The organism is Rickettsia endosymbiont of Ixodes pacificus (assembly GCF_000965155.1).
In the GTDB taxonomy this organism is placed as follows: domain Bacteria; phylum Pseudomonadota; class Alphaproteobacteria; order Rickettsiales; family Rickettsiaceae; genus Rickettsia; species Rickettsia tamurae.
The window spans coordinates 979,726-1,095,068 of sequence record NZ_LAOP01000001.1 but is presented as its reverse complement, the minus strand read 5'-3'; the positions used below and the strand labels follow the sequence as shown (position 1 = coordinate 1,095,068).

The following is a 115,343-nucleotide window of genomic DNA, read 5'->3' as shown; positions in this document are numbered from 1 at the left end:
TTTCTTTCTACCGCTGAAACATTGTTCTCTGTCTTATTAGATTCTCCTAGAGATTTATAACTAACTTATACACAACAATAATAATATAAATTAAACAATATATGAATCAAGTATTGAAATAAATTAATTATTTCTAAAGATATTATCTTCGTATTTTTTTCTATAATATATTTTGTAATTCTCGTTTCTTATATCATTAAACCATTGGTCTTGTTGTTTTTTAATATAATAATTTAGGGAATTAGATTTACTTTTACTAGTTTGGAAATTATCTTCACAAAATTTTAAAAAACCTGATATTAAAGTTTCTACTCCATTAGTCTCAGATTTTTTCTCAAGAAATTGCATAGAAAAATTAGTAGGATTATTATGTTTTAAATAAAATTGCTTATATTTCTCATGAATTTTATTTTCTTTTTTTATTTGTTGTTCTGAAAAAGATAATTTTTCCTCTAATAATTTATGAATTTCGGTACAGTCGCTCCAAGGTAATTCTATTGTTAGCTGCTCTTCCTGATATTCAAAATTATCTTGAATATTGTTAAAATCGGTATTTACTTTTACCGCACTTACTAATATTAAAAAACATGTAATTAATTTAATATTCATAGAATTAATTAATTTTAGCAGGAACCGGTATCATAATACTACTTCTGTATCTTTTATTGCCACTAAAAAGTGATTTTTTTTGAACTTTGTTATTATTTACCGGAATTGTATCTTTTAAAGCCCCTTCATTATTATTTAGATAACTATGTAAGGATGCTTTATAAAGAGCCATATTACTTGCTATTTTAACTACATCTTGCTTATATTTAAACCCTAAAGAATGTGTAGCCGAATGATAATGAGCTATCGCTTTGTGCCAGCTCCCTAACTGATAATATTTTGAACGTAAAAATTCTGCACCGTAACGAATGTTATTATTTGGATCAAATGCCTGTTCAAGGGAATTAAAAGCCCCTAAATGATGCCTTAAGTTAATCTGCATGCATCCGACATCAATACTCTCTCGCCCTTTTATAAGCTCTATTCTAACAAAACTTACGGCTTCTCTTTTACTGTTAAAATAATAGCCTTTTCCTTCAACATTTACCGTCCAAGGCCATACTACTCTAATTTTACGGGTTGTATGTTTTTTTCCCGATTCTTTTAAAGCTATTGAATGTAACGTATTAGATGGGATATTAAATTTTTTTTCAAAGTAAGGAAAAAGTTTTGAACATTTAAAGGATTCAGCTATTTCAGGATCGGCAATAGCCGGCTTAGAGAAGAGGATAAAGGATAATAATAGGAGTAGTATGGTCATTGTGTTATTCTTTGCCTCCCCTATGTCATTCCCATACTTCTCTATAGTCATTCCCGCGTAGGCGGGAATCCAGAAAAACATAAAATAATCTACGTTTATAATATTTGTATTTTTTAAGAACTGGATTCCCGCCTACGCGGGAATGACATAGGAAAATTTGACACAATTCCCAAACCATACCGGCAACACTAAAATAAACTTGAGTTACAATAAGATAAACTAGCCTATCATAACTTAATATTATGAAGCAAGGGAAGTTATGGTATAAGAAGTGAACAAGATTACTTATAAATCATTAGCATCAAAATTATCTTTAGTAATACCTAATGTTTCTAATATTTGTTCAAGTTCTATTACTACAGGCTCTAACTCAGCTGACTTTTTATTAAAGTTAAAATTTTCTGAGGTTAATGTTTCTTCATCTAAATTTGCAGCTCTAACCGCATTAAATCTTACACCAACTTCTTTAAGCCATTGATATGTATTATTAACATCTTCATTATTTCTATAATAATCACTACAATCATTTAGTAGTATGTGAAATATTGTTGTTTTTAATGTATCGCTTTTAGTTGCCGGTAAATTTTGAGCAAGTAACTCTAATATGTCCTTACCTTTTATAATAGCTTCATTATTATTTTTTGCTTCTTTAAAATACCATGCTTCATGGTTTTTCATTTAAAAATGCTTTAAATTGGTAATTGACTGAATAAATAAAAATGTTTATTATCAGTCCAAATTAAATGTAAAAGTATATTTTATGAAAGTTGTTAGCTCATTAAAATCATTAAAAAAACGTGATAAAGATTGTCAGATCGTTAAAAGAAGAAGCAAAATTTTTGTAATAAATAAAAAGAATAAAAGATTTAAAGCAAAACAAGGCTAATTAATCGGATGAACTTGAAAAATTGCCTTACTCTTTTGCTTTCAAGAATTGAATTTTATTTTGAGAGGTGACTGCACGCAACGTACAACTTAATACGTGAGTACAGGAATCCTCGATAAAATGAAATTCAATTCTTGAAAGCATGTGAGTATATGTCGTCTTTGTAAGTTCTCGGATGCTGAACGTTTAATATACACTCCGCTCCTCGGCTTACAGACTTCTTGCTCTTTTCCAAGTTGATCTTCGTATACTACTCTTCATTTTACTTCGGAGTATATAATACTACTTTTGAAAGAAAAGAAATAAATATGGCCGGTCACTCAAAGTTCAAAAATATTCAGCATCGTAAAGGGGCTCAAGATAAAAAAAGAGCAAAAGTTTTCACTAAATTAATTCGTGAAATAGTTACTGCAGCTAAAACCGGTTCTTCTAATAATCCTGAAAATAATCCACGTCTTAGAAATGCTTTAACCGCCGCACGTAGTCAAAATCTCCCTAAAGAAAGAATAGATAAAGCTATTAATAGTGCTAATGATTCTTCTAATACCGAAAATTATACGGAAATTAGATATGAAGGTTATGCCCCGAATGGTATTGCTATAATAGTTGAAGCTTTAACCGATAATAAAAACCGCACTGCTGCAGAAGTACGTTCTAGTTTTACTAAATATGGTGGAAGTTTAGGCGAAACCGGTAGTGTCAATTATTTATTTAAACATTGCGGCGTTATTCAATATCTAAGCAATATAGCATCGAATGAAAATATTTTAGAAGCAGTCATAGAGTTAGATGTAGATGATATTATCTCTGATGATACCACCCATACAATCTATACGGATATTGAAAATTTTTCCAAAGTTCTAGAATTTTTAACCGGCAAATACGGTATACCTGAAAACTCTTATATAGGCTGGATTCCATTAAATACAATAATTATAGATGATAAGGAAAAAGCTGAAAAATTACTAAAGCTCGTGGAAGTTTTAGAAGAAAGCGACGATGTACAAAGAGTTTTCGGGAATTATGAGTTATCTGATGATGTTTATGAAATAATACAAGGAGAACAATGACTTATAACGATACAAATTATCAAATAATTATTTTAGCAGCCGGTAAAGGTACTAGAATGGAGTCCGATTTACCGAAAGTAATGCATAAAGTCGGCGGAGTTCCAATGCTTGAAACGGTATTAAAGAATTCGCTTAACGTCACAAATGATGTAATTATAGTTTATTTAGAAGAACTTAAAAAACATTTAACGCCCTATGAAAATATGTGTTGCTTTGTACTGCAAGAAGAACCTAAAGGCACAGCTCATGCTACTTATGCAGCAATAGATTTAATTGATAAAAATAAAACAATATTAGTTTTATACGGCGATCATCCTCTTATTACTCCAAAACTTATGCATGAATTAATAGATTACTTAAGCCTTACTAATTCTGCATTAGTGACTTTAAGCTTTGAGAGAGCAAATCCGGCTCAATATGGAAGAATAGCTACTGATAAAAATGGTGAATTTTTAGAGATAATCGAATATAAAAATGCAAGTGAAGAAGAGAAAAACATAAAACTTTGTAATTCAGGTATTATGGCTTTCAGTAGCGGAATTTTAAATAAATACTTACCTTTATTTGCTACTAATACTAACGGTAATAAGGAAGTTTATTTAACTGAAATAGTAAAAATATGTAAAAATCATGGTGAAAAAGTTTCATATTTATTATCTACTGATCATGATTTAATTGTTGGTGTTAATACTAAAAATGAGCTAGAAGAAGCTAATAATATTTTTTCTAAGAATAAGTCTTAGTATTACCCGCATGGATACCGAGTTGTCATTGCGAGTGGGCTTTGTTGCGTGGATCGAAAAACGCATTCGGTGCCACCCCGTGGCTTGACCACGGTATCCAGAAAAACAATAAAAAATACTAATAATTTTAGTATTTTTAACTGGATCCCGCGATCAAGTCGCAGGATGACAGAGGTGAAATTGATCCACGCAGCCTACGGCTGCTCTCAATGACGATTAAGTATCCATGCAAACGCCTTGCGAGAATGACATAGGAAGCCACACGGGCAATGCTAAAAATTTTGGAGAGATGGCCCGAGCGGTTTAAGGCGCACGCCTGGAAAGCGTGTTCACGGCAACGTGTCGGGGGTTCGAATCCCCCTCTCTCCACCATAATAATATTTCTTTTGTTATTATGCATTAGCATCTTTTATAATTTTTATATTTATAAATCTATTTAATATATTATGGAAGAAAAACAAAAGTCTAAACCGACTCTTCGCACAAGAGCTAATAAAATTAAAGAGTTTAGGTGCAAGAACTTGATCGCCGTAATTGAGAACCCTGATAATATAAAAAATATTGGCACCATCATTCGAAATGTTAACGCACTTGGGATTGAAAAAGCTTATATTGTTACCAATCAAAAAATATTGCTTGACACATGGGAAGAAATGCGTACAGAGCCAAAACTCAATGCTATATCTGTCTCTGACATCAAATGGGGAGTTTCGTAAAGATTTTCAAAGACACAAATAGCTGTATGGATCATTTGGAGAAGGAAAGTTTTGTTTCGGTCATTACGGGCTGTTGAAAAAATCAACAAGGTTGCAAATACTTTAATATTTTTTTATCTTTAATAGCAGTAGATAAAAAAACCAAAAAATAATTTTAAGTATCCGTTTAAAATTTTGTACTATCGCAATCATCAGTATTTGAATCTGTGTTTTCTGTACACTTCTAAATTTTGCTCCTCGTAAACCATGATTCTCCTTAGCTTCACCAAATAGACCTTCTATTTTCCACTTTCTCTCAATTAGTTTTTTCTTAAAATCAATTCTATTCTGTCTGACCTTTACCTCATCTATTTCATCCTGATAAGGATTACGATAAATAAATCGTCCTCTATTACTATAATTATCAGAAATACAACCTGATTTTAGAGAGCAATTTTTACAATGCCCTCCTGTAATACGATAACGTTTTATTTGTTTTTTATCTAATTTATCATACGGATAAAGATAATGTCCCTGTGGACACTTATATCTATCCTGTTCTCTATCATATTGAAATTCCCCCCTACTTATTTTTCCTTCACCAAGATTATCTACATGTAAAGGTATATAAGTTGTAATTCCAAGTAATTTAAAATATCCATAGGTTGGACCTCTACCATAACCTTTGTCTGCTATCCATTCTTTTACTCTAAAAGAAAAATTATTTAATATATTCCAAACTCTACTTGGAAGTACAATACACTCATGTTGTGATCCTGTACTTACATAACAATCTATTATAATACGTGAATCTGAATCAATTGAGTAGTGGGTCTTATAACATAGCTTTTTATAACCATTAGTTCTTGATACAAGACTACAATCAGGATCTGTCCTACTGACATGAGTTTGATTAGATATTTTCCTTACTTTTTTCCCTTCTCGGAAATCATGATAACGACGTTCATATTTTTTTAATTCTCTCTTTTGTGAATCACCTTGATCTTTTCTTAATATTAGGCTATTCATAGAGGCATTAGATTCAACTAAAGAGGCATCTGAAATAATTGTTTCTCCTTTTATAATATCTAGTTCATACCATTGCTTAATCAAGCTTATAAATATTTCTTGAAATAGTTCTACCCCAAATCTATCTCTTATCCTACTTAATGATGAATGATCCGGTACTTTATCCTCTAAACTTAAACCACAAAACCACCTATATGCTATATTTAACTGAATTTCTTTACATAATCGTCTATTTGACTTTATACCATATAAGTAACTTATTATTTGCATCCTAAAAAATAATACAGGATCAATTGATGGACGTCCGTAATTAGCACAATAACGATTCTTAGTTATTTCATAGATAAAAGAAAACTCTAATTCTTTAGCTTCATGAATCCTCACTAATAAATGATCATTAGGTATCATGTGCCTTAAGCTAAGGCTATTACATCTCACACTTTGATCAAGCTTATAACCCTGCATCTTTACACCTTCATTTAAGCATAAAAATACAGCTTATTCCTTAGATTAACTCTTTTCTACTTCTTTTTATAACTTTTTCAACAGCCCGTGTAGAGTTTTACAATTTAGGGTTAATAAGGTAAAATAGGAAACCATCAATAGACCTCTTGCATAACCTAATCTTATAAAGAGGAAACACTCCACCTCACACTGCAGTATACAAAAAATATGTGAGGATATGAGTACCGGATTGACGTACAAATATTTTTTTCTCTCAATTAGTTTATTATCATATCATTAAGTCATTAATGAATAGGTAAAAATAAGCTAATGGTAAGTTGCATTTCACTTCCTTATTTATCGTATAAAGCGAAATTTCCTATTGACTTTTATATAAAACAGCATAATTTCTTTACAATTTAACTTTTGTAAAGAAATTATGCTCGGCTATGAGAAAAAACAAAGAAGTTTAACACGTAATCAAAAAGAAGCAATAGGATTAATATGTTTTGGAACATTTTTTAAGTATTTTGATTTAATGCTATATATACATATGGCAGTAGTTATCAATGAATTATTTTTTCCTAAAACTGATCCTCAAGTTACTTCGCTTTTATCTGCTGCCGCATTTTGTTCTACTTATTTATTAAGACCATTTGCAGCTTTTGGTACTTGGATGGATAGGTGATAATATCAACCGTTATTATTACCACATTTATAATGGCTATATCATGTTTTATTAGTAAGCGTCTGGTAAAGGCGGTCTATAAAAGCAAAAGGTTTATAGTATTATTCTGTAGTATTAATAACACAGGAATAATAGTGTGATGAATATTAGAAGGAAGAATATTACAGCGGAACAGAAGGCACAAATAATTAGTGAATCATGTGTTCCAGGGTGCATTATATCACAAGTTGCACGGTCTTATGGGATTTCGGAGAAGACATTATATGGGTGGCGTAGTAGGGGGAAGTTTAGCAGAAGAAAAGAAGAAACATCTAATAATACAGGTAATAAATTTGTAGAATTATTAGTACAAGAAAGAGAGTATACACTATTAAAAAAAGCAGAATTAACCTTTAGTAATTTTTCTTTATTAATTAATGGTAATATTAGTAGCACAAAGCTCTTGGAGATAGTCAAAATATTGGATGGATCATGTTAGATGTAGCTTCAGATAGCAGAATATATAGCTAGACCATAGTAAATAGGTACATACTATGCTAATATATATGTTATAAATGATAATAAATAAATTATGGCAAGCAGTTACAGTTACGATTTAAGAATGAAACTATTCAAAGCTCTAGATGATGGGCTCTCAATTGTTAAAGCATGTAAAATATTCAATATAGGTCGTAACACTATATATAGATGGAAAACTCTTAAATGGGAAACAGGAGATATAAAAGCAAAACCTTATGGTCCAGCAAAGGGTTATAATGCAAAAATAAATCTCAAAGAATTTGAAGAATTAATTATCAATAATCATGATAAAACAGCTAAAGAATTAAGTATTATACTAGGTAATAGATTACAAAGAACTAGAATAAATTACTATAGAAAACTACTAGGGTACACTTATAAAAAAAAGTCATCTTCATCCCAGAAGGGATATTGGTTTAAGGAATGAATTTATAGAAAAGATACAGCAAATTTCTAAAGAAACTCTAGTATTCATTGATGAGTCAGGAATAGAAGATAATGCTTGTAGAGAATATGGATGGAGTATAAAAGGTACTAGATGTTATGGAAACAAAGTGTATCAACATAAATCCAGGATCAGTATGATAGCGGGGCTTCGTAATAATCAAATTATAGCGCCAGTAATATTTGAAGGAAATTGTAATAAAGAAATATTTACAACCTATGTAGAGACTATATTAACTAAAGAATTACATCCTGGACAAACAGTAATTATGGATAATATCAACTTCCATAAGAATAATATAATAAGAGAATTAATCGAGTCGGTTGGGTGCAGAATTTTATTCTTACCTACATATAGCCCAGACTTAAATCCTATAGAACATTATTGGTTTAAGATTAAGAACGAAATAAGAAAAGTTACGGGGCAATTCAAAGATATCAGTATGGCTGTAGAACACGTACTAAAGTTTATTTAACTGTACCTATTTACTATGGTCTAGCTATACCTCTGTACTGGTTATACTGACATGCGTAAGGGCATTAATGGTTTATCGTTACTGGCACAATCAATATTGTCAGATCAGTTTAACAAGAGTGTTTTATTTGTTTTTAGGGGTAAACAGGCTGACAGAATAAAAATATTATGGTGGGATGGGCAAGGTTTTTGTTTATATTATAAATGTCTTGATAGCGGCAAGTTTGTATGGCCCAAGGTTGATAAGAAGCAATCTATTGGAATTACTAAGGCCCAGCTAGCAATGTTGATAGAAGCTATTGACTGGCGTAATCCAAGATGGTTTAATAAGCCTAAATATGCTGGATAAAGATTAAAATATGATTTTTAACCTTAACAACTTATCTTGTGATGTATCTATATTACATAAAACAATTAAGGTACTATTTGATGAGAATGAGTTATTGAATCAAGAAAACCAATCACTAAGAGAACAGCTAGCATTACTAAAAGCAAAGAGTTATGGCAAGTCATCAGAAAAGTTAGGTAAGCAAATAGAAGAGCTTGAGCTTAAAATAGAAGAAAATGAGATTATTTTAGGTTTTAAACCTGAGCAAGGTAACTTTGGTTCAGATAAAGGTCAAGAGATTTCAGATAGTAAGGATAGCAAGCAGCTAGCAAAGCGGAGGAAATTACCGAATTATTTACCAAGAGAAGATGAGGTATTAAATCCTGCCGAAGAATGTCCCTCCTGTGGTGGAGTAGAATTTCGCAAGATAAGTGATGATATTTCAGAAACGTTTTAGGAAAGCATATGATCAACTACCCAAAAAAAGCAGTACAGCAAAAGCTATTTCTTATGTTTTGAATAATCAAAAAGCACTGATGAGATTCTTGGATAATGGAAAAATGAGGGTGTCAGAAAGTTTGTGTAAGTTATAAAAATAGTTAAGAATAAAATTAATTAAAACAACTTACATGAGGCTAATATGAAAAATAAGAGCAAAGTATCAAATCCAACTATAGAAAAAGTAGTATCAGAAATACTATCACAAAGTGATCCATCTGAGATATTTGGCAAAGAAGAGATATTTCAGGAAATTAAAAAGCAGATAGTAAATAAGATTTTAGAGAAAGAAATGGAATCTCATATAGGTTATGAGAAACATTCTAAAAATGAGAAAGACTCAGATAACAGACGTAATGGCAATTATGAAAAGACTCTAATAGATCCAGAAGGTCGTAAATTGAAAGTAGAAGTGCCAAGGGATTGGGACGGAGAATTTGAACCTCAACTAATTCCAAAAGGAGTGCGTAAATTTGAAGGATTTGATGATAAAGTAATATCCTTATATGCTCGGGGAATGACCATTAGGGAAATACAATGGCACTTAGAAGAACTATATGCCACCAAGGTATCATCTGAGTTAATATCAAAGGTAACTGATGGTATTTTAGAGGAAGTAACTGCCTGGCAGAATAGAGCACTTGATAATGTATATCCTATAATGTACTTAGATTGTATTCATGTTAAGGCAAGAGATAATCATGTAATAATAAATAAAGCAGTTTATATAGCTATTGGAGTGAATATGGAGGACAAGAAAGAGCTATTAGGAATTTGGATAGGCAAGAATGAAGGGTCTAAATTTTGGATGCAGGTAGTAACAGAACTTAAGAATCGAGGAGTTGAACAAATATATGTTGCATGTGTTGATGGTCTTAAGGGTTTTCCAGAGGCGATAAATAGCATTTTTCCAAAAACCATAGTGCAGTTGTGTATTGTTCATATGGTAAGAAATTCTGTAAAATACGTATCATACAAAGATTTAAAAGCGGTAACAGCTGATTTAAAAGCAGTTTATTCTGCAATAAATGAAGCAGAGGGATTAAGAGAATTACAAAATTTTGCCAAAAAATGGGATGAAAAATATCCAGTTATTTTTGACATATGGCAACGAAATTGGTCTGGCATAGCTCCATTTTTTAGCTTTCCGGAAGACATTAGAAAAGCGATTTACACTACTAATGCTATTGAATCCACTAACCGTCAAATTCGTAAAATTATTAAAAATAAAGGAGTGTTTCCAGATGACAAATCGATTCAGAAAATAATCTTTTTGGCATTGACAAATGCCTCTAAAAAATGGACAATGCCTATTAAGAATTGGGCGATGGCTTTAAATCAATTTGCAATCCTTTGTGATACTAATTTACAAAATTGGGCAAATGGAGAAATCATACTTACACAAAGAATCTGACAGACCCGGAAAAATAGAAATCGATAACAATGCCGCAGAGCGTGCTATGAGATCAATTGCCATAGGGCGAAAAAATTGGCTTTTTGCTGGATCAGACAGTGGTGGTCATACTGCCTCTATTATCTATTCCATTATCGAAACTGCTAAGTTAAATAACATCAATCCTTGGAAATATCTGCAAAAAGTGCTTGCAATAATTCAGGATTATAAAGCCAATAAAATTGCAGACCTCCTCCCTTGGAATATTATACTAGATTAAACTATAAATCTATACCGCCTTTGCCATACGGTTACTTTTTTAATAGTGTATACTCTCTTTCTTGTACTAATAATTCTACAAATTTATTACCTGTATTATTAGATGTTTCTTCTTTTCTTCTGCTAAACTTCCCCCTACTACGCCACCCATATAATGTCTTCTCCGAAATCCCATAAGACCGTGCAACTTGTGATATAATGCACCCTGGAACACATGATTCACTAATTATTTATGCCTTCTGTTCCGCTGTAATATTCTTCCTTCTAATATTCATCACACTATTATTCCTGTGTTATTAATACTACAGAATAATACTATAAACCTTTTGCTTTTATAGACCGCCTTTACCAGACGCTTACTTATTAAGCGTAATAGCGTGAATATCTAATACTATATTCTCAACATTTATTCCTGCTTGTAAATTTATAGTACCATTACCGGTGCTGATAAAAACTAATTCTCATGCCCATATTATGACTAATTTAATTATTAATTTACTAAAATTACCTTTTGTAAAAGAACAGGATTATCATGAATTATTTGCAACTGATCAAAAAATTCAATTACAATGTATATTAACCAAGATTCTACCGCAAATAATAAAAGATAAAGATCTTACTAGCGAGTAAGTTTACTACTTAGAAAGAATTGGAGATCTTATACACAGAGAATCAGATGATAGAGCTGCAGAGTTCATAGTTAGGTATCTAGAAATTAGTATAGATAATTTATTACATTCTATCGAAGATTCACGTATTATTGATACAATTCAACCGCTGGCAAATTTTTGGGAGGGACACATAGTTCCTAAAATGGAATCTACTATTATAGGATGTACAAAGGAATATAATTGTGACGCATTTGATGGAACGTAATTAATAATGCATAAAAGCGTTGTTGCATGGATACCAAATCGTCATTGCGAACGACCAAAAGGAGCGTGGCAATCCAAAAAAAACAATAAAAAAATGCTAAAATTAGCATTTTTTACTGGATTGCTTCGTTAAAATTTACAGTTTTTCCTCGCAATGACGTTGAAAAGTGAACCCACACAACAACGCCTTCGCAGGAACAACATGGTAACCATACGTACCTAATCACCAAAATTATAACTAATATTTTTTCTAGCAAAACTTATATCTTTTAAACGTTCACAAACCTTTTCAAAAACTTGTTTAGGCAAGATATTTGAAGCATTAATTTGTAAAAATTTATCGTCTTTTAATTTAATCGAAAAAGAAGGCTCTTGAAATTCTGGTCCATCAATTTCTCTAGCAATTTTTATATAATAACCGATTATATGACTGTTGTAATAATCACTTTTACTAATCATTTTCTTAGCTATTTTATTAATCTGCATGTCAGTTTTAGCAGTATAAGTAACTGTAAGGGCAATACCTAGCATAAGACGCTGTCTATGACTAAAAGGAATGTCTGAAGATAATATAAATTCCAAAACAAAATTTGCTCTGAGCGTTTTATCAATATTTTTATTATATTGTGCTAGCATTATAGCGAGTTCAATAATAATAAGAGTCGTGGCATCGGAATTAATTAAAAGATATTGTACTGCTTCAATATATTTTTCAATTTTACATATATTTCTATCAAATTTTACTAATCTCTTTACCCTCTCATAAATAATATCTTTTTCTGTTTCATGAGACGGCAACGAGTCAAATCTTACTCCTTCTTTTAAACCGTAATTTGAGATAATAATTTTTTCCGGTGAAAATACCTTAATCATCGCCTTTATTACTAAAACTGCATTATAATTTATGGCTTTCTGCTCATAATAACTTAGCTTTAATTTATCGATTTGCGATAATTTATCTAAATATAACTCAAACTCTACACGATTTATTTCAAAATTATGTAAATTTTTAAGAGGATAATTTATAGACTCCATATATATACGGCTCATTAGACGTAATGCACCGCCAATTAAATATAAATTAGGATAATGTGCAGCTCCAAATTCCTCCTCTAGCATTTTAGTAATCAGCCCAACATCACCAAAATTGCTACTAGCAATAATTTTTGTACCAAGCGGCAATGATTTTAATTTACCGACTTTTTTATTTCCAATCTGTGCAAGCTCAAGACTTCCACCGCCAAGATCGGCTACAATACCGAAAGCATCACTAATACCGGAAATTAATCCGGCAGCAGTTAAATAAGCTTCACGTTCACCTGAGATAATTTCAATATCAATATTGAATCTCTTTTTAATTATAGCTTTGAATTCATCCGCTTTAGGATGCCCTCTAAGTATAGCTGTTGCAACACATCTAATATTAGTAACGAACAGTTTGGTAAAAATATGGATAAGATATTGTAGAGATAAATATGTTTGATGTTTTACGTCTAAATTATCTAAATTAAGTAAATTTGTAAGATAATTTCTAAATTTATAATTAAAAATTTCCGGAGCTCCAAGCTCATCACTTTCATAAACTACAGCTCTTAAAGCATTTGAACCGATATCAATAATCGCTGAACGCATTTTTGGATCTTACTCATTATTTTCCGGAGCAGTTGTTGTTTCGGTCTCTTCAGAAGCCTCATTATTATTTTTATTTGCCCTAGGGTCAAAAGGTACTTGAGTAGGTACAAAAGTCGGCGGTAATAATCTACTAGTAAAAAACTTATCTTCGTAATATTTAATTTTACGAGATTTTATAGGCGGAAAAGATTCTATTAAAACAATTTGCTCATCTCTAGGTAACTGTATTACTTCTTGAGGTAAAAGTAAAGCTCTTTGAACTTGAGAAACGTTTTGGGTTCTAGTAGAAATATTAAGGTCAAAAAATAAAGGTTTACTAAATGATCTTTGTTCTACCGTCTTATTACCGACAAGCTGCGATATTAAATTTGCCGTTTCATAGTTATTAGCAGCAAAAGTAATACGATATGTTGCATTAGATAAGAAAGAATTCATCCCTGCATCTTCATATGTTCCTTTTAACTGCTGCGTATCTTGAATAATCAAAAATAACCGAACTCTATAACCTCTAAAATAAGCTATACCGGCTTTAAAAGTATCCATCTTTCCAAGTGTCGGGAACTCATCAAGTAAGAACATTACCCCATGTGGCTCTTCCTTTAAATCCGGCATTTTGCGGCTTAAAAATTCTGTCGCCTGCTGATAAAACACCTGCATTAATTTTTGTAAACGCTGTATATTATCGGGTGTTAACCCTACATATACGGTTGTTTTTACTTTTTTAAATTCTTGTATGTTGAAATCAGAAGATGCTGTAGCTGAATCAATAAGCGGATTTGCCCATAATTCAAGCGATGAGTTCATTGTAGATATTACACCCGAACGCTCTTTATCGGCTTTTTGCAAAAACGCAGCAATATTCATATATGCAACAGGATGTATTACACCGCCAAGCGTATCGAGTACGACCGCTAGATTATAAACTACGTCGTCACTTCTCATGGTACGCACTACTTCACCGAAAGATTTAGTTTTAGTAGGATCGGCTATTAAATATAAAGTTACACCTAAAAATAAACTTCGTGCTTCGTTATTCCAAAAATCCTTTTCCGGCATTATAAGATTTGAAATTTTCTGCACGTCATCAACCATCTGCCCAGGCTTAGTACTAACCCAATCAATCGGATTGTAACAATGCGTAATACCGTCGGGATTAGAAGGCTCCCATACAAAAACCTTCTGACCTTGTTTCTCACGCCAACCGCTTGTTAAACCATGGTTTTCGAGCTTTATGTCGTGTACTACTACCGAATCACTCCAAAATAACAGGTTAGGTATCACAAAACCCACACCTTTACCTGAACCTGTAGGAGCAAATAATAAAGCATGCTGGAACCCATCTGCAACAAAATATCCACCGGCATCAACACCTATTAACATACCTTTTTTGGATCTAAGACCAGCAGCCTCTATATCTGACGGATTAGCCCAGCTAGCATCTCCATATACTTTTTCCGGTTGCTCAAAAAATTGTAACGATTTTATTCTTTCAAAATTTTTAATGTAAAATATTATAACAACAATAGCGGGACCAAGAAGAGATGCAAGTAGCTTCAATTTTAAATAATTATAGTCGGCAATTTTTAACTGCCCCCAAACGTTAATAAGCCAGTAAGCCCACTTATAAGCAATATTTATAGCATTTATATCTACACCTAAAGCTCCAACCTCATTAGTAAAAATTGCAACAAATGCACCGCTTATCCAAATGGTACAAAAAATAACAACCGGATGAATTATAGCATGACCGAATATATTCCTAGTAACTTTAAGTATCTTATGCCATTCCATGAATTGATATTCCTAGTTTTTACTTATCACTTAATATTGTTAATATTCCTACTAAACTGCCGATGTCATCCCCGCGGAAGCGGGAATCCAGTAACCTTTAATGTCATCTCGCAAACTTATAGCAGAATCCAGTAAAAAATACTAACATTGTTAATATTTTTAGTTATATTTCTGGATACCGTGGTCAAGCCACGGTATGACATCGCTCCTTAAACTAACACCTATGCATATTGCATAGAAAACGGTAGACTCGTTTAATTTGGAAAAGAGCAAACGTACTATAGTATGTACGCTGCGGTCAAAAAATATGAAACGCCTTGCTCTTTTCCAAATTAAACGAGTCTACACCATCCCCTCAGCGTTCTTGTTCTTCTTATAATATACTTCCGAAACATATCTTTTCCCACCGCTACCGCGTTTTAACTGCACAACGATATCTACAACGGTTAAAATATACTTCTTTACTTCTTCAGGCGGCATACCAAGATCTGCTTGCATAACCATAAGCTTTAACTGCTCAATAACCATAGCGGGACTATCGGCATGCAGAGTTGATATTGAACCGGGGTGACCTGTATTAATAGCACGCAAAAAGCTAAAAGCTTCCTTACCTCGAAGCTCACCGACTATAATTCTATCCGGTCTTAAACGCAAACAGGCCTCTATTAAATCTTGAGTGGTAACATTTGCACGCCCCTGTCCTCCTTTTGAAGCAAGTAAATGCACTCTGTTAGGATGACTTGATAGCACAACCTCACGAGCATCTTCTACAGTAATTAATCTTTCTATTGCAGGTATTTCAGTAAGTGCCGCATTAGTAAAAGTAGTTTTACCGGTTGAAGTACCGCCGCTAATTATGATATTTTTCTTTGAAACAACTGCATGTCTAATAAATTCTTTAATCTTTTTTTCAGCTAAGAAATTATTTAAAATTACTGCATCTTCATCTACTAAACTCTCTGTTGCAGTATCATCAAATGCCCCCATTTTAGCATATTCATCTAAAGTTAGATTCATACCGCTAGGCTTTCTTATAGAATAAATGATTTGTCCTATCTCACAAGCAGGAGGAAATACTATTTGAATACGGTAGCCATTCGGCAAAGTTGCCGAAAGAAGCGGTTTTTCTTCTGAAATCATCTGTTCGGTAGATTGAGCGACTAAACGCCCTAATGAAAGTAGATGTTCGCTATCCAGTTCCGGTATTTGCTTAGAATATATATCGCCTTTTTTTTCAACCCATGCTTCTCCAGGCTTATTAACCATAATTTCGTTAATACCGTCTTCAGCAAATAAATTTTTAAAAGGAAGTAAAAACGTCTCTAAGGCTGCAAATTCTTCATTCATTTCATTACCTTCGATTTTAATAAAACGGCTTTTGGGAATTTATAATCCTTATTAACGTATATTCTAACCGGCGTACCTTGATTAATCGTTGTCGTCGGCTTAAACTGCTGCTGAGTTATCATATTTTGTACAACATTCGTCACATCCATAAAAGCTTGAGTAGAAGCTTGTTGTGCTTGCGTCGGAGTTGATGCTATAGAGGTAGTAGTAAGCAAACTTGAAGCTGCCGTATTAACTGCCTGTACTAAGGTTTGAAGTCTCTGCTCAGCAGTATTCGCTGAAGAAGCAGTTTGTGCTGTTGTACATGCTTGAGTCATAGTAGTATAAGCAGTCGAAGTTTTATCGGTAATAGCAGCAAGTATATTAGTACAAATTGTAACTATCCTAGTATTTGCATCCATAGCGGTATTAGACGCAATAGTTTGAGCAGTATTTAACAATTGTGTGGCTGTAGCACTATTAGTTGCTGCTGCCTGCGAATCTATAGGAGGCGGCACTAACTTATCAAGAACTTTAGCAAGACCTATATTAAAGCCGGATTGTAATACGGCATTTGCAAATTGTTCTTTATATTTATTATCAACTCTTCCTTGTAGTCCCGGTCTACCTAAATTATCAACTGCAGGTGAGTCGAATTCTATAGTATAACCGTTAGTTAAATCGATTCTATCCCATATTATAGAAACTCTACCGTAACTATCTGACGAAGTTGAGGTTGCATATTTACCGAATATTTTTGACCCTTTCGGTATCAATATAACTTTATCTTTCTCAGAAAATACGTCTCTACTAATAATGGCTCTTATTTCACCGCCGAGATCACTATTTATTGCCGTCTCAAGGACTGCATCAATTAATTTACCGCGTCCGAGAACCAAAGACATATCACCGCGATCTTTAAAGGTCGCTTCTGCCGTAATCTGTTCCGGTATTTTTTTAGGCTCTACACCACTAACTAACACTATAGCTGATTTTCTTTTTGCTTCACGACGTTGCTTCTTTGCATCGCTCTCAACTAGCGTTCCTGGGGTCGAAGGCAATGAAATCGGCGGCAATGGAGTTTTGTCTTTATTCTCTTCTACAGGAGTAGTAGGAGGTAAGACCGGTGGAACTTCTACTACCGGGGGAGGAGGCAGTGGAGGAGCGGTGGGCGTCTCAAGCTTAGGCGGATCAGGTAACTTTGGAATCTCCGGAATATTATCATCAACCTCCGTAACAGGTTTTACAATATTAGTCGGTATCTGAGTCTCCGGTATTTCTTCTTTTTTAGTACCGAAAAAAAGAGTATAAAAAATATATATAAAAATACCGCAAATTACGACTACTATAACAATACTCTTATTAAAGCTAACTGAAACTTTTGATAATTCTCTTTGTACTTCAGGAAAATCTGCTCCTGATAAAGAACCGGTATTATTATTGTTATTTTGCTCTTCAGCCATATCTAAATTATATTAGTTAAAGTGTTTTATATTAAAAATTGTCATACCGTGGTCAAGCCACGGTATGACACAGTACCCTACTAAAACCTTGCCATGTAATTATTATTTTTCTTAGGATAGTAAAATTTAATTACATATACTAAATCCCTTTCGTTACCCATCATAAGTTCCGTAGAAGCGATATCAAATTCATATGTTCTTTTATTAGTTATAATAGTCATATTTGTACGGATATCTTTTTCAAGAGGCTTAATAAATAATCTATTTGCCAGAGGAGTTATTTTCCACGCATAAGCATCCCCAAGAATTATATTTTGGATTTCTTCGTTTTTAGCAAATTCTATATGCGATTGAAAGCCAAAATGCAAAACTAATAAATAAACTTCATTTGGATTATATATATAAGTTTTTATCCTATTATCTTTAGTTATAGATAAATCATCTACATAATTATTACTACTACTATTGCATGGATCATCTACAAGCGGACATTCTCGTTGTACTGTAAAACCGCTTAATAATATAAAAACTAAAAAATAAAATCTAACTATTGTCATCGTCTACCCTATATCCGTTAACTTGAAACCCTACCGGATTTACATCAAGTTCTGAATCTGTTAATTGCATAGGCACGTAAGCATAACTTACTACCGCTATTTTATTATAAACTAATTGGCTTCCTGATGTTTCATTTACGGAAAATCTAACTATATATTTATCTGCTGCGATTTTTGACCATGATTTTATTACTAAAAATGTAGTATTATCTTCTTTATATTTTATCGTAGGATCAAAATCTTTATTTCTTATATAGCCAAGATAATTATAATAAACACCGCTTGTTGAGAATAATCTTATTGTCGTACGAGCTATAGTCGCAAAATCAACCGGATTATATGTTTCCCGTGCCGTTATGTATTTCTTTATAAAATACCTTGTAAGAGACTCATCTGCCGTTAACACCGGTGATGAAATAGGTTCTACCACCGAGGCACGTCCGGTATTACTATTAAGCTGAATAACAAAAGGATCAAACTGTTTAGATTTTACTACAAATGCTATTACTAAAGTTGATATAACCATAAAAATGGTTAGTAGTATTATTAATATGATAAGTAAGTTACGTTGAACAATTAACTTATCAGATCGCTCTTCATACCAATTCTGAGTAATTTTTAAAGGATTAGCCGATTTAATACTTTCTTGATTTTGTGTATCTCCTGAACCGCTTTTCGAGTTGTTACTTGATTTAAAGAAGCCAAATATATTATTCATATCAAAGGTATTTTTATTATTACATTGTTATTGTGTAAAACTATTACTTTTATGCTATATTTACTGAATTAACCGGTCTTCTTACACAAGGATTTACGCTTAAACTCGATCCATCATCTACATCAGCAGAAACGCACGGGCTTTTAATTTCATAAGGAGCTGAAGGGGTACATGACAACAATTGAGCAAGCATAATTAATACTAATAGAAACTTTAACATTCTAATTATACATTATTAAATTATCTTGTTACTATTTTAAAATTACCTTACTATACAATAGTTCACAAGCCTTTTTTGAAAAAATCTATTTATAAATATAAAAAAATATTAAAAAGATTGTAAACTATTATACTCTGAAGTAAATAAAGAGTAGTTATACGAAGTTCAACTTGGGAGCAGAGCGTATACTTAATACCTGGCTACCTGCGGACTTATTAAAGACATTGCCACCAATTTTTCAAGTGGGGCGAGTATAACATAATAACTAACATCAATAATTGTTATTGTATAATTTTAATTTATAATTTATTTTAATTTTAAAGTTAAATAATATTTGGTATTGTAGCAACAATATAAACTTAACATTAAATTAACAAATCATAATCATATTATAATAATTATGGTAGAGTTAAAATAAAATTAGATATTAATCTAGTAATTATGGACCCATTAACCAACGCAATACAAGAATATATAAAATCCGGTGAATATTTTATTGATGCAAGAAAATGGTATAATTTTAAGTATATCTTACCGTTAAGTCATAGAAGTCTTCTACTTTTAATATGCACGATTTTTACCTTATTATTAACCTTAATTTGTATAAATATCAATATATTGCTACCAATAAACAAAAAAGTAAGTTATTTAATAAAAGATGATGCCGAAAAACAAGCTGCCGTTATTAATACTAAACATTCAACATTAGCAAATCCTTATATTTCTGTTGCAAATATTATGCTTCAGAATTATGTAAAACAACGAGAAGACTATAATTATGATATATTAAAAGAACAATTTACCTTTATTAAAAATAGCTCTACAAGCATTGTTTACATGCAATTTGCCAATTTTATGAATATTGATAACCCATTATCACCGGTCATAAGATATCAAAAACTATATAGACGCTCAATTAATATATTATCAATTAACAATATAAATGATAACGAGGCAGTTGTTACTTTTGAATCATTGGCAAAAAATAGTACGGGTAAAATTTTAGAAAATATGGTATGGGAGGCAAGAATCGGATTTATAATGGATTCTATCAGTACAAGTACCTCACCTGATATGCCGTTCAATTTTACCGTTACTAGTTACAAGCTAAAGTTATTAAGGAATAAAAATCAGAAATAATATGAAGCAACTAATAATATTTTGTACTTTTATAATACTTACATTAGATGTATTTGCTCTTACTATATCACGACCTCTAGGTCGAGACCCACGTCTAAGAGTTATGACTTATAACCCTGACGATGTTTTCAAATTCACAGGATATTACGGCTATCAAGCAAGTATAGAACTAGCAAGAGATGAGGAAATAGTAAGTATTTCTATGGGAGATACTACTTCATGGCAAATAGTACCTGCCGGTCATAGGATTTTTATTAAACCGATGGAACCGGATGCTACTACTAATATGACTTTAATTACTAATAAACGGACTTACTTCTTTGAATTATATGCCGCTGAAACTCTTGATATGCGTGATCCTGAAATGGTCTTTAACGTAAAGTTTCTTTATCCGGATGACGAAAATGACAATATGAGCGGTCATATGCAAACTTTTTCTGCTTCCCTAGCAAGTCCCGATCTTACTCATCCTGAAAAATATAACTTTAATTACTATATTAGCGGTAGCGAAGAAATAGCTCCTATTAAAATTTTTGATGACGGCGAGTTTACCTATCTACAATTTAGGGATAAAAACGCTGAGATTTCCGGTATTTTTGCCGTAGACGATTCACTTCGAGAATCTTTAGTAAATTATCGCCTTGCTCAAGATAATCCTAATATGGTGATCCTTGAACAGGTTTTTCCTAAGCTCGCTATACGTAAGGGCAAAAAAGTCACATGCGTATTTAATCAGTCTTTCAAAGCATATTAACTGTCATCCCGCAAGCTTGTAGGCGTTGTTGCATGGATCAGTTTTTCCGTCATTGCGAGGAAAAACTGTAAGTTTTGACGAAGCAATCCAGTAAAAAATGCTAATTTTTAGCATTTTTTATTATTTTTCTGGATTGCCACACTCCTTGACAGTCCGCTTGCAATAACGATTCGATGTCCATGCAACAACGCTGAGCTTGTAGCGGGATTTAGTCTTTTTTAAATTTTTTTTGGATACCGTGGTCAAGCCACGGTATAACAATGTTATGTCGCATTTAATATATTTCTTTGCCTCGATTTTACTAACTAGCGGCTTATTTATAATGCTTACAAGTCGTAATTATATTCACAAAATTATCGGGCTTGGAATCTTTCAAAGTTCGGTGTTAGTATTTTATTTAAGTATCGGAAAAATTAAAACAGGCGGTGTACCTATTTTACAAGAGGGCATCACTACTTACACTAGCCCTTTGCCTCATGTATTAATGTTAACTGCTATAGTAGTTGGGTTTGCTACTCTTAGCGTAGCTTTAAGTTTAATATATCAAATTTATAAACATTTTGGTACAATATCAGAAAATGAAATTAATTTTGATAAATGATTTTTTCAATTATGTCATTCCCCCATTCGATTATGTTATTCTTACCGTCCTTTATATCATCCCCACAAAGCATTGTTGTATGGATACCGAATCATCATTGCGAGCGACTGCAAGGAGCGTGGCAATCCAGCAAAAATAATAAAAAAATTCTGATTTACAGAATTTTTTACTGGATTGCTTCGTCGAAACTTGCAGTTTCTTCTCGCAATAGACATCTTTCCAAATTCGCTTATAGAGAGGAATTTAAAGGAGACACTTCACCTCGAACCGCAGTATACACAAGCGTACGTGAGGATTCGAGTACCGGATCGACGTATAAATTACCTCTAGAAGCGAAGTTTAGAAAGATGTCTAATGACGATGGAGAATAAAGCCCCATGATCCTAATTAACCATTTCCCTATCATACAAATATTATTCCCTTTATTCGGGGCTTTACTCTCAATAATATCTTTCCGCTTTACTATATTGGCACGAGTAATTACCGTAGTTTGCATTTTATCTAGTCTTTTAGTCAGTGTTTATGGATATAGCATTATACAAAATACGGAACTATCTTACACCATGGGAGGATGGACTTCAAAAATAGGAATAGAATATCGGCTAAATTCACTAAACCAAGCTATTATTATTTATCTTAACTTGGTTTTATTATTCTTTTTAGTTTTTTGTCATAAGATTACTAATCGAACAATCTTAAAATATATCAACAATAATAGAAAATCTTTATTTTACGGTATATTATTATTCGCTCATACGGGCTATTTAGGAATGATTAGTACTAATGATTTCTTTAATTTATATGTGTTTATAGAAATTTCGGCACTTAGTAGCTATGTCTTGATAGTCTCAGGTAATAATCCAAAATCTTTAATCGGAGCTTTTGACTACTTGATAATGGGTAGTATTGGTGCAACTCTTATTCTTATAGCCATAGGATTTTTGCTGAGCATTACAGGTAGCTTAAATATGTATGATGTTGCAGCTTATTTGCAAGAACATACTAATTCCCGTATAATCACTATAGCTATCGGTTTTTTCTTAATAGGAGCTATTTTAAAAACAGCTTTTTTCCCTATGCATTTTTGGATGATGAGAGCTTATAATAACACGGCTTCAGTCACTTTAGTATATTTAGCAGGGATTTCTACTATAATAGGAATATATATAATATATAAATTTACTTATATTATTATAGGCTATGAGACGATTAAAACTGCTATTACAAACTTTATAAGACCTATTGCTTTAGCTACTCTTATTATAGCCCCGTATTTTGCTTACCAGGCAAAAGATTTCAAGAATATTATAATTTATTCATGTTTCACTCAAATAGGTTATGTATTTCTATTGTATGTTACCGAGGGCGGTATAATAGTTTTACCAAGTTTATTATTTGCAGATAGTATAAATAAAATAGCTCTTTTCTTGATAGATGCTTATAATGAAAGCTATAAAAAAAATCCTAACAAAGTTTTAACAATAATTGTTATTATTTGCAGTTGCGGCTTACCTATAAGCCCATTATTTTTTATCAAAATAAATATTCTTGAATTATTATTTAGACAAAGACTATTATTAGATTTTGTTATAATTTTACTCAGCTCCGTAGGATCACTATTTTATCATTATAAAATGGTACTATTGTCATTCCCGCGAAAGCGGGAATCCAGTAATTAAAAAATATAAACACAGTAAATTTTTAAAACTACTGTGTCATGCCGTGACTTGATCACGGCATCCAGTAAAAATATTTAAATTATTAGTATCATAAGTTGTATTCTAGACCCCGTGGTCAAGCCACGGGGTGACAAGGGAAAGAAAAACATGATTACACAATTTACTACTCCGAGTCTTTTGATTCTATCAACTTTGCTAGTTGGTGCATTAAACTTAACCAGTCCGTATGCCACACAAAAAGATAGTTTTATACGTAATTTTTTACTTATTACTATCGCTATTTTTTTCTTCGGTAATATTTTAATTATAGACTGGTTGTTTTTAAAAGGTATTAGAGCAGGATTTGAATTTAATATATTCGGTAATTACTCTATAGGATTCCATCTTGAACCTTTAGGGCTTATTTTCTTAAGCTTAATAGGTTTTTTATGGATCTGTGCTTTACTTTACACTCCAAAATATCTTGCTATTAATAATATAGAACACTCTTCTAGATTCTTATTTTTCTTTAACTTAACTATTCTAACCGGTATTTTAATTGCTCTGTCTAGTAACTTATTTACGATGTTTATTTGTTATGAGCTTTTAACTATTTCTACAGCTTTTTTAATAGGACATACCAAAAATAATATAGTACTTAGCGGGTTATATAAATATCTAAAAATTCTGATGATTTCTGCCACAATATTATTTTTACCGGCAGTGATAATTATTTATACTAAAGTCGGTAACGGGGATTTTGCAAGTGGGAGTTTAGTAGAAAATTATTTTTCTAAAAACCAGTCAATTATTTTATTATTAATGTTTATTTTTGGAATTGCTAAAACTGCAATTTTTCCGGTACATTCGTGGCTTCCTGCTGCAATGGTTGCACATTATCCCGTTAGTAGCTTACTGCATGCCGTAATAGTGGTTAAAACCGGACTATTTTGTATTTACAAAATCCTATTATATATATTCGGTTTATCGTATTTACAAATGATATTTGCCGAGTTTAACTGGTTAATTTTTATACCGATAGTGAGCATATTTTACAGCTCAATCAAAGCACTAGGCACGGATAATATTAAAAAAATACTCGCCTACTCCACTATGAATCAACTAAGCATCGCCTTACTTAGTGCTTTTATGTTAACACCTAAGGCACTTGGAGCCGCAATACTCCATTTAGTTTCACATTCTTTTAGTAAAATTTGCTTATTTTATAGTATGGGAAGTATTTACAGTTTAAAGAAAGCCGATCAAATACAAAATTTACACGGAGTATCTAAAGAGTTTCCTTTAATTTCTTTTATTATATCTATCTCTTCATTATCATTAATCGGTATACCTATCTTTAGCGGATTTATTAGCAAATTCTCAATATTACTTGCTGCAAGCGAACAAAATCAAATTATCGTTATGATTGTCATAATAGCGAGTAGCATATTCTCAAGCCTTTACCTTCTCAAAATATTAAGCTCTATTTATAAACCTTCTTTGGTAGAATCTAGTGTAATAAAATCACTCCCCTACTCTATGCGAATCAGTATAATAATTTGCTGCTGTGCTGTAACTCTATTCTATTTTATTCAAATCTTAATCAGAGAATTTTTAGCTTATATTACATAAACATATTTACATAATTTACATATAATATTTATACCTTTGATACTTCAAAAGTTGGAAGTCAAATAAGCGGTGAGCCTGCACAGCGTACAATAACGTGAGCAAAGGCGAATCCCGAAATTTGACGTACCAAATCTTGAAGTATCAAAGGTATAAATATGGCACAAATTATTAGAGCAACAGAATTTGTACGATCTTTTTCAGATATTATGAATAGAGTTTACTACAAAGGCGAAAGCTTTGACGTTCAAAAAGGTATAGTAGCAAGAATTACGCCTGCAGAAATCAAGCCTTCTATAGCAGTAAGAGACTTAGAGGAAGCCTTTAAAAATGATCCACATCTTGATCCTGAAGATGCTGATCAATTCATGAAAAATATTGAAGAAATAAGACGCAATACTAAACAAGATATTAAAAAATTGGTTGAAAGATGGGATTAATTATTGATACTTCTATAATCATAGCTTTAGAAAGAGGAAAGGTAAGTACTAAGCAATGGTCACATTACGATCAGGCTTATATTAGCCCTATTGTGTTAACTGAACTATTAATAGGAGTAGATAGAGTCAATAATGAGAATAAACGTATAAAATGTTTAGCTTTTATAGAATATGTAAAAAGTCTGTTTACTATATTACCTTTCGGTATTGAAAAAGTATATACATATGCACGTATATTCATGATTTATACACACAACGTATAACTATAGGAACTCATGATATGCTTATTGCAGCAACGGCTATTACAAAAGGTTTTCCGATATTAACTCTAAATGTTAAAAGACTTTAAAAGAATTCAGAGACTAGAGGTTTTAACAGTTTCTTCTAAAGATTAAAATGTTTATTCAAAATACCAAGTTTACATTTCCGATTACTAATTTTGAGCTTATGTTTGATTTTAACCCACAAAATCAGCTAATAGCTCTAGCATTTCTAATTGTTACTACTATCTTAAATCTTTATACAATTTCCCAAAATAGAAAATTAGAATGCTTAATAGGTAGTTTATACTGTTTATCCTCTACTATATGCGTATTTGCAGCTGATTTTATTTCCATGATAATCTCGCTTGAATTCATGACGATTTTTGCCTGCATAATTATTTTTTGCGACCAATTAAAGATAAAACCGGCACGTCAATATTTCCTCACTCATTTATTCAGTAGCGGGCTAATTTTAATCGGTATGACTCTTTTAATTCAAACAACAGGTAATACGGCTTTTACTTCTTTAACGGAATCAGTATATAATTTTGAGTTACCGGCAATATTCATACTTGCAGGTTGTTTAATTAATGCCTCGGCTATTTTTGTAAACGGCTGGGTGGTTAATTGCTATCCTGCAGCTTCAAGTAGCGGCGTGGTATATTTAATTAGTTTTACTACTAAAGTTACTTTAATTATCATTTTAAAATTATTTAGCGGTCTTGAGATATTAAAGTTTTTTGGGATATCAATGATCATTTACGGGTTAGTATTTTCTCTAATTGAGAAAAACCTAAAACGATTGATATGTTATCTTACCGTATCACAGCTTGGTTTTATATTAACGGCTATTAGCATAAACTCTCCAAATATAGCTTATCTTATTACAAGCTTTATATTCATACATATATTATATAACGGGTTATTTGCTTTATATTTCACTTATATAGAAGATGAGTATGATATTAAAAATTACCAAGATCTTCAGAATGCTCAAATTAATCTTATTTTGTTAATCGGATTTGTTATTAGTATATTGATATATACATCTATACTGCCTATTAGCTCTTCTTATATCAAAGATGGAATTGCTAATATTTTAAACGAGAATAATATAATGCTATTTTCTAAGATAGCAACTTGTACCGTGTTATTTGGATTATTGTTGGAAAGTTTGCTATCGTCATTGCGAGCGACTAAAAGGAGCGTGGCAATCCAGGAAAAAAATCGATCTATTTTTACTGGATTGCTTCGTCAAAACTTACAGTTTTTCCTCGTAATGACGTTAAGGGAGTTACTCTACCTCTCTTTCTGCATCATAACTTTATGCGTATGTTTATTCTACCCTATTCAAATATCACATACTGCTAACTTTAAGCTAGTTATCCTTGCAATCTCACTATTATTAGCTTTAATATTTAAAAAAATACCACGCATTTTGACAGAAAACATAAACCTTGACCTATACCAATATATCGAAAAACTTATCTATTTCAGTATCGATAAATATAAAGAAACGGCAGACAATAACGAAGATGCGGAAGAATATCTTAATTTTAAGGTTATTTGGGATAATATTTTAAGTAAAATATCTGCTTGGCATAATCAGCAAACTGCTATATTTATTGTATTATTCCTATTAATTAGTTTGATTTTAACACTCTGTCATCCCGTGGCTTGACCACGGTATCCAGAAAAAAATTAAAAAAGACTGGATCCCGCGATCAAGTCGCGGGATGACACTAAAAAAAAGAACAAAAACATGAAACCACCAATAACAGACAAACAAAATTACAGCTTTGAAGTTCACTCAGCAACAATAAACGATGATTATCACTGGCTGCGTGATCCTAAGTGGCCAAATGTAGAAGATTCTAAAATTTTAGACTACTTAAAGACTGAGAATAAATATACCGAAAATTTCTTTGCCGATCTGCAAAAGGATAAGGAAAAGATTTTTGAAGAATTAAAAGGACGGGTCAAATTAGACGATGAGTCAGTTTATGTTAAGAAAAAAGATTATTACTATTACTATAGAGTAGAAGGCGATAAAAATTATCCGATATATTGCAGAAAGCATAATAGTATGGAAGCACATGAAGAGATAATATTAGATGTTAACCTTCTTGCTCCAAACGGCGGTTTTACCGATGTTGCCAAAGTCGCAATATCGCCTGATCAAAATTTAATGGCTTATAGCGTTAATTTTACAGGTAATGAGCAATATAATATCAAAATATACAATCTTAAAGAGCAAAAATACTTACCTGATAATGTAACGGATATAGCTCCTACTGTGATTTGGCATGAACAATTAAACGGCTTTTTCTATATTACTATTAATGAGAATCAACGCTGGGATAAGGTAATGTTTCACCGTCTAGGTGAAGATGTTACTCAGGATAAATTAATATTTAAGGTAAAAAACCCTCTTCATTTTATCAGCTGCGAGAAATCAGCAAGCAGTGAATATATTTTTATAAATTCAGGTGATTATAATGAAAATGAAATTTACGTAATTTCTATGCAGGATGTTAGTTTTACGCCTAAATTAGTACGAGCTGCAGAAAACAAAATATTCTATGAAATAGAACATAATGGCGATTATTTTTATATTAAAACTAATTATAAAGCTAAAAATTTCCATGTTATAAAACTGCCGGTAAATAATTTTGAAAATACTAGCTGGGATGATATTTATATTAAGGAAGAACAAGACAAATATTTAAAAAGCTTTGATGTTACAAATAATTATTTAATCTTAAATTATCGTGACCAAGGTTTACCGCTAATTAAAATAAAGCGACTTAAAGATTTACAAGAAAACACAACTCATTTTCCTGACGAAAGTTTCCAAGCAAGTAGCTTTTCTACAAACTTTGAGGAAGACGATATCAGAATAAATTACTCTTCTCTAACAAGACCAAATACCACTTATAGCTACGATTTTGATAGCAATAAATTAACGATATTAAAGAGCCAAGAAATACCTTCAGGCTTTAATCCGGAAGAGTATAAAGTCGAGAGAATATTCGCAGATGTAAAAGTACCTATAACCTTGTTTTATAAAAAATCTTTATTTAAAAAAGATGGCTCAAATCCTTTATATTTAATGGGATACGGAGCTTACGGGATTAGCATGCCTGTCAATTTTAGAAATACAGCAGTGACACTTGCCGATCGTGGCTTTATTTACGCAGTTGCTCATATTAGAGGTGGCGATGATCTAGGTCATGATTGGTATGAAGCTGCTAAGTTTTTAACCAAAAAAAGAACATTTGAAGACTTCATAGCCTGTAGTAGAGCTTTAATTAACGAGCAATATACAAGTAACAACAATATAGTAATAATGGGCGGTAGTGCCGGCGGTATGTTAATCGGTTACGTACTCAACGAAAAACCGGAAATCTATAGAGCAGCAATCGCTCATGTACCGTTTGTAGACGTACTGAGTACCATGCTTGACGAAAGCTTACCGTTAACTCTCTTGGAATATAATGAGTGGGGTAATCCGAAAGAGAAAGAATATTTTGAATATATTAAATCATATTCCCCTTATGATAACGTAAAAGCACAAAACTACCCTGCTCTATTCGTTACTTGCGGTATATCCGACCCACATGTAGGTTACTGGGAACCTGCTAAATGGGTAGCAAAATTACGAGAACTAAAAACGGACAATAATCCATTATTATTAAAAATAAATATGGATAAAGGACATAAAGGTTCTGCCGGTCGTTTTGATTATCTGAAAGAGATAGCCGACGAATTAGTATTTATTTTTAATATATTTAATGTGGGGGTTTAAAAGGTATATGTCATTCCTGCGTAGGCGGGAATGCATTGTTGCGTGGATCAAAAAAAAGCACACATTGTCATACCGTGGCTTGTCCCCGGTATCCAGTAAAACAACTAAAAATACTAATATAGACCCCGTGGACAAGTCACGGGGTGACAGTGGTGAAACCGATCCACACAAACAATGCCGTCCTCCTCCACGGTATGACAAAATAAATATAAAAAACCACATGCATAAAAATTATCTAGAACAATTACAAAAATTACCGATTACTTTAATTTTACTAATTAGCTTAATTTGCTGTATTGGTTTCATTGTGCTTTATTCTGCAGCGAATAGTAATTTGCAGCCTTGGGCTTACAAACAAATTATAAATTTTTGTATATTCTTGCCTTTAGCTATTATTATTGCATTAATTGATTTACGAATAATATTTAGGTTATCGTATATCTTTTATTTTTGCGTACTCGCTTTACTAGTAGCCGTGGAGCTTTTCGGCTCAACTGCCATGGGCGGTAAAAGATGGATCGATATCTGTATAGTTAAGCTTCAACCTTCCGAACCGATAAAAATCGCCGTTGTACTAATGCTTGCTAGATATTTCCATTCACTAACAATTGATGATCTTATAAAATTTCACAAAGTTATCATACCTATTATAGGAGTTTTAATACCGGCTTTTCTAATAATTAGAGAACCGGATTTAGGTACAGGAATGATTGTTTTAATTGTTTCGGCAATTATATTTTTTGCAGCAGGTTTTAGAATAAAATATTTTATAATGCTAGCTCTTGCTGCTCTTATTAGCCTCCCTATTGCTTGGAATATGATGTATGATTATCAAAAAAAACGGGTAATGGTTTTTTTAGATCCCGAACATGATCCGCTCGGTGCTAGCTATAATATTATTCAGTCTAAAATCGCTATAGGTTCAGGTAGCCTATTTGGACGGGGTTTAAATCAAGGCAGTCAAAGCCATTTAGATTTTCTTCCCGAACATCAAACAGACTTTATCTTTGCTACCTTCGCTGAAGAATTCGGCTTTATAGGAGGAATGTTTTTACTAATATTATATTTTGCACTTATAACTATTTCTTTATTAATTGCCGCAAATTGCCGAAAGATTTTTAGTAAATTAATGGTAATAGGTATCACTTCAATCTTATTTAGTCACGTATTTATTAATATAGCTATGGTTATGGGCTTGCTTCCCGTAGTAGGTGTACCTTTACCGTTTATTTCTTACGGCGGAACAATGATCGCATCCATGCTAATCGGCTTTGGGCTTGTGATGAATGCTCAGGTACACGGACATATTGCTTTAAACTAGGTTCAATTATATTTATAAAATTGATAATATAAATTAATAATAAGTTGCACTTCACTTTCTTATTTATCGTGTAAAGCGAAAATTCCTATTGACTTTTATATAAAACAGTATAGATTTCTTTACAATTTAACTGTTATTAAAGAATTTATGCTAGGCTATGCACAAGAACAAAGAAGTCTGACAAAACAACAGAAAGAATCAATTGCCTTGCTATCTATAGGTACTTTTCTTGAATATTTTGACTTTATGCTTTATGTACATATGGCTGTACTTCTTAACAAATTATTTTTTCCTCAATACGATTCTCTTGCTGCTGCTTCTGTCTTTTGTATAACATTTGTAGTTGTCCTATAGGTGCTTTAATATTTGGGTGGATAGGTGACAATATTGGACGTAAATCGACAGTGGTTATAACTACTCTTATGATGGCTTGCTCTTGTATAGTAATGGCACTATTACCTACTTATAATCAAATAGGAGTAGTAGCATCCTGTATAATGATAATTTGCCGTATAGTTCAAGGGATTTCTTCTATGGGGGAAATAACAGGAGCAGAAATTTATTTTACCGAAGCAATAAAGCCACCCTTACAATATGTCGTTGTATCAATATTAGCTTTTTTAGCCGCATTAGGAGGAGCATACGCATCAAGTTAAGCCATAATTGTTAATAATTTTAGTGTATTTAAGGAAGATAATCTGGTTTTACGATATTTATCTTTCAAAGAAAATCTCCCCCAATCTATAATTAATTTCTTAAGGAACTGCTTTAAATCATTAAGACGTCCAGTAATAGACAGGAATAATTCTCTTGACCTTTTCTGTAGTTCAATAAATGCTTTGGTTAAACTAATTTCTCTATCATTTGCTAATTCTACACAATTCGATAATCCATGAAAAATAAGCACACTACATAATTTACCATATAATTCACACAAAACTCTTGCAGGTTTACTTCTCCCTTTAAGATTTTCAATTTTTGCATGACTTTTATATAATTTAAATAATAATTCAATTTGCCATCTTGCTCGATAAATTATCATTATATGCTCAGCATTAACCATATCCTCTGATATATTAGTGATAAATATTGACCAATCTAGTAATCTCTGGTTTCTTGAAGAAGATTTATATTTATGAGACTTAGCTAATAAATTAGCCTTCCTTCTTCTACCAATAGCCTGTTCATCAGTCAATTTATGACATATAATCCGTAGCTTAACTTTTGCTTGTTTACCTAAAAGTACATCTTTTGATAAAAAGAATTTATTATCTAATAGGTTTAATAAATCAATTTTTTCCTCAGTGATAGGGTCATATATATTAGTATCTGCTTTATAACGACTAATAAAATATGCACCAAGTTCGATAATTTGAATAAATGAAGCTGGGACAAAATAACCTAAATCAGATATTAATAAGTCCTTAGTAGATATGTTTGATAAATGTTCTCTATATCCTTGATCAGCCCTTATACCTTATCCGCCATATTGGCAGGTAGAATAATATGGCTACTATCCAATAATTTAACGCTATTAAATTGCTGCAAAATGTTGCATGCTGCAAAATGTTGCAATCAAGCGGCATAGTATTTCTAAATAATTTCAAGCATTGTTCATACATTGACTGCATAAATTTTACTGCTACCTCAGTAAACCTAAAGTCTAAGCCTTGGGCAGAAATATCTATAGTTTCTTCACTTAAAAAGTTACGCATTCCATCAAGACTACAATTACTATCGCTCATATTACCAAACACTATAGCTTTTAGAAAAGCTGAACCAGTTATTTTTCGTTGTCTCTTAATAAATCCTGTTGTAATGGATAAATTATTGGCTGTCTCTCCAAAAAACTCTTGGCATAGTTTTGCTAAGTTTACTATTTTCCCCATAGGATAAATTCTCACAATTTAGTTGTTAATCTTGCAAAAATTTATACCATATATTAGCTTCTTTTTAATTCATAATTTACTACCGTAATACCAGTATAACCTACTTGCTTTTCTTAACTTGATGCGTATGATTAGGAGGAGTGGCAGCTTAGGCATCGCATCTTTTAGCACTATTGAAGGATTTAATTGGAGATATGCTTTTGGAATAGGTGCATTAATTGCCTTAGTAGAAGGAGTAGCACGTACTAAGCTTAGAGAAACCCCGGACTTTGTAGATACAAAACGCAGAGTAAAAAATATTTTAGAGGAATAAAAGATGGAAAGCTAATTAACAATAATTATATAGTAAAAGAAAAAGTTAACAAGAAAACTATCCTTGCTTTACTTTTAATAAATTGCGGTTGGCCAGTATGTTTTTATATTGCCTTTATACACTGTGGCGATATACTTCAAAATTCTTTTGGATATACTCCAGACCAAGTAATACATAATAATTTTTTGTAGGATTAATAGAAATGCTGGGGATTTTACCATTAATATATTTAGGGTATTATATTTCTCCATTATTTATCTTAAAAATTAGGTTAATAATATATTCCATATTTATTTTAGCATGTCCTTTTTTATAGTCCCTTTGGTGGTTAAAACCTCCATCTTCCAGATGGAAAAGCTTTAGCTTGCCATGTGCGCCATGATGCGTTAGCATCACAAGCACCATGAGTTCAATACGTCAGGAAATTACGTACTGTTTACTATAGTCGCTATTATACAGTGTGGTAGACATTGTGTGTGCAAGGAAGTTACTGTAGGTCTAATAGTGGTAATGTAACGATTATATGATTAATAGGCATATTGGTACACATGAGCCAGACATGATTTTGCACATACGGGTCGCATAAGCTTTAGCTTCATATGCGACTTCTAGTCGCTATAAAACAAACTTTCATCTTTCAGATGAAAGTGGTTGATTAAATAATATTAATACGCCTACAGGGATATTTTATTTTCAATATTTCGCTATGTTTTTTGTTCTAGACACACTCCAGCTAAATCAATTTTTTATCAATATATACCAATTCTTAAAAGGTTTACTTACACTTGTTTTACTATTGCGATGTCAAGAGCTATTACATACGTTATTACTTCTTTTGGGATTATTTATTTAATAAAGCATTTCAATAATTTTGGGTTACAAATTATTATGATTCCCGTAGCGTTAGGTACTTGGTTTGCTATACACCATTTTGAAATATTAGAAAAAACTAACTTAAAACATTAATAAATTCTTAATAATACATTTTACATAGTTTTGCGGTTTCTTGTGCTACGTATAAGATTAAAAATTCTTCTAAAGTTTCATCTATTATTTTTTTAGCTTTTTCAGGCGTTTTTACTTTTAAAGTTTGAATATTATGAAATCTATCAAACAACTTAATAATTAGTAATTTTTTCTCTAGGTTATAATACAATAATTTTAACATTTCTGCTGAAGTTATTTTCTTATGCGGTTTAATTCTAGTTAAAGCTTCTACCTGTCTTGCTATTTCTAGGTCAAAAATTATTGCAATAGTCTCTTTAGTAAGGCTAGTATCTTCTATAGTATCATGTAACAAACTGGTAATAATAATATCAGTAGTGAAAAATTTTGCTTCTTGATAAGCTGTAAACTCCGCTACCATAAATCGCCACCTCAATCGGGTGCGAATAATACAGATCGCCTGATTAACGCATTTGTGAACCATGATATTTACGAGCGTAGTAGATGCCTTTTTTAACTTCCTCTATATCAACGGTTTTTTTTACTTTAGTGTTTAAATATTCGAGTTTATCAAGTAGTTTCTTAGCGTAAACACATACTTCAAACTTTTCTTTCCAAGAGCTTAAATCTTTCATAAAAGTTATTTCTTAATTTATTATTAATTAGTTAGTTGATTATAATTACAGTAAAAATTAAAAAATTGCAATAACAAATAGCTTTTTAACTTTAAATATATTGATAACTTTTGGTTACATTATATTTAAACAACTTCATTCTGTTTTATTAGTTGCTTTAGCTTCTTGTTCCTGCTGTAATTTATACTCTGCTGCTTTTTCTTTTACGTAATTTAAAAAGAAATAAGTAAAAGTTAAAAAGCTAGTAAAAATAATAGCAAATGTTATTAATATTAATTTAAGCTCTTTCCTTGCGTTTTCAGCTTTTAATCTCTTTTCTTCCTCTTCATCAATATAAGATTCAGAGGTTAAAATTTCTTCTTCTTTATTTTCCATATTTTAACTCTTTTAAATTAACTTATATATGAATGATAGAGCTTAATTATCACCTGAGAGAAGTAATTAAAATAAGTCAATAACTATAATTGTTGATTGTAATAATTATATATTTAATAAATCCTCTTTCCCTAAAATACTATACGTTCTATTTGACGACGTTTAACGAGCCTTTCTAGTTTTTTAACATAGAACAAATAAGCTCGATTCATTAGCAGATGGGATTATAACCAGAGAAGAGTTTGTACGTAAGAAAACATAATGAAAAAACATCAAAGTAAAGTAATGCTAGAAATAGCGGAGCATAATAAAGGTGATGATTGTTTTACGAAAAAAATGATAGATGTACTAAATTTAGTTGCCAATGCACATCAATATTTTAATTTGTCGAATGCCAAGGAAAAAGACGTTTAATAAAAACTGTGTTTTCGACAATTAAATTAACAGGCAAAAAGCTTGACTTTATGCTGCATCTGCCGTTTGATTCATTCGTAAATTTGTCGAAAACCGAGTAATGGCTCCCCGGGCCGGACTCGAACCAGCGACCGAACGGTTAACAGCCGTTTGCTCTACCACTGAGCTACCGAGGAACATTAGAAGCATCTGGAAAATTCAGATACTTCCTTATAACAAATCTTTATTATAACGTCTAGCGTTTTCTTTATATAAAATAAAAAAAGTTTTATTCATCACCTATTTTTAAAGCTGCAATAAACACAGATTGCGGAATTTCGATATTACCGTACTGTCTCATTCTCTTTTTACCTGCTTTTTGCTTCTCAAGTAATTTACGTTTACGGCTTATATCACCGCCGTAACATTTAGATAAAACATCTTTACGTAGGGCTTTAATAGTCTCACGAGCAATAATACGGCTACCTATACTTGCTTGAATTGCTATATCAATCTGCTGTCTCGGTATTAAATCCTTTAACCTTACGCATAATGCCCTACCCCTCTGCTCGGCACGTGAGCGGTGTACGATTGTGGATAGTGCATCAACCACCTCTGCGTTAACCAAAATCCCAAGCTTAACAAGCTCGGAAGGTTCATAAACATCCATTTGCCATTCAAAACTTGCATAACCTTTAGAGCAACTTTTTAAACGATCGTAAAAATCGTAAACTATCTCATTTAGTGGTAATTTATAAACTATTTTAGCCCTATTTGCTATATAGCTATGATCGAGCTGCATCCCTCTCTTTTCCGTACAAAGCGATAATACCGCACCTAAAAACTCATCAGGTACCATTATAGTTGCCTTAATCCACGGCTCTTCCATCGATTCGATTTTTTGTAAATCAGGCAAATCTGCCGGGTTATGTATCTCTAAGCTCTCACCGTCCCGCATATGAATTTTATACACCACGCTTGGAGCGGTAGTGATTAAATCTAAATCGAATTCCCTACTTAAACGTTCTTGGATTATCTCTAAATGTAACAGCCCTAAAAAGCCGCATCTAAAACCTACTCCGAGTGCCGAAGAGCTTTCCATTTCATACTCAAAACTAGCATCATTAAGGCGTAATTTAGCTAGTGAATCCTTTAGATGCTCAAATTCCGAGCTATCCGTTGGATAAAGACCACAAAACACTACGGGTAAGTTTGGTTTAAAACCCGGTAGAGCTTGCTCACAAGGCTTTTTTTCATCAGTGATAGTATCCCCGACTTTACAATCCGCTACTTGCTTTATAGAAGCAGTAAAGAAGCCGATTTCGCCTGCATGCAGAACATCCGAAATATGTTTTTTCGGAGTAAAATAGCCAACATTTTCGACGGTATAAACCGAGTTAGTAGCCATCATTTTAATCCGCATATTCTTACGTAAGTAGCCATCAATAACACGTACTAAAATAACCACCCCAAGATAAGGGTCATACCAACTATCAACAAGCAAAGCTTTTAAAATATCACTGTTACTTTCTTTCGGCGGAGGTAATTTATTTACTATTGCTTCTAAAACTAAATCAATACCTATACCGCTTTTTGCCGAAATCAATACAGCCTCACTTGCATCGATCCCGATTATATCCTCTATTTGCTGCTTAACCTGTTCAGGTTCTGACGCCGGCAGATCAATCTTATTAAGCACCGGTACTATTTCATGATCATTCTCGATTGCTTGGTAAACATTGGCAAGCGTTTGTGCTTCTACTCCTTGCGTACTATCAACTACCAATAACGAGCCTTCACAAGCAGCAAGTGACCTACTAACTTCATAAGCAAAATCGACATGCCCGGGAGTGTCCATTAGATTCAAATAGTAGGTGTTACCGTCTTTAGCCTTATATACAAGCCGCACGGTTTGTGCCTTAATAGTTATACCTCTCTCTTTTTCGATATCCATCGAGTCTAGCACTTGCTGGCTCATTTCCCTAACTTGCAAGCCACCGCAATGCTCAATTAACCTATCGGCTAACGTAGATTTACCGTGATCGATATGAGCGATTATTGAGAAGTTCCTTATATATTTTTGATTATCCATAATTATTGTGATATAATTTGTATTTTGTCATCCCCGTCATTGCAAGACTTTGTTGCGTGGATCGAAAAACGCATTCGGTATCATACCGTGGCTTGACCACGGGATCCAAAAAACAATAAAAAATATTAAAATATTTAGTATTTTAATCTGGATCCCGCAATTAAGTCGCGGGATGACAGCGGTGGAATTGATCCACGCAACAATGCCTCATTGCGAGGAGAGGAGAAGCCTCGACGTGGCAATCTCATGAAATAATAACAAACTCCTGAGATTGCTTCATCAAAACTTATAGTTTTTCCTCGCAATGACGGCTACAATCACGATAATATATAACAAAATCGAAATTTATAACAGGAAAAATAATGCGAGCTGAAATAGAAAATTATGTAAAAAAAATTGAGCAGTCTTTAGAACTACTTTGGAGGTCACTTTGACGTTGAAGCATCAACTGAAAGACTGAAAGAACTAAAAGAATTAGCAGCCGACCCGAGTTTATGGAATGATCAAGCCAATGCTCAAAAATTACTGCGAGAAAAAAGTAATCTAGAAGAAAAACTAAATGCTTTTAATAAACTCAAATCTAACTTAAAAGATGCTTTAGAACTTGAAGAAATGGCTGAAGCCGAAAACGATTTAGAAACACTTTCACAAATTGAACAGGACTTAAAAAATTTAAGCATCATTGCTGCCAAATTTGAAACGGAATGTTTGTTTTCAGGTGAAGCAGACGGCAATAATTGCTTTTTAGAGATTAATGCCGGAGCCGGAGGAACTGAAAGCCATGACTGGGCGTCTATTATGATGCGTATGTATTTGCGTTTTGCCGAAAGACTCGGCTTTAAAACCGAGATAATCAATATGATTAACGGCGAAGAAGCAGGCATTAAATCATGCACGATTAGGATAATAGGCAAGCGGGCTTACGGCTGGTTTAAGACCGAAGCGGGCGTTCATAGATTAGTGCGTATTTCTCCGTTTAATGCGGCAGGTAAAAGAATGACCAGCTTTGCAAGTAGCTGGGTATATCCCGAAATTGATGATAATATAGCAATTACTATTGAGGATAAAGACTTAAGAATCGATACTTTTAGAGCATCCGGAGCAGGCGGACAGCACGTTAATACTACCGATTCTGCGGTACGTATCACCCATATACCGACCGGTACGGTAACACAATGCCAAAGCGATAGATCACAGCATAAAAATAAAGCTCAAGCTATGAAAATGCTTCAAGCAAAACTCTATGAGCTTGAAATGCAGAAACGCACAGACAGCGTTAACGAGCAGAATGCCACTAAAACCGATAATAGCTGGGGGCATCAAATTAGATCATATATTTTACAGCCTTATCAGATGGTGAAAGATTTACGTACCGATTATGAAACTTCTGATACTAAAGGAGTGCTTGACGGTGACCTTGAAGAATTTGTTTCCGCAAGCTTATCTATAAATGCGGGTGGTAAAAAATAAATTATTTTGTCATTCATGCGAGGCATTGTTGCATGGACCGGAAAACGCCCTCGGTGTCATCCCGTGGCTTGACCACGGGATCCAAAAAATAACTAAAAATACTAATAATATTAGTATTTTTAACTGGATCCCGCAATCAAGTCGCGGGATGACAGCCGTACATGAAAAACTATAAAAACTTTACTGCTGCTATTTCTATATTTATTATAGTTATGGCCTTGGTTCTAGGATTTCAGAGTTATCAAAAATTTACTCAAGATAAACATTTTGAGCAGATAATAACCGATCTAAATAATCTAGAGTTTGATCCTGCTAATGAAAAAATCCGCAAAAATTTTATCTCAGAAATACAAAATATTTATGCAACCGAAAATCCTGAAATAGATAAAAATATAAAATATGTGTGGGTTTTATCTGCAAGACATTCTTATACAAAAATACCGATTAATTCTGATACTCAAAATATAGGGGCTGCAGATAAAGAGGACGGATATAATAGGATGAGGCTTGGCATAGAGATTGCAAGAGAAGTTGCAGCTAAAAAACTTGATAAGCAAATATCTAGCCTAACATATGAAGAACTGAAAAAATACAGACCGATGATTTTGTTTAACGGCGGAGCATATGATAATAGCTTACTAAAAGAAGCCCTTGATAAAAATATTATTACCGATTATCCAAAAGAAAGTTTCTATATTTTCACGTTACCGGAAAACCAAACCAATACCGGCAGACAATTTAAAACTTTATATAAAGAACATCAAAACAGTAATATTGATTTAAATAACGCCGAAATTGCAATTGTTACTCATGCTTATCACTTCCCTCGTGTTAATCGATATTTTGATAACAAACCGAATTTTGACTTCTTCTTTATTCATAACACTAAACCTATAATTTTCTTAGTCGATCGAAAATTTGAAACCATGGGAGTAGATAATGAACTAAAGCAGGAGCTAATAAAATTACCTAACTATATAGAGAAAGGTTTTATCTCAAAGAAATAAAATAAGTATATTTTTTAGTTTAAAATTCAAGCCTAATATATTCCCTAAGTAAATGAAAATACGTATATGAAGATCAACTTTAAAAAGAGCAAGGAATCCACAAGACGAGGAACGGAGCATATATTTAATATGTGAGTACTGCAGTACTTGTAGGATGACGTAGCCAATTTTTAAAGTTCATCGAGTATACTTCCATAATTTGCTAAAAGTATGTTGACCAAAATAAAAGCTAATAATCCCTGCAAAAATAGTTTGATCTTCTATACTCCATAATATATCTAGATACTCCACTAGCAGGGCAGAGCTTTTTAATGATTTATAGCTAGACCATAGTAAATAGGTACATACTATGCTAATATATATGTTATAAATGATAATAAATAAATTATGGCAAGCAGTTACAGTTACGATTTAAGAATGAAACTATTCAAAGCTCTAGATGATGGGCTCTCAATTGTTAAAGCATGTAAAATATTCAATATAGGTCGTAACACTATATATAGATGGAAAACTCTTAAATGGGAAACAGGAGATATAAAAGCAAAACCTTATGGTCCAGCAAAGGGTTATAATGCAAAAATAAATCTCAAAGAATTTGAAGAATTAATTATCAATAATCATGATAAAACAGCTAAAGAATTAAGTATTATACTAGGTAATAGATTACAAAGAACTAGAATAAATTACTATAGAAAACTACTAGGGTACACTTATAAAAAAAAGTCATCTTCATCCCAGAAGGGATATTGGTTTAAGGAATGAATTTATAGAAAAGATACAGCAAATTTCTAAAGAAACTCTAGTATTCATTGATGAGTCAGGAATAGAAGATAATGCTTGTAGAGAATATGGATGGAGTATAAAAGGTACTAGATGTTATGGAAACAAAGTGTATCAACATAAATCCAGGATCAGTATGATAGCGGGGCTTCGTAATAATCAAATTATAGCGCCAGTAATATTTGAAGGAAATTGTAATAAAGAAATATTTACAACCTATGTAGAGACTATATTAACTAAAGAATTACATCCTGGACAAACAGTAATTATGGATAATATCAACTTCCATAAGAATAATATAATAAGAGAATTAATCGAGTCGGTTGGGTGCAGAATTTTATTCTTACCTACATATAGCCCAGACTTAAATCCTATAGAACATTATTGGTTTAAGATTAAGAACGAAATAAGAAAAGTTACGGGGCAATTCAAAGATATCAGTATGGCTGTAGAACACGTACTAAAGTTTATTTAACTGTACCTATTTACTATGGTCTAGCTATATATTGAACATATTTAACTCCTCCATACATTGCAAAAAAAGCTATAAGCAAGTACCGGCCTTACCGAGCCGTTTAAAGCATCGACCCAACTAACCACCTGATTTATAAGTGGAGTAAAGAGAATATTGCTCTGCCATTTCTTGTGATATGGTAAGCTCTGTAAAAGTCTTGGATTGATTGAGTTTGTTATTGGCAATTTGACGATCTAAAATATTTATCTCGTGTTTTTTGTCGTTAATATCTTTGTATATTTTTAAAACCTCAGGAATGATAGAGCTAATAAAGCCTGTAATCACTGCAAATAAAGTAATCATAAATACCTATCTATATAAATTTTAGGATAAGTATAGCAGAGATAAGTCATTATGAGAGGGACGTTGTTGCATGGATACCCAAGTTATCATTGCGAGCAGACCTTGTTGCGTGGATCAGTTTTTCCAGTGTCATCATCCCGCGACTTGATCGCGGGATCCAGCTTAAAATACTAAAATTTTAGTATTTTAAGTTGTTTTTCTGGATACTGTGGTCAAGCCACGGTATGACACCGAACGCGTTTTTAGATCCACGCAACAATACCTTGCGAGCAGTCGTAGACTGTGCGGCAATCTCATGAAATAATAAATTATAAACTCCTGAGATTGCTTCGTCGAAACTTACAGTTTCTTCTCGCAATGACGATTTTCGAATTACTTTAAATTAGACCAAATGCGGTTTTTTGCAATATAGAAAAAGATAGTAAACACTACCAAAAACATCATAACTTTAAGACCCATAGATTTACGATGTTCCATTTCCGGCTCAGCTGCCCATTGCAGGAATACCGCAACATCAGCGACAATCTGCTCTACGCTTGCGTTAGTACCGTCCATATAGGTTACCTGCCCGTCTGTAAGCGGCGGCGGCATTGCTATTTGCTCGCCAGGGAAATACGGATTATAATGAGCCCCTTGCATTAGCTTAAAATCTGCCGGTGGTTCGGTATAGCCGGTAAGCAGCGAATATATATAATTAGCTCCGTCATGACGCGCTTTTATTATTAAAGATAGATCAGGAGGATGTGCTCCGTTATTAGCTGCCCTTGCTGCTTGTTCATTAGGGTAAGGAGGTACAAAACGATCGGAGGGAAGAGCGGGACGGTCAAACATCTCACCGTCATCATTAGGTCCGTCTTTTACCGTATAGCCTTTGGCGATTTCTTTTATCTCGTCATCCGAAAAGCCGATATCTTTAAGATTACGGTAATATAAATTGTTTAAACCGTGGCAGACACTACAAACTTCTTTATAGACCTGAAAACCTCTTTGTGCTGCTTCACGATTAACTGTGCCAAATATGCCGTCAAACGACCATTTCATCTTTTTCGGATGTAATGCTTCTTCGTTGGCTAAACTTAAGCACGAAGTTAGTAGTATGATGATAGAGATAAGTAGTTTAGTTTTCATAAATTTTTTTGAATCGTCATTGCGAGGAAAAATTGAAAATTTTGACGAAACAATCTCAGGAGTTTATTATTATTTTATAAGATTGTCGTGTCGAGATTTTGTCTTTCCTTGCAATGATGTTTTTATTACAGAATAATTTCATTATATAAATCATCCCAATTTATATTTGTTTGTTCTATTAATTTAATTTTTTTGTCTCTTGAACCGGCTTTAATTTGTTTTTCTCTATTTATTGCTGAATTCATAGTTTGATGAATCTCATAAAATACTAAAATTTTGCAATTATACTTTTTACTAAACCCCTTAATTGTATCATTTTTGTGTTGGTATATTCTTTTTATTAAATTAGAAGTAACACCAGTATAGAGTATACCATTTTTCTCGTTAGTTACTATATATACTATTGGTTGCTTCATAAATTTGTATAATACAAAAAACGTCATTGCGAGCAGCCATAGGCTGCGTGGCAATCTCATGAAATAATAACAAACTCCTGAGATTGCTTCGTCAATTGCTATGCAATTTCCTCGCAATGACATATCTCTTCGCAATGACTTAACTCTTACAACTCCTCCGGTAGCGGCAGCGGTTTTTCATATTTACCGATCAACGGCAGAGCTACTAAGAAATGGAAGAAGTAGTAACAAGCAGCAAAGCGGCTAATGGTAATATACGGATCTTCCACCGGTTGTCCGCCTAAATAACCAAGCAATAAACAATCTGCCATAAATATCCAAAAAGCAATTCGGTATATCGGTCTATAATTACTACTTCTAACTTTTGAAGTATCAAGCCAAGGTAGTAAGAATAACACGAATATACTTCCGAACATTAATAGCACCCCACCGAGCTTAGAAGGTACGGCTCTAAGGATCGCATAAAACGGCAGAAAATACCATTCAGGTACGATATGAGCAGGCGTAACTAACGGATTTGCCGGAATGTAATTATCAGGATGTCCTAAATAATTAGGTTCGTAAAAAATAAAATAGGCAAATATTATGAAATAAACTCCGAAACCGACAAAATCCTTTACGGTATAATAAGGGTGGAAAGGAATAGTATCTTTAGGACTTTTAACGTCGATACCTTTCGGATTATTTGAACCATGCTGATGTAAGGCTACTAAATGCAGCATCACAAGAGCGACAATAATAAACGGCAATAAATAATGCAGCGAGAAGAACCTATTTAATGTCGGATTATCAACGGAAAAACCACCCCATAACCACGTAACTATAGATCCCCCTATTAGCGGAATAGCCGAGAATAAATTAGTAATTACCGTAGCACCCCAGTAGCTCATCTGCCCCCAAGGAAGCACGTAACCCATAAACGCAGTAGCCATCATGGTTAGAAAAATGATAATACCGATATGCCAAAGCAGTTCTCTCGGTGCTTTATAAGAACCGTAATACAGTCCCCGTGCTATGTGCAAATAAACGGCAGCAAAAAACATCGATGCACCTACCGCATGAGTATAACGCAGTAACCAACCGTAATTCACGTTACGCATGATTCGCTCAACACTATCAAAAGCATGATCAACATGCGGTGTATAGTGCATAGCAAGCACCACGCCGGTAATTATCTGAATTACCAACGCAATACCGGCAATAGAGCCTAAATTCCACAAATAGCTAAGATTTTTTGGAGTCTGATAATGGCTAAAATACTTTAGGAAAGAGAAAATCGGTAGACGATAATCTATCCACTCAATAATAGAGTTCTTCCCAAATTCTACTTCTAGAGGTAATTTGTGCGTCAATCCGGTACTCACACCATTAATCGGTTTTTCAGTTGTTTTTTTGGATACCGTGGTCAAGCCACGGTATGACATTGAGGGCTTTTTAGGGGTAATATCTTCATTCATAAATAACTACCCAATTCTAATTTTTTTGTCGCTAATAAAGGTATAAGGCGGTACTGCTAAATTTAAAGGAGCAGGACCTCTTCTAACTCTACCTGAAGAATCATATTGTGAGCCATGGCACGGACAGAACCATCCATCATATTCACCTTGATTAGCAAGCGGCACACAACCTAAATGCGTGCAGATTCCGATAGTCACCAACCAATTATCATGCCCTACTTTCACACGTGCTTCATCAGTCTCAGGATCAATAAGTTCCGACATTTTTACGGCTCTTGCTTCAGCTATTTTATCAGGAGTACGGTTAGTGATAAAAACCGGTTTACCTTGCCATTTAACCGTAACTGTTTGACCTACCGCAATATTTGATAAATCAACCTCAATTGATGATAAAGCTAGCACGTCTGCAGAAGGGTTTAAAGAATCAATGAGAGGCCAAAGAGTACATGCTGCCCCAACCGCTGCAACACTACTAGCCGTTAGAACCATAAAATCACGACGTGTAGTTTGTTTGTTTTTATTATCTTCAGTATCCGACATATAATATTAAAGTGACATAAATTAACGATTATTATTACTACCGCTTGGGGTATTATTAAGATTATTTGGATTTTCTAGTTCTTCATAAGGATTTATTATAGGACGTTCAGCGTCTGCAACACTATCTGCTTGTTTTGGCGTAAGCTTATTTATTTCATCTTCTAACACTTTTGCTCCTGTCCCTTCTTCATGCTTATATCCTCCAGGATTACTTAAGCAATTCCAAAAACTAACTAAATGATTCCAATTAGGAGCGAGTTTTGTAGTACAATTTTGAGCAACTGCTTTAGTTGTATATAATATCTCGACTGTAGTTTCAGTAAAATAATCTATAAACCCAATTTTTTTTAAGCCCAATACTGTATAATATAAAGTAATTAAGGAAGCAACTGCTATAATTAAATACCATTTAGCGATAATAGACCACAGAAAAAATCCCATAGGATTTGCTGCAATTAACCTTCGTAAAGCCTGCCACATATATTTTTCTCAAAAAAATTATTAATAACATTCATCTTATTTTATATCACTACATTAGTAAAAATAAAGCAAAATCACGTAATATTACAAATATTTTTAATTAAATAGGAACTCAAGAAGAATGAAATCGGTAAAAATACTAAATTAATTCCTATCATAATAAAAATTAATTGTAAGTTATTATCTTGTAATATTAAACCTGTCATTATAATATTCGGAATTAATAACGGCATAATAAACGTACCGACAAAATTAGCATTCTTCTTAAAATAACATTGCACGCTACCAGATAAAACTACTAAACTACTTGATAAAACTAATATCATCCATACACTAATGAAGAAAAATACTATCTCAAGCAAAGTTTGATCAAAAAAAACATAAATAATGGGTAAAACAAAAACCAGCCCCACCGTACTACTGATAAATATAGCAAAAAATTTAGCCAATATAATTTTTTCATGACTAACAATTGATAATAATAACTCTAAGCTTCCGTCTTCCAAATCAGATTTAAATATAACCGAAGAAAAACCGATTAATGAAATTAATAAACAAATTACCGAAAAAATTAAACCGAATTTGTTAATATCCCTTTCACTATTAATTAAAACAGTACTAATTATGCAAAATAAAAAAAATATAACTATATATTTAATTATATTATTAATGCGATTCTGCACTATAAATTCACGCTTAATTAATACAAATAGGTTATTCATAATTATTAAATACGTTGTAAATTAAGTACATAATAGCTGCGACAGTCAAACCTATACCAATTTCAACAATAACTATAGCAATATGCTGAGCAAGTAGCTTATCATTGATAAAATTTGTTAGTGAATAATAATTTAAATAATTATCATTAAAAAATAGTGATATTGTTCCTACAATTGCATATATTGCTACACCTAAAACAGCAATACAAATTAGCACACTAGGAGGAAAATACCGGCTTAATTTTCGATTACCGTAAACTAAATCATAAGCAATAAGGCTAGATGCAAATATAACACCTGCTTGAAACCCACCACCCGGCGAAGACTCACCGTTAAGCTGAATATATATACTATATAAAATTATATAAGGTATTATAAAACTAGTGATATATTTTATTATTGGATTTGTCATCCCGTGGCTTGACCACGGGATCTTGTATCGCCTGCTGTGTCCTGAGATACCGTGGTCAAGCCACGGTATGACACCCTCCTTTGAAAATACCAATAATACAGCAATTCCTGCAATTAAAATTACGCTAGTTTCACCTAAAGTATCATATCCACGATAACTTGCAAGAATAGCCGCAACAAAAGAAGGTACACCTATATCTCTAGAGGTATTTTCGATATAATATTTACTTGAATGCATATGAATAGGAGCATTATCATCACCGTAATTCGGTAATTCTAGCCCCATATAAGCAAGAGTTACTACAAACAATAAACATATTAAACTTGCTGGAATAATATTAGTTCTCTCAATATTCTTTAAATCCGAAGGTAATTTACGCAACAAATTCAAATATACGCATGTTGATAAGCAAGCTCCAAGTGCTGCTTCGGTCATTGCGACATCAGGAGCATCCATAATAAGATAAGATACACCGATTAATAAGCTAAATACAGAGGAAGCAATAACTGCATTTAGTAAATCTTTAGCAAAAATTATTTTTATGGATATTAAAATTAATAAAAAAGCAATTAAGTTAAGTAGGTAATTGCCGAGATCAAAATTTAAAGCTGTATTTACTGTCATATGGTTGTTAAAATTTAACGTCATTGCGAGGAGAAACGTAGTTTCGACGTGGCAATCTTATCAAGCATCCTGAGATTGCTTCGTCAATTACTTCGTAATTTTCCTCGCAATGACGGTACTATAAGCTCTAATTTTCATAAATAAAGATGCTTTACCAAGTGCATGAGTTGCTACCGGATTTAGTAGAAAAATCAATAAAGCCGCTAAAATTAATTTAATAGAGTTAACAATATTTGCTTCAATGCACGCAAAACCTATTAAGCAAATAGGCACTCCAAAACTCTCAATAACACTTGCAGCATGTAATTTAGTATAAAAATCAGGAAATCTAAAAAACCCGATTATCCCTGAAAATATAACAAATAATCCAATAATTACTAATAATATTCCGATATAGTATAATGTCATTGTTTTTATTTCTTTGTTATTTCATTATGCACTTCTATGTCATTCCCGCGAGGCATTGTTGCGTGGATCAAAAAACGTACTCGGTGTCATACCGTGGCTTGACCCACGGTATGACAATAATTCGTTCACTCACCCTGAGCCAAGCTATAACCTGCCACACCATCAAACTCAAATAAATTCTCTACTTTGATAAAGTCGATATTTGCTTTGCTTAAAGCTTCAAGCAATCTTGTTATATCTAAATGCTTTATTTCCATGCCGTCTTTATTCATAAAACGACAACACCAATGATCGGAAACAGTTTCAAATCTTGCATCACGAGGCCATAATTTTAGCCCTTTGGAAGATATAGTTTTTAGCTCAAAATTACCAAGATCAAGCTTATTAACTTTATCTGCTATATCGTGAGCGGAAGATACATCCATATTCACAAAAATATCCGTACCAACCAATTTCTTAACTTCTTTGGTATCAATCTTATACTCTATATTATTTTCTTGTTTCTCTGCAATTAATGGATAATCTGCTTTAGGTAGTTTTGTCGGTATCTGTCCTAATCTTTTTGTTACTTCTTCGGCAAATTCTTTGGTACCGACTTTTTTACTAGAACTCTGCTCGTTATATATATCCGTCGTGTGAATCCCATCCTCTATAGTTTTTTTCCAAGCATTTTCGATTAATGTAGCGATATCACCCTGCCCTATATGTACTAGCATCATTATAGCAGCATTTAAAAGCCCTGACGGATTAGCAATATCTTTGCCTGCAATATCGGGAGCACTTCCATGTACCGCTTCAAACATAGCATAATGCTGCCCGATATTTGCAGAACCTGCAAGCCCTACCGAGCCTGAAATTTCAGATGCTACATCAGAGATAATATCGCCGTATAAATTAGAAGTCACGATAACGTCAAATATTTCCGGGTTGGTAGCAAGCCTTGCCGTACCGATATCGATAATATAATGCTCATTATTAATTTGCGGATATTCTTTTGCAATCTCATTAAATACTTTATGAAAAACCCCATCGGAAAATTTCATAATATTATCTTTGCTTAAACACGTGACTTTTTTACGGTTATTTTTTACCGCATATTCAAAAGCATATCTAATAATTTTTTCACAACCGGTACGACTAATTAACTTAACCGACTCATACATATTATACGTTTGACGGTATTCTATACCTGCGTATAAATCTTCTTCATTTTCACGTATAATAGTTAGGTTTAGATTTGGATGTAGTGTTTTAGTAAAAGGATGAAACGAAACAGAAGGACGAATATTAGCAAAAAGCTGTAATGTTTTACGAATCGTGACGTTTAAACTTTTATATCCTCCACCTTGCGGAGTAGTAATCGGAGCCTTAAGTATAATACCGGTACGTTGTATTGATTCCCAACTTTCCTCGCTTATGCCTGAAGTATAATGCTTCTTGTAAAGTTTTTCACCTACTTCAATGGTTTCTAAACGAATACGAGCTTCGGCTTTACATAATATATAAAGCACTGCCTCCATTATTTCAGACCCTATACCGTCCCCGTATGCAATTGTAATCGGTGTAAATTCTGCCATATTAAATACTCTCGTTAAATAATAGCACTGCTCGTGTGGATACCACCACATCATTGCGAGCAGCCGTTAGGCTGCGTGGCAATCTCGTCAAATATCCTGAGATTGCTTCGTCAATTACTTCGTAATTTTCCTCGCAATGACGTTAAACTAAACCATACAACAACGCCATTAATAGTTTATAGTTACTTCTTTTAACCTTTCATTCAACATAAAAGTCACTTCGGAAGTTATATTCAAATTATTTTTGGCATATAAGACTTGAGCACTTGGAATTACCAAATTAAGGTTATATTTCTCAGCAAGTTCACTAATTATTGTAATAGTTGTTTCATGTACTCTACTCATAGCCTCAGCGTGGGCTTGTTCAAGCTTTGTTTTCTTAATCTGAATTTCTTTTCTAACGTGGCTAACTTTTGCATTAAATTCGTTTACTTTATGCTCAAATTCGGTTTCACTTAAATTAGAACGCTCATTTAGCAGCTTCTCTTCCAGCGGTTTAAATTTTGCTTCTTTTGCAGCAATATCCTCTTGAATTTTATGATTAAGCTTTTCGATTTTATTACGCAAATCTTTTATAGCTATCGAACCTTCCAATATAGATTGTACATCAGCAACAGCTACTCTAACTTTAAAATTATCTTCTTTAATCGGCACGTTTTGTGCCTCCGTGATCATTGAGAAATTTATTATGAATATGCATAAACATAATATTCGGTATATCATCCTTGATCCTATAATCTAGACTTAAGTGTTATATTTAAGGATGTCATTCCCGCCTACGCGGGGATGACATTGGAGCAACACCCCTATTAATCTAAGAATAAATAACATCAGGTGATTTGTCTATAATTAAAAACTTAACCTTTACCTAACATTGGCACATCCCCGCCTCCCCATGGTGTATATTCACTATCCAAATAATCCTCCCTTGAAATTGGATCAAACGGAATAGCTGTTATTGCTCCAGGACTTAAACAGGTATTCTCTTCATCACTCAGCGGTTCAGTAGCAGGTTCTTCTAGTTCAACATAAATTTCATGCTGTTCATTAAATTCATATAAAAAATTAAAAGCTTTATGAATATGCTCAGTTCCCTTGTTCTTAACCAAAACTGCTGTAATACCATAGTCTTTTGCAGCATTGACATGTTTAATATCATCATCCATGGAAAATATGTTTTTTTATTAGTTATTTCGGTATTATTCATTATTTCTCTTATATATTCTTTTTTAGTACAATTTTGTATTTCTTCAAAATTATTAGAAGGTAAAGCTGATTTTATATAAATTTTTGCTACATCTTCCTTTCCTAGTAACCTTTCTAATGCATATTTTACAGCATGAGGATAACCATTAAATGATGCTATAGCTATTTTATGACCAGATAATATAATATTCTTAAAAAGGCGTGCTATTTGCTCTTCATTTTTCCAACCTAAATTTTCATTATCTAGGAACCTCTCCATCAGCTCTATAGAAAATTTTTGCTCAAGCCTAGCTATTTCCTTAGCACGTTCACTATCTGATCTAAAAAAGCGATTTTGTATATTACGTACTATTAAACCTCCTAACCTCTCCCCGATATAATTATGCGAATGTCCAACTAAAGTATTGTCAAAATCAAATATAAATAAAGCTGTATTATCGTTCATTAATTTCTCTTATTTTAAAGTTTAAAAATTCTTAGTAATTTTTATTCTGAGGTTAAATCAATTTCTTTTTCAAGAACTTTATTCCAATTTTTGGTATTTTAGTGTATAATATGGAAGACTATTGTACACTTGTGAGAATTTTTAAAGATGACATCTATTCGTAATATAGCAATTATTGCCCACGTTGATCATGGGAAAACTACGCTTGTTGATAACATGCTTAAACAAAGCGGAACATTTAGAGCTAACCAAGCAGTAGCCGAGCGTGCTATGGACTCTAACGATCTTGAGCGTGAACGCGGTATTACCATACTAGCCAAATGCACTGCTTTTATGTGGAACGATATCCGTATTAATATCGTCGATACGCCGGGACATGCTGATTTTGGCGGTGAAGTAGAACGCATATTAAGCATGGTTGACGGTGTTGTGTTACTTGTCGACGCTTCTGAAGGACCGATGCCGCAAACAAAATTTGTGCTTTCTAAAGCGTTAAATCGCGGCTTAAAACCTATTGTCGTTATTAATAAAATAGATAGGGATGACCAAAGAATTAAAGAAGTTATCGACGAAGTATTCGAGCTATTTGTAGCGTTAGAGGCCAATAACGATCAGCTTGACTTCCCTATAGTTTATGCATCAGGTAGAGCAGGGAGAGCATCTTTAAACTTTGATGATAAAATTAATCCTTTAGACAATTTAGCAGATGATTTAGCACCGCTTTTCGACCTTATAGTAACACATGTACCTACGCCCGCAGCCGATGATAAAGCCCCATTTTCTATGCTTGTTACTACTAGAGAATATAATTCTTTCTTCGGTAGGGTTTTAACGGGACGTGTACAAAGCGGCACTGTTAAAATCAACCAAAACGTAAAAGTATTAAATCGTGAGAATAAAGTACTTGAAACTGGACGTATCACTAAAATATTAGCATTTAGAGGCTTAGAAAGAATAGCTATAGACGAGGCTACAGCCGGTGATATTATTGCCGTAGCAGGCGTTGAAAATGCCAACGTTGCCGATACTATATGTTCACCTGAAGTAACTGAGGCCGTACCGTCTCTACCTATCGATCCGCCGACTTTATCCATGACTTTTAGCGTTAATGACTCACCGCTTGCAGGAAGCGAAGGGACAAAAGTAACATCGAGCTTGATTGGAGCTAGGTTAATGCGTGAGCTTGAGAGTAACGTTGCATTAAAAGTTACCGAAGCAGCTGAAAAAAATGCTTTCCAAGTTGCAGGACGAGGAGAATTACAGCTTGGTATCTTAATCGAAACTATGCGTCGTGAAGGATTTGAGTTATCTATCAGTAGACCGGAAGTATTATTCCAAACCGATGAGAAAGGTAATAAGCAAGAGCCAATGGAAGAAATTCAAGTTGACGTTGATGACGATTATGTTGGAGTAGTCATAAAATCTTTAGCACTTAGAAAAGCCGAAATGACTGATATGAGACCGTCAGGCGGAGGTAAAAGCCGTGTTACGTTTATTGGACCGTCTAGAGGATTAATCGGCTATCACAGCCAATTTCTAACCGAAACACGTGGTACAGGAATTATGAACCGTATTTTTCACGGATACGCTGATTATAAAGGAAATATCGAGGGAAGACGTAACGGCGTGCTTATCTCTAACGGTGACGGGGCAGCTGTCGCATATGCTCTATGGAATCTAGAAGAAAGGGGGAAAATGTTTATAAACCCTAGCGATAAAGTATATAGAGGTATGATTATCGGCGAACATAATCGTGATAATGATTTAGAGGTAAACCCACTAAAAGCGAAGCAATTAAGCAATGTTAGAGCAGCAGGTAAAGACGAAGCTATAAGGCTAACTCCGCTGATGCTTTTAACGTTAGAGCAGGCAATCAGCTATATACAGGATGACGAGCGAGTTGAAGTAACACCGAAATCTATTCGTCTACGTAAAGCTATGCTTGACCCTAACGACCGTAAAAGAGCTGCAAAGTAAAGAATTTTAATGCTGCATTTTTAAATTTTTTCTGTTATTATTAAAATATACTAAAAATATCTAAAGGTTGTTATGAAAACAAATTATGTAGCTATAACTAACAGAGGACAGATAACAATTCCTATTTATATCAGGGAAAAATTAAATTTATCTACCGGCAGTAAGCTAGAAGTAATAATACAAGATAATTCTTTTGTGGTAATACCTATAAATAAATCTCTTAAAAACTTGAAGAATATTTTACCTAAACCGAAAAATACTCTTACAATAGAAGAAATGAACCAAATTATTAAAGGTTCATATGATAGGAATTGATACAAATATTTTGGTTCGTTACTTAACAGAAGATGATCTTGTACAAAGTGTTAAAGCTACAGAATTAATTAAAAAATACTTCGGTCAAGAAAATTCAATATTCATAAATAATATAGTTATATGTGAATTAGTTTGGGTATTAGAAAAAGGGTATAAATATTCAAAAGAACAAATAATTATGGTATTAAAAGAAATATTTAGCACAGTTGAATTTAGTTTTGAGAACCAACAAATCTTATGGCTATCTATTTTAGAGTATGAGACTCATAAGGCGGATTTTTCTGATATTTTAATAGGAAAGTTAAATATATTTAGCGGCTGTAATTACACTATTACTTTTGATAAAGCCGCTAGTCAACTAACAATGTTTAGATATTGTTTATAATATTTAAATTTGCTATTTTTCTTTTATAATATGGAATCAAACACTATAATAACAAACCTTTTTAACGGCTTCTATTACATCGATCTCGCTCGGCAAAGCTAATTTTTCTAAATTAACGGCATAAGGAAGAGGAACATCTTTGCCGCTGACAATCTCTATCGGAGCATCTAAATAATCAAATGCTTCTTTCATAACAATAGAGGCTATACTTGCACCGACACCGGCAAAAAACCACCCTTCTTCGACTATAACTAAACGATTAGTTTTTTTCACCGATTCTATTATCGTCTCAGTATCAAGAGGCTTAATAGTACGTAAATCAATAACCTCGCAATCAATATTATCATTCTGCAAAATATTTGCAGCATCTAGGGCAAGTTTTACTTGAATTGAGAAAGTTACTATAGTGACGCTACTACCTTCTTTTAAAATTTTTGCCTGACCAAAGGGTATAGGCTCGATTGTTTCCGGTACGTCAAAACTATGACCGTATAAAATCTCATTTTCCAAAAAAATAACCGGATTATCGTCTCTAATAGCCGTGAGCATAAGCCCTTTATGATCTTCGGCACTATAAGGAGCTACTACTTTTAACCCTGGAATATGAGAATAACAAGCTGTATAATTTTGGCTATGCTGAGCTGCTACTCTACTTGCTGCTCCGTTTGGTCCTCTAAACACTATCGGACATTTTACCTGCCCGCCTGACATGTAATGCGTTTTTGCAGCAGAATTAACTATATGATCGAATGCTTGCATAGCAAAGTTAAAGGTCATAAACTCCACGATTGGGCGAAGTCCTGCAAAAGCTGCCCCGACTGCAAGCCCTGCAAAACCATACTCCGTTATTGGCGTGTCAATTACTCTCTTAGGACCAAACTGCTCTAATAATCCTTGCGTTACCTTATAAGCTCCTTGATATTCTGCAACTTCCTCACCTATGACAAAAACCTTGTCGTCTCCTATCATCTCTTCTTGCATCGCATCACGCAATGCTTCACGTACCGTTATTTGCATTTTTCTTTTTATTTGATTAAATGTTCTATGTCATTCCTATAGTACTTATGTCATTCCCGCGAAAGCGGGAATCCAGAAAAAAATTAAAAAAGACTGGATGCCGTGGTCAAGCCACGGTACGACAAATATTCGTATACAACTCCCTCTCATCAGGTAGCGGTGAATTTTCTGAGAATTCTACTGCTTCTTTCACAATTTCTTTTACCGACTGTTCTATTTCTTTTAAATCTGCTTCGGTTGCATATTTATTGTCGAATATCGTTTTTCTTATTATTACCAACGGATCACGCTCTTTATATTGCTCAACTTCTTCTTTACTGCGATATTTTGCCGGATCGGACATCGAATGCCCACGATAACGATAAGTTTTCACCTCTAATATCAGCGGAAAGCTATTTTCTCTAACATACTCGGCTGCTTGCTTAGAACCGTCATACATTTCTTCAAAATCCATACCATCTAGCTGAAATCCTTTAATCCCAAACGATTCCCCTTTCTTATATAAATCACGCATAAAGGTAGAACGTGCTACAGACGTCCCCATCGAATATTCGTTATTTTCAATAATATAAACTACAGGTAAACCCCATAAAGCAGCCATATTAAAGGCTTCATATACTTGACCTTGATTAACCGCACCATCACCTAAAAAAGTAAAGCAAATATTATTCGTACCATTATATTTCTCGGCAAAAGCAAGCCCTGTACCTATCGGTACTTGAGCTCCGACTATACCGTGTCCACCGTAAAATTTGTTCGGTACGTCAAATAAATGCATCGAACCGCCCTTACCTTTCGAGCAGCCTGTAGCTCGTCCCATAAGCTCGGCAAGAACGTATTTAGGCTCTGTTCCCGCTAAAATAATATGAGCATGGTCACGATAGCTAGTAATTGTACTATCTCCTTTTTGTTTAACCATATCTACCGCAGAAATTACTGCTTCCTGCCCGATATATAAATGACAAAAACCGCCTATTTCTCCCATACCGTATAGCTGCCCGCATTTTTCTTCAAAACGACGCAGTAGGAGCATATCTTTAACGCTTTTTATATATTCTTCTTTTGTCGGCTTATATTTTCCTAACTTAATATCCACTAATTACTCCTTAAGACTATTGTCATCCCGTGGCTTGACCACGGGATCCAGGCTTTTTAAATTTTTTTCTGGATTCCCACTTTCGCGGGAATGACATAAAACTAAAAATCATCAAAATTAAAATTCACAAAATACGGTACATGATCCGAAGGTGGCGGCCAATCACGTGCTTCTGGTAGTAAATGCATAGAAAATAATGCATCTTTTAAATTATCGCTAACCCAAATATGATCAAGCCTTCTACCTCTGTTAGATTTTTTCCAATCTATATTTCTATAGCTCCACCAAGTATAAAACTTTTCGTCAAACGGAACAAAATGCCTACTACTATCGATAAAACCTAACGAGTTTTGTAGCTCTACCAATAACGAGCGTTCAATATCGGTATGGCTGATAACATTTCGCAGCTGCTTACTAGACCATACATCATGTTCATGCGGAGCAATGTTCAAGTCCCCGACAATAATAATTTTATCGTTTTTAGTACGGTTAGTAGTTAACCATTCCTGCATTAACCTTACATATTCGAGCTTATGCTTAAATTTTGTATTTACCTCGATATCAGGTACATCACCACCGGCAGGAACATAAAAATTATGTATTTCTATATCATTAACTATAGCGGCTATATGCCTTTTATCACTATTATATAACTCCAATGAAAAAGCATTATTCAAAGGAAATTTTGAAATAATAGCAACACCGTTATATGATTTCTGCCCTGCATATATTACATGTTCATAGCCTATATTTTTAATAACTTCAAGAGGAAATAATGAATCAGCTACCTTTGTTTCTTGAAGTAAAATAATATCCGGCTGATGTTCATGTGCTAATTTTCTTAATAAATCGATCCGTAAACGCAATGAATTGATATTCCAAGTAACTATCTTCATTAGACTTCTTGTATAACCTCCTTCTAAAGGTAATTTGTATGTCAATCCGGTACTCGAATCCTCACGTACTAAGTGTACGCTGCGGTGCTGCGTTCCGTGTTTCCTTCAAATTCCTCTTTATAAGATAGGTTATACAAGAAGTCTATTTAATTTTTTATAGCTGCTCCTATTATTGCATCTCTGAAATAAATTATTCCAAGTTGATTTAAAGGATTTTTCATGTCAATTTTATCTTTTTCTTCTTCAGGAATTTTAATCATAGTATTACTTAACATAGCAAAATAAAGATTATCAGGCAAAACATATCCTGCTTCACTTTGTATTCCAAGGGCTTTTCCCGTATAATGAATCATTAAATGCTTAGAATCAAGATCAGTAAGGAAAATACCGTAACCCATATAAGACTTACGCCCTTCTATATCTTTTGCTAAAAAATACTTAGTAGTCATAAGTTTATACGACTTCTTAGAAAGAATTTTCCCCTCATTCAATGCCCTATACCATTTAATAAGATCAACCGGTGTTGATATTATACCGCCGTCAGCACAAGGAACTGCTAAAAAATCAGCAGTTACAGGAGTAAATATAGGTTTATTACTATTATTAGGCGTTAAAAAATATCTTACCGGATAATTAGAACTAATAACATTTTTTTGAATTCTAGCGGCTTCACTATATGAAGCAAAACTAGTAGATTTCATATTAAGAGGTTTAAAAAATTCATCATAAAAAAAGTTAGCTAAATCTTTTTTAGCCACCTTTTCGATAATCATACCAAGTATAACAAAATTAGTATTACTATATTTAAATTTTTTCCCTATAGATATTTCTAAAGGCTTAGAAGAAACAAATTGTAATATTTTCTTATGAATCTCTTTCTTAGGCATATTTAAATCAAGTTTAACAAAACTAAAATATTCAGCAATACCGCTACTATGCGTTAATAAATTATGGATAGATATTTTATATGCCCAATCCGGCACTTTTCCTCCCCACATTTCCGGATCAAGATATTTATAGATTTTATCGTTAATATTTAATAATTCCTGCTCTTGTAATTTTAAAATTCCTGCAGCTGTAAAAGGCTTTGTAGCAGAAGCAATAGGCATCATTTCATTTGCTTTTAATTGCTCACCGTTTAAAGCAAAGATTCCTTTAGCACCGGTTAATAAAGTTTTATAATCATCGGCAAACATAAAAACGGCATTTAAAAATCTATTACTTATATATTCTTTTTCTGCTTCATTGATTCTTTGCTGTATATCTGCAAAACAATCAACACAATTAGTAATTAAAAAAAGCAGCAATAAAAAATATCTACGAATCATAACTTCAACACTCCACAAACTTATCAGTAGACGTCTTACATAACGCAGCTAATAAAGAGGAATTTGAAGGAGACACGGAACGTAGAACCGCAGCGTACACTTAGTACGTGAGGATTCGAGTACCGGATCGACGTACAAATTACCTTTAGAAGCAAGTTATGTAAGACGTCTAGTAAAATAAAACGGTAATTTTGCTTCTAACTTAATCTCTTTACCAAAAATTTTTTCAGATAAACATATATTATTAGCATGCAAGAACATATATTTACTATACGGCATTATTTCTTTATTACCATATTTATCATCTCCAAGTATCGGGCAACCTAATAATTTAGAATGCAACCTTAATTGATGCATTCTACCTGTAACCGGCGTAAATTCAATTAAAAATAAGTTATTATCAAGCGATTTAAGTAATTTATAATAAGTAATGGCAAGTTTACCATTTTCACTATCAATATCAGTAATTTTAGGTGTACTTCCTTTACTCTTTTCTATATTACTTCTAACTTCGCCTACATTTTTAATTGGCTTTCCATAGGTTACAGCAAAATATGTTTTTACAACCAATTTTTCTTTAAAAGCATCATGAAGTTTTACACTACTTAAATAATTTTTGGCTATTAAGAGTAAACCGCTTGTTTCTTTATCTAACCTATGTACTAGCTTAAAATCAGCACCTTTATAATTCAAATATTTTAATGCAGAGTCAATAGATAATTTTATTTTACTGCCACCTTGAGTAGCAAGACCTGCAGGTTTATTTATAGCTATTAAATTATCATCTTCATATATCAGATAATCGGTAGTAATTTTCTTCGCTAGCTTAATTTCAGCATCGGTAAAAACTAATTTTTCGGGTTGCTTAACAGATAAATTAAACTTATCGTTAATAAAAATTTTATCGCCGCCCTTTACTCTTAAACTCGCTTCTACTTTCTGAGAATTAACGGTAATTTGTTTTTGACGTAATGCTTTCTCTATTACTCCTTGAGTCAATAACGGATATAGACGTTTTAAATATTTATCTAATCTAGAAGAAATAGGAGTATTGACATCGATGATCATTTAGAGCTTTTTATTGTGTTATTGCATGGCATTGGCACTATTGCATGGATCGAAAAACCTACTCGATGTCATCCCCGCGTAGGCGGGGATCCAGAAAAATAACTTCAAATATCGATATAGAAGTTATTTATTCAAAAAATAAACCTATAAAAACAAGTTTTTTATAGGTTTTACTAGATTCCCGCCTACGCGGGAATGACATAAAACGATCCGCACAATAACGCCGACCATACGCATCAAGTTAAGCCATAATTGTTAATAATTTTAGTGTATTTAAGGAAGATAATCTGGTTTTACGATATTTATCTTTCAAAGAAAATCTCCCCCAATCTATAATTAATTTCTTAAGGAACTGCTTTAAATCATTAAGACGTCCAGTAATAGACAGGAATAATTCTCTTGACCTTTTCTGTAGTTCAATAAATGCTTTGGTTAAACTAATTTCTCTATCATTTGCTAATTCTACACAATTCGATAATCCATGAAAAATAAGCACACTACATAATTTACCATATAATTCACACAAAACTCTTGCAGGTTTACTTCTCCCTTTAAGATTTTCAATTTTTGCATGACTTTTATATAATTTAAATAATAATTCAATTTGCCATCTTGCTCGATAAATTATCATTATATGCTCAGCATTAACCATATCCTCTGATATATTAGTGATAAATATTGACCAATCTAGTAATCTCTGGTTTCTTGAAGAAGATTTATATTTATGAGACTTAGCTAATAAATTAGCCTTCCTTCTTCTACCAATAGCCTGTTCATCAGTCAATTTATGACATATAATCCGTAGCTTAACTTTTGCTTGTTTACCTAAAAGTACATCTTTTGATAAAAAGAATTTATTATCTAATAGGTTTAATAAATCAATTTTTTCCTCAGTGATAGGGTCATATATATTAGTATCTGCTTTATAACGACTAATAAAATATGCACCAAGTTCGATAATTTGAATAAATGAAGCTGGGACAAAATAACCTAAATCAGATATTAATAAGTCCTTAGTAGATATGTTTGATAAATGTTCTCTATATCCTTGATCAGCCCTTATACCTTATCCGCCATATTGGCAGGTAGAATAATATGGCTACTATCCAATAATTTAACGCTATTAAATTGCTGCAAAATGTTGCATGCTGCAAAATGTTGCAATCAAGCGGCATAGTATTTCTAAATAATTTCAAGCATTGTTCATACATTGACTGCATAAATTTTACTGCTACCTCAGTAAACCTAAAGTCTAAGCCTTGGGCAGAAATATCTATAGTTTCTTCACTTAAAAAGTTACGCATTCCATCAAGACTACAATTACTATCGCTCATATTACCAAACACTATAGCTTTTAGAAAAGCTGAACCAGTTATTTTTCGTTGTCTCTTAATAAATCCTGTTGTAATGGATAAATTATTGGCTGTCTCTCCAAAAAACTCTTGGCATAGTTTTGCTAAGTTTACTATTTTCCCCATAGGATAAATTCTCACAATTTAGTTGTTAATCTTGCAAAAATTTATACCATATATTAGCTTCTTTTTAATTCATAATTTACTACCGTAATACCAGTATAACCTACTTGCTTTTCTTAACTTGATGCGTATGCTATCTCCAACTGTCTATTTACTTCATCAATTGACTCTAGAATTATCGATATTAATGAATCATACGGAATAATTTGCTTAGGATTTATTACTCCTGTTTTTTCTAATCTTTTATATATTATCTTCTAACCTTAAAGTAGCATGCCCTTTATATTTACCTTTTTTCAGAATTATCAAAATATCGGTATCGCTATGGTAACCGTTAGGTAGATCACGTACCCAATCGCCTCTTGCAAAAGAGCCGTACAAGATAATCATAGCGATTTTATCTTGTGCAATATCTAAAATTTGCTGCACTATAAAATTAAGCCTAGCTTGGATTTTTAGAGAACGTTCGGGTAAAGTGGCTTTCATCTACTCATTTGCACCATGACAATATTTATATTTCTTGCCTGAACCGCACGGACATAGCTCATTACGAGATACCCTACCCCAACTAGTAGGATCTTCAGGGTTTCTATCTTTTGGGTCAATGCGTGATACGACGGGTTTAAGGTCAGTCTCAAGGCTACTTCCTGCATTATATTTACTAAATGCCGGATCTTCCCGACTCTCACGCATACTTTTCTGAAGTTTTTTATGCTCAAGCAAAACATCTTCTTTTTGAACATGTTTTAAGTCGATATGGAAGTGATATACTGTTTGAATAAATAATTCTTTTAAATTATTAAGCATCTGCTCGAATAAGTTAAATGCTTCTCTTTTATACTCGCTAAGAGGGTCTTTTTGAGCATAAGCTCGAAGCGATATGCCTTGTCTTAAATGATCTAAGCTATATAAATGATCTTTCCAAACTTGATCAAGGGTAGTTAGTAAAATATATTTCACGGCATTATGCATTAACTCGCTACTATAGGCTTCTTCTTTTGACTTATATATATCATGAGCCATTTGTATAACGGTCTTCGTGATTTCTTCTTCCGTTACATCATTTTTACTTACTAAATTATGATCAAATTTTATAGAAAAAACACGATGTAATTCTACGCTTAAATTTTCTATATCCCAATCTTCTCTATAAGAGCCTACCGGCATGAAAGTTAATACTATCTTTTTGGCGAGTTCCTCAGTAGTACTATTTAAGAAACCGTGACTATCTTTAGATTTAATAATTTCAGTACGTTGCTCGTATATTATCTTACGTTGGTCATTCATTACATCATCAAAACGTAATAAATTTTTACGCATCTCGTAGTTATGTCCTTCAACTTTTTGCTGAGCTTTCTCAAGTGAACGACTAATCATCGGATGGTGGATAGCCTCTCCGTCTTTCAATCCAAGTGTTCTAAGAACTCCTGATATACGATCTGATGCAAAAATACGCATTAAATCGTCATCAAGCGATAGGAAAAACTTAGTTTTACCAGGGTCACCTTGTCTACCTGATCTTCCTCTTAGTTGATTATCTATCCTACGGCTTTCATGCCTTTCCGTACCTATCACAAATAAGCCGCCTGCTTCAATAACCTGCTTCTTTTCTTCGGCAATTTGAGCTTTTATTTCAGCTATTTTAGCTTCATAATTATGTTCTTTATCCAACTGCTCTATTAACATTTCAGGATTACCACCAAGCATAATATCAGTGCCTCGCCCTGCCATATTAGTTGCAATCGTTACTGCCTTAAACCTACCTGCTTGAGCAATAATAAAAGCTTCCTGCTCATGAAATTTGGCGTTTAATACTTTATGAGGGATTTTTTCTTTATTTAAAACGCTTGAAAGTTCTTCTGACTTTTCTATGCTTATCGTACCGACAAGTATAGGCTGACCACGATCGTAACAATCCTTAATCAGTTTTAAGATAGCATCATATTTTTCTTTTTTACTACCGTAAATCTCGTCATCAAGGTCAAGCCTTGTGACTTTATTATGGGTTGGGACTGCGACCACATCGAGATTATATATGTCTTTTAGTTCGGGTGCTTCGGTCATAGCCGTACCGGTCATACCCGATAATTTAGGATAATTACGGAAATAATTTTGGAAAGTAATGGATGCAAGAGTTTGGTTTTCATTTTGAATTTTCACATTTTCTTTTGCTTCTAATGCTTGATGTAGGCCTTCTGAATATCTACGCCCTTCCATTACACGACCGGTAAACTCATCAATAATCATTACTTTACCTTCACGCACCAAATAATCTACATCAACAGTAAACATATTATGAGCTCTTAAGGCTTGGTTAACATAATGTACTAAAGTTAAATTCTCAAAATCATATAAACCGGTATCAGGTTTTATAATATTTTCTTTACTTAAAAGCGATTCTATATGCGTAATGCCGGTTTCCGTTAAATTGATAGTTTTTAATTTTTCGTCTTTTTCAAAATCACTTGCATTAAGCAGGCGTACAATTTTATCAATTTTACCGTATAATTCTGAATTATCATTAACCGGACCTGAGATAACTAGCGGAGTTCTTGCTTCATCTATCAAAATCGAATCAACCTCATCGATGATAGCAAAATTAAAAGGACGAAGTACTCGCTCTTGCAAACTATACTTCATATTATCCCTTAAATAGTCAAAACCGAGTTCATTATTTGTTGCATGGGTAATATCGGCATTATAGGCAGCTCGTTTTGCTTCATCAGGCATACCGGCAACAATACATCCAACCGATAAACCTAAAAAATTGTAAATTTTACCCATGGAAGCAGAATCACGGCTTACCAAATAATCATTCACGGTTACAACATGTACGCCTTTTCCAGTTAAAGCATTTAAGTAAGCAGGAAGCGTTGCAACTAAGGTCTTACCCTCACCGGTACGCATTTCGGTAATCATGCCTCTATGTAATATAAGACCACCTATAAGCTGAACGTCAAAATGACGCATACCGCAAACTCTTCTAGCCGCTTCCCTAACTACCGCAAACGCCTCATATACTATATCGTCTAAAGTTGCTCCGTTTTTAAGCTTTTCTTTAAACTCTACAGTTTTATTCTTCAACTCCTCGTCTGATAATTTTTGTATAGCAGGCTCAAGCGAGTTAATTTTTGTAATTTCGGAAAATAGTTTTTTTACAGTACGATCATTTGCAGTACCGAAAAGTTTTTTTAAAATAGAAAGCATTAAAGTCCTTATGTTTTAGTACTTGAAAATATAGGTATATTTTATAAAATTATCAAATGTTATAATTTTATTTAAATGAATAATTTTTTATTGAAAGGCATTTTTTTACTACAAATATTTGTAAATTATTATTAATAAATAAAATATTCTCAAATAGCTGTTGACGGTTATATATTATTTTTATAAAATTTAAGCTTATGTTTAACACAATTATGAGTCATAAATGAAAAAATTATCTGTTATATTTTTATCAGTTAGCATGCTTTCCGGTATTGCTTTTGCCAATAAAGACAAAGTAGTTGCTACCTATAAAGGCGGTGAAGTAAAAGAATCGCAAATTATGAAAGAATTTAAGCCTCAGCTTAATCTTCAATCAGGTGAAACAATCAAAAATTTTGATGATTTTCCGCCGCAAGATCAGGAAAAATTAATAAAAATTTATGTTAATAATCTTTTGTTAAAAGAAGAAGTTGCTAAATCAAATATTACTTCATCTAAAGAATTCCAAGAAAAACTTAAAAATGCAAAAAATCAATTAGCTCAACAAGAATTACTAGCAAATTACATAAAATCTAACATTACAGATAAGATGTTTGATGACGAATATACTAAATATGTCGGTAATCTTAAAGGTAAAGAGCAAATAAAAGTTGCTCATATTTTAGTTAAATCCCAAAAAGAAGCTAACGATATAAAGACCAAATTAAGCAAAGGCGGAAATTTCACTAAGCTTGCAGAAGAGTCATCTCTTGATAAAGCTTCAGCTTCAAACGGCGGCGTTATCGGTTACATTCTACTAAATCAACCTGGGCAGTTAGTACCGGAATTTGAAAAGAAAGCTTTTGCTTTAAAAGTAAATGAAGTTTCAACTCCTGTAAAAACCGATTTCGGTTGGCATATTATCAAAGTGCTTGAGAAAAAACCTGTGCCTATTCCAACAAAAGAAGAAGCAAAAGTAACTATTGATAATATATTAGCTGCAGAAGTACTAAAGAAATATATTTCTGATTTAGAAGCTAAAGCTGATTTAAAAATCATGTTACCTAAAGCAGATAGCAAAGCCGGATCGTAATTTATATTTTGTCATTGCGAACGGGTATTGTGGGTAGCAAATCGTCATTGCGAGCAGCCATAGGCTGCGTGGCAATCTCATGAAATAATAACAAAATCCTGAGATTACTTCGTAATTTCCTCGCAATGACGGGAAAACTGATCTACGCAGGCATAACATTATAACTACTCTCAATCACAGCAAATGCTACGCATACAGGATAATCATCAGAAAGAGAAAGGTGAATATTAAAAGGAGGGGGTTTGTTTGTATAGTTTGAACTAACTTCTACTATAGGCTTGCCTAAATCATCATTTAGTATAGTAATATCTTTAAAATTTATACCTTGACCTATACCGACTCCAAAGGCTTTACTAACAGCCTCTTTAGCAGCAAAACGCTTGGCTAAAAAAGCAGCACAGTTTGTTTTATCCAACAAAGCAAACTGTTTTAATTCCTTTGAAGCTAGAATTTTTTTAGCAAAAAGTTCCGGATATAAATGTAATATCTTTTCGATTCTAGGAATTTGTACTATATCAGTACCGACACCGATAAGCATTTACTTATCGGTTTCATAATCTTCGCCATTCTCATCAATAAAGATTTGATCATCTAAATCAGAATAATCTTCCCCGATATAAACTTCAGGTAAATACTCAAATTTTTCTTCTACATCTTCTGATTCATCTTGATTAACAAGCGGCTCTATCATAGTTCTTGTACGCAGACTGTTTATTAAGTCTTGTTCTAACTGGGCTACCGATACTTTTCCGGCAGCAATTCTACGTAATGAGATAACAGGAGGTTTATCACGCTTTTCTTTTTTTATTTGACTAGTTTCTACTTTATAATTTAATAATTTAGCATATCTTGTTGCTAGAACAACAAGCCGAAACCTATCCGATATAATTTTATTACAATCTTCTGCTGTAATTCTTGCCATAATTTTCTCCGTTAAAAATAATATACTACGAATAAATAAGAAATGAGTATACGAAGATCAACTTCAAAAAGAGCAAGGAGTTCACAAGTCGAGGAACGGAGCGTATACTTAATACGTGAGTACCGCAGATCTTGTAGAACGACGCAGCCAATTTTTGAAGTTCATCGAGTATATTATACTCTTTTTATATCCGCACCGCAATTACTTAATTTTTTTTCTAAATCTTGGAAGCCACGATCTAAGTGATATATTCGATGTAATACGGTTTTGCTATTAGTACTAAGACCGACGAGTATTAGCGATACCGAAGCTCTAAGGTCACTTGCCATAACTTCCGCTCCTTTTAACATTTCTACACCTCGGACGACCGCCTTATTACCTCGTACTACTATATCTGCTCCCATCCTACATAATTCAGGGACATGCATGAAACGATTTTCAAAAATATTTTCGGTGATCATTGAAACACCGTTGCTAAGCGTCATAAGACTCATAAATTGTGCTTGTAAATCTGTGGCAAACCCAGGATAGGGATTAGTTTCTAAATCAACTGAATTTAACTTCCCTTCATAAGTTACTTGGACTCCGTTATTGATCGGCACGACTTTTATACCCGTTTCAATGAGTTTTAAAGCTATATTTTCTATAATATGGTAATCAATTCCACAAATTTTCACATCACCTTTAGTAATAGCTGCCGCAAACATATAAGTACCGGCTTCAATACGATCAGAAAGTACTTTATAGCTCGCTTTATTTAAAAAATCTTTACCTTTAATCGTTATTTCGCTAGTGCCGACACCTGCAATATCGGCTCCCATTTTAATAAGACAATTACATAAATCAACTATCTCCGGCTCTCGACCGCAATTAAAAAGCACAGTTTCTCCCTCTGCTAAAACAGCTGCAAGTATTGCATTAATCGTAGCACCTACGGAAACTTTATCAAAAACAAAATGAGTACCTTTTAAGCGTCCTTTACTTGAAGCGTTAATATAACCGTCTTCTATTTCAATCGTAGCTCCCATAGCTTTTAATACGGCAATATGCAAATCTACCTGCCTTGCTCCAATAGCACAACCACCCGGAAGCGATACTTTTGCTTTACCGTATTTGGTAAGCAAAGGACCAAGCACCCAAATCGATGCTCTCATTTTACGGACTATTTCATAATCTGCAGTAAAGTTATTTATATTTCCGGTATTAATTATAAGCTCAAATTCATCTTGGTGTTCTATTATTTCAATATCCGCTCCGTGACTTCTTAACAAATCTTTCATAGTACTAACATCCGTTAATTTTGGAACATTAGTAATATGTAGTTTATCGGTAAGAATAGATGCCGCCATAATAGGTAACACGGCATTTTTAGCACCGCTAATATTAATACTACCTTCAAGAGGCTTACCGCCGTGAATAATTAATTTTTGCATAAATTATTTTGATAAAATTGTAACGTCATTGCGAGGAGAAACTGATTATATTGTCATCCTACGACTTGATCGCGGGATCCAGTTAAAAATAATAATATTATTAGTATTTTTAGTTATTTTCTGGATACCGTGGTCAAGCCACGGTATGACACCGATTATACTACACATCCAAATTCACGACATTTAAAGCATTCGCTTGAATAAATAATCTGCGAGGTTCAACAACGTCACCCATTAAAGTAGAGAAAATGCCCTCCGCTTCATCGACTTCCGCAACTCTTACCTGAAGCAAAGTTCTTTTTGCAGGGGCAAGAGTAGTTTCCCATAGTTGGTCGGAATTCATCTCACCAAGACCCTTAAAACGCTGGATGTTTATACCTTTTTTCCCGCATTCTATAATAGTATTTAACAACTGGCTTGGCGTTAAAATATCGAATTCTTGACTTTTCACTATAAGCTTTAATTGCTTACCGAATATATCAAAAATTGTTAAAGCAAGCTTTGATATTTGTACAAACTCAAATGATTCCAACTGCTCTTTCAACAATATTTTACTTTCTTTTAAACCCCTACTAAAGCGGAAGAACTCTATTTTATTTTCATGTTTTAAAATTTCCCAATTAGTTTTATCAGGCGACTCTTCTAAGCTATTTAAAACATCTAAAGCTTTTTCAAGTCTTAAATCACTTTCAGCTTCAAATATTTTGTTATTAAGTAAGTCATTAATTGCAAGAATTTCAGTAATTGAGCGATTAAATTTTTTGCTAGCATGATCAAGCAAGCCGTTAAACTTAACTACTTTATTAATTAGCTCTTCTAAATTATCGCATACTAACTGTTCTTTACCGTCTAGAGTTAAGGTTGCATCATTAATAGTTGATTTTATCAAATAATCTTGCAGTGCTTGTTCATTCTTTAAATAAAGCTCGGCTGCTCCTTTCTTTACCTTATAAAGCGGTGGCTGGGCTATGTATAGATAACCTTTATTTATTAGCTCCGGCATATGACGATAAAAGAATGTAAGTAATAATGTTCTAATATGTGAACCGTCAACATCAGCATCGGTCATAATAATAACTTTATGGTATCTAAGCTTTTCTAAGGAAAATTCTCGTTCAACACTAATCCCAAGAGCTGTAATTAACGTACCGATTTGGTCCGAACCGAGCATTTTATCAAACCTTGCTCGCTCAACGTTCAAAATTTTACCACGCAGAGGCAATATAGCCTGAATTTTACTATCCCTACCCTGTTTTGCAGTACCGCCCGCAGAGTCTCCCTCAACAATAAACAATTCTGAAATTGCCGGATCTTTTGCATGGCAATCGGCAAGCTTACCGGGTAAATTCGAGACTTCTAAAGCTGATTTTCTTCGAGTTAGCTCCCTTGCTTTTCTAGCAGCTTCACGAGCATTAGCCGCTTCCATAATCTTAGCTATAATTGCCTTAGCTTCTGCCGGATGCTCTTCAAACCACTCAAGAACCTTTGTATAAACGGCATTCTCAACAACCGGTCGTACTTCGGAGCTTACTAGCTTATCTTTTGTTTGAGAAGAAAATTTAGGATCAGGAACTTTAACGGAAAGCACACAACATAGCCCTTCCCTAGTATCTTCACCGCTAAAGTCATTTTTAGCTTTTTTATTAAGACCCGTAGTATCAAGGTAAGAGGTAATAACACGTGTTATCGCTGATTTGAAAGCACTAAGATGAGCTCCGCCGTCACGCTGCCTAATATTATTAGTAAAGCATAAAATATTTTCGTGATAAGAATCGTTCCAATGCATCGCAAGCTCAAGACTTATACCGGACTCATCATTCTCCGTATTAACTACTATACATGGATGAATAGCGTGCTTCGCTCTGTCTATATATTTTACATAAGCTTCTATACCGCCCGTATAATAAAACTCTACTTCCTTAGCTTCTTCAAAGCGATTATCGACGAGTAAAATCTTTACTCCTGAATTTAAAAAAGCAAGCTCACGAAGACGATGTTCTATAGTGCCGGAATCAAATTCTATATTAGTAAACGTTTCTACAGATGGGAAAAAAGTAACTTCCGTACCTTTTTTGTCAATATTTTCTTTGACAACCGCAAGCGGAGCTTCTGTTATACCATTATTAAATCTAATCAAATATTCCTTATTATTACGCCAAATACGCAGCTCAAGCCACTCAGAAAGAGCATTTACAACCGATACACCGACACCGTGTAGACCGCCTGAAACCTTATAAGAGTTCTGATCAAACTTACCGCCGGCGTGAAGTTGCGTCATAATAACTTCAGCTGCCGATATTCCTTCTTCTTCATGAATTTCAACGGGTATACCTCGCCCGTTATCAGATACGGTTACCGAACCGTTTTTATTTAATGTTACTCGTACTAGATCGCAATAACCGGCGAGCGATTCGTCGATAGCGTTGTCGACTACTTCATAAATCATATGATGTAGACCCGACCCGTCTCCAACGTCCCCGATATACATTCCGGGTCTTTTTCTTACAGCTTCAAGACCTTTTAAAACCTTAATAGAATCAGCACCGTATGATGATTCGTTAAATTTTTCTTCAATTTCCGACATAATCTTTATATTTATATATTCAGCTCTATATATTTGTTGCTAGAAACAATAAAAATTACTATAACGTAACTTATTAAAATAGTAAAGTTTCTTGATTTAAAATTAGCGAGATAACAAAATAAAGGCTGACACCGTCATTGCGAACGACTGAAGACCTTGTTGCATAGCTCTTATGTCATTCCCGCAAGAGCGGGAATGACACCGAAACTTTAAGTCAACTTTTTCTAGTCAATACCAAATTAGCGAGATAACAATGAATACATTAAAGTTAAAAAATATTTTCGACGTGATAGATGATTATGATGTGTTTTTATTTGATCTTTGGGGTGTAATAATCGAAGGAGGGCATACTTATCCGGGCGTCGTAGAAAATATTAATAAAATTATTAAACGGAAAAAAGTATATTTTGTTACTAATGCTCCGCGAAATATTTTTTCGCTGCATCAAACAATTAAATCTTGGGGAGTAAACGTGTTACCTGAAATGATTATTAGCTCAGGTGAAATAGCAGTGCAAATGATCCTAGAAAGTAAAGAACGATTCGGTATTGAAAAGCCGATAATATATCACTTAGGACATTTAAAAAATGATATAATAAACGGAATTCAATGTCCTATCACTGATGATATTAACAAAGCTAATATTTTCTTAATGACTATCTATAGAGATGAAAACGAAAATTTAGATTTAAACGAGTTCAATGAATTATTTAAAATTGTTGTACAACATAAAATGGTCAATATTTGTGCTAATCCTGACCTTGGAATAAATCAGCACAGTGTTTATAGATATTGTAGCGGCTATTATGCTGAAAAAATAAAGCAGCTTGGTGGAAAAGTAATTTATAGCGGTAAGCCATATGAAGAAATATATAGCAAGATTTTAAAAGAATGTCATAATACCCCTAAGAATCGTATGTTAATGATTGGGGACACTTTTTACACCGATATACTTGCTGCAAATCGCCTCGGTATAGACTCTGGCCTAGTGTTAACCGGAAATTCTAGAGAATATCACATTAATTTTGATAATATTGAAGAAAAACTAGATAGTTTAACGAAAGCTGCTGCTAAACAATCGATTACACCTAGTTTTGTTGTTGATTTATCTTGAATAGCTTTGCCGTCATTGCGAGGAAAAACTGTAAGTTTTGACGAAGCAATCTCGTGCTAAAGTCCTGAGATTGCCACGCTCCTTTCAGTCGCTCGCAATGACGGAAACCTATATATGCCCTTGCAATGACGTTAAAACAACAACTCTATTGATATTTTACTTATAATCTGCTATAGAGTAAAACTTAAGCGGTCGTGGCGGAATTGGTAGACGCGCAGCATTGAGGGTGCTGTTCTGTAAAAAGATTGGAAGTTCAAGTCTTCTCGACCGCACCATTCGCCGTTTTTCACAAAGTCAAATTAGCGACTTCTTGCTGCAGGTTGCTCTTTTCTTTGTTCTGAGGTCACTGCCTTAAAACTTTTCTGTTTTAACACTTCAGATTTTATATTTACTCCTAAGTTCTTCTTGTTAGCAAATGTTTGTGCTAATTGTATACTCCTGATAAATGAAAAGGAGTTAAAATAAAAACTATTGCTTATTTGTACTCTGTGATTTATATTGATTAGCAAATTGTACACAATTCTGTGCCAAGCCTAACTAAATCAGTTTTAAATAATTATAATTAACTAAGTCTAATAAACTATTAGGTAAATAGGTTATGCCTAATTTCAATATATTTAAAAGCATCTTACCTGATCATCACGATCAATTTGCTGAAATTTTTGATCAAATTAATGATCTGATCGAAGATCACAATTATGATGCTGCTGCAAGCAGGCTGGCCAAACTTCATTATGCCGATTTAGCGGATTTCTTAGATAATCTTAACAATAAAACATATAAAATAATTATTCCCTTATTACAGGATGAAATTAAGCCTGAAACGTTAGTATCGTTAAATGCTTATAGTAAACCTCTAATAATAGAAACTTTAGGCATAAAAAAATCTGCAGAATTAATCAATAAGCTAGTTATAGAAGATGCTATTGAAGTAGTAATCGATCTAGACGATGATATAAAAGACCTTATCCTAAGTAATCTCACTAAAGAAAAAAAACACCAAATTACCGTAGGTTGTACATATCCTGAAAATACGGTAGGTAGAGTAATTGAGCGAGATTTTATTAATCTTCAAGAAGGATGGACGGTCGAGGAATCATTAAATTTTATCAAGAACGTAAAAAATGACTTTTATGCTGCAATTGTTACGGATAATAAATTACGCCCTATCGGTATTATTTCTCTTAGCACGCTAATTAAAGGCAAAAAAAATGAATTAATAAAAGATTTGATGAGCAAAGATTTTAAGCTTGCAGATGCTTTTACCGACTTAAACGAACTAAGCTTCATTTTTAGACAATATGCTTTAACTATTGTACCGGTAGTAAATAAAAGCGGTAAGTTAGTAGGTAGCGTATCAATCGATAATATAATTTATATTATCGAAGAACAAGCCGGAAAAGATATATTATCATTAAGCGGGGTGCACACTCAAGATACTTTCTTCAATGTATTTTATACCGTTAAACATCGTTTTCCTTGGCTCTTTGTTAATTTAATCACTGCCTGCATGACCTCACTTATCATTAACCATTTTAACGATACTATTGCAAAACTTGTAACACTTGCAGCCACTATGCCTATTGTAGCTTCAATGGGCGGAAATGCCGGAACACAAGCCATGACCGTTACGGTTAGAGCCCTTGCTAATAAAGATATTCATTATAATAATGTCAATAAAGTTATATTAAAAGAAATAGCCGTATCGGCTTTTAACGGTTTTGTACTTGCAATTATCGGAGCAGGACTTAGCTTTGTGATGTTGCTTGACTTAAATCTTAGCATTATTTTTGCTATTGCAGTTATTTTAAATTTTTTAGTAGCCGGATTATTCGGCTCTGCTATTCCTATAATACTGCATTATTTTGATATAGACCCCGCTGCAGGCTCCGGTGTATTTTTAACAACCATAACCGATGCTCTAGGTTTCCTAACTTTCTTAAGCCTTGCTCATATTTTTTTAGTGTAAAATTTGGTGTTTATTCAAATAAAAATACGTACGCATTGCAGCAAACAGTAGCTATAGCTCCAAGACATTTACATATACCACAACTTGTATCCTGATTTTCAAAGTCGGTAATATTATTAATATTATTCTCAGATATATTATTATCTCTTTTTATATTTGTATATTCTGATTATTATTATTAATATTCGACTCTTTGAACAATAAATTTGCAACAGTTAGTATTAAATGCAGTTAGATTAGTATTATTTAAGGAGCTATAGCTAGACCATAGTAAATAGGTACAGTTAAATAAACTTTAGTACGTGTTCTACAGCCATACTGATATCTTTGAATTGCCCCGTAACTTTTCTTATTTCGTTCTTAATCTTAAACCAATAATGTTCTATAGGATTTAAGTCTGGGCTATATGTAGGTAAGAATAAAATTCTGCACCCAACCGACTCGATTAATTCTCTTATTATATTATTCTTATGGAAGTTGATATTATCCATAATTACTGTTTGTCCAGGATGTAATTCTTTAGTTAATATAGTCTCTACATAGGTTGTAAATATTTCTTTATTACAATTTCCTTCAAATATTACTGGCGCTATAATTTGATTATTACGAAGCCCCGCTATCATACTGATCCTGGATTTATGTTGATACACTTTGTTTCCATAACATCTAGTACCTTTTATACTCCATCCATATTCTCTACAAGCATTATCTTCTATTCCTGACTCATCAATGAATACTAGAGTTTCTTTAGAAATTTGCTGTATCTTTTCTATAAATTCATTCCTTAAACCAATATCCCTTCTGGGATGAAGATGACTTTTTTTTATAAGTGTACCCTAGTAGTTTTCTATAGTAATTTATTCTAGTTCTTTGTAATCTATTACCTAGTATAATACTTAATTCTTTAGCTGTTTTATCATGATTATTGATAATTAATTCTTCAAATTCTTTGAGATTTATTTTTGCATTATAACCCTTTGCTGGACCATAAGGTTTTGCTTTTATATCTCCTGTTTCCCATTTAAGAGTTTTCCATCTATATATAGTGTTACGACCTATATTGAATATTTTACATGCTTTAACAATTGAGAGCCCATCATCTAGAGCTTTGAATAGTTTCATTCTTAAATCGTAACTGTAACTGCTTGCCATAATTTATTTATTATCATTTATAACATATATATTAGCATAGTATGTACCTATTTACTATGGTCTAGCTATAGCTTGTGCGTACTCTTGTACTTCTAAACTATTACTATTTGACATAGTGACATTTTGACTTTAGGATTAATATTTAAAATTATATAACAATAATCTTTAATCTGCAGCTATTTATTACTGCAATTTTTGGTATTTCCTCGAAACGGTTGATATCGTCATGAGCTAAGCGACTGCAAAGAGCGTGGCAATGACGTAAACTTTTCAAATTATCAACTTTTCTAGGCAATGCCTAATTTTTTAATAGCCCACAAATTATAATGAAATAAGAAATAACTTTTATGGAAGATATAAGCTCTTGGAAAGAAAAGTTTGAAATTTGTGTTTATAGTAAAAAATTACTTGATAAACTCGAATATTTAAATACTAAAGTAGAAAATCCTATAGATATACTCGAAATCAAAAAAGGTATCTACTATGCCCGTAAATATCACGGTTCTCAAATGCGTCAATCAGGCGATCCTTATTATTCGCATCCGATTGAGGTAGCAATTATGCTTGCGGAATTTGTAGCTGAAGAAGCACCTAAGCTTTATAACGTTATTATGCTGCAAGCCGCTTTACTTCATGATACTATTAAAGACACCGAATTAACTGAAGAAGCAATTACCGAAATTTTTGGACCGGAAGTAGCAAAACACGTAGAAGGTCTAACTAGAATTAAATCTTACGGAAAGATAAGTAGCGGAGAAAGCCTAAACTTATTAATTAAAGAGAAAAGATACAATACGGCATTAATAAAATTATTTGACCGAATTCATAATGTGCAAACTTTGGGAGTTAAATCACCTGAGAAAGCTAGAAAAATTATTGAAGAGACTTTAATAAATTTTCTTTTGATCGCTGCTAATATAAATTATAAACTAGAACAAGAATTTGCTGAGTTATGCCTAAAAGTTTTTAATATCGAACTTGAAAGACAAAAAGCTTTTTCTAATAATAACTCTCTGCTTCCTCCTCTAACTTTATAAAATGATTTACTCCAAATGTATAACCAATTAGAATTGGAATAATAAAGAATAATAATCCCCAGTGATTAAAATAATCTATCAAGTAAATTGTTCCAAAAGAAGAAACTGTAAACATTAAAGCCTTGATAAAGCGAATATAAAACTGCCGCATGTAAAACGTTTTAATACCGGAAATCTTGCATAAAACACTGCACCTGCCGGAAAAGTAGTAGGTGCAAATACTACAATAAATAATTGGAATAAAAGTAATTCTATAGTATTTGAAATATTATTTAGTAAGATAGGAGACATAATAGCTACAATAGAAAATATTATTAATCTTACTTTAAGGACTTTTAAAGGATGTATTTTACAAACCAAATAAGTAACAATTATTGTACTTATTAATTCTGTACCACAAACAATAAAATTTTGATGAATTACTTGAGCAGCACTGTAATTAAATGAGTTTTTTAGCATATTACCGCAATAAATATAAACAATATAAAACCATAACGGTGCTCCACACTGTATAAAAAAGAAAGCTATTGCTGTTGGTTTATTAATTTTTTCACTCCAAATAGGGCTTGATTTTAGCCGATTACTATCTATCCCCGTTTGTGCTACAGTTTTCTTTATTCGTCTTTTTGCATCAATGAAATCCGGAGTCTCCCTAAGATTTGTCCTTGCAACAGCACCAACCATAGCAATAGCTGCTCCAAACCAAAATGCAATACGCCAATCAAGTCCAAAAGAAGTAGTTCCTACCGCCAATGCTACGGTTGCACCTAAAGTTACAAAAACAACAAGCGAAGCCACCACCCAATAACGTTGAAGAATTTTTGTCATTTCGGTTAGATAAAGCTCGGCACCTACTACCTCCCCCATAGAGGACATCCCCTGAGCGATCCGACACGCAATTACTACAAAAGTCGCCGTAATACCAATTTCGGCATAAGTTTTTAAATTAGCCATTATAAGACAACAAAGCGACATTAAAAAAGTTGTAATAATGACCGTTGCCTTACGACCTATAGTATCTCCTATCCAACCGAATATTAAAGCACCGATAGGTCTAAATACATATTGTTGAACAATATGCAATGGCAGAATATAGAGAAGCAGCTCGTGCATCGGCTTCAAGAAAAAATAGCTCGTTGTTTTTAACTAGATTGCTTAGTCAATTACTTTGTAATTTCCTTGCAATGGCGTTAATTTATTAAATAATCTATATTTAGCAATACCAATAAATTTCTAATTTAATACTTGCAATTTATCTTATAATTACTTATATTCAGATTCGCTTAGATTAAAAAGCACTAAGGCGTTTTATATGTAATTAATTTTTATCCCCTTAAACTTTTTACATTAAAACGCCGTTATTTTATTTAAGCGGGTGTAGCTCAGGGGTAGAGCGCTACCTTGCCAAGGTCGAAGTCGAGGGTTCGAATCCCTTCACCCGCTCCAGTGATTTTTTCTTAAGAAATATTAAAACTATTTCAGTATTAACCTGAATGTTTAGGATGTCATTCCTGCTTTCGCAAGGCCTTGTTGCATAACTCGTTTTATGTCATTCCCGCGTAGGCGGGAATCCAGTAAAGCAGATAAAAAACTTATTTTTTTATCTGTTTATTTTATCAAATATGTAATCTATATCAATATTGAAGCTATTTATTCTGGATTCCCGCCTACGCGGGAATGACATAGAACATGTTTTTCGAGCCAGGCAACAACGCCCTTTCACAAATGACATCGGTAAGTTTATCATAAATTCAATCTTCCAAACCATTTATTTATTTTACCCTTGCATAAAAGCGTTTAGCTAGCTATTTTTATTTTATTAAACTTCTTGCATAACGTAGTTAATAAGGAGAAATTTGTAGGAGACACTTCACCTCGAACCGCAGCATACACTTAGTACGTGAGGATTCGAGTACCGGATCGACACACAAATTACCCTTAGAAGCAAGTTATGCAAGAAGTCTATTGCAACAATTAGGAAATTACATATGTCAGCAAATACGCAAGATAACCAGACAAACAATAATGACACTATAGAAATACAGGAAACTGAGGTAGTACCTGTAGAAACAAATTTTCTACAATCGGGGTTAACAAGCTTAATACCGATGGTTTTAATTTTTGCCATATTTTACTTCTTATTATTACGTCCACAAGAAAAACGCCGCAAAGAAAGAGAGAAATTAGTAAGTGAAGTTAAAAAAGGCGAAGAAGTTCTAACAAATAGCGGCATTTACGGTATTGTGACTAAAGTAAGTGAAAATGACAATAATATTGAAATCGAAATAGCTAAAGACGTACGTATTAAAGCTTTAAAAAGTGCTATTATCGATATAACTAGTCGTACAAAAGAAGTAGCAGTAAAAAAAGAAAATAACAAAAAAGATAAGAAGGTAAGCGGTGCAAAATCTTCCTAAATGGAAAATTTTTCTTTCAATTATATGTACGGTTTTTGCGGTTATTTGTGCCTTACCTAATTTCATGCAGGTAAACTCTAAGTTTCTGCCTCATGATTCAGTAAATCTAGGGCTTGACCTTAGAGGAGGAGCCCATTTATTATTCGATGTTGATTTTGACACCTACTTAAATGATTCAATGGAAAATCTTGCCGACACTTTACGCAAAAATTTTCGTGAGGATAAAATCGGCTATAAAAATCTGTTAGTTAGACAAAATAGCATTCAATTAGAAGTAAGATCGCCTGAGGAATTAAAGCCATTAAAGAAAATAATTAATAAAATCGATCCGGAAATTATCGCTGAAGTAAATGAAAATAAAATAAAGCTTAGCTACAGCGAATCTAGATTAAATGACTTACTTAATAAGGTAGTAGACCAATCTATTGAGATCGTTCGCATGAGAGTTGATAGTACCGGCACTAAAGAGCCGACCCTACAGAAACAAGGCGATAAGCATATATTGCTGCAAGTTCCCGGTGAAGAGAATCCCTCTTACCTGAAGAATATATTAGGGAAAACTGCAAAGCTAACTTTTCATTTAGTTGATGAAAATGCCAATATCGAAGAAGCGGTAAAAGGACATGTTCCGGTAGGTTCAATGCTAGTTAAGGGAGATAGCGAAAGTCATGGGGAGTATTATGTAGTTATAAAGAAAAAAGTTGTTTTAGGTGGGGATCAGCTTACAACCGCTTCAGCTTCTTTTGACCAAAATTCGCAAGCGGTAGTTGCTTTTTCTTTCAACAATTTAGGTAGTAAAATATTTGGTGAAATAACCAAAAATAATACCGGTAAACGCCTTGCTATAGTTTTAGACAATAAATTACTAAGTGCTCCAACGATAAACGGAGCGATTATGGGCGGAAGCGGTATAATAACAGGAAATTTTACCGTTGAGTCGGCAAATGAGCTTGCACTATTATTGCGAGCCGGTTCGCTCCCTGCCCCACTTAAAATTATTGAAGAGAGAAGTATAGGGCCAAATTTGGGTGCTGATTCTATAGAGTCGGGCAAAAAGGCAGGACTTATAGGATTTATAGCAGTGTGTATATTTATGGTTTGGTCTTACGGTGTGCTTGGTTTATTTGCCAATATAGCCTTAAGCCTTGCATTGTTATATATTTTAGCTTTACTTTCACTTTTCCAAGCTACTTTAACTCTGCCGGGAATTGCAGGAATAATACTAACTATGGGTATGGCTGTTGATGCTAATGTATTGATTTATGAAAGAATTAAAGAGGAATTACATAAGGGAGTTTCTAATCTTTATGCTATTAGAACCGGTTTTGAATCTGCGGTTGCTACTATCCTTGATTCCAACTTAACTACTTTAATCGTTGCCTTTTTACTTTATATATTTGGAGTCGGGGCAATAAAAGGTTTTGCCGTTGCATTAACAATCGGGATTATATCTTCAATGTTTTCGGCGATTATCATTACTAAATTGTTAATAGATATTTGGGTAAAATATTTTAAACCTAAAAAACTAGGTCTGGTGTAAGAGGTTATAAGTAATGATTTTTATGGTATTGTTGCGTACCGGAGTCGTCATTGCGAGGAAATTGCATAGCAATTGACGAAGCAATCTCAGGAGTTTGTTATTATTTCATGAGATTGCCACGTCGCCTACGGCTTCTCGCAATGACAATTTTGACAACGTTCCTCAAGCCACAGAATGACAACGAAAAAACGGACAATATATTATGAAAATACAGTCAAATATTATAAAAATAATTATTGTAATTAGCTTATTAATAGGAGTAGGAGCATTATATTTATTGCTATCTTTAAAAACTCCTGACAAACCGCTTGCCGGTCAAGTTAATATCTATGAAGATAACGTAAAAATCGGCGGTGATTTTGAGCTAACTGACCAAAATGGAAAGATATTTAATAGTGATAAGTTGCAAGGCAATTTAAGTCTCATTTACTTTGGTTTCACCTCTTGTCCTGACATATGCCCGACCTTTCTAAATAAGATGACGGAGATTGTAGAAATTTTAAGTAAACATAACATAGATATTATACCTGTTTTTATCACTATTGATCCAAAACGTGATACACCGGAAGTACTTAAAGAATATCTAAAACATTTTCATCCAAAATTTATAGGTCTTACCGGTAACGAGCAACAGATAAAAGATGTAACCGATAAATTCAAGGTTTTCTATGCTTGTGTAAATGGTGATGATGACGACCCGAACTATATGCTTGATCATTCATCTTTTACCTATTTAATCGATGCAAACGGAAAATATCTGAAACATTTCTATTTAGATTCTTCACCTAAGGAAATTATGGAGTTTTTAAAAGGCAATTAATGAGTAATTATATATTAGCTGCATATTTATTTACTTTTTTAGTTTTAACGATATTGTTAATTGCAAGTTTTTTAAATTACAAGTCATTGAAAAATAAACAGAACTTTAATGCAAAAGAGAGTAAGAAATAGATTAATAACAATAATTATTTGTTTCTGCTCAGCATGTTTAGGAATTAGTATAATACTTTACAATTTAGAGAAAAATATAGTATTTTTTTTGCCGCCGTCAAAAATTAATGAAATAGAACAAGGCAAAGAGTTAAGAGTCGGTGGGCTTGTTAAAACAGACTCAATAAATAAAATTGCTGCTGATAAGACAAGTTTTGTTATTACCGATAATATTAAGGATTTAGAGATATTATACCAAGGTTTAGTCCCTGCCCTATTTCGGGAAGGACAAGGAATTATTGCCATCGGGCAATTATCGGATGGGAAATTTATAGCAAGACAATTACTTGCAAAGCATGATGAGAATTACAGACCTCCGAGTTAAATACTCGGTGTCATACCGTGGCTTGACCACGGTATCCATAAAAACAACTTAAAACACAGGTTGTTTCAACATTTTTAACTGGATGCCGTGGTCAAGCCACGGTATGACAAAAACAAGACAAAAAACATGTTTATAGATAAAATCAAAGCAAAAGCAAATAATGACGAAATAAACGTAATTATCGAAATTCCGATGAATAGCGGTCCAATCAAATATGAATTTGACAAAGAATCAGGAGCGGTTTTTGTTGATCGCTTTATGCAAACCACTATGAGCTATCCATGTAATTACGGTTTTATTCCTCATACTCTTTCAAATGACGGCGATCCCGTAGACGTACTTGTCGTAGCTCATCATCCGGTAGTGCCTGGGTCGGTTATAAAATGCCGAGCAGTCGGCGTATTAATGATGGAAGACGAATCAGGGCTTGATGAGAAAATAATCGCAGTACCGACTTCTAAGCTCGATATTACTTTCGATCATATTAAAGAGCTAGATGATTTATGTGACATGCTCAAGAAACGTATCGTGCATTTCTTTGAGTATTATAAAGATTTAGAAAAAGGTAAATGGGTTAAAGTTACCGGATGGGAAAATAAAGCAAAAGCCGATAGCTTGATTAATGAAGGTATAGACAGGGCAGGAGCGTAGAGCAACGCTGTCTACCGTGGCTTGACCACGGGTATGACAGCGCGTACGTTTTTTGATCCATGCAATAACATTAAAATAAGATAAAAACAAACAGTGGCCGACTTCTTGCATAACGAAGCTAATAAAGAGGAATTTGAAGGAAACACGGAACGCAGCACCACAGCGTACACTTTAGTACGTGAGGATGCGAGTACCGGATTGACGCACAAATTACCTTTAGAAGCAAGTTATGCAAGAAGTCGATTATTTCGTTCAGGAGTCGTAGTAGCTTTTTTTACACTAATTTCTCGCATATTCGGGCTTGTGCGTGAACAATTTATCGCATCATTATTCGGCTCTATGCCCATGGGTGATAGCATTAATGTTGCTTTTAAACTACCGAATCTATTTAGAAGAATTTTTGCAGAAGGTGCATTATCAAGCGTATTCATTCCTATTTATAATGAAAAAATGCTTATTTCTAAGAAAGCCGCTAATAATTTTTCAGGTGAGGTTTTTACCCTTCTACTTCTGACATTAATAGTAATAATAGCATTAATGCAAATCTTCATGCCACAATTAATGCTGTTTATTGCTCCTGGATTTCACGGTAAAAAAGAAAAGTTTGAGCTTACGGTATTTTTATGCCGAATTACAATACCTTATTTAATATTTGTTTCATTAACGGCTCTACTTGGCGGAATATTAAACTCCGTAAAGAAATTTGCAGCTTTTGCTTTTTCACCGGTTATTTTAAGTGTATGCGTAATAATTTTTACTCTAACATTTGACAATTATATAGAGTCTACTATCTCAATTAGCTTATCTTTAATAATTGCCGGAATATTACAAGTTTCTTTTATGTTTGTCTGTGTGAAAAGAGCGGATTTAAACTTTCCGATAATTTTTAACCCAAGCGATCCCGATGTAAAAAAGCTTTTAATTAATATGGGACCGGCGACCATTAGCTCCGGCGTACAGCAATTAAACCTTTTCATATCCCAATCTATTGCTAGCTTTATTGAAGGTGCTATTTCTATATTATCTTATGCCGACCGGATATATCAATTTCCTTTATCGATAATAGGTACTAGCTTCTCTACTATATTGCTACCTGAGCTGTCAAAAATATATAAATCAAATGATATAGTAGCTGCAAAAAAAATACAGAATAACGCTATTAGAATGGGGCTATTGTTATCATTGCCTGCTACATTCGGTATTATAATTCTATCTCATCCGATTATTAATATAATTTATGAAAGAGGAGTATTCACGAACCAAGATACTACAAATACAGCTGAGGCTATTTCTGCGTTTGCACTTGGGCTTCCTGCTTTTATTTTGGCAAAAATTTTAACTCCTATTTTTTATGCTAACGGAGATACTAAAACACCGCTCAAAATAACCTTATTTTCAATAATAATTAATACCGGTATGAATCTATTATTAATGGATTCTTTGAAACATATCGGTATTGCAGTCGGGACATCTATTGCAGCTTGGTATAATCTAGGTTTATTATATAGCTATACTACAAAACAAAATAAGCTACATATAGAAGCCGGTATAAAGCTTTTCTGTGGTAAAATTTTGTTATGCTGTACATTAATGTCTATTATAATTGCTTTAATAAAGCATTATTATTTAGAATATTTTTATTCGGAATATTTACTGATTAAGGTCTGTATGCTAGGCAGTACAATTGCAGTTGGAATGGGAGCATTTTTCGGCATGGCATATTTATTAAAAGTGGTTAATTATGATAATAACAAGAAATAAGCACCAATCAAATTATCAGGATTTGCTAAAAACCTTAGCTATTATAGCCATGATTATTGATCATGTGGGTTTATATCTATATCCCGAATTAACAATTATGCGGATCATAGGTCGTACAGCTATGCCGGTATTTTGCTTTTTTGCCGGTTATAATTTTCATGATAAGCCAAAAACCCATATAATAATATTCGGTGTTTTGCTACAAATATATACCACTGTGCTATTTAAACAGTTTCTTACTACAAATATTCTAATCTCTATCTATTTAGGGCAATGGTATATTTATTATTTTCGTAATTCTTTAACTCGCTTTTTCTATAGCGGTTATTGTCATGCAATTATAATGGTAATATTGTGGTATATTAGCTGGGATATGATTGATTACGGGACTCTTGTAATTGCTATAATGATACTTGGATTTATTTCAAAACATGAACAGGCAAATCTAAAACTTTGCTGTTTTATAGCAATTTTTGCTTCTTTCGTGCATTCAACTCTTTTTACTCTTGCAATTTCCTTTAATGAGTTTAATTTTTCAAATACTGACTTAATTTTAAACCTCACTTTCTTAACAATTACCTATATATTAATGATCATAAGCGATTATTCACAAAAAATACCGATAAATTTAAAATGGATAAGCCGGAATGTTTTATATATTTATTGCATACAAATTATGATCTTACAATTCATATTTATCTATAAATACACATATGGTTTTAAAAATTGGTAGTAAACATTAATAATTAGTGACAGTGGTCCTAGATTAATATTAATATGATTTAGATAATTATTACTTATATGGATTTGATAGATCGTCTAATTCCGGATAATGAACAATATAAAGAGCAATTTAGAAAAAACAAACTATTTAAAATTAAGTTAGATAGTACTCTACAAAAAAATAAATTTCTTAAACATTTTCGGATTTGGTCAGGCGAATTTCAAAAAATGGTATTAGCAAGAGTAGTGTTTTCTGAAACAAAAGAATTTAAACAACTTGCATGGGAGCATCTTACCGATGAATTTGGACATAATATAGAATTATCCCAAAATCTAGAAAATGGTAAAGAAACTACAGATTCTATTTTTGAGGCCTTAGGTTCTTAGTTTACGCTAAAAATGATAACTCTTGGAGATAGTGAAAGAGCCGTCCTTGCCCATTTAGTAATAGAGTCTTGTGCTACTATATTTTATGAAAAATTAGGATCAATATTTTTTAATCATAAAGCAGCAAAACATTTCAAAACACATATGCATCTTGATCCTGAACATGAACAAATGGGAATAGATTTATTAAAACAAATAAATATTAATGATTCTTCTTTACTCAATATTCAAAAAAAAGCTGGGATATGATTGAAGCTCTGTTTATTAGACTTGCTGAAATCACACAGGATTAGCTTTATCTACCTAACTAATGTAAATAGCGAATTATTACATAATCCGCTATCTAGTTAAAAATAATGAAAATAAAAACTAATTAATTGACATTTAAATCCATTATATGTATATCACTAAAGCTTATTTATATATTAAAAATTTTTAATATATAAGCTATATGAATATTAAACAATATTAATGGATTAAGTTATGCCAATACTCCGCGTACTAACAGCAACACCAAAAAGCATTTTTAGTAAACTTACTTATAAATACGATTTAGCTACTACTATACGTGCTTATAATGCTGTAAATATACATCTAGATGAAGCTTTCAAAACTTCATTACAAAATAATTCTTACAAAACTGCAAAACTACTACTTTCATCAGGTCAACTTAATCTTAATTATAAGGACGCCTAAGGAAATTCAGTTTTAATGAATATACTTCAATCACAAAATACCCCTCTACTAAAAAATTATTTTAGCAAGGCAAAAGTAGAAACTGGTTTTAAATTATTTCCTTTAATACCTAATAATAACGGTGAGACAATTTATAATATTGCTGCAGTAGCAGACAATAAAAAAGTTTCAAAAATTCTTTATCATAAAATAGCAGAGCTTCATGATCTTAATAAAATAGTAATCCAATCCTTTGCTAACAAAATAGATTCAAATACTTTAGATTAGGATTTTTTACTGGATTGCTTCGTCAATTGCTATGCAATTTCCTCGCAATGACGAAAATCACTAAACCTAAACCAAATCGCTTACTTGCGATTTGGCGAAGAGCTTTATCTGAAAGTTAACAAAATTTAAATTACCTTTTGAGCCTACTTCCGCAAATTTATGAGCTTTAAGAAGTAGGTCATAATCGTCCGCTAAATCGGCAAAGAAAAATTCGATTTCGCCGCTTTGTTTTACTCCTAAAATCTCACCGCTACCTCGAAGTTTTAAATCCTGCTCAGCTATATAAAATCCATCATTAGTTTGTTTCATTATCTCAAACCTACCTCGGGCAACTTTTCCAAGCCTTTTAGGATTATATAACAATATACAATATGACTGCAAACTACCCCGCCCTACTCTACCTCTAAGCTGATGAAGTTGAGCGAGACCAAACTGCTCAGCATTTTCAATAATTATTAAGGTGGCTTCAGGTACGTCTATTCCGACTTCAATAACGGTTGTTGCAACTAATATCTTAATTTCACCTTCCTTAAATTGCTTCATTATTTGGTCTTTCTGCTCGTTCTTCATCTTACCGTGAATAATACCGGTATAACCTTGATAGATATTTTCAATAGAGTTAAAACGATTCATCACATCCATCAATAAACTATCCTCTTCCTCCTCTGGTGTCATCCCACGAGCTTGTAGCGGGATCCAGTCAAAATTACTAGCATTATAAGTTGTTTTTTGGATACCGCAGTCAAGCCGTGGTATGACAACAGGGGGTTTTCCCTGCTCTATCAATGGACATATCCAATATACCCGCTCACCTACTACAAGTTTCTTGTTTATTGCTTCGATAATATGCTCTATCTTGTTAACGGACATAGTGTTCGTAGCGATAGGTAAACGATTTTTCGGCTTACCCATTAGCTTTGAGATACTCATATCGCCAAACATAGTAAGTGCAAGACTCCGAGGGATTGGTGTAGCAGTCATAACTAATACATCGGGATTTACTCCTTTATTTATTAGATTCAAACGCTGCTGCACTCCGAATCTATGCTGCTCATCGATCACTATATAACCTAGCTTATTAAAACTTACTTTCTCTTGAAATAACGCATGAGTACCGACTAATATATCAATCTCACCACTTTCAAGCTGCAGCATAATATTTTTGCGAACTGACCCAAGAATCTTACCGGTAAGCAACGCAACCCTTATATCAGTATTTTTTAATGCTTTAACAAAAAACTCGTAATGCTGGTTAGCAAGCAAATCGGTTGGAGCCATAAGAGTTGCTTGAAACCCGGCTTTCACGGTATTTACCATCGTAAGCAAAGCTACCAAAGTTTTACCTGAGCCGACATCGCCTTGCAACAATCTCATCATTTCTACTTTATCGCTTTGATCAAACTCTATTTCTTCTATAACCTGCTTTTGATAAGAAGTTAACTCAAATTCTAGCTCATTTAATATATTTGCTTGAATAGCTGCAGCTTTAGGGTAAATATTACCTTGTCTTCTACTTATTTGCGTACGTACATTTAAAAGAGATATTTGATTAGCGATAAGCTCCTTAGCTGCTAGTTGTTTTTTGGCCGACTCAGTGTCATCCCACGGCTTTATTGTATTGCTTGGGGTTGTCATCCCGCGGCTTGACCGCGGGATCCAGTTGTTGTTATGGATACCGTGGTCAAGCCACGGTATGACAGCCTCACTTACATGCAACATTTTCAAATTCTGCAATATAATATCTAAATAATCTTTTACTTCTTTATCTTCTATACTCTTACATTTCTCTTCAAATATCTCTATTGCTTTTATGATATACGAATATAGTTGTTTGTTACTCAGTAAATATGTCAGGGAATAAATCGGCTCTATTTCCTTTGCAAGCTTAGGATTAGTAATAAATTCAGGATGTGGAATCTGCAAATAATGATCAAAAAATTGTACTTTCCCGCTGATAATATGAGAAGTACCAATTTTTAACTTGTTAAAAATAAATGGAGGGGGCTTATGGAAAAACACTAATAACAACGAACCGGTATCATTGCTAGCCGTAATCTTTAACGGCTGATGGCTTTTTTTCGGTAAATTAATGCTCTCAATTACAATTTCCGTTTGGATTATTTCACCGTCTCTAACTTCGGTTAAATTAGGTGATAATATTTTATTTTGATAAGAAACGGGTAGATAAAATAATAAATCCCGAATATTGTTAATACCAAGCCTTTTAAGAGCAGATATGGTATCTTCACGTATATTAATGAACGTTTTTACAGAAGAGAATAAAAATTTTTCTAGAATAGTTAGCATATATAGTCATATATCATTACTTTAATATCATGATTACATATATACTTTAAAATAAGTAGAGAGTTAATAAAAAAATAAGTGTCCTTATGTTATGCCTACGAAAGCATTACCTACGTGGATCAGTTTTTCCAGTGTCATCCGCGACTTGATCGCGGGATCCAGCTTAAAATACTAAAATTTTAGTATTTTAAGTTGTTTTTCTGGATACCATGGTCAAGCCACGGTATGACACCGAACGCATTTTTAGATCCACGCAACAACGCCCGCTCGCAATGACGTTTTTTGCAATGCTTATAAAGCTAATTTTAGCCCTGCTCTAAGAATAGCTGAGGCTTTTAAAGGCATACCTTCGATAAATCTGGCTGTTTTGTAACCGCCTGAGCCGACTATCTTAAATGTTTCATTTAAGCTAAGCTCAAAATTAACTGCTCCAAGTCCACCTTGTTTACAGCTCTCTTTTAAAGGAGTAGCGGTTAACATTTTAGGCTGATTCCAAAATGCCGCTTCTAAACCTAAACCGATAAAATCAAATTTGACTAAGTTATTAGCTTTAACTCCGAACACCGTAAGACTTAAATTTCTGATTTTTGCCGTAATTAACATTAACTTGAATATATTTGTTATCAACAACAAAATGGTTAACTAAACCACGCTCTAAACCGTATGGAGCAAGTATCGCTCTAGTAGCCGGTAAATATTTAACCGGTCCTAATCAATCATCGGAATATCATTTAAGTTAGTATTCATTACAAATGAATAACCTGAATAAACTAAAAACGGATCAAATAAATCTAAATAAGCATATGAACGAATTTTATTTTTAGTAATATAATTTTTACCGTATATGGAGTTAATCGCTTTTACATATGCATTTATATCCTTACCGCTTTTATCTTCTTTGCCATCAAACTTAGTACTAAAAATATAACTTACTTGATCTAGTCTTGTCCATAAATAACCTATACCGTAAGTAGGATTAATTTTGTTACTTGCCATATATCTATCTTTAATATTTTCAGATAGTAAATAACTTGCTTGAATCCCCCCTGTATCTATAGCAATTTGCTTATGAACTTGCAAAGAATTAAAATCTTTAGCTTTAAAATATGTTGTACCCTCAAAAGGATCTACCTCATATTTTGTTACTTTTAAGTCAAATTCTCTTGCTCTTGCTCCATGACCTCCTATTTCATGATTACCTACCATAATCCAAGATGTAGCAGTAAATCTTGTAATATAACTTAAGATCTTCATAGCTATATTATTTGAATCGGCAAATATAGCATCATCTAATTGACGGTAACCTTCAATCAATGACATAGCAGCATCGCTACTCGCTCTTGAGGACATAAGTAACTACATAGCTATAATTTTTTCTAGAATTTTCTTGAACTGTCATATCATCATCAATATTTGATGCAGTTGCTAATACTGATGATGAATATAAAAGACAAGTAGCAATAGTTAAATTTAATTAAGTAGCCACGATATATACTATTTTAATTTGTAAAGTATTTTTTAATATACCAAACGTAGGTATTCCTTGACTTCTTTTGAAAATCCTCCTAATTTCTTAAATAATAGATATTAAATAATTTAAAATTTATGAATAAAATCTATCCTTCGGCTGAAGCTGCTCTTGAAGGACTTCTTTATGACTGCATGACTATAATGTCCGGTGGCTTTGGTTTATGCGGTATTCCTGAAAATTTAATAAATGCACTTCTTAAAAGCAATGTTCAAAATTTAACAGTTATAAGCAATAATTGCGGTGTTGATAATTTCGGACTTGGGCTTCTTCTTCAAACTAAACAAATCAAAAAAATGATTTCTTCGTATGTCGGAGAAAATAAGATTTTTGAACAACAATATCTTGATAAAGTACTTGAGCTTGAATTAAACCCACAAGGAACTTTAGCTGAACGAATTAGAGCTGCTTGCATGGGAATTCCGGCTTTTTATACTAAAACAGGTATAGGTACAATCGTAGAGGAAGGTAAAGAAACAAAGGAGTTTAACGGCGAAAAATATATAATGGAAACTGCCCTTCAAGCCGACCTTGCTATTATTAAAGGCTTTAAAGCCGATAAAAGCGGCAACGTGATTTACAATAAAACAGCAAGAAACTTTAATGCAGTCATGGCAGGTGCCACTAAAGTTACGGTTTGTGAAGTAGAGGAAATAGTTGAGGTGGGAGAGCTTGACCCTAACAATATTCACACACCTAATATTTTTATACAAAGATTAATAGTAGGTGAAAAATATGAGAAACGTATGGAGCAATTAACTGTCAGGGAAAAATAAGATATGGCTTGGAGCAAAGAAGAAATTTATCAAATAACCGCAGAGGAACTTAAAGACGGGTTATATGTCAATCTTGGTATAGGTATGCCTACGCATGTAGCAAATTATATACCTAAAGGAGTGAATGTAATATTTCAAAGCGAGAACGGTATGCTTGGTATGGGACCGTTTCCTTACGCAGGAGAGGAAGATCCTGATTTAATTAACGCCGGTAAGCAAACTATCACCGCTATTTCGACAGTAGCTTTTCATTCGGGATGATTAGAGGTTCGCATATTGATTTAACTATTTTAGGGGCTATGCAAGTCTCACAAAAAGGCGATCTTGCCAACTGGACTATCCCAGGCAAAATGGTTAAAGGTATGGGAGGAGCTATGGATTTAGTCGCTAACACCAAAAGAATAGTTATTATAAGGAACATAACGCAAAAGACGGCAGTGCTAAATTATTAAAAGAATGTAGCTTTCCGTTAACAGGCAAAAAAGTAGTTAACAGAATAATTACCGATCTTGGAATTTTTGATATTGATAAAGATGAAATGATATTAGTTAGAAAGGCTGACGATGTTACTATTGAGGAAATAAAGTCTAAAACTGAAGCCGAGTTTATAGTTAATTTATAATATGGAGAATAAAATGGTTAAGGTAGCTATCGTATATTATAGTGGATATGGTCATACTGCAAAAGTAGCTGAAGAACTAAATAAGAGCGTAAAAGAAGCAGGAGCAAATGTTTCTATTATACAAATAAATAAAGATAAACCTGAAAATATCGATTGGGATTTATTAGATAATGCAGATGCTATCATTTCCAACCTATATGGGTAGTTTAGCAGAACCGTTTAAAATATTTATGGAGGCTACCTCAACTAGATGGGCGCAACAAAAATGAAAAGATAAAATAGCCGCAAGCTTCACTAATTCTGCTTCTTATTCAGGTGATAAGTTATGCAATATTCAGCAGCTATTTCACTTCGCTATGCAGCATTGTATGATTTGGGTTGGGCGAACTGAAGCTGCCCCGAATTTTGCCGATCATGAGATGCCTGATCCCGATAAAATTAACCGCTTAGGTAGCTGGTCAGGACTTATGACTCAATCTAACCACAAATCTCCTCCTGATATTACTCCTACTCAAGGTGATCTAAAAACTGCTAATTTATTTGGCAAAAGAATAGTTGAAATAACTAAGAAGTTTAAAGGGTAGAGCCCAAATCGTCACGAGCTAAGCGACTGCAGACTTTGTGGGTCTGTCAGATTCTTTGTGTAAGTATGATTTCTCCATTTGCCCAATTTTGTAAATTAGTATCACAAAGGATTGCAAATTGATTTAAAGCCATCGCCCAATTCTTAATAGGCATTGTCCATTTTTTAGAGGCATTTGTCAATGCCAAAAAGATTATTTTCTGAATCGATTTGTCATCTGGAAACACTCCTTTATTTTTAATAATTTTACGAATTTGACGGTTAGTGGATTCAATAGCATTAGTAGTGTAAATCGCTTTTCTAATGTCTTCCGGAAAGCTAAAAAATGGAGCTATGCCAGACCAATTTCGTTGCCATATGTCAAAAATAACTGGATATTTTTCATCCCATTTTTTGGCAAAATTTTGTAATTCTCTTAATCCCTCTGCTTCATTTATTGCAGAATAAACTGCTTTTAAATCAGCTGTTACCGCTTTTAAATCTTTGTATGATACGTATTTTACAGAATTTCTTACCATATGAACAATACACAACTGCACTATGGTTTTTGGAAAAATGCTATTTATCGCCTCTGGAAAACCCTTAAGACCATCAACACATGCAACATATATTTGTTCAACTCCTCGATTCTTAAGTTCTGTTACTACCTGCATCCAAAATTTAGACCCTTCATTCTTGCCTATCCAAATTCCTAATAGCTCTTTCTTGTCCTCCATATTCACTCCAATAGCTATATAAACTGCTTTATTTATTATTACATGATTATCTCTTGCCTTAACATGAATACAATCTAAGTACATTATAGGATATACATTATCAAGTGCTCTATTCTGCCAGGCAGTTACTTCCTCTAAAATACCATCAGTTACCTTTGATATTAACTCAGATGATACCTTGGTGGCATATAGTTCTTCTAAGTGCCATTGTATTTCCCTAATGGTCATTCCCCGAGCATATAAGGATATTACTTTATCATCAAATCCTTCAAATTTACGCACTCCTTTTGGAATTAGTTGAGGTTCAAATTCTCCGTCCCAATCCCTTGGCACTTCTACTTTCAATTTACGACCTTCTGGATCTATTAGAGTCTTTTCATAATTGCCATTACGTCTGTTATCTGAGTCTTTCTCATTTTTAGAATGTTTCTCATAACCTATATGAGATTCCATTTCTTTCTCTAAAATCTTATTTACTATCTGCTTTTTAATTTCCTGAAATATCTCTTCTTTGCCAAATATCTCAGATGGATCACTTTGTGATAGTATTTCTGATACTACTTTTTCTATAGTTGGATTTGATACTTTGCTCTTATTTTTCATATTAGCCTCATGTAAGTTGTTTTAATTAATTTTATTCTTAACTATTTTTATAACTTACACAAACTTTCTGACACCCTCGACTTTGTTGCGTGGGCCGCTTTTTCTCTTGTCATCCTGCGACTTGATCGCGGGATCCAGTCTTTTTAAACTTTTTTATGAATACCGTGGTCAAGCCACGGTATGACACCGAATGCGTTTTTCGATCCACGCAACAAAACCCAATCAAAGAAATAACATCTTAATTAACTTCTCACAAATGATGGTTTTTTATTTAGAATTTTTTGAGCATGCGTAGTCGTTTTAGCATCTCGTTCTCCTTTAGTTTTTAGAATTTTTGATTTATTACTATTAACACTAACATCACTCCAGTTACCGCTATCGCTATCGCTTTCACTGCCACTACTACTACTACTATCACTCATCTCCATAGCAACTCTTCGTGCTAAAATTGATGCAACTCCATTAGGTTTGTTAACATTCTGAGCAGGCTTACTATGAGAATGTGCAACCGGTTTTCCTGTATTAGGATCAAATTCAACTTTTTTTAGTTTGTGTTCACCTCTTATGGACTGCAGCAATAAATCTCTAGAATCTTGTGCCTTAACATCCGTTTTTTCAACTTTTCTTAGATTTTTTGGTCCTGCTATTTCTCTCATTAAATCAGAAGTATCTATAGAAGGACGTGGTTGATTTTCCGGTTTTTTAACCGTAGTAGCTCCTACAGGCTTAGATAATGTCTCAGTCTGAACCGGAGCCATAGTAGGCATAGGCGGCGGTGGCGGAATGTTATTTTCCGGTAAAGGAGGCGGCGGTGACGGTGTTACATTATTTTCCAAAGGTTTAGCTAGGGACGAATTTACTAATATTGGTTCTTTTTTTGAAGTCATGTGATTTGTAAGGTTACTTATTATCTTTTGTAACTCCTCATTGTCAGATAACTTTGCAATTATATCATTAATATTTCTTTCTTTATTTTCAATTAATTCCTCAAATTTATGCTTCGTTTTATATAATTGTTCATCAATCTTTCTAATTGTTCTAGTATTACTTTCTTTGTTTTTTGCTAAAACCTGCTCATTATTATTTACAAAAACATTTTTAACATTTTGCCAAATATTATTTAACTTTTCAAAAAATGTATAAGATATTTCTTCCCTAATTTCAGCAACCTGTTTTTGTATTTCTTTAAGTTCTTTGATATTAGAATTTTCGGATATTAAATTTTGGATGTTTTGTTTTGTAGCATTTAAAGAATTATATTGTTTCTCTAGTCCTTCAGCATTAATGAATTGTAAGGGATTTGTCATATGTAGAGTTGAGAATCTTTCAGGCTTACTCTTATAACTAAAAAATACTTCCGATAATCTTTCTCTTTGATCTTTAGATAAATCTTTCTTTGTTAAATCCTTAAAATTTTTTTCGATTTCTTCTTGTAATTCTTGCTTTAAAGGTGCAGATTTTTCCGCTATATTATATATCTTATTATCAATATCTTTTAATATTTTATTATTATACTTTATTGTTTCATTTGTTAACTGTTCTTCACTTTTTATAAAAATATACTTTACATTAGAAACTGTTTTTACAAATCTTTTAAACCAAGGCAGCGATCTGTTATGTTCTTTTTCTAGTTCTTTAATTTCATTTTGTATTTCAATTAAATCTTGCAACTTCTTATTTTGTTCGCATAATTCGTTTACTTGGCCTAATATAGTATTTAAAGCATTATTTTCTTGTGCTAATAATTTATTTATATCTATTTCTTTAGCCACGCCATACACCTACTATAAATTAATGTCGGCATTATAGTAAATTTCTTGTACAAAAGCAAAGAGAAAGTTAATGTATTTTTGATAAATAAAAAGTAGATAGACGAAGTTTAATTTGAAAAAGAGCAAGGAGTCTATAAGTCAAGGAACGCAGAGTATAATAATATGTGAGTATCATTGAGCTTATAAGACTTTGTGCTAATTTTTCAAATTAAACGAGTATAGTTAACGTAATTTTAAGGATGATAAGCCTATAAGAGCAAATATGACTGAAATAATCCAAAATCTTATTACGACTTTTGATTCTGCCCAGCCGTGTTTTTCAAAATGATGATGGAGCGGTGCCATTCTAAATATTCTTTTTCCTTTAGTAGCTTTAAAGTAATATACCTGTAAAATTACGGATGCCGTTTCAATAACAAACAAGCCGCCGACTATAGCTAAAACTATTTCATGCTTAGTAATGATGCTAATAATACCAAGCACACCGCCAAGACTTAGACTACCAGTATCGCCCATAAAAACTTCTGCCGGTTGTGCATTAAACCATAAAAATCCAAGGCAACTACCGACTAATCCCGCACATAACACCGTTAACTCTCCGGTATTCGGTATATAGGTTAGCTGTAAGTAGTTCGAGTAAATTAGATTTCCTACTAAATAACTTATTAAAGCAAAAGAACCGGCAGTAAAAGCAATAGGAATGGTAGCAAGACCATCAAGCCCATCCGTTAGATTCACGGCATTAGAAGAGCCAACTATAACAAATATAGCAAAAACTATATAAAAATAACCAAGATCCAAACTTAAATTTTTAAAAAACGGTACGTTAAGTAAATGACTTGGATTTTTATCGGTATATTCTAGTAAAACACATATGATTAAGCTAATAATTCCTTGCAGTAAAAGTTTACTTTTTCCTCTTACCCCGTAATGGTTATTTTTAGTTACCTTAGCATAATCATCCATAAATCCTATAATACCGAAACTAATAAAACCAAATAACGTAATCCAAATATATTTATTAGTTAAATCAGCAAGTAATAAAGTAGAAAGACAACTAGAAAAAATAATCATAATGCCCCCCATTGTCGGAGTACCTGCTTTTGTTTGATGCGATTCAGGTCCGTCTGAACGTATAGGCTGACCGTTTTTTTGAAGAGATCGCAGAAATTTTATTAATATCGGACCTGTTATAAAGCTAAGGCTTAGAGTTATAATAATAGCAAGCCCGCTACGAAAAGTAATATAGTGAAATAAATTAGCTATATGTGAATTATGGATATGAGGAAGTAAAAGATTGTATAACATTTGTAGATTTAAATTAAAAAGTATATTAAGGCATTATTGTGTGGCTAGAAAAACACACTCGATGTCATACCGTGGCTTGACCACGGTATCCATCTTTTCACTAGACCCCGTGATCAAGTCACGGGGTGACATTAAAGGTTACTGGATTCCCGCCTACGCGGGAATGACATAGTGATACATACAATATTAAGAATATCCTAGTGTATTTATTTATAATAATCAACAATCTTATCAAGTTTTACACCTCTTGAGCCTTTTATTAGGATAAGCTCATTACCTTCAAATAAATCCGTAATATGTGTAATTAATTCATCAACATTTTTAAAGTATTTTTTAGCTATTTTGGAAGGTAGTAAATCATAAATATATTTAGTATTCGCTCCTACTAAATAGACCTTAGAACAAGCGGCATCTAATATATAAGGCACTAGTTCCTCATGTAACCGTTTAGAATTTTCCCCTAGCTCTAGCATATCGCCTATTATAGCAGTTTTATTCTCTGCAGGTACTTGTTTTAAATATTCTAATGCAGCTTTCATTGACTGCGGACTTGCGTTATAGTAATCACAAATTACACGACAATTTTGTATATTGATAATTTCCCCTCTTCCTTTAGTAGGAGAAATATTTGCTAAGTTATTTGCAGCTATCTCTATATCTTTACCTAATATATCGATAATTAAAAGTACACCGGTATAATTTTCGGCAAAATGCCGAGGAATAAACGGTATAGTTACATCTAAGACTTTATTATTTATCTTATACTTTAAGTAGACTTGCTCTCCTAGGTTCTCATATAAAACTAATTCTGCTGAAGTTTTAGACGATCTACCGAAGCTATGTATATCGGTGATAGAAAGTTTTTTTAATATCGATAATATTTTGTTATAGCAATTAGTATCGGCATTAATAACGGCAATATCATTTTTGCTAAAATTTTCAAAAATCTCACATTTAGCTTCTGCTATCTCTTCAAGTGAGTTAAAAAATTCTAAATGAGCCTCCGAAATATTAGTAATCATAGCAATATTCGGCTTTAATATTTGAACCAGCTCCCTTATCTCGCCTTTATGGTTCATGCCAAGCTCAAAAATAGCATATTCCGTATCATCAGCCATTGATGCAAGATTAATAAGTAATCCCAAGTGATTATTGAAGTTACCTCGGCTAGCAAAAATTAGACCTCTTATATAACTTGCTTCTAAAGGTAATTTGTACGTCAATCCGGTACTCACATCCTCACGTACTAAAGTGTACGCTGCGGTGCTGCGTTCCGTGTTTCCTTCAAATTCCTCTTTATTAGCTTCGTTATATAAGAGGTCTAATGATTTATAGTTAGCCTCAGTTAGTAGTGTTTTTAAAGCTTCTTTGGTAGAAGTTTTACCGACGCTACCGGTGATAGCGATGAATTTAGCTTTTGAATTCTCTCGTTTATATAAAGCCATTTTTTGTAGAGCTTCAAAACAATCCTCAACTAAGATAATTTTATCTTTATCTGCTATATCTATTTGCTTGCTAACGATTACGGCTACTGCTCCTTTATCTATTGCATCTAGAACATAATCGTGACCGTCTCTATTACCTTGAAGTGCTATAAATAAGTCACCTTTTTTAACGTCTTTGGAGTTAAATTGTACTTCATTACAATTTATAGAATTAGAGATTGTTATACCTAGTGCTTTATTTAAAGTTTCAGAATTCCAAATCATTTTTGTTACTTATGTGTTGCTGTATGGCCTTTAAAAGCATTCCGTATCATCCCGTGGCTTGTCCACAGGATCCAGTAAAAAAATTATAAAATAATTTTTTCATATAAACCATGCCATTCTGGATTTTGAGACTCAATTAAATTTAATTTCCACTGTCTTTTATATTCTTTTAATAATTTTTCACGATTAATTGCAGCTATAATATTGTCATATTGCTCAAAATAAACTAATTTATTTATGTTATACTTAGAAGAAAATCCTTTGATTATTTTATGCTTATGCTCATAAATACGTTTTATAATATTTGAAGTTACTCCAATATATATATGTACCATTACGCCCGCTAGCTAATATATATACATAATATTGTTCATTATATTATTAAATTTCTGGGACAATATGTGCTTTTTTCGATCCATGCAACAACGCCGGTCAAGCTACGGGATGACAGGCTTTTATACACTTCCTTACAACCTCAGCATCATCAAAAGGTAATTTCTTATCGCCTATAATTTGGTAATTTTCATGACCTTTGCCAGCAATTAATAAGATATCATCTTGTTTTAAATTATTTATACCGTATTTAATAGCCTCTTCTCTATTTGCTATTTCTGTATAATCTGCTTTATCTATACCGCTTATGATTTCAGTTCTAATAAGCTTTGGGTTTTCATTGCGTGGATTATCATCTGTAATTATGATGGTATCGGCAAGTTTTGCGGCTATTTGCCCCATAATACTTCTTTTTGTCTTATCACGATTACCGCCGCAGCCAAAAACTACACTTAGCTTACTATCACGTAATTTAATATTTTTCAGCTCCGTTAAAGCTTTTTCAAGAGCATCCGGAGTATGGGAATAATCAACGAAAATATTAGTGTTGCCTATTCGCTCCATTCTGCCTTTTACCGGTTTAACTTGCGTTAGAATTTCGATGATTTTATTAAAATCAAATCCGGTATAATGAACACTAAGAGCAGCAATTAATAAATTACTAGCCTGAAAACTACCAATTATCGGGGTATTAAAATTATATTCTCTATTATTAAATGTAAAATTAATATTTTGTCCTTTTAAAGAACCGTTAATTCTAGTTATTTCTAAATCACCTTTTTTCCCAACGGTTATAAATTTAATATTATGATTATGTAGATAATCTTTAACAAACTCTATTTCTTCTATATCAGAATTTAATATTGCAAGACCGCCATGTAATAAATGATCAGTAGACATCTTTCCAAACTTCGCTTCTAGAGGTAATTTATACGTCGATCCGGTACTCGAATCTGCGCAATCGCTTGTATACGCTGCGGTTCTGCGTTCCGTGTCTCCTTTAAATTCCTCTCTAGAAGCGAATTTGGAAAGATGTCTAGTAAATAATTTCAGTTTGGCTAATAAATAATTTTCTTTTGTATGGTGATAATCTAGATGATCCTGACTAAAGCTAGTAAAACATGCGATATTTACTTTTATTTCCCCAAGCCTTGCTTGATCAAGACCATGGCTAGAAGCTTCAAAAGCTAAATATTCTATACCGTTTTCAGCTAAATTATGAGCAATTTTTCTAAAGCTTAAGTAGTCTAAAGTTGTTAATTCCGGTACATCATTTATAAGATTATCGCAGCCAAATATTTCTCCCCCTATCGTACCTATAGATGCTGCTTTTTTCCCAAGTAATGAATATGTTTGAGCTATATAGGATACTACCGAGCTTTTACCGTTAGTACCGGTTACGGCTGTTATATTCTTTGGTTTTTTAGGATAGAATATTTCTATGGCTTCATATAAAGCTACTTGCACACCTTCTACGTAAATTACTTTATCTATAACAATATTTTTTTTATTGTCCGTAATTACTAATGCTGCCGCCTGATCTAAAGCATCCTTAATAAAATCATTTCCATCGACATTTTGTCCTTTAATCGCAAAAAAGACGTCTTTATCCTTAACGGTTTTAGAATTAATCGACAAACCTTTTACATTATGTTGTTGAAATAATTGCTTTAGGTTAGGGAGCATGTTTATTATATTTAATGTCATCCCAGCAACGGCGGGAATCCAGTAAAAGCACATTAGGTGTCATCCCGTGGTCAAGCCACGGTATGACACAGTAGGCTTTGCCTCTCTTCGCAATGACACTTAAATTTCTATTAAATTCCAAAGTAGTTGATTTGCCTCAACAATTATATTTTTATCTACTAATTTCCTGATAAATACTAATTTATTGTCCGGCTTGATTTTTGCCTGATTAGAGTAAGCACTAACAAATTTTAAAATTTTATCAGTCATATCGGCATTTTTATAAAATTTAATCACAAACCCGTTATCTCCTGAATCTAAATTCTCAATATTTAACTTAAAGCATAATAGCTTTATTTTTACAATATCAAGTAAATTATTAAATTCAATCGGTAGTGAGCCGAATCTATCAATCATCTCATCTTTAAATTTCTCTACTTCTATCTCATTGCTTAAATTACCTATTCTTCTATATAGCCCAAGTTTAAGAGCCGAATCGGATACATAATTATCCGGAATAAAGACGGATAATCCCAAATTAATAGTCGGGATAAAGGGTTGTTCTGAAACAACCGGTTCATCTTTAAAAATAGCTATTTGTTCTTCCAACATTTCTTGATAGAGTTCTGTACCTACTTCTTTAATTTGTCCTGATTGTTCTTCACCTATCAAATTACCGAAGCCCCGTAAATCTATATCATGGCTTGCAATAGTAAAACCTGAGCCTAAAGCACAACTATTTTGTATTATCTCTAAGCGTCTTAAGGAGTGCGATGTCATCTTTTTATGACTTGCTACCGTTAGATAGGCATAGCCCTGCATTTTACCTCGACCTATTCGACCACGCAATTGATATAGCTGACTAAGACCCAACATATCGGCCTTATGTATGATCATGGTATTTGCCTCGGCTATATCAATTCCTGATTCTATAATAGTAGTTGAGACTAGTATATCGAATTTGCCGGCATAAAACTCGCTCATAACCTCATCAATTTTACTCGGAGTCATTTTTCCGTGAGCTATTTTATAGCTTAATTCCGGCACGATTTGTTTTAATTGTTTTTCGATATCCTCTATATCTTTAATTCTTGGAACTACATAAAAGCTTCTTCCACCTCTAAAATGTTCGCGTAATAATGCATCTCTGATAATAACGGGATCAAACGGCATAACCGATGTACGAACTTCCAGCCTGTTTAGAGGCGGCGTTGCAATAATGCTAAGTTCTTTTAAACCGGTCATTGACATTTGCAGCGTTCGAGGAATCGGTGTTGCCGACATTGCAAGTACATGGGAAGAGGATTTTAGCGATTTAAGAAATTCTTTTTGACCAACACCGAAATGTTGTTCTTCATCGATTATTAACAATTTCAAATTAAAGAATTTTATATTTTTATGTAATAAAGAATGAGTGCCTATTATTATATTTATTTTACCGCTTTCAAGTTCCGATCTTATAATCTTTGCTTCTTTAGAACTAACAACGCTAGATAATTGCTTGATATTTAAACCAAAACCCTTAAACCTTTCTATGAACCTTGAAAAATGTTGACTACATAAAATAGTTGTCGGTACAACTACGGCTACTTGAGGTAAATGTTCATTTAGAGATTTTGCTACCATAAAGACGACACGCATTGCTACCTCTGTTTTACCAAACCCGACATCACCGCATATTAACCTATCCATTAACATACCGTTTCTTAGATCTTCTTTAATATCGTTTATAGCGGTTAACTGGTCTTCCGTTTCGCTGAAAGGAAAATTAGCACAAAATTTATCATATTCTTCAAGGTCAAATTCAACGGGAGCACTGCTATTAAGTTTCCTTTTAGCTGCTATTTGTATTAAATGCAGTGCTATCTTTTTTATACGGTTTTTAAGTTTCGCCTTACTTCTTTGCCATGAGACGCTGCCAAGCTTATCAAGCTCCGCATTATCATTGCCGTATTTTTTTATTACCTCTATATTTTCAACGGGTATATATAATTTATCATTACCGGCATATAGAATCTTTAAAAAATCATGCAGTTTACCTTTGATTTCTAAAGCTTCCAGCCTTAAAAACTGCCCTATTCCATGATCTTTGTGTACTACAAACTCACCTTCAGCTAAATTATTAAGCTCCAGCAAGATATTTTTAAGCTTTTTGTTAGTGTTTATAGAACTAGGTTTTTCTTCTAATAATTCGCTAGCGGTAATAAATAAATATTCTTTCGTATAAAAGCTTTGATTTAAAGGAATTATCCCGACATTTATTACTGAAGCCTTAGCCTCATCTAATTTATTTATCTCATTATATTTATATTCATAATTTTGGGTGATACTTTTAACTCTCTCAAGACCGCTTAAAGAAGCTGCACCTATTACGGTTTTTTTAGAAGAATGAGCTTTAATAATCTCAAATAATTTATCGGAAACCGTTTTCTTTTCTATAAAACTTGCAGAACTAATATTTTCAATTAAGCTAGCCTGCTCGGAATTTTCATAACTAATTAAAATAATAGACATCTTTCTAAACTTCGCTTCTAGAGGTAATTTAGACGTCGAATCGGTACTCGCATCCTCACGTACGCTTTTGTACGCTGCGGTGCTGTGTTCCGTGTCTCCTTTAAATTCCTCTCTATAAGCTGGTTTGGAAAGATGTCTATTATTTTTTTGTTCCAGTAATTCCGTTATTTCAGAAGCGGTAAAATATAAGCTAGTCGGTGAAAGGGTGGGATAGAAACTATTAAATTTAAGTTTATTTGCCTCTGACCTTGCCGAATAAAAATCGTTATAACTATGTTCAAATTCTAAAATGGCTTGTTTTGACAAATTATCGAATATGAAAATAGGATCGTTTAAATAATCTATTAAGTTAGAGCAGGAATTATAAAATAACGGAAGTAATTGTTCATATCCCGAGAATTTTCTTCCCGATATCACCGCCTCATATAAAGGATTATCGGTATGATTAACTCCAAAACTTCGTAAGTAATTATTCTTAAAATTACCGATTGTTTCAGAGTTTAAAACTATCTCATTTGCAGGACTAATAACGAGTTCCGTACAAGATTTAGTCGAAATTTGCGTATCAATATCAAATTCTTTTATTGATTCAATATAATCCCAGCTAAAATTAATTCTATAAGCTTTAGGACCTGGCAATATTATATCAATTATTTCGCCTCTAACCGCAAATTCCCCGACATCGATGCTACTCGCATTTCTTGTAAAGCTATTTTCTACTAGAAACATAGCAAGCTCATCCGTAGTAAATTTTACTTTAGGGGATAATTTCAAAAAATATTTAGAAAAAAAATCTTTCGGAGGTAATTTGTTTAATAAGTTCGCTGCATGAGTGATGAGTAATTTGCCGTTACTATTATTTGTTGTTAGCTTGGTTAATGTTTCTGCACGTCTAGATAAGATATTTGCATTTGGTGACGTATGGTCATAAGGGATGGTATCATAGCTTGGAAAGTAATAAATATTTTCATTAGAAGAAAAAAATAAAGCTTGCTTGTATAATTGCAACGCCTCCTCTTCATTACTTGCACTCAAGATAAAATTTTGCTTAAGATTCTTAGTAAAATTATCGATTGCAAAGAAAGATTTGGCAGCCGCCGGAAATTTTTGTTGTAACATTCTACAGGAGTTTATATTTTTGCTATTTTGCGTAATTTATCAATTATTTCGGCATCTAGATAAGAAGGAGCAGAAGATTTATTATTAATCCAATTATAAAGATCATTATCATTTTGATCAAGTATTAAAGAATAGCTTCCAAGTTTTTTTTCATCCATTAAGGATAGGTACTTTTCGGCAAAGCTACCGAGTATATAATCCATTTCTCTGCAACCGCGATTTTTACTACGGTAAAAAAGTTTCTTTTGTAAAGAGTTTTTATTTAATTTATTCATCTATAACATCTTGCAAAATTTTTTTATAATAATATTATTAAAATTATCAGATACCAAGATCATTTTAAAATGCTTTAATAATTAAGCACTCTAATAAATCCATTCTACATGGATAAAATTCTATTAACTTTTATTATCAATAACAGCAAGAAAGCGTAAATATGTCGGTTCAAAATATCTGTTCTACAAAAGCTTATGATATACTAATTTCAAATGATAATGCTTTTCTTGTAGATGTTAGAACTAGAGAAGAGTGGCAACAAGTGGGGATACCTCATTTAGATAATAAAAATAAGGTGATCTTTCTAAGTTGGCAATTGAATAAAGATTTTGAAGATAATTTTTTATCTATAATTAAAGATAAAATAGGTGCAACAAACTTCTTGCATAACTAATAAGGAGGAATTTGAAGGAAACACGGAACACAACACCGCAGCGTACACTTTAGTACGTGAGGATGCGAGTACCGGATTGACATACAAATTACCCTTAGAAGCAAGTTATGCAAGAAGTTTGTTAATATTTTTTCTGTGCCGTTCAGGATATAGGTCATTTATCGCAGCAAATTTTATAACTAATATAGGTTATAAAAATTGTTATAATATTAGTGACGGCTTTGAAGGAAATAATCAAGACAAAGGTTGGAAACAAAATAACTTACCGTGGCAGTTTTAAGTGAGTACTAATCAAATAATTTTAACGGATCAAGGTGATAATTATGTAAATGTCTGGAGTCACGTGGCTCAAGATCTTTACAATCATTACGGTGAAACTCTATATAATAGCTGGTTTAGTAAAGTCAATTTTATAGAATCTTCATTAAATACCGTTATTCTTTGTGCCCCTACTAACTTTGTTAGAGATTGGATAAAATCCAAGTACTCTATGGTCATATTGCAACTATTTCAACATTATAATAATACCATTAAGTCGATTGAAATAATTACTAAAGAGTTACCTGGAACAACCCAAACAGTTATAGAATTACCTACTAAGACTTTTGCCGATATCGGCAGCAGTGAACTTAATTCGGAAAATATCTTTTCAACCCTTGACGTACGTTTTACTTTCGATAATTTTGTGGTTGGAGCCCCAAATGAGCTAGCTTATGCAGCAGCAAGAGCAGTTGCGGAATCATCAGGTGCGGTTTCTGAGTCTAATCCGCTTTTTCTATATGGCGGCGTAGGGCTTGGTAAAACTCATTTAATGCATGCAATCGGTTGGTATATCAAGCAGAATAACCCAAGCCGCAAAGTTATATACATGTCGGCAGAGAAGTTTATGTATCAGTTTGTTAAAGCTCTGCGTAATAAAGAAGTAATCTCGTTTAAAGAGAAATTCCGCTCGGTTGATGTATTAATGATTGATGACATTCAATTTATTTGCGGTAAAGATAGTACGCAGGAAGAATTTTTCCATACTTTTAATACATTGATTGATAATAACCGTCAAATGGTTATTTCTTGTGATAGGTCGCCTTCAGATTTAGATAATATTGAAGATCGGATAAAATCTCGTCTTGGATGGGGCTTAGTTGCCGACGTTCATAGTACTACTTATGAGCTACGACTCGGTATTCTAGAATCTAAGATTGAGCAGATGAACGTTAAAATACCGAAAGACGTAATTGATTTTTTAGCATCTAAAATCGTTTCAAACGTTAGAGAACTTGAAGGAGCTTTAAATAAAGTGATAGCTCATTCTAATTTTACTTTAAAAGAAATTACACTCGAAAATACACAAAATATTTTAAGAGATTTATTACGTTCTAATGAAAGAATAATTACTGTTGAAGATATTCAGAAAAAAGTAGCTAGTCGTTATAATATTAAATTATCCGATATGTCTTCTTCTCGAAGATTACGAGAAGTTGCAAGACCGCGTCAAATAGCTATGTATCTTAGTAAAGCATTAACGCCGAAAAGCCTTGCAGATATCGGTAAAAAATTCGGTAAAAAAGACCACACAACGGTTATGCATGCTATTAAGAAAGTAGAAGAATTGCTGAAAAACGATATAGAACTAAGTGAAGAGATTAATTTGCTGATGAAAATATTGCAGAACTAAATGTCATACCGTGGTCAAGCTGGCTTTGTTGCATGGCCCGAAAAACCGACTCGATGTCATTCCCGCGAAAGCGGGAATCCAGGGTAAAGCGAGCTTTTAATTTTAAAAACTTATTGTGTATAACCTTTAAATTACTGGATTCCCGCTTTCGCGGGAATGACATAAACAGCAATGCAACAAAGCCAAAACGTCGCAGGAATGACATAGGTATATACCAAATGCCCTCAAAAAATGATTCAGTAAAAGAAAATTTTTCAAGATTATCCGGAAAATACCGGATTAACAGAATTATAGATAATCATGGTTACGGCGAGGGGGTAGCATATTTCCTATCTGAAAGTTTAAATGAATTAATCTATAAAGAGGAATTGCAAATTCACTATAACGACTACGATTATCAAATCCACGCTAATAAAGAATATAGATATATTTTTAAGAATAGTAATATTACAAAATATTTTATTGCTCCTGAAAATAGCTTATTTTATCGTTTAGATTTTATAGATAATTCAAGAGCTACAGGTAGTCATCTATGTGGTAAAGATCAATATAATGTACCTATATATTTTTAAATCCTGATTCATTTACTCTTAGCTACCAAGTTCTAGGACCTCAAAAAGACTATAATATTAGTACAGTTTTTAATAGGATATAGAATCATCAAAGCTTTCTCCCACTCCTATTAACTTTAATGCTTCTTCTATAGTTTTATCTAGTTCTTCATCATGAGTTTTTAATATTTTATTGCTGTCATAGTCATAATTACCCTCATTCTCTAGGTTTTTTCTCTTTAATGAAAGCTTTAATTTAGTTTTAAATGATACAGGGGAAATAGTTTGGTTAAATTTTGCTGTAATATCTTGTAATACATCTTTGGTATATTCAGGTGCATCAATGTCATACCACTCTTTTATTTTACCGCATAAAATTTGTAGAATTTCAGGTAATATTTTTTTATTTCTTTCTTGAGAGATGCTTGTTTTTGAGCTAAAAACCTTTCAATATTTTTTAAGCTTTCAGTAAATTCCAAGTAGATTATTTCAATTAAATCCTTTAAATCTTGAGAAAAATCCTTTTTTTCAAGCAATTTAGTTTTTGTAAGCTTTAAATTATGTTCTCCTGCTTTAAGAACTAAAGCAGTTAAATTTTGGTCTAATGAATTTAACAAATCTATAGGACAATATAATTAATATTTAGTATATTTCTTAGTAAAAAATCAAGATGTTGAGGCGAAGTATAATTTTCTTTTGCCTCTTCCTCAGAAGAGCTATCAAAGTTTTCGTATTTTAGTGTCATTATTTATAGTATAATTAGTGTTAAATTATTCAGGAAAAAATATTCCAAGGAGCGGAGTTAAAATCTCTAGAGTATCTTCAGTATCAGTAAGCGAACTAAACTCATCTCTATATAATAAATCATTTGTAATATTTATAACATTCAAAGTTTCACCGGTATTGCCTTCATAACAATTTTTAAATGCTAAGACTTTAGTAAAATTATTAGTCTCAAGATATTTAAGTAACTTTTTCTTTGCATAAATAATTTTGCCTTCATCATTAGCAATATTATTAAGTTTCTCTCCAACCTTACTCATCATTATATTTACTTCTTTAGCTAATAACTTAGGGTCGATGTCATAATCACTAGATTTAAGCATATCTCATACCATTATAGTTATAATATTAGCTATATACTAAATATTAATCATTAATCAAGTCTTCTTTACTAATAGTTACAATTTTATTTTATAGGTTAAATTAATAAATTTGTTAAGTTTATACAAATATTTATTGACAATTATTAACTTTTATTATACATTGCTGCACAATACTAAATATTTACGGTATTGTGATGACAGAAAAAATTGATAATATAAAAATCCACAGAACACTTACGCTTTCCGGCGGCGGGGTTAAAATCGCTGCAATGTTTCCTTTTCTTATAGAACTTGAGGAACGAACAGGGAAATCTATTTCCGAGCTATTCCCTATTATGGCAGGAGCTAGTGCCGGTGCTCTTGCAGCTGCCTTATTAACAATTCCAAAAGAACCGGGTTCAAAAGAAGCAAAATATAGTGCTAAAGAAGCATTTGAGATATTTAAATCAAGTGCAAGTGGTATATTCCCCGATACTTTCTTAGGTTCGGTTAAACAAATATTTACTCATAAACATAGTCAGAAACCTTTAAAAGAATTATTAGAAAAATATATAAGTGATAATAGGATGGATAGCCCTACTTCCCGTCTTATTATTTCGGTAAATGATTTGACTACTAATGGTACGGGATTAAAAATTTTTGACAGCTTTCACGGCTATGGTCCTCATGTAAAATTAAAAGACGTATTACTTGCCACAACTGCTGCTCCTACTTATTTTAAGCCTGTTATAGGTCCTACATACGCATATGCAGATGGAGGTCTCGATACTAACAGACCGGAAAATGAAGTTTTAAAATTGCTTAAAAAAGGTTATCTCCATAAAGAGCAAAATCATATACGCAAAGAGGAAACCCTCACACGTGAAGAGCAGAAAGAGATATTAGATCATACTATGGTATGTGCCATTAATTTCAGTAATGACCTCGAACCTACGAATTCCATACCTAAAATCGGCTTTGACGGAGTAATAGGTTGGCTTGTGAAAGGAAAGTTGATAAACAGGCTTATGACAAATAAAGAAGCATCTTCCACTGCAGAAGCTAAAAATGATCTGCCGGGAAAAGATGAATTTTTTGAAATAGGATTGCCTATTACTAAAGAGACTGAAAGCTTAGATAATGCAAGTCCTGAGAATATAGCAAAATTAGAAGAAATAGGACGTAAATATGTAGCAGAGAATAGCGAACAAATACAAAGATTATGTGATACTTTAATAGATAATTTAAATAAAGAACAAGCAGCTAATCAAACCGTAGAGTTGATAGATGAAAATTTTGAAGAAGACGAGAATATAGAAAACAATAACGAGGCAATTAATAAAACGATAGCTCAAGCTCTAGACTATGATGATGAAGGTTTTGAAGAAGATCCAGAGTATGAAAAAGACGAATTATTAAACGGCATTAAGAAATTTTTAAATGCATTTAGTAAGCAGAATCCAACGTTAAAAACCGATATAGATAACTTTTTACAGAAAGCAGAAAATTATACATTAGAAGAAATTAAAGAGTGTATTGTCAGTTTTGAACAAGCTAGTTCAAAATGGCAAAGCGAGCCGAATAACCTTGATGTATTTAGTAGCTGCAGTATGGAAGCCTTAAAAGAGGATATTATTACTCTTGAGGGTGAAGAGCATACAGATAATGTACCGGGTTATAATGAGATTGTAGCATAATATTCTTTTGCCTCCCTAATAAAAAAGGAATAAAAATTCTTAATGTCTCATTCCTAGCTAAAAACGGCTTTGTTGCATGGATACCAAATCGTCATTGCGAGCGACTGAAAGGAGCGTGGCAACCTCAGGACTTTGGCACGAGATTGCTTCGTCAAAATTTTCAATTTTTCCTCGCAATGACGAAAAAACCTATCCATGCAACAACACCCACATCTGCTCGCAATGACGACACCTGTCTTTAGTTAGGAATACTTGGCTTTTTCTTATATAAAATCCAAATACAGACAAAATAGCAGAGCTAATACTTAAAATGAAGCATAATAAAGCAAAATTGCTTATCGTTTCGCCGTGTATTTTAGAAACCAAATAAGTTACAGCAGCGATAACTACGTAGTATATTGCACCGAATATAGATCCTGCTGTACCTGTTACTTTAGCATAATCCTCCAGTGCATAACGAAGCGTCATAGGGATAAGTAGATTATGCCCAACCATATGAATCATCATCGGTGCAAATATCATAGCGATTGCAAGACTATGACTCGCTGAAACAACTTCTAATATAAAAGCATTTACCGCAAATAATATACAACCGCACAGACTAAAAATAAATCCTAAACCCATAACTTTTTTATCGTGTACATGGCGTTTTTTATTAAAACCCTCCAAAGATAGCGGCAAAAGATAACAAAAACGCTAATTTACCGTAAAAAGATGGCGAAACTTTCATTTTATCAATAAAAATAAAAGGAGCTTCTATGAAAAAAACATAATATATGCAGTTAAATGCACCAATGATAAAAGCATATAACCAAAGAATTTTATCTTTAATAATTACCTGCAAAACCTCAAAATATTTACTGCTTTGGGAAAAATCTATATAAGAATTTGTTTCAGGTAAAACTTTATAATATAAAGCTAATAATATAGTACCGGTAAGGCTAAAAAATACAAAAACATAATGCCAGCTTAAATATTCTATAATATAGCCCCCTATAGATGAACCTAGAAAAGGGATAAATAATAGCCACGGAGATAGCTAGCATAGACATATGATAATTCCGAACCTTGATAGGAGTCTCTAGCCATAGCCTGCCCAATAACAGAACCTACACTTACACCGAAAGCTTGTACAAAACGAGCTATCATCAGCATTTCTATATTAACTGCAAAAATGCTAATAATTGAAGATACAACATAAATAAAAAGCCCTAATAAAGCTATAGGTCTTCTGCCGTAAATATCCGATAATCTGCCAAGCGATAATATACCAAGAGCAAACCCTAGAAAATATAATGTAGACGTAATTTGAGTGATACCGCCGTCAATACCGAAATATTTAGTTAAACTCGGTAATCCTGAAGTATAAAATTGTTTCCGTAGTCGGTGATAAAATAAATAAGCATAGAAGCATCCATGCCGGAATCTTCGAAATAATTTTCATAAGTTTTATAATACTCTAATACGCTATATTAATTTAAGAAAAAATAAACACTTATGAAAAGTTTTCAATATTATTTACAATAGATTTTTCTTTTTTTCTTTCTCAAGCTGCTCTTTTTGCTGTAGTTTATCTAAATATTTATTGTAAAACTCATTAGTTATATACATTAACTCCATATCAAAATTAAGATGTGGAGAATCTAAAGTAATAGTGCATCATCATCAACAAAAATCGCTTTTTTATCACCGACAAAAGGTATATTTTTTTCTTTTAATGTATATTTTTCTGATAACATACCAAATAATTCATTAAAATTATTTTTGCTCATTACTAAAATTACAGCTTGCACTATATTATTATTGTTACATATTATTAAAGCTTCTGAAACATTTTTAAAATCAATACTTTTAGTATCTATATAATAGTTAGTGCCATTCCAATAATTGCCTATATTTTATATTTTTCTTTCACCTCTTCTAAGGTTGCTTTATTTAATTCAAGCCCTATAGGTTTAGGATTAGCATAGGAAACTATACCAAGAAACAATATAACTAATACGAGTGAAAACTTTGTAAACATAAAACACCTAATTTAAAAAATTGAGGATAAATTAGTTTAAATAAATTTTCAACTAATATTTGAGCAACTTTAGATATGGTCTAATTTTTAATACTAATATGTTTTTTAATTTAAAATATACAAACCATTTTCTCTTACTATTTTACTTATTGCTTCTAACCCTTGAGGATAGTCTTTTTTTACTTTTAATAGATCAGTCAAATCATGACCACCATCTATAATAGCATGATATTCAGGTAAAATAATTTTTAAGAAGCTCTCTTATGCTTAATAAAACGTGCGATAAATACTCTTCTTGTGAATCAAATGATATAAACAATCTATCAAAACGTGCATAAACTTTTGTGTTATTGAATAAATATAAATAAAATTTTACAAACAACTGTTCATATTGATAATATTTTTCTTTATTTTCCTTAGAATTAAATTTTCTTTGATACCATATCATTAGTTCATCACATTCTTTATCAGAAAGCCAATGATCAAAAACTGAAATACAACGAACATAATATTATTTTCTAAGCCTTATACGATATCTTCAATTTCCTTATCGCTCCAAATACACTGATCATCATCTATTAAACAAAACATTCGATGAAGTTTAATATTTTCCTTGCTTAAAACTTCTTTCACAATATCACCTATAATATTGATACTCGTCGTCTTTAAAGAATTAGACTTTATTTTGAATGGTGAGCGAACGGAGTGTACACTTAAGTATGAGTACGCGAATCCATGATAAAATAAAGTCTAATTCTTTAAAGACAACGAGTATTTACACGTTAAATCTAAAATGTACTATATCCCCGTCCTGCATTTTATATTCTTTACCCTCTAAACGCATTTTGCCTACTTCCTTAGCTTTTGCTTCACTACTAAGATCTATATAATCTTCATAGCCGATAACTTCCACTCTAATAAAACCTTTTTCAAAGTCGGTATGAATAATACCAGCAGCGGCCGATGCAAGCGTGCCGTCTTTAAAAGTCCAACTATGAGCTTCTTTAGGACCTATAGTAAAAAAACTTTTAAGATTTAATAGATTATATCCTTCCTTAATGACTTTACTAAGCCCTGTTTCATCTAAACCTATAAATTTTAAAAACTCTTCTTTTTCTTCCATGCTTTCAAGTAAAGCAATCTCAGCTTCTATTTTTGAAGAAATTACGACGCTTTTAGCATTTTCTTTTTTTGCTCTTTCCGCTACTAATTTTGTAAATTCATTACCAACTGCAGCATCTTTTTCAAGTACATTACATATATATAAAACGGGCTTAGAAGTAATTAACTGCAATTGTTTTAAATTATCAGCTCCTAAAGTTTCATTTAACACTCTTGCAGGTTTATCCTCACCTAGTACCTTATAAACCTCTTTTAACAATTCTATCTGCTCCGCCATTGTTTTATCGCCTGACTTTAAGCGTTTTTCACTTGTTGCTAAACGCTTTTCAACCGATTCTATATCAGCAAGTATCAACTCCGTTTCAATAACCTCAAGGTCATGAATTGGGTCGACTTTGTTATGTACGTACGTTATATCTTCATCTTCAAAGCAACGCAGTACATGCAGTATTGCATCGACTTCCCTGATGTGAGATAAGAACTTATTACCTAGCCCCTCCCCTTTGCTTGCTCCTTTAACAAGCCCTGCAATATCGACAAACTCAATATAAGACGGAATAATTTTTCCGCTTCCGGCTAAGCTTGCTAGTTTATGCAAACGCTCATCCGGCACTAAAACTTTGCTGCTATTAGGCTCAATAGTACAAAACGGATAATTAGCGGCATCCGCAGCCTGACTTGCCGTTAAGGCATTAAATAACGTCGACTTACCGACATTCGGCAACCCAACAATTCCAAGTTTTAGTGTCATAAATTTTTCCTTAAATAGTACATAACTGAATCTTTTTCATAGCCGTCTCTAGTAAATTCAAGCTTGTAACCAAGTTTCTCATAAAAAGGTTTTGCTTGGAAGTCCATAGTAACAAGATGAATAAAATTACAGCCTCGTTCACGTGCTAAATCCTCAGCCTTTTGCATTAGTAAAGTACCGTAATTTTGGTTTCTTATATTTTCATTAACAAAAAGTGAATCAATATAAAACCCTCCCCAAGAACTTATACCGCTAATTCCTGCAACAAAATTTTTATCCTGATCTAAACAGGAAAATGAAAAAGATTCAGTATCTCCTACTAACCCCTTTTTTTCTCTAGCATCTTTGTTCAAAGCCTCAATAATTATAGTTCTATGAGTTCTATCCATTTCATCAGCATAAACAATTTCAAAATCTTGCTTCATAAATTCTATGTCGTCCCGCAGAAAGCTTGAATTACTACATGGCTAAATGCTTTTTATGTCATTCCCGCGAAAGCGGGAATCCAGTAAAACATATAAAAAACTTAGTTTTTTATATACTTATTTTATCAAATATGTAATTTTTGTATCAATATTAAAGTTTTTTTCTGGATTCCCGCTTTCGCGGGAATGACATAAGAGTCTTAATATAGCTATTTTATTCTTAAATTCTTCTAACTTATTCTCAATATTAAATCAAAATTATTAGCTATTCTATCTATAGCTTGCAACGCTGTTTCATACTCCGGTTTAGAGAAATTATTAAGTACGTAATCTGTTACATCTTGATTACTTTGCGGTCTACCGACTCCAATTCTAATGCGGTTATAATTATTACCTATAACACCGTCAATTGATTTTAAACCATTATGCCCACCGTTACCGCCACCGGTTTTAAATTTTATTCTACCTGTTTCTAAATCAATATCATCATGAATAACAAAGATTTTTGCGGGGTGGATATTATAATATGTTTTCACTGATATCACTGATTTACCGGATAAATTCATGTAAGTAGTAGGCTTGATAAAAATTATCTTTTGTCCATCACTAATAGTTTCAGCAATCTCGCAATTAAATTTTTTCTTTGTACTAAATGATAAATTATATTGCTCTGCTATTTTCTCTATAGCAATAAAACCGATATTATGCCTCGTATATTGATACTCTTTTCCTGGATTACCAAGACCAATAACAAGAATCATAATAATTTACCTAATAAATAATAGAAGAAGTAGAGAATAATGTCATTCCTGCGAAAGCAGGAATCTAGTACTTCTGCTGTCATACCGTGGTCAAGCCACGGAAAGAGATTACTGGATTCCCGCTTCTAGCTAGGAATGACATAAAACGAGCTAAACAACAACGCCTACGACTCCTTGCAATAACGATTTAAGTATCTAAGCAAGTCCTTATCGTGAGAATTATCTTACTTCCCTGCTTCAGCGGCTTGTTGTTCCCCTTCAGCTTCAGTTTTTGCTCCTCTACGTCCTATAATAGTTGCAAGAACAAATTCTTTTTTTGTAACAAAACTACATCCTTTCGGTAATTCTATTTTTAAAGATTTTAGCGAAGTAGCAATAGGCATATTAGTAACGTCTATAGTTACGTTTCTTGGGATATTATTAACATCACATAATAAAGTAACTCTTCTTTTTACTATATTAAAGTATCCGCCTCTTTTAACGCCTAAAGCTCTTTCTTTCCCTTCATATACTACAGGTACTTCCATTTTTTGGGTTTTCTCTTCTAAAAAGACAAAATCCACATGGCGTACTATATCCGTAACAGGATGTAACTCCACGGCTTTCGGTAATACTTTATATTTTTTCTTATCAATTGTTAAATTAATTAACTGAGAGATAAAAGCCGGCTTTCTATAATATTTAGTTATTTCCTTTTCTTCTAAAGAAATACTAACAGGTGTTTTACCCGCTCCGTAAATAATAGCCGGAACACGCCCTTCTCTTCTTAATGCTCTTGCTGCTCCCGTACCGAATTCCACGCGGGATTTCGCTTCAAGTTCTAATATTTCACTCATTATTACTCCATATTAACTTATAATAAACCTTCATTATCATACTTAAGTACAATTAAAAATTCAAGTAAATTAATTCTTGACTAGAATATAGGAGTAATATATCCCTTAGTTAAAATTCTTTAATTTATTGGATAAAAAAGAAATTTAGTTCTAACCAAAATTATTTTGTAAGGAAATTATGAAACAGATACAACCTAAGCGTATTGCAAATCCCTCAAACTGTGGAGAAGAAATTAAGTCTACTGCCCCAAAACAGGAATATAACAAGAGTTTTCTCCTTGAATCTATGATGCACTCTTCTGACACTGACTATATTGGGAGCGAGAGTGAAGATGATGATTCTTATGCATCAATACTCTTGTTAAAAATTAAAGAACCGGAATGTAAAATTCACTTAGATTTAGTTGGTATATTACGTATGTGCTACCAAGCAAATGTTAAAGATTTAGACAATGAAAAGCAGGTAATTACATTAGCACAACTCCAACAATTCTGTACCAAAAGCTCAATCGAATCTATAATAACATCAACATCAAAAGGTAACATAGATGCTGACAAAATTATCTTACCTTTCCCTTCTGTAGAACAACAAAGGCAGTTAGGGAAATTATATCGTTCTGAAAGTGATGGAGCCGGTGAAAATATAATTAAAATTTTTAAAGAGCTTTACCCTTCTAATTCTGACAATGGTAACGTTGGAATAGTAATATTATTAGGTGATGAAAAGGTATCATACGGCGACCTAGATCTACGGGATATTTAAAAATTTATGAGTTTGTAGAGACAACCTAGCACCGCTTTCTAGTGCTAATTTTACTGCTAACTCATTATTTTCGTCATTAAGTCTTTGGTCGTTTTGATCCATAGGTTGAATAAAAACCGGTATATTATAAGATGTTTGCCCTACTTCCGGTATGAGACTATATTCTAAAATATTTTTAGCAACGATAAATTTCACTGCACTAATTTTAGGCAATAAATTTTCCCTTATTTTACTATAACCGGTTTTACCGGCTTTCGGTGAACAAATTATAGACACTCCTTTTGGCAAAGAGCGATATAACGTACCGTTAGTCTCTATCTGGACTTTAAAATCTAGGTCTAGTAATTTATGACATAATAACTCTATAGGTTGACGCATCGGCTCACCGCCGGTTATTACTACTAAATTAATTGATTTTTCATTTTTAGAATTTAATGCCAAAATTTCTACTTTATTTAAAATCTTATCTATATCTACTAA

The 115,343-nt window shown here is 32.9% G+C and carries 108 protein-coding genes, 4 tRNA genes and 28 pseudogenes (1 of these 140 running past the window's edge); 68 read left to right on the top strand and 72 right to left on the bottom strand.

Going from position 1 to position 115,343, the window contains the following annotated elements; all coding sequences use genetic code 11:
• Window positions 1-123: 123 nt before the first annotated feature.
• The 3 genes and pseudogenes from REIP_RS05890 to REIP_RS05880 form a co-directional block, all read right to left on the bottom strand.
• Window positions 124-609, bottom strand: coding sequence for a DUF2532 domain-containing protein (locus REIP_RS05890; RefSeq protein ID WP_045804056.1), 486 nt, complete (start codon window positions 607-609; stop codon window positions 124-126).
• 4 nt (window positions 610-613) lie between these two features.
• Window positions 614-1,487 (bottom strand): annotated as a pseudogene (locus REIP_RS05885) (lytic transglycosylase domain-containing protein).
• Between the two features lie 107 nt (window positions 1,488-1,594).
• A complete protein-coding gene (locus tag REIP_RS05880) occupies window positions 1,595-1,987 on the bottom strand; it encodes a hypothetical protein (RefSeq protein ID WP_231569264.1) in 393 nt (130 codons plus the stop codon).
• Between the two features lie 82 nt (window positions 1,988-2,069).
• On the opposite strand from REIP_RS05880, the gene ykgO reads away from it, so the two are divergent.
• The 6 genes from ykgO to REIP_RS05855 all read left to right on the top strand — a co-directional run bounded on the left by ykgO (window position 2,070) and on the right by REIP_RS05855 (window position 4,724).
• Window positions 2,070-2,195, top strand: a complete 126-nt coding sequence (gene ykgO / locus REIP_RS05875; protein WP_008579439.1) for a type B 50S ribosomal protein L36 — start codon at window positions 2,070-2,072, stop codon at window positions 2,193-2,195.
• 308 nt (window positions 2,196-2,503) lie between these two features.
• Window positions 2,504-3,265: a YebC/PmpR family DNA-binding transcriptional regulator gene (locus REIP_RS05870; RefSeq protein ID WP_045804357.1), complete on the top strand. Its 762-nt coding sequence runs from the start codon at window positions 2,504-2,506 to the stop codon at window positions 3,263-3,265.
• The gene (locus REIP_RS05865; protein ID WP_008579441.1) at window positions 3,262-4,008 is read left to right on the top strand and encodes a sugar phosphate nucleotidyltransferase; all 747 of its coding nucleotides are present in this window, start codon (window positions 3,262-3,264) and stop codon (window positions 4,006-4,008) included. Before REIP_RS05870 ends, REIP_RS05865 begins: the two co-directional genes overlap by 4 nt.
• 48 nt (window positions 4,009-4,056) lie before the next feature.
• Complete coding sequence (locus REIP_RS11110) at window positions 4,057-4,221, top strand: hypothetical protein (protein ID WP_156147440.1); 165 nt, start codon at window positions 4,057-4,059, stop codon at window positions 4,219-4,221.
• Window positions 4,222-4,291: 70 nt separating this feature from the next.
• Window positions 4,292-4,380, top strand: a tRNA-Ser gene (locus REIP_RS05860).
• 74 nt (window positions 4,381-4,454) lie between these two features.
• The gene (locus tag REIP_RS05855; RefSeq protein WP_052691103.1) at window positions 4,455-4,724 is read left to right on the top strand and encodes a hypothetical protein; all 270 of its coding nucleotides are present in this window, start codon (window positions 4,455-4,457) and stop codon (window positions 4,722-4,724) included.
• A gap of 102 nt (window positions 4,725-4,826) precedes the next feature.
• Here REIP_RS05855 and REIP_RS05850 read toward each other — a convergent pair whose 3' ends face one another.
• Together REIP_RS05850 and REIP_RS13740 are read right to left on the bottom strand one after the other, a co-directional pair.
• Entirely contained in the window at window positions 4,827-5,732 is a 906-nt protein-coding gene (locus tag REIP_RS05850) for a transposase (RefSeq protein WP_410525699.1), read from the bottom strand.
• Window positions 5,733-5,839: 107 nt separating this feature from the next.
• Window positions 5,840-6,044 (bottom strand): annotated as a pseudogene (locus tag REIP_RS13740) (transposase); the annotation flags it as partial.
• A 571-nt stretch (window positions 6,045-6,615) separates the two neighbouring features.
• On the opposite strand from REIP_RS13740, the gene REIP_RS05845 reads away from it, so the two are divergent.
• The 8 genes and pseudogenes from REIP_RS05845 to REIP_RS05810 form a co-directional block, all read left to right on the top strand.
• Window positions 6,616-6,864 (top strand): hypothetical protein, encoded by a 249-nt coding sequence (locus tag REIP_RS05845; RefSeq protein WP_045804055.1) that lies wholly within the window; start codon window positions 6,616-6,618, stop codon window positions 6,862-6,864.
• A 139-nt stretch (window positions 6,865-7,003) separates the two neighbouring features.
• Window positions 7,004-7,342: a transposase gene (locus REIP_RS05840; RefSeq protein ID WP_045804054.1), complete on the top strand. Its 339-nt coding sequence runs from the start codon at window positions 7,004-7,006 to the stop codon at window positions 7,340-7,342.
• A 93-nt stretch (window positions 7,343-7,435) separates the two neighbouring features.
• Window positions 7,436-8,303 (top strand): IS630 family transposase gene (locus REIP_RS09825; protein WP_156147374.1). Its coding sequence is split into 2 segments (ribosomal slippage): window positions 7,436-7,762 and window positions 7,764-8,303, totalling 867 coding nucleotides; the frame shifts between segments, so codons are not numbered across the junction.
• Between the two features lie 36 nt (window positions 8,304-8,339).
• Window positions 8,340-8,651, top strand: a pseudogene (tnpB, locus tag REIP_RS05825) (IS66 family insertion sequence element accessory protein TnpB); the annotation flags it as partial.
• A 10-nt stretch (window positions 8,652-8,661) separates the two neighbouring features.
• On the top strand, window positions 8,662-9,087 hold the full coding sequence (locus REIP_RS05820; RefSeq protein WP_045804053.1) for a hypothetical protein: 426 nt from the start codon (window positions 8,662-8,664) through the stop codon (window positions 9,085-9,087).
• Window positions 9,065-9,223: an IS66 family transposase gene (locus REIP_RS13735; protein ID WP_156147437.1), complete on the top strand. Its 159-nt coding sequence runs from the start codon at window positions 9,065-9,067 to the stop codon at window positions 9,221-9,223. The genes REIP_RS05820 and REIP_RS13735 overlap by 23 nt, the downstream gene beginning before the upstream one ends.
• A gap of 47 nt (window positions 9,224-9,270) precedes the next feature.
• Window positions 9,271-10,542 carry an IS256 family transposase gene (locus tag REIP_RS05815; protein ID WP_045803646.1) on the top strand — a complete coding sequence of 424 codons (1,272 nt, stop codon included), beginning with the start codon at window positions 9,271-9,273 and terminating at the stop codon, window positions 10,540-10,542.
• Between the two features lie 7 nt (window positions 10,543-10,549).
• Window positions 10,550-10,801: pseudogene (locus REIP_RS05810) on the top strand (transposase domain-containing protein); the annotation flags it as partial.
• A 31-nt stretch (window positions 10,802-10,832) separates the two neighbouring features.
• Here the strand turns inward: REIP_RS05810 and REIP_RS13730 are convergent.
• Window positions 10,833-11,027: a transposase gene (locus tag REIP_RS13730; protein WP_410525703.1), complete on the bottom strand. Its 195-nt coding sequence runs from the start codon at window positions 11,025-11,027 to the stop codon at window positions 10,833-10,835.
• 247 nt (window positions 11,028-11,274) lie between these two features.
• On the opposite strand from REIP_RS13730, the gene REIP_RS12640 reads away from it, so the two are divergent.
• Complete coding sequence (locus tag REIP_RS12640; RefSeq protein WP_231569263.1) at window positions 11,275-11,430, top strand: hypothetical protein; 156 nt, start codon at window positions 11,275-11,277, stop codon at window positions 11,428-11,430.
• 464 nt (window positions 11,431-11,894) lie between these two features.
• Here the strand turns inward: REIP_RS12640 and REIP_RS05800 are convergent, their stop codons facing one another.
• From REIP_RS05800 to REIP_RS05770, 7 genes are all read right to left on the bottom strand, one after another.
• The gene (locus REIP_RS05800) at window positions 11,895-13,307 is read right to left on the bottom strand and encodes a Ppx/GppA phosphatase family protein (protein ID WP_045804052.1); all 1,413 of its coding nucleotides are present in this window, start codon (window positions 13,305-13,307) and stop codon (window positions 11,895-11,897) included.
• A gap of 9 nt (window positions 13,308-13,316) precedes the next feature.
• Window positions 13,317-15,098 carry a type IV secretory system conjugative DNA transfer family protein gene (locus tag REIP_RS05795; protein WP_045804051.1) on the bottom strand — a complete coding sequence of 594 codons (1,782 nt, stop codon included), beginning with the start codon at window positions 15,096-15,098 and terminating at the stop codon, window positions 13,317-13,319.
• Between the two features lie 342 nt (window positions 15,099-15,440).
• Entirely contained in the window at window positions 15,441-16,445 is a 1,005-nt protein-coding gene (virB11, locus tag REIP_RS05790) for a P-type DNA transfer ATPase VirB11 (protein WP_045804050.1), read from the bottom strand.
• The gene (locus tag REIP_RS05785; protein WP_045804049.1) at window positions 16,442-17,887 is read right to left on the bottom strand and encodes a TrbI/VirB10 family protein; all 1,446 of its coding nucleotides are present in this window, start codon (window positions 17,885-17,887) and stop codon (window positions 16,442-16,444) included. The genes virB11 and REIP_RS05785 overlap by 4 nt, the downstream gene beginning before the upstream one ends.
• An 80-nt stretch (window positions 17,888-17,967) precedes the next feature.
• Window positions 17,968-18,444, bottom strand: a complete 477-nt coding sequence (locus REIP_RS05780) for a TrbG/VirB9 family P-type conjugative transfer protein (protein ID WP_045804048.1) — start codon at window positions 18,442-18,444, stop codon at window positions 17,968-17,970.
• Window positions 18,431-19,162 (bottom strand): virB8 family protein, encoded by a 732-nt coding sequence (locus REIP_RS05775; RefSeq protein ID WP_023508005.1) that lies wholly within the window; start codon window positions 19,160-19,162, stop codon window positions 18,431-18,433. Before REIP_RS05775 ends, REIP_RS05780 begins: the two co-directional genes overlap by 14 nt.
• A 49-nt stretch (window positions 19,163-19,211) precedes the next feature.
• The gene (locus REIP_RS05770; RefSeq protein WP_045804047.1) at window positions 19,212-19,391 is read right to left on the bottom strand and encodes a DUF2706 domain-containing protein; all 180 of its coding nucleotides are present in this window, start codon (window positions 19,389-19,391) and stop codon (window positions 19,212-19,214) included.
• Window positions 19,392-19,823: 432 nt separating this feature from the next.
• Between REIP_RS05770 and REIP_RS05765 the strand changes: the two genes are divergently transcribed.
• The 14 genes and pseudogenes from REIP_RS05765 (at window position 19,824) to REIP_RS13710 (ending at window position 31,652) form a co-directional block, all read left to right on the top strand.
• On the top strand, window positions 19,824-20,522 hold the full coding sequence (locus tag REIP_RS05765; RefSeq protein ID WP_045804046.1) for a virB8 family protein: 699 nt from the start codon (window positions 19,824-19,826) through the stop codon (window positions 20,520-20,522).
• Window position 20,523: 1 nt separating this feature from the next.
• Window positions 20,524-21,276, top strand: coding sequence for a P-type conjugative transfer protein VirB9 (gene virB9 / locus REIP_RS05760; RefSeq protein WP_008580257.1), 753 nt, complete (start codon window positions 20,524-20,526; stop codon window positions 21,274-21,276).
• Between the two features lie 265 nt (window positions 21,277-21,541).
• Window positions 21,542-21,877, top strand: coding sequence for a Na+/H+ antiporter subunit C (locus REIP_RS05755; RefSeq protein WP_037214277.1), 336 nt, complete (start codon window positions 21,542-21,544; stop codon window positions 21,875-21,877).
• Window positions 21,878-22,086: 209 nt separating this feature from the next.
• A pseudogene (locus REIP_RS13725) lies at window positions 22,087-22,230 on the top strand (palindromic element RPE1 domain-containing protein); the annotation flags it as partial.
• 24 nt (window positions 22,231-22,254) lie between these two features.
• Complete coding sequence (locus REIP_RS05750; RefSeq protein WP_045804045.1) at window positions 22,255-23,556, top strand: proton-conducting transporter membrane subunit; 1,302 nt, start codon at window positions 22,255-22,257, stop codon at window positions 23,554-23,556.
• 147 nt (window positions 23,557-23,703) lie between these two features.
• Window positions 23,704-25,167, top strand: a complete 1,464-nt coding sequence (locus tag REIP_RS05745) for a proton-conducting transporter membrane subunit (protein ID WP_045804044.1) — start codon at window positions 23,704-23,706, stop codon at window positions 25,165-25,167.
• A 29-nt stretch (window positions 25,168-25,196) separates the two neighbouring features.
• A pseudogene (locus tag REIP_RS13720) lies at window positions 25,197-25,317 on the top strand (palindromic element RPE5 domain-containing protein); the annotation flags it as partial.
• A gap of 5 nt (window positions 25,318-25,322) precedes the next feature.
• Window positions 25,323-25,604, top strand: a complete 282-nt coding sequence (gene vapB / locus REIP_RS05740; protein ID WP_045804043.1) for a type II toxin-antitoxin system antitoxin VapB — start codon at window positions 25,323-25,325, stop codon at window positions 25,602-25,604.
• Window positions 25,595-25,999 (top strand): annotated as a pseudogene (gene vapC, locus REIP_RS05735) (ribonuclease VapC). Before vapB ends, vapC begins: the two are co-directional and overlap by 10 nt.
• A gap of 1 nt (window position 26,000) precedes the next feature.
• Entirely contained in the window at window positions 26,001-27,548 is a 1,548-nt protein-coding gene (locus REIP_RS05730; RefSeq protein ID WP_045804042.1) for a proton-conducting transporter membrane subunit, read from the top strand.
• 81 nt (window positions 27,549-27,629) lie between these two features.
• A complete protein-coding gene (locus REIP_RS05725) occupies window positions 27,630-29,675 on the top strand; it encodes a S9 family peptidase (RefSeq protein WP_045804041.1) in 2,046 nt (681 codons plus the stop codon).
• Between the two features lie 220 nt (window positions 29,676-29,895).
• Window positions 29,896-30,996 carry a rod shape-determining protein RodA gene (gene rodA, locus REIP_RS05720; protein WP_045804040.1) on the top strand — a complete coding sequence of 367 codons (1,101 nt, stop codon included), beginning with the start codon at window positions 29,896-29,898 and terminating at the stop codon, window positions 30,994-30,996.
• Between the two features lie 147 nt (window positions 30,997-31,143).
• Window positions 31,144-31,350 (top strand): hypothetical protein, encoded by a 207-nt coding sequence (locus tag REIP_RS13715; RefSeq protein WP_045804039.1) that lies wholly within the window; start codon window positions 31,144-31,146, stop codon window positions 31,348-31,350.
• Complete coding sequence (locus REIP_RS13710) at window positions 31,323-31,652, top strand: MFS transporter (RefSeq protein ID WP_410525692.1); 330 nt, start codon at window positions 31,323-31,325, stop codon at window positions 31,650-31,652. Before REIP_RS13715 ends, REIP_RS13710 begins: the two co-directional genes overlap by 28 nt.
• Here REIP_RS13710 and REIP_RS05705 read toward each other — a convergent pair.
• Window positions 31,649-32,885, bottom strand: a pseudogene (locus REIP_RS05705) (IS4 family transposase). The gene REIP_RS13710 and the pseudogene REIP_RS05705 overlap by 4 nt on opposite strands.
• Before the next feature lie 127 nt (window positions 32,886-33,012).
• On the opposite strand from REIP_RS05705, the gene REIP_RS08550 reads away from it, so the two are divergent.
• Entirely contained in the window at window positions 33,013-33,198 is a 186-nt protein-coding gene (locus REIP_RS08550) for a hypothetical protein (protein ID WP_052691102.1), read from the top strand.
• A 973-nt stretch (window positions 33,199-34,171) separates the two neighbouring features.
• On the opposite strand, the pseudogene REIP_RS09795 reads toward REIP_RS08550, so the two are convergent.
• Both REIP_RS09795 and REIP_RS05680 read right to left on the bottom strand, forming a co-directional pair.
• Window positions 34,172-34,778: pseudogene (locus REIP_RS09795) on the bottom strand (HD domain-containing protein).
• 135 nt (window positions 34,779-34,913) lie between these two features.
• Window positions 34,914-35,153 (bottom strand): hypothetical protein, encoded by a 240-nt coding sequence (locus REIP_RS05680; protein WP_045804034.1) that lies wholly within the window; start codon window positions 35,151-35,153, stop codon window positions 34,914-34,916.
• A 261-nt stretch (window positions 35,154-35,414) separates the two neighbouring features.
• Here REIP_RS05680 and REIP_RS12630 point away from each other — a divergent pair, with 261 nt between their 5' ends.
• The gene (locus tag REIP_RS12630) at window positions 35,415-35,567 is read left to right on the top strand and encodes a hypothetical protein (protein ID WP_231569261.1); all 153 of its coding nucleotides are present in this window, start codon (window positions 35,415-35,417) and stop codon (window positions 35,565-35,567) included.
• Window positions 35,568-35,668: 101 nt separating this feature from the next.
• On the opposite strand, the gene REIP_RS05670 is transcribed toward REIP_RS12630, so the two are convergent.
• Window positions 35,669-35,743 (bottom strand) — tRNA-Asn (locus REIP_RS05670).
• A gap of 92 nt (window positions 35,744-35,835) precedes the next feature.
• Window positions 35,836-37,638 carry a translation elongation factor 4 gene (gene lepA, locus REIP_RS05665; RefSeq protein WP_045804033.1) on the bottom strand — a complete coding sequence of 601 codons (1,803 nt, stop codon included), beginning with the start codon at window positions 37,636-37,638 and terminating at the stop codon, window positions 35,836-35,838.
• Between the two features lie 52 nt (window positions 37,639-37,690).
• Here lepA and REIP_RS12620 point away from each other — a divergent pair, with 52 nt between their 5' ends.
• The 5 genes and pseudogenes from REIP_RS12620 (at window position 37,691) to REIP_RS09765 (ending at window position 41,370) form a co-directional block, all read left to right on the top strand.
• The gene (locus tag REIP_RS12620) at window positions 37,691-37,888 is read left to right on the top strand and encodes a hypothetical protein (protein ID WP_231569354.1); all 198 of its coding nucleotides are present in this window, start codon (window positions 37,691-37,693) and stop codon (window positions 37,886-37,888) included.
• A 112-nt stretch (window positions 37,889-38,000) separates the two neighbouring features.
• A protein-coding gene (gene prfB / locus REIP_RS05660) for a peptide chain release factor 2 (RefSeq protein WP_156147434.1) occupies window positions 38,001-39,108 on the top strand; the annotation gives its coding sequence in 2 pieces (ribosomal slippage) (window positions 38,001-38,069 and window positions 38,071-39,108; 1,107 coding nt in all).
• Window positions 39,089-39,268: pseudogene (locus tag REIP_RS13705) on the top strand (hypothetical protein); the annotation flags it as partial. The gene prfB and the pseudogene REIP_RS13705, both read left to right, overlap by 20 nt.
• 439 nt (window positions 39,269-39,707) lie before the next feature.
• Window positions 39,708-39,891, top strand: a pseudogene (locus REIP_RS13475) (hypothetical protein).
• Between the two features lie 611 nt (window positions 39,892-40,502).
• Window positions 40,503-41,370 (top strand): IS630 family transposase gene (locus REIP_RS09765; protein ID WP_156147374.1). Its coding sequence is split into 2 segments (ribosomal slippage): window positions 40,503-40,829 and window positions 40,831-41,370, totalling 867 coding nucleotides; the frame shifts between segments, so codons are not numbered across the junction.
• A gap of 28 nt (window positions 41,371-41,398) precedes the next feature.
• On the opposite strand, the pseudogene REIP_RS05635 reads toward REIP_RS09765, so the two are convergent.
• From REIP_RS05635 to REIP_RS13470, 13 genes and pseudogenes are all read right to left on the bottom strand, one after another.
• Window positions 41,399-41,712 (bottom strand): annotated as a pseudogene (locus REIP_RS05635) (hypothetical protein); the annotation flags it as partial.
• A gap of 178 nt (window positions 41,713-41,890) precedes the next feature.
• Window positions 41,891-42,070: a hypothetical protein gene (locus REIP_RS09760; protein WP_082068253.1), complete on the bottom strand. Its 180-nt coding sequence runs from the start codon at window positions 42,068-42,070 to the stop codon at window positions 41,891-41,893.
• A 14-nt stretch (window positions 42,071-42,084) separates the two neighbouring features.
• The gene (locus REIP_RS05630) at window positions 42,085-42,840 is read right to left on the bottom strand and encodes a cytochrome c1 (RefSeq protein ID WP_045804029.1); all 756 of its coding nucleotides are present in this window, start codon (window positions 42,838-42,840) and stop codon (window positions 42,085-42,087) included.
• Between the two features lie 125 nt (window positions 42,841-42,965).
• A complete protein-coding gene (locus REIP_RS05625) occupies window positions 42,966-43,256 on the bottom strand; it encodes a GIY-YIG nuclease family protein (RefSeq protein WP_045804354.1) in 291 nt (96 codons plus the stop codon).
• A 146-nt stretch (window positions 43,257-43,402) separates the two neighbouring features.
• Window positions 43,403-44,713, bottom strand: coding sequence for a cytochrome b N-terminal domain-containing protein (locus tag REIP_RS05620; protein ID WP_231569258.1), 1,311 nt, complete (start codon window positions 44,711-44,713; stop codon window positions 43,403-43,405).
• A 6-nt stretch (window positions 44,714-44,719) separates the two neighbouring features.
• The gene (gene petA / locus REIP_RS05615) at window positions 44,720-45,253 is read right to left on the bottom strand and encodes a ubiquinol-cytochrome c reductase iron-sulfur subunit (protein ID WP_023507693.1); all 534 of its coding nucleotides are present in this window, start codon (window positions 45,251-45,253) and stop codon (window positions 44,720-44,722) included.
• 21 nt (window positions 45,254-45,274) lie between these two features.
• Window positions 45,275-45,733, bottom strand: a complete 459-nt coding sequence (locus REIP_RS05610; RefSeq protein ID WP_045804028.1) for a DUF2670 domain-containing protein — start codon at window positions 45,731-45,733, stop codon at window positions 45,275-45,277.
• A gap of 74 nt (window positions 45,734-45,807) precedes the next feature.
• Window positions 45,808-46,455 (bottom strand): heme exporter protein CcmB, encoded by a 648-nt coding sequence (locus REIP_RS05605; RefSeq protein WP_045804027.1) that lies wholly within the window; start codon window positions 46,453-46,455, stop codon window positions 45,808-45,810.
• The gene (locus tag REIP_RS05600; RefSeq protein WP_045804026.1) at window positions 46,448-47,515 is read right to left on the bottom strand and encodes a DUF4040 domain-containing protein; all 1,068 of its coding nucleotides are present in this window, start codon (window positions 47,513-47,515) and stop codon (window positions 46,448-46,450) included. The genes REIP_RS05605 and REIP_RS05600 overlap by 8 nt, the downstream gene beginning before the upstream one ends.
• A 63-nt stretch (window positions 47,516-47,578) precedes the next feature.
• Complete coding sequence (locus REIP_RS05595; RefSeq protein WP_008580279.1) at window positions 47,579-47,899, bottom strand: Na+/H+ antiporter subunit G; 321 nt, start codon at window positions 47,897-47,899, stop codon at window positions 47,579-47,581.
• A 125-nt stretch (window positions 47,900-48,024) separates the two neighbouring features.
• Entirely contained in the window at window positions 48,025-49,476 is a 1,452-nt protein-coding gene (locus REIP_RS05590; protein WP_045804352.1) for an NADP-dependent isocitrate dehydrogenase, read from the bottom strand.
• Between the two features lie 168 nt (window positions 49,477-49,644).
• Complete coding sequence (locus tag REIP_RS05585) at window positions 49,645-50,199, bottom strand: OmpH family outer membrane protein (protein ID WP_045804025.1); 555 nt, start codon at window positions 50,197-50,199, stop codon at window positions 49,645-49,647.
• Window positions 50,200-50,902: 703 nt separating this feature from the next.
• A pseudogene (locus tag REIP_RS13470) lies at window positions 50,903-51,127 on the bottom strand (hypothetical protein); the annotation flags it as partial.
• 147 nt (window positions 51,128-51,274) lie between these two features.
• Between REIP_RS13470 and typA the strand changes: the two are divergent.
• From typA to REIP_RS05560, 3 genes are all read left to right on the top strand, one after another.
• Window positions 51,275-53,104 (top strand): translational GTPase TypA, encoded by a 1,830-nt coding sequence (gene typA / locus REIP_RS05570; RefSeq protein WP_045804024.1) that lies wholly within the window; start codon window positions 51,275-51,277, stop codon window positions 53,102-53,104.
• 72 nt (window positions 53,105-53,176) lie between these two features.
• Entirely contained in the window at window positions 53,177-53,419 is a 243-nt protein-coding gene (locus tag REIP_RS05565) for an AbrB/MazE/SpoVT family DNA-binding domain-containing protein (protein ID WP_008580286.1), read from the top strand.
• The gene (locus REIP_RS05560) at window positions 53,406-53,804 is read left to right on the top strand and encodes a PIN domain-containing protein (protein ID WP_008580287.1); all 399 of its coding nucleotides are present in this window, start codon (window positions 53,406-53,408) and stop codon (window positions 53,802-53,804) included. The genes REIP_RS05565 and REIP_RS05560 overlap by 14 nt, the downstream gene beginning before the upstream one ends.
• Before the next feature lie 36 nt (window positions 53,805-53,840).
• On the opposite strand, the gene REIP_RS05555 is transcribed toward REIP_RS05560, so the two are convergent.
• The 5 genes and pseudogenes from REIP_RS05555 to REIP_RS05540 form a co-directional block, all read right to left on the bottom strand.
• Window positions 53,841-54,821, bottom strand: coding sequence for a pyruvate dehydrogenase complex E1 component subunit beta (locus REIP_RS05555; protein ID WP_045804023.1), 981 nt, complete (start codon window positions 54,819-54,821; stop codon window positions 53,841-53,843).
• Window positions 54,822-54,927: 106 nt separating this feature from the next.
• The gene (gene pdhA / locus REIP_RS05550; protein WP_045804022.1) at window positions 54,928-55,917 is read right to left on the bottom strand and encodes a pyruvate dehydrogenase (acetyl-transferring) E1 component subunit alpha; all 990 of its coding nucleotides are present in this window, start codon (window positions 55,915-55,917) and stop codon (window positions 54,928-54,930) included.
• Window positions 55,918-56,018: 101 nt separating this feature from the next.
• Window positions 56,019-56,813, bottom strand: coding sequence for an exodeoxyribonuclease III (gene xth / locus REIP_RS05545; RefSeq protein ID WP_045804021.1), 795 nt, complete (start codon window positions 56,811-56,813; stop codon window positions 56,019-56,021).
• Window positions 56,790-56,959 (bottom strand): annotated as a pseudogene (locus tag REIP_RS13700) (palindromic element RPE1 domain-containing protein); the annotation flags it as partial. The gene xth and the pseudogene REIP_RS13700, both read right to left, overlap by 24 nt.
• On the bottom strand, window positions 56,960-58,141 hold the full coding sequence (locus tag REIP_RS05540; protein WP_045804020.1) for a serine hydrolase domain-containing protein: 1,182 nt from the start codon (window positions 58,139-58,141) through the stop codon (window positions 56,960-56,962). It lies immediately after the preceding pseudogene.
• Window positions 58,142-58,185: 44 nt separating this feature from the next.
• Here REIP_RS05540 and REIP_RS09745 point away from each other — a divergent pair.
• Window positions 58,186-58,316 (top strand): annotated as a pseudogene (locus REIP_RS09745) (palindromic element RPE1 domain-containing protein); the annotation flags it as partial.
• Here REIP_RS09745 and REIP_RS05535 read toward each other — a convergent pair.
• Window positions 58,298-59,209 (bottom strand): RluA family pseudouridine synthase, encoded by a 912-nt coding sequence (locus tag REIP_RS05535; protein WP_045804019.1) that lies wholly within the window; start codon window positions 59,207-59,209, stop codon window positions 58,298-58,300. The pseudogene REIP_RS09745 and the gene REIP_RS05535 overlap by 19 nt on opposite strands.
• Window positions 59,210-59,253: 44 nt before the next feature.
• On the opposite strand from REIP_RS05535, the gene REIP_RS13230 reads away from it, so the two are divergent.
• Window positions 59,254-59,376, top strand: coding sequence for a hypothetical protein (locus tag REIP_RS13230; protein WP_269429014.1), 123 nt, complete (start codon window positions 59,254-59,256; stop codon window positions 59,374-59,376).
• Between the two features lie 74 nt (window positions 59,377-59,450).
• Here REIP_RS13230 and REIP_RS05530 read toward each other — a convergent pair.
• From REIP_RS05530 to secA, 3 genes and pseudogenes are all read right to left on the bottom strand, one after another.
• A pseudogene (locus REIP_RS05530) lies at window positions 59,451-60,687 on the bottom strand (IS4 family transposase).
• 134 nt (window positions 60,688-60,821) lie between these two features.
• Window positions 60,822-61,170, bottom strand: a pseudogene (locus REIP_RS05525) (nucleotidyltransferase domain-containing protein); the annotation flags it as partial.
• A complete protein-coding gene (gene secA, locus REIP_RS05520; RefSeq protein WP_045804017.1) occupies window positions 61,171-63,891 on the bottom strand; it encodes a preprotein translocase subunit SecA in 2,721 nt (906 codons plus the stop codon).
• Window positions 63,892-64,114: 223 nt separating this feature from the next.
• Here secA and REIP_RS05515 point away from each other — a divergent pair, with 223 nt between their 5' ends.
• On the top strand, window positions 64,115-64,963 hold the full coding sequence (locus REIP_RS05515; protein WP_023507896.1) for a peptidylprolyl isomerase: 849 nt from the start codon (window positions 64,115-64,117) through the stop codon (window positions 64,961-64,963).
• Window positions 64,964-65,105: 142 nt separating this feature from the next.
• Here the strand turns inward: REIP_RS05515 and acpS are convergent, their stop codons facing one another.
• The 5 genes from acpS to gyrB all read right to left on the bottom strand — a co-directional run bounded on the left by acpS (window position 65,106) and on the right by gyrB (window position 69,902).
• Window positions 65,106-65,501 carry a holo-ACP synthase gene (gene acpS / locus REIP_RS05510; protein ID WP_008580416.1) on the bottom strand — a complete coding sequence of 132 codons (396 nt, stop codon included), beginning with the start codon at window positions 65,499-65,501 and terminating at the stop codon, window positions 65,106-65,108.
• Window positions 65,502-65,885, bottom strand: coding sequence for a DNA-directed RNA polymerase subunit omega (gene rpoZ / locus REIP_RS05505; protein ID WP_008580417.1), 384 nt, complete (start codon window positions 65,883-65,885; stop codon window positions 65,502-65,504). It lies immediately after the preceding gene.
• A 173-nt stretch (window positions 65,886-66,058) separates the two neighbouring features.
• Window positions 66,059-67,318: a UDP-N-acetylglucosamine 1-carboxyvinyltransferase gene (murA, locus tag REIP_RS05500; RefSeq protein WP_045804016.1), complete on the bottom strand. Its 1,260-nt coding sequence runs from the start codon at window positions 67,316-67,318 to the stop codon at window positions 66,059-66,061.
• 45 nt (window positions 67,319-67,363) lie between these two features.
• A complete protein-coding gene (locus REIP_RS13225; protein ID WP_269429013.1) occupies window positions 67,364-67,486 on the bottom strand; it encodes a hypothetical protein in 123 nt (40 codons plus the stop codon).
• Window positions 67,479-69,902, bottom strand: coding sequence for a DNA topoisomerase (ATP-hydrolyzing) subunit B (gene gyrB, locus REIP_RS05495; RefSeq protein WP_045804015.1), 2,424 nt, complete (start codon window positions 69,900-69,902; stop codon window positions 67,479-67,481). Before gyrB ends, REIP_RS13225 begins: the two co-directional genes overlap by 8 nt.
• A 253-nt stretch (window positions 69,903-70,155) precedes the next feature.
• Here gyrB and REIP_RS05490 point away from each other — a divergent pair, with 253 nt between their 5' ends.
• From REIP_RS05490 to mgtE, 3 genes are all read left to right on the top strand, one after another.
• A complete protein-coding gene (locus tag REIP_RS05490; RefSeq protein WP_045804014.1) occupies window positions 70,156-71,016 on the top strand; it encodes a TIGR01459 family HAD-type hydrolase in 861 nt (286 codons plus the stop codon).
• A gap of 188 nt (window positions 71,017-71,204) precedes the next feature.
• Window positions 71,205-71,291 (top strand) — tRNA-Leu (locus tag REIP_RS05485).
• Between the two features lie 323 nt (window positions 71,292-71,614).
• Window positions 71,615-72,985 carry a magnesium transporter gene (gene mgtE / locus REIP_RS05480; protein ID WP_045804013.1) on the top strand — a complete coding sequence of 457 codons (1,371 nt, stop codon included), beginning with the start codon at window positions 71,615-71,617 and terminating at the stop codon, window positions 72,983-72,985.
• Window positions 72,986-72,995: 10 nt separating this feature from the next.
• Here mgtE and REIP_RS12605 read toward each other — a convergent pair.
• Together REIP_RS12605 and REIP_RS09720 are read right to left on the bottom strand one after the other, a co-directional pair.
• Window positions 72,996-73,253: pseudogene (locus REIP_RS12605) on the bottom strand (hypothetical protein); the annotation flags it as partial.
• 16 nt (window positions 73,254-73,269) lie between these two features.
• A protein-coding gene (locus REIP_RS09720; RefSeq protein ID WP_156147374.1) for an IS630 family transposase occupies window positions 73,270-74,137 on the bottom strand; the annotation gives its coding sequence in 2 pieces (ribosomal slippage) (window positions 73,270-73,809 and window positions 73,811-74,137; 867 coding nt in all).
• 347 nt (window positions 74,138-74,484) lie between these two features.
• Between REIP_RS09720 and REIP_RS05465 the strand changes: the two genes are divergently transcribed.
• Window positions 74,485-75,174: an HD domain-containing protein gene (locus tag REIP_RS05465; RefSeq protein WP_045804012.1), complete on the top strand. Its 690-nt coding sequence runs from the start codon at window positions 74,485-74,487 to the stop codon at window positions 75,172-75,174.
• On the opposite strand, the pseudogene REIP_RS05460 reads toward REIP_RS05465, so the two are convergent.
• Window positions 75,137-76,287 (bottom strand): annotated as a pseudogene (locus REIP_RS05460) (MFS transporter). The gene REIP_RS05465 and the pseudogene REIP_RS05460 overlap by 38 nt on opposite strands.
• Before the next feature lie 258 nt (window positions 76,288-76,545).
• On the opposite strand from REIP_RS05460, the gene REIP_RS05455 reads away from it, so the two are divergent.
• From REIP_RS05455 to REIP_RS05405, 12 genes and pseudogenes are all read left to right on the top strand, one after another.
• A tRNA-Gly gene (locus REIP_RS05455) sits at window positions 76,546-76,620 on the top strand.
• A 361-nt stretch (window positions 76,621-76,981) separates the two neighbouring features.
• Window positions 76,982-77,142, top strand: a pseudogene (locus tag REIP_RS09715) (palindromic element RPE1 domain-containing protein); the annotation flags it as partial.
• A gap of 20 nt (window positions 77,143-77,162) precedes the next feature.
• Window positions 77,163-77,591 carry a preprotein translocase subunit YajC gene (yajC, locus tag REIP_RS05450; protein ID WP_045804011.1) on the top strand — a complete coding sequence of 143 codons (429 nt, stop codon included), beginning with the start codon at window positions 77,163-77,165 and terminating at the stop codon, window positions 77,589-77,591.
• On the top strand, window positions 77,575-79,131 hold the full coding sequence (secD, locus tag REIP_RS05445) for a protein translocase subunit SecD (RefSeq protein WP_023508144.1): 1,557 nt from the start codon (window positions 77,575-77,577) through the stop codon (window positions 79,129-79,131). The genes yajC and secD overlap by 17 nt, the downstream gene beginning before the upstream one ends.
• Before the next feature lie 202 nt (window positions 79,132-79,333).
• Complete coding sequence (locus REIP_RS05440; protein WP_045804010.1) at window positions 79,334-79,951, top strand: SCO family protein; 618 nt, start codon at window positions 79,334-79,336, stop codon at window positions 79,949-79,951.
• Between the two features lie 108 nt (window positions 79,952-80,059).
• Window positions 80,060-80,446, top strand: a complete 387-nt coding sequence (ccmE, locus tag REIP_RS05435) for a cytochrome c maturation protein CcmE (protein ID WP_045804009.1) — start codon at window positions 80,060-80,062, stop codon at window positions 80,444-80,446.
• A gap of 126 nt (window positions 80,447-80,572) precedes the next feature.
• Window positions 80,573-81,097, top strand: coding sequence for an inorganic diphosphatase (ppa, locus tag REIP_RS05430; protein ID WP_008579732.1), 525 nt, complete (start codon window positions 80,573-80,575; stop codon window positions 81,095-81,097).
• A gap of 198 nt (window positions 81,098-81,295) precedes the next feature.
• A complete protein-coding gene (gene murJ, locus REIP_RS05425; protein WP_410525702.1) occupies window positions 81,296-82,858 on the top strand; it encodes a murein biosynthesis integral membrane protein MurJ in 1,563 nt (520 codons plus the stop codon).
• Window positions 82,839-83,591: a TraX family protein gene (locus REIP_RS05420; protein ID WP_045804007.1), complete on the top strand. Its 753-nt coding sequence runs from the start codon at window positions 82,839-82,841 to the stop codon at window positions 83,589-83,591. Before murJ ends, REIP_RS05420 begins: the two co-directional genes overlap by 20 nt.
• Window positions 83,592-83,659: 68 nt before the next feature.
• Window positions 83,660-84,261, top strand: a pseudogene (locus REIP_RS05415) (hypothetical protein).
• Between the two features lie 190 nt (window positions 84,262-84,451).
• On the top strand, window positions 84,452-84,664 hold the full coding sequence (locus REIP_RS05410) for a hypothetical protein (RefSeq protein WP_008579727.1): 213 nt from the start codon (window positions 84,452-84,454) through the stop codon (window positions 84,662-84,664).
• Between the two features lie 15 nt (window positions 84,665-84,679).
• Window positions 84,680-84,931: a hypothetical protein gene (locus REIP_RS05405; protein WP_231569255.1), complete on the top strand. Its 252-nt coding sequence runs from the start codon at window positions 84,680-84,682 to the stop codon at window positions 84,929-84,931.
• A 66-nt stretch (window positions 84,932-84,997) separates the two neighbouring features.
• Here REIP_RS05405 and REIP_RS05400 read toward each other — a convergent pair whose 3' ends face one another.
• The 3 genes from REIP_RS05400 to REIP_RS12595 all read right to left on the bottom strand — a co-directional run bounded on the left by REIP_RS05400 (window position 84,998) and on the right by REIP_RS12595 (window position 88,588).
• On the bottom strand, window positions 84,998-87,238 hold the full coding sequence (locus REIP_RS05400; RefSeq protein ID WP_045804006.1) for an ATP-dependent DNA helicase RecG: 2,241 nt from the start codon (window positions 87,236-87,238) through the stop codon (window positions 84,998-85,000).
• Window positions 87,239-87,529: 291 nt separating this feature from the next.
• Window positions 87,530-87,841, bottom strand: a complete 312-nt coding sequence (locus tag REIP_RS12600) for a hypothetical protein (RefSeq protein ID WP_231569254.1) — start codon at window positions 87,839-87,841, stop codon at window positions 87,530-87,532.
• Between the two features lie 105 nt (window positions 87,842-87,946).
• Window positions 87,947-88,588, bottom strand: a complete 642-nt coding sequence (locus REIP_RS12595) for a hypothetical protein (protein ID WP_231569253.1) — start codon at window positions 88,586-88,588, stop codon at window positions 87,947-87,949.
• Between the two features lie 255 nt (window positions 88,589-88,843).
• Between REIP_RS12595 and REIP_RS05380 the strand changes: the two genes are divergently transcribed.
• The 4 genes and pseudogenes from REIP_RS05380 (at window position 88,844) to REIP_RS05365 (ending at window position 90,748) form a co-directional block, all read left to right on the top strand.
• Window positions 88,844-89,542 carry a CoA transferase subunit A gene (locus tag REIP_RS05380; protein ID WP_045804005.1) on the top strand — a complete coding sequence of 233 codons (699 nt, stop codon included), beginning with the start codon at window positions 88,844-88,846 and terminating at the stop codon, window positions 89,540-89,542.
• A gap of 78 nt (window positions 89,543-89,620) precedes the next feature.
• Window positions 89,621-90,164 (top strand): annotated as a pseudogene (locus tag REIP_RS05375) (3-oxoacid CoA-transferase subunit B).
• 1 nt (window position 90,165) lies between these two features.
• The gene (locus REIP_RS12590) at window positions 90,166-90,369 is read left to right on the top strand and encodes a flavodoxin domain-containing protein (protein WP_045804004.1); all 204 of its coding nucleotides are present in this window, start codon (window positions 90,166-90,168) and stop codon (window positions 90,367-90,369) included.
• Between the two features lie 163 nt (window positions 90,370-90,532).
• Window positions 90,533-90,748, top strand: a complete 216-nt coding sequence (locus tag REIP_RS05365; protein WP_045804348.1) for a hypothetical protein — start codon at window positions 90,533-90,535, stop codon at window positions 90,746-90,748.
• A gap of 46 nt (window positions 90,749-90,794) precedes the next feature.
• Here the strand turns inward: REIP_RS05365 and REIP_RS05360 are convergent, their stop codons facing one another.
• The 9 genes and pseudogenes from REIP_RS05360 to REIP_RS05325 all read right to left on the bottom strand — a co-directional run bounded on the left by REIP_RS05360 (window position 90,795) and on the right by REIP_RS05325 (window position 102,782).
• Window positions 90,795-92,066, bottom strand: coding sequence for an IS256 family transposase (locus tag REIP_RS05360; RefSeq protein WP_045803646.1), 1,272 nt, complete (start codon window positions 92,064-92,066; stop codon window positions 90,795-90,797).
• A 242-nt stretch (window positions 92,067-92,308) separates the two neighbouring features.
• Complete coding sequence (gene rickA, locus REIP_RS05355) at window positions 92,309-93,838, bottom strand: Arp2/3 complex-activating protein RickA (protein WP_045804003.1); 1,530 nt, start codon at window positions 93,836-93,838, stop codon at window positions 92,309-92,311.
• A gap of 222 nt (window positions 93,839-94,060) precedes the next feature.
• On the bottom strand, window positions 94,061-95,146 hold the full coding sequence (mraY, locus tag REIP_RS05350; RefSeq protein WP_045804002.1) for a phospho-N-acetylmuramoyl-pentapeptide-transferase: 1,086 nt from the start codon (window positions 95,144-95,146) through the stop codon (window positions 94,061-94,063).
• A 206-nt stretch (window positions 95,147-95,352) separates the two neighbouring features.
• On the bottom strand, window positions 95,353-96,855 hold the full coding sequence (murF, locus tag REIP_RS05345; protein ID WP_045804001.1) for a UDP-N-acetylmuramoyl-tripeptide--D-alanyl-D-alanine ligase: 1,503 nt from the start codon (window positions 96,853-96,855) through the stop codon (window positions 95,353-95,355).
• Between the two features lie 83 nt (window positions 96,856-96,938).
• Window positions 96,939-97,209 (bottom strand): annotated as a pseudogene (locus REIP_RS05340) (GIY-YIG nuclease family protein).
• Between the two features lie 78 nt (window positions 97,210-97,287).
• Window positions 97,288-98,874 carry a UDP-N-acetylmuramoyl-L-alanyl-D-glutamate--2,6-diaminopimelate ligase gene (locus REIP_RS05335; RefSeq protein WP_045804000.1) on the bottom strand — a complete coding sequence of 529 codons (1,587 nt, stop codon included), beginning with the start codon at window positions 98,872-98,874 and terminating at the stop codon, window positions 97,288-97,290.
• Window positions 98,864-99,016 carry a hypothetical protein gene (locus REIP_RS11070; RefSeq protein ID WP_156147433.1) on the bottom strand — a complete coding sequence of 51 codons (153 nt, stop codon included), beginning with the start codon at window positions 99,014-99,016 and terminating at the stop codon, window positions 98,864-98,866. Before REIP_RS11070 ends, REIP_RS05335 begins: the two co-directional genes overlap by 11 nt.
• Window positions 99,007-102,507, bottom strand: a pseudogene (gene mfd, locus REIP_RS05330) (transcription-repair coupling factor); the annotation flags it as partial. The gene REIP_RS11070 and the pseudogene mfd, both read right to left, overlap by 10 nt.
• Before the next feature lie 11 nt (window positions 102,508-102,518).
• On the bottom strand, window positions 102,519-102,782 hold the full coding sequence (locus tag REIP_RS05325) for a succinate dehydrogenase assembly factor 2 (protein WP_008580148.1): 264 nt from the start codon (window positions 102,780-102,782) through the stop codon (window positions 102,519-102,521).
• Window positions 102,783-102,943: 161 nt separating this feature from the next.
• Here REIP_RS05325 and REIP_RS05320 point away from each other — a divergent pair.
• The 3 genes and pseudogenes from REIP_RS05320 to dnaA all read left to right on the top strand — a co-directional run.
• A pseudogene (locus tag REIP_RS05320) lies at window positions 102,944-103,156 on the top strand (rhodanese-like domain-containing protein); the annotation flags it as partial.
• Window positions 103,152-103,457 (top strand): palindromic element RPE1 domain-containing protein, encoded by a 306-nt coding sequence (locus tag REIP_RS13460; RefSeq protein ID WP_045803997.1) that lies wholly within the window; start codon window positions 103,152-103,154, stop codon window positions 103,455-103,457. The pseudogene REIP_RS05320 and the gene REIP_RS13460, both read left to right, overlap by 5 nt.
• Window positions 103,458-104,849 carry a chromosomal replication initiator protein DnaA gene (gene dnaA / locus REIP_RS05310; protein ID WP_045803996.1) on the top strand — a complete coding sequence of 464 codons (1,392 nt, stop codon included), beginning with the start codon at window positions 103,458-103,460 and terminating at the stop codon, window positions 104,847-104,849. It begins immediately after the preceding gene.
• Here dnaA and REIP_RS12580 read toward each other — a convergent pair.
• A complete protein-coding gene (locus REIP_RS12580) occupies window positions 104,818-105,054 on the bottom strand; it encodes a hypothetical protein (RefSeq protein ID WP_231569252.1) in 237 nt (78 codons plus the stop codon). The two genes, dnaA and REIP_RS12580, sit on opposite strands and share 32 nt — an antisense overlap.
• A gap of 13 nt (window positions 105,055-105,067) precedes the next feature.
• On the opposite strand from REIP_RS12580, the pseudogene REIP_RS11065 reads away from it, so the two are divergent.
• Window positions 105,068-105,504 (top strand): annotated as a pseudogene (locus tag REIP_RS11065) (DUF6314 family protein).
• A 255-nt stretch (window positions 105,505-105,759) separates the two neighbouring features.
• On the opposite strand, the gene REIP_RS05300 reads toward REIP_RS11065, so the two are convergent.
• Window positions 105,760-106,017 (bottom strand): hypothetical protein, encoded by a 258-nt coding sequence (locus REIP_RS05300; RefSeq protein WP_231569250.1) that lies wholly within the window; start codon window positions 106,015-106,017, stop codon window positions 105,760-105,762.
• A 153-nt stretch (window positions 106,018-106,170) separates the two neighbouring features.
• Complete coding sequence (locus REIP_RS05295) at window positions 106,171-106,506, bottom strand: hypothetical protein (RefSeq protein ID WP_032138849.1); 336 nt, start codon at window positions 106,504-106,506, stop codon at window positions 106,171-106,173.
• A 194-nt stretch (window positions 106,507-106,700) separates the two neighbouring features.
• Here REIP_RS05295 and REIP_RS05290 point away from each other — a divergent pair, with 194 nt between their 5' ends.
• Window positions 106,701-108,182, top strand: a complete 1,482-nt coding sequence (locus REIP_RS05290) for a patatin-like phospholipase family protein (RefSeq protein WP_197069206.1) — start codon at window positions 106,701-106,703, stop codon at window positions 108,180-108,182.
• Window positions 108,183-108,420: 238 nt separating this feature from the next.
• On the opposite strand, the pseudogene REIP_RS05285 reads toward REIP_RS05290, so the two are convergent.
• The 8 genes and pseudogenes from REIP_RS05285 to REIP_RS05250 all read right to left on the bottom strand — a co-directional run bounded on the left by REIP_RS05285 (window position 108,421) and on the right by REIP_RS05250 (window position 114,100).
• Window positions 108,421-109,626 (bottom strand): annotated as a pseudogene (locus REIP_RS05285) (Bcr/CflA family efflux MFS transporter).
• Window positions 109,627-109,825: 199 nt separating this feature from the next.
• The gene (locus REIP_RS12575) at window positions 109,826-109,975 is read right to left on the bottom strand and encodes a hypothetical protein (protein ID WP_023508030.1); all 150 of its coding nucleotides are present in this window, start codon (window positions 109,973-109,975) and stop codon (window positions 109,826-109,828) included.
• A gap of 98 nt (window positions 109,976-110,073) precedes the next feature.
• Entirely contained in the window at window positions 110,074-110,205 is a 132-nt protein-coding gene (locus tag REIP_RS13220; protein ID WP_023508029.1) for a hypothetical protein, read from the bottom strand.
• A 232-nt stretch (window positions 110,206-110,437) separates the two neighbouring features.
• The gene (locus REIP_RS05275; protein ID WP_045803994.1) at window positions 110,438-110,653 is read right to left on the bottom strand and encodes a hypothetical protein; all 216 of its coding nucleotides are present in this window, start codon (window positions 110,651-110,653) and stop codon (window positions 110,438-110,440) included.
• Between the two features lie 327 nt (window positions 110,654-110,980).
• Window positions 110,981-112,078: a redox-regulated ATPase YchF gene (ychF, locus tag REIP_RS05270; RefSeq protein ID WP_045803993.1), complete on the bottom strand. Its 1,098-nt coding sequence runs from the start codon at window positions 112,076-112,078 to the stop codon at window positions 110,981-110,983.
• A complete protein-coding gene (locus tag REIP_RS09670) occupies window positions 112,075-112,467 on the bottom strand; it encodes a GNAT family N-acetyltransferase (RefSeq protein WP_231569340.1) in 393 nt (130 codons plus the stop codon). Before REIP_RS09670 ends, ychF begins: the two co-directional genes overlap by 4 nt.
• Before the next feature lie 246 nt (window positions 112,468-112,713).
• Window positions 112,714-113,264, bottom strand: a pseudogene (pth, locus tag REIP_RS05255) (aminoacyl-tRNA hydrolase); the annotation flags it as partial.
• Window positions 113,265-113,488: 224 nt separating this feature from the next.
• A complete protein-coding gene (locus REIP_RS05250; RefSeq protein ID WP_023508022.1) occupies window positions 113,489-114,100 on the bottom strand; it encodes a 50S ribosomal protein L25/general stress protein Ctc in 612 nt (203 codons plus the stop codon).
• Window positions 114,101-114,278: 178 nt separating this feature from the next.
• Here REIP_RS05250 and REIP_RS12570 point away from each other — a divergent pair, with 178 nt between their 5' ends.
• Window positions 114,279-114,863, top strand: coding sequence for a hypothetical protein (locus REIP_RS12570; protein ID WP_231569249.1), 585 nt, complete (start codon window positions 114,279-114,281; stop codon window positions 114,861-114,863).
• Here REIP_RS12570 and REIP_RS05235 read toward each other — a convergent pair.
• Window positions 114,849-115,343: the 3' portion of a 7-carboxy-7-deazaguanine synthase QueE gene (locus REIP_RS05235; RefSeq protein ID WP_023508020.1), read on the bottom strand. It continues 183 nt past the right edge of the window; the window shows 495 of its 678 coding nt (coding positions 184-678); its start codon lies beyond the right edge, outside the window; it ends in the stop codon at window positions 114,849-114,851. The genes REIP_RS12570 and REIP_RS05235 overlap by 15 nt on opposite strands.

What these genes read in the sequence shown, in the direction of transcription:
- REIP_RS05890 (WP_045804056.1), bottom strand. Translation starts at nt 609, where the DNA reads ATGAATATTAAATTAATTACATGTTTTTTAATATTAGTAAGTGCGGTA.
- REIP_RS05880 (WP_231569264.1), bottom strand. Translation starts at nt 1,987, where the DNA reads ATGAAAAACCATGAAGCATGGTATTTTAAAGAAGCAAAAAATAATAAT.
- ykgO (WP_008579439.1), top strand. Translation starts at nt 2,070, where the DNA reads ATGAAAGTTGTTAGCTCATTAAAATCATTAAAAAAACGTGATAAAGAT.
- REIP_RS05870 (WP_045804357.1), top strand. Translation starts at nt 2,504, where the DNA reads ATGGCCGGTCACTCAAAGTTCAAAAATATTCAGCATCGTAAAGGGGCT.
- REIP_RS05865 (WP_008579441.1), top strand. Translation starts at nt 3,262, where the DNA reads ATGACTTATAACGATACAAATTATCAAATAATTATTTTAGCAGCCGGT.
- REIP_RS05855 (WP_052691103.1), top strand. Translation starts at nt 4,455, where the DNA reads ATGGAAGAAAAACAAAAGTCTAAACCGACTCTTCGCACAAGAGCTAAT.
- REIP_RS05850 (WP_410525699.1), bottom strand. Translation starts at nt 5,732, where the DNA reads ATGAATAGCCTAATATTAAGAAAAGATCAAGGTGATTCACAAAAGAGA.
- REIP_RS05845 (WP_045804055.1), top strand. Translation starts at nt 6,616, where the DNA reads ATGCTCGGCTATGAGAAAAAACAAAGAAGTTTAACACGTAATCAAAAA.
- REIP_RS05840 (WP_045804054.1), top strand. Translation starts at nt 7,004, where the DNA reads ATGAATATTAGAAGGAAGAATATTACAGCGGAACAGAAGGCACAAATA.
- REIP_RS05820 (WP_045804053.1), top strand. Translation starts at nt 8,662, where the DNA reads ATGATTTTTAACCTTAACAACTTATCTTGTGATGTATCTATATTACAT.
- REIP_RS13735 (WP_156147437.1), top strand. Translation starts at nt 9,065, where the DNA reads ATGATATTTCAGAAACGTTTTAGGAAAGCATATGATCAACTACCCAAA.
- REIP_RS05815 (WP_045803646.1), top strand. Translation starts at nt 9,271, where the DNA reads ATGAAAAATAAGAGCAAAGTATCAAATCCAACTATAGAAAAAGTAGTA.
- REIP_RS12640 (WP_231569263.1), top strand. Translation starts at nt 11,275, where the DNA reads ATGACTAATTTAATTATTAATTTACTAAAATTACCTTTTGTAAAAGAA.
- REIP_RS05800 (WP_045804052.1), bottom strand. Translation starts at nt 13,307, where the DNA reads ATGCGTTCAGCGATTATTGATATCGGTTCAAATGCTTTAAGAGCTGTA.
- REIP_RS05795 (WP_045804051.1), bottom strand. Translation starts at nt 15,098, where the DNA reads ATGGAATGGCATAAGATACTTAAAGTTACTAGGAATATATTCGGTCAT.
- virB11 (WP_045804050.1), bottom strand. Translation starts at nt 16,445, where the DNA reads ATGAATGAAGAATTTGCAGCCTTAGAGACGTTTTTACTTCCTTTTAAA.
- REIP_RS05785 (WP_045804049.1), bottom strand. Translation starts at nt 17,887, where the DNA reads ATGGCTGAAGAGCAAAATAACAATAATAATACCGGTTCTTTATCAGGA.
- REIP_RS05780 (WP_045804048.1), bottom strand. Translation starts at nt 18,444, where the DNA reads ATGACAATAGTTAGATTTTATTTTTTAGTTTTTATATTATTAAGCGGT.
- REIP_RS05775 (WP_023508005.1), bottom strand. Translation starts at nt 19,162, where the DNA reads ATGAATAATATATTTGGCTTCTTTAAATCAAGTAACAACTCGAAAAGC.
- REIP_RS05765 (WP_045804046.1), top strand. Translation starts at nt 19,824, where the DNA reads ATGGACCCATTAACCAACGCAATACAAGAATATATAAAATCCGGTGAA.
- virB9 (WP_008580257.1), top strand. Translation starts at nt 20,524, where the DNA reads ATGAAGCAACTAATAATATTTTGTACTTTTATAATACTTACATTAGAT.
- REIP_RS05755 (WP_037214277.1), top strand. Translation starts at nt 21,542, where the DNA reads ATGTCGCATTTAATATATTTCTTTGCCTCGATTTTACTAACTAGCGGC.
- REIP_RS05750 (WP_045804045.1), top strand. Translation starts at nt 22,255, where the DNA reads ATGATCCTAATTAACCATTTCCCTATCATACAAATATTATTCCCTTTA.
- REIP_RS05745 (WP_045804044.1), top strand. Translation starts at nt 23,704, where the DNA reads ATGATTACACAATTTACTACTCCGAGTCTTTTGATTCTATCAACTTTG.
- vapB (WP_045804043.1), top strand. Translation starts at nt 25,323, where the DNA reads ATGGCACAAATTATTAGAGCAACAGAATTTGTACGATCTTTTTCAGAT.
- REIP_RS05730 (WP_045804042.1), top strand. Translation starts at nt 26,001, where the DNA reads ATGTTTATTCAAAATACCAAGTTTACATTTCCGATTACTAATTTTGAG.
- REIP_RS05725 (WP_045804041.1), top strand. Translation starts at nt 27,630, where the DNA reads ATGAAACCACCAATAACAGACAAACAAAATTACAGCTTTGAAGTTCAC.
- rodA (WP_045804040.1), top strand. Translation starts at nt 29,896, where the DNA reads ATGCATAAAAATTATCTAGAACAATTACAAAAATTACCGATTACTTTA.
- REIP_RS13715 (WP_045804039.1), top strand. Translation starts at nt 31,144, where the DNA reads ATGCTAGGCTATGCACAAGAACAAAGAAGTCTGACAAAACAACAGAAA.
- REIP_RS08550 (WP_052691102.1), top strand. Translation starts at nt 33,013, where the DNA reads ATGATTAGGAGGAGTGGCAGCTTAGGCATCGCATCTTTTAGCACTATT.
- REIP_RS05680 (WP_045804034.1), bottom strand. Translation starts at nt 35,153, where the DNA reads ATGGAAAATAAAGAAGAAGAAATTTTAACCTCTGAATCTTATATTGAT.
- REIP_RS12630 (WP_231569261.1), top strand. Translation starts at nt 35,415, where the DNA reads ATGAAAAAACATCAAAGTAAAGTAATGCTAGAAATAGCGGAGCATAAT.
- lepA (WP_045804033.1), bottom strand. Translation starts at nt 37,638, where the DNA reads ATGGATAATCAAAAATATATAAGGAACTTCTCAATAATCGCTCATATC.
- REIP_RS05630 (WP_045804029.1), bottom strand. Translation starts at nt 42,840, where the DNA reads ATGAAAACTAAACTACTTATCTCTATCATCATACTACTAACTTCGTGC.
- REIP_RS05625 (WP_045804354.1), bottom strand. Translation starts at nt 43,256, where the DNA reads ATGAAGCAACCAATAGTATATATAGTAACTAACGAGAAAAATGGTATA.
- REIP_RS05620 (WP_231569258.1), bottom strand. Translation starts at nt 44,713, where the DNA reads ATGAATGAAGATATTACCCCTAAAAAGCCCTCAATGTCATACCGTGGC.
- petA (WP_023507693.1), bottom strand. Translation starts at nt 45,253, where the DNA reads ATGTCGGATACTGAAGATAATAAAAACAAACAAACTACACGTCGTGAT.
- REIP_RS05610 (WP_045804028.1), bottom strand. Translation starts at nt 45,733, where the DNA reads ATGTGGCAGGCTTTACGAAGGTTAATTGCAGCAAATCCTATGGGATTT.
- REIP_RS05605 (WP_045804027.1), bottom strand. Translation starts at nt 46,455, where the DNA reads ATGAATAACCTATTTGTATTAATTAAGCGTGAATTTATAGTGCAGAAT.
- REIP_RS05600 (WP_045804026.1), bottom strand. Translation starts at nt 47,515, where the DNA reads ATGACGTTAAATTTTAACAACCATATGACAGTAAATACAGCTTTAAAT.
- REIP_RS05595 (WP_008580279.1), bottom strand. Translation starts at nt 47,899, where the DNA reads ATGACATTATACTATATCGGAATATTATTAGTAATTATTGGATTATTT.
- REIP_RS05590 (WP_045804352.1), bottom strand. Translation starts at nt 49,476, where the DNA reads ATGGCAGAATTTACACCGATTACAATTGCATACGGGGACGGTATAGGG.
- REIP_RS05585 (WP_045804025.1), bottom strand. Translation starts at nt 50,199, where the DNA reads ATGATATACCGAATATTATGTTTATGCATATTCATAATAAATTTCTCA.
- typA (WP_045804024.1), top strand. Translation starts at nt 51,275, where the DNA reads ATGACATCTATTCGTAATATAGCAATTATTGCCCACGTTGATCATGGG.
- REIP_RS05565 (WP_008580286.1), top strand. Translation starts at nt 53,177, where the DNA reads ATGAAAACAAATTATGTAGCTATAACTAACAGAGGACAGATAACAATT.
- REIP_RS05560 (WP_008580287.1), top strand. Translation starts at nt 53,406, where the DNA reads ATGATAGGAATTGATACAAATATTTTGGTTCGTTACTTAACAGAAGAT.
- REIP_RS05555 (WP_045804023.1), bottom strand. Translation starts at nt 54,821, where the DNA reads ATGCAAATAACGGTACGTGAAGCATTGCGTGATGCGATGCAAGAAGAG.
- xth (WP_045804021.1), bottom strand. Translation starts at nt 56,813, where the DNA reads ATGAAGATAGTTACTTGGAATATCAATTCATTGCGTTTACGGATCGAT.
- REIP_RS05540 (WP_045804020.1), bottom strand. Translation starts at nt 58,141, where the DNA reads ATGATTCGTAGATATTTTTTATTGCTGCTTTTTTTAATTACTAATTGT.
- REIP_RS05535 (WP_045804019.1), bottom strand. Translation starts at nt 59,209, where the DNA reads ATGATCATCGATGTCAATACTCCTATTTCTTCTAGATTAGATAAATAT.
- REIP_RS13230 (WP_269429014.1), top strand. Translation starts at nt 59,254, where the DNA reads ATGGATCGAAAAACCTACTCGATGTCATCCCCGCGTAGGCGGGGATCC.
- secA (WP_045804017.1), bottom strand. Translation starts at nt 63,891, where the DNA reads ATGCTTTCTATTTTAAAAAAACTTTTCGGTACTGCAAATGATCGTACT.
- REIP_RS05515 (WP_023507896.1), top strand. Translation starts at nt 64,115, where the DNA reads ATGAAAAAATTATCTGTTATATTTTTATCAGTTAGCATGCTTTCCGGT.
- acpS (WP_008580416.1), bottom strand. Translation starts at nt 65,501, where the DNA reads ATGCTTATCGGTGTCGGTACTGATATAGTACAAATTCCTAGAATCGAA.
- rpoZ (WP_008580417.1), bottom strand. Translation starts at nt 65,885, where the DNA reads ATGGCAAGAATTACAGCAGAAGATTGTAATAAAATTATATCGGATAGG.
- murA (WP_045804016.1), bottom strand. Translation starts at nt 67,318, where the DNA reads ATGCAAAAATTAATTATTCACGGCGGTAAGCCTCTTGAAGGTAGTATT.
- REIP_RS13225 (WP_269429013.1), bottom strand. Translation starts at nt 67,486, where the DNA reads ATGTGTAGTATAATCGGTGTCATACCGTGGCTTGACCACGGTATCCAG.
- gyrB (WP_045804015.1), bottom strand. Translation starts at nt 69,902, where the DNA reads ATGTCGGAAATTGAAGAAAAATTTAACGAATCATCATACGGTGCTGAT.
- REIP_RS05490 (WP_045804014.1), top strand. Translation starts at nt 70,156, where the DNA reads ATGAATACATTAAAGTTAAAAAATATTTTCGACGTGATAGATGATTAT.
- mgtE (WP_045804013.1), top strand. Translation starts at nt 71,615, where the DNA reads ATGCCTAATTTCAATATATTTAAAAGCATCTTACCTGATCATCACGAT.
- REIP_RS05465 (WP_045804012.1), top strand. Translation starts at nt 74,485, where the DNA reads ATGGAAGATATAAGCTCTTGGAAAGAAAAGTTTGAAATTTGTGTTTAT.
- yajC (WP_045804011.1), top strand. Translation starts at nt 77,163, where the DNA reads ATGTCAGCAAATACGCAAGATAACCAGACAAACAATAATGACACTATA.
- REIP_RS05440 (WP_045804010.1), top strand. Translation starts at nt 79,334, where the DNA reads ATGAAAATACAGTCAAATATTATAAAAATAATTATTGTAATTAGCTTA.
- ccmE (WP_045804009.1), top strand. Translation starts at nt 80,060, where the DNA reads ATGCAAAAGAGAGTAAGAAATAGATTAATAACAATAATTATTTGTTTC.
- ppa (WP_008579732.1), top strand. Translation starts at nt 80,573, where the DNA reads ATGTTTATAGATAAAATCAAAGCAAAAGCAAATAATGACGAAATAAAC.
- REIP_RS05420 (WP_045804007.1), top strand. Translation starts at nt 82,839, where the DNA reads ATGATAATAACAAGAAATAAGCACCAATCAAATTATCAGGATTTGCTA.
- REIP_RS05410 (WP_008579727.1), top strand. Translation starts at nt 84,452, where the DNA reads ATGCCAATACTCCGCGTACTAACAGCAACACCAAAAAGCATTTTTAGT.
- REIP_RS05405 (WP_231569255.1), top strand. Translation starts at nt 84,680, where the DNA reads ATGAATATACTTCAATCACAAAATACCCCTCTACTAAAAAATTATTTT.
- REIP_RS05400 (WP_045804006.1), bottom strand. Translation starts at nt 87,238, where the DNA reads ATGCTAACTATTCTAGAAAAATTTTTATTCTCTTCTGTAAAAACGTTC.
- REIP_RS12600 (WP_231569254.1), bottom strand. Translation starts at nt 87,841, where the DNA reads ATGTTAATTACGGCAAAAATCAGAAATTTAAGTCTTACGGTGTTCGGA.
- REIP_RS12595 (WP_231569253.1), bottom strand. Translation starts at nt 88,588, where the DNA reads ATGTCCTCAAGAGCGAGTAGCGATGCTGCTATGTCATTGATTGAAGGT.
- REIP_RS05380 (WP_045804005.1), top strand. Translation starts at nt 88,844, where the DNA reads ATGAATAAAATCTATCCTTCGGCTGAAGCTGCTCTTGAAGGACTTCTT.
- REIP_RS12590 (WP_045804004.1), top strand. Translation starts at nt 90,166, where the DNA reads ATGGAGAATAAAATGGTTAAGGTAGCTATCGTATATTATAGTGGATAT.
- REIP_RS05365 (WP_045804348.1), top strand. Translation starts at nt 90,533, where the DNA reads ATGATTTGGGTTGGGCGAACTGAAGCTGCCCCGAATTTTGCCGATCAT.
- REIP_RS05360 (WP_045803646.1), bottom strand. Translation starts at nt 92,066, where the DNA reads ATGAAAAATAAGAGCAAAGTATCAAATCCAACTATAGAAAAAGTAGTA.
- mraY (WP_045804002.1), bottom strand. Translation starts at nt 95,146, where the DNA reads ATGTTATACAATCTTTTACTTCCTCATATCCATAATTCACATATAGCT.
- murF (WP_045804001.1), bottom strand. Translation starts at nt 96,855, where the DNA reads ATGATTTGGAATTCTGAAACTTTAAATAAAGCACTAGGTATAACAATC.
- REIP_RS05335 (WP_045804000.1), bottom strand. Translation starts at nt 98,874, where the DNA reads ATGCTCCCTAACCTAAAGCAATTATTTCAACAACATAATGTAAAAGGT.
- REIP_RS05325 (WP_008580148.1), bottom strand. Translation starts at nt 102,782, where the DNA reads ATGAATAAATTAAATAAAAACTCTTTACAAAAGAAACTTTTTTACCGT.
- REIP_RS12580 (WP_231569252.1), bottom strand. Translation starts at nt 105,054, where the DNA reads ATGTCATTCCTGCGACGTTTTGGCTTTGTTGCATTGCTGTTTATGTCA.
- REIP_RS05295 (WP_032138849.1), bottom strand. Translation starts at nt 106,506, where the DNA reads ATGCTTAAATCTAGTGATTATGACATCGACCCTAAGTTATTAGCTAAA.
- REIP_RS05290 (WP_197069206.1), top strand. Translation starts at nt 106,701, where the DNA reads ATGACAGAAAAAATTGATAATATAAAAATCCACAGAACACTTACGCTT.
- REIP_RS13220 (WP_023508029.1), bottom strand. Translation starts at nt 110,205, where the DNA reads ATGTTTACAAAGTTTTCACTCGTATTAGTTATATTGTTTCTTGGTATA.
- REIP_RS05275 (WP_045803994.1), bottom strand. Translation starts at nt 110,653, where the DNA reads ATGATATGGTATCAAAGAAAATTTAATTCTAAGGAAAATAAAGAAAAA.
- ychF (WP_045803993.1), bottom strand. Translation starts at nt 112,078, where the DNA reads ATGACACTAAAACTTGGAATTGTTGGGTTGCCGAATGTCGGTAAGTCG.
- REIP_RS09670 (WP_231569340.1), bottom strand. Translation starts at nt 112,467, where the DNA reads ATGGATAGAACTCATAGAACTATAATTATTGAGGCTTTGAACAAAGAT.
- REIP_RS05250 (WP_023508022.1), bottom strand. Translation starts at nt 114,100, where the DNA reads ATGAGTGAAATATTAGAACTTGAAGCGAAATCCCGCGTGGAATTCGGT.
- REIP_RS12570 (WP_231569249.1), top strand. Translation starts at nt 114,279, where the DNA reads ATGAAACAGATACAACCTAAGCGTATTGCAAATCCCTCAAACTGTGGA.